Annotated in this window: 113 protein-coding genes and 2 pseudogenes (2 of these 115 only partly in view); 53 read left to right on the forward strand and 62 right to left on the reverse strand. The window is 63.7% G+C overall.

The window, feature by feature from the left end; translation table 11 throughout:
• Positions 1-720: the end of a bifunctional AfsR/SARP family transcriptional regulator/alpha/beta hydrolase gene (locus AC56QQ_RS10560; RefSeq protein ID WP_497126888.1), read on the forward strand. 1,077 nt of this gene lie to the left of the window's left edge; 720 of the gene's 1,797 nt are visible here — the last part of the coding sequence; the start codon falls outside the window, past its left edge; its stop codon occupies positions 718-720.
• Positions 632-1,471, forward strand: a complete 840-nt coding sequence (locus AC56QQ_RS10565) for an alpha/beta fold hydrolase (RefSeq protein WP_497128928.1) — start codon at positions 632-634, stop codon at positions 1,469-1,471. Before AC56QQ_RS10560 ends, AC56QQ_RS10565 begins: the two co-directional genes overlap by 89 nt.
• Before the next feature lie 217 nt (positions 1,472-1,688).
• On the opposite strand, the gene AC56QQ_RS10570 is transcribed toward AC56QQ_RS10565, so the two are convergent.
• Positions 1,689-2,378 (reverse strand): outer membrane protein, encoded by a 690-nt coding sequence (locus AC56QQ_RS10570; protein ID WP_497126890.1) that lies wholly within the window; start codon positions 2,376-2,378, stop codon positions 1,689-1,691.
• Between the two features lie 151 nt (positions 2,379-2,529).
• On the opposite strand from AC56QQ_RS10570, the gene AC56QQ_RS10575 reads away from it, so the two are divergent.
• Positions 2,530-2,688 carry a tyrosine-type recombinase/integrase gene (locus AC56QQ_RS10575; RefSeq protein ID WP_497126892.1) on the forward strand — a complete coding sequence of 53 codons (159 nt, stop codon included), beginning with the start codon at positions 2,530-2,532 and terminating at the stop codon, positions 2,686-2,688.
• A gap of 110 nt (positions 2,689-2,798) precedes the next feature.
• Here the strand turns inward: AC56QQ_RS10575 and AC56QQ_RS10580 are convergent.
• Positions 2,799-3,517 (reverse strand): annotated as a pseudogene (locus AC56QQ_RS10580) (response regulator).
• On the reverse strand, positions 3,504-4,037 hold the full coding sequence (locus AC56QQ_RS10585) for a MarR family winged helix-turn-helix transcriptional regulator (RefSeq protein ID WP_167365108.1): 534 nt from the start codon (positions 4,035-4,037) through the stop codon (positions 3,504-3,506). Before AC56QQ_RS10585 ends, AC56QQ_RS10580 begins: the two are co-directional and overlap by 14 nt.
• A 260-nt stretch (positions 4,038-4,297) precedes the next feature.
• Between AC56QQ_RS10585 and AC56QQ_RS10590 the strand changes: the two genes are divergently transcribed.
• The 3 genes from AC56QQ_RS10590 to AC56QQ_RS10600 all read left to right on the forward strand — a co-directional run bounded on the left by AC56QQ_RS10590 (position 4,298) and on the right by AC56QQ_RS10600 (position 6,557).
• The gene (locus AC56QQ_RS10590; RefSeq protein ID WP_256754313.1) at positions 4,298-5,191 is read left to right on the forward strand and encodes a branched-chain amino acid aminotransferase; all 894 of its coding nucleotides are present in this window, start codon (positions 4,298-4,300) and stop codon (positions 5,189-5,191) included.
• A 145-nt stretch (positions 5,192-5,336) separates the two neighbouring features.
• A complete protein-coding gene (locus AC56QQ_RS10595) occupies positions 5,337-5,654 on the forward strand; it encodes a hypothetical protein (protein WP_091579147.1) in 318 nt (105 codons plus the stop codon).
• A 264-nt stretch (positions 5,655-5,918) separates the two neighbouring features.
• Positions 5,919-6,557: an MBL fold metallo-hydrolase gene (locus AC56QQ_RS10600; protein ID WP_497126894.1), complete on the forward strand. Its 639-nt coding sequence runs from the start codon at positions 5,919-5,921 to the stop codon at positions 6,555-6,557.
• Between the two features lie 175 nt (positions 6,558-6,732).
• Here AC56QQ_RS10600 and AC56QQ_RS10605 read toward each other — a convergent pair whose 3' ends face one another.
• The 3 genes from AC56QQ_RS10605 to AC56QQ_RS10615 form a co-directional block, all read right to left on the reverse strand.
• On the reverse strand, positions 6,733-7,152 hold the full coding sequence (locus tag AC56QQ_RS10605; protein ID WP_489862806.1) for a BA14K family protein: 420 nt from the start codon (positions 7,150-7,152) through the stop codon (positions 6,733-6,735).
• Between the two features lie 192 nt (positions 7,153-7,344).
• Positions 7,345-7,557: a cold-shock protein gene (locus tag AC56QQ_RS10610; RefSeq protein WP_008877668.1), complete on the reverse strand. Its 213-nt coding sequence runs from the start codon at positions 7,555-7,557 to the stop codon at positions 7,345-7,347.
• Positions 7,558-7,902: 345 nt separating this feature from the next.
• Complete coding sequence (locus AC56QQ_RS10615) at positions 7,903-8,115, reverse strand: cold-shock protein (protein ID WP_006202520.1); 213 nt, start codon at positions 8,113-8,115, stop codon at positions 7,903-7,905.
• A 506-nt stretch (positions 8,116-8,621) separates the two neighbouring features.
• Here AC56QQ_RS10615 and AC56QQ_RS10620 point away from each other — a divergent pair.
• Positions 8,622-9,023, forward strand: a complete 402-nt coding sequence (locus tag AC56QQ_RS10620) for a Kazal-type serine protease inhibitor family protein (RefSeq protein ID WP_497126896.1) — start codon at positions 8,622-8,624, stop codon at positions 9,021-9,023.
• A gap of 91 nt (positions 9,024-9,114) precedes the next feature.
• On the opposite strand, the gene AC56QQ_RS10625 is transcribed toward AC56QQ_RS10620, so the two are convergent.
• From AC56QQ_RS10625 to AC56QQ_RS10645, 5 genes are all read right to left on the reverse strand, one after another.
• Positions 9,115-9,336 (reverse strand): hypothetical protein, encoded by a 222-nt coding sequence (locus AC56QQ_RS10625; RefSeq protein WP_489862804.1) that lies wholly within the window; start codon positions 9,334-9,336, stop codon positions 9,115-9,117.
• Positions 9,337-9,419: 83 nt separating this feature from the next.
• The gene (locus tag AC56QQ_RS10630; protein WP_167365109.1) at positions 9,420-9,557 is read right to left on the reverse strand and encodes a hypothetical protein; all 138 of its coding nucleotides are present in this window, start codon (positions 9,555-9,557) and stop codon (positions 9,420-9,422) included.
• A 192-nt stretch (positions 9,558-9,749) separates the two neighbouring features.
• Entirely contained in the window at positions 9,750-9,998 is a 249-nt protein-coding gene (locus AC56QQ_RS10635) for a hypothetical protein (RefSeq protein WP_091579156.1), read from the reverse strand.
• Positions 9,995-10,342, reverse strand: a complete 348-nt coding sequence (locus AC56QQ_RS10640; RefSeq protein WP_497126898.1) for a hypothetical protein — start codon at positions 10,340-10,342, stop codon at positions 9,995-9,997. The genes AC56QQ_RS10635 and AC56QQ_RS10640 overlap by 4 nt, the downstream gene beginning before the upstream one ends.
• A 131-nt stretch (positions 10,343-10,473) precedes the next feature.
• Positions 10,474-10,683: a cold-shock protein gene (locus AC56QQ_RS10645; protein WP_497126900.1), complete on the reverse strand. Its 210-nt coding sequence runs from the start codon at positions 10,681-10,683 to the stop codon at positions 10,474-10,476.
• A gap of 328 nt (positions 10,684-11,011) precedes the next feature.
• Between AC56QQ_RS10645 and AC56QQ_RS10650 the strand changes: the two genes are divergently transcribed.
• From AC56QQ_RS10650 to AC56QQ_RS10660, 3 genes are all read left to right on the forward strand, one after another.
• Complete coding sequence (locus AC56QQ_RS10650) at positions 11,012-11,236, forward strand: hypothetical protein (RefSeq protein WP_497126902.1); 225 nt, start codon at positions 11,012-11,014, stop codon at positions 11,234-11,236.
• 101 nt (positions 11,237-11,337) lie between these two features.
• Positions 11,338-11,613, forward strand: a complete 276-nt coding sequence (locus AC56QQ_RS10655) for a hypothetical protein (protein ID WP_497126904.1) — start codon at positions 11,338-11,340, stop codon at positions 11,611-11,613.
• Between the two features lie 204 nt (positions 11,614-11,817).
• Entirely contained in the window at positions 11,818-13,452 is a 1,635-nt protein-coding gene (locus AC56QQ_RS10660; RefSeq protein WP_497126906.1) for a tetratricopeptide repeat-containing sulfotransferase family protein, read from the forward strand.
• A gap of 22 nt (positions 13,453-13,474) precedes the next feature.
• Here the strand turns inward: AC56QQ_RS10660 and AC56QQ_RS10665 are convergent, their stop codons facing one another.
• The 8 genes from AC56QQ_RS10665 to AC56QQ_RS10700 form a co-directional block, all read right to left on the reverse strand.
• A complete protein-coding gene (locus AC56QQ_RS10665; RefSeq protein ID WP_497126907.1) occupies positions 13,475-13,828 on the reverse strand; it encodes a DUF1428 domain-containing protein in 354 nt (117 codons plus the stop codon).
• A gap of 105 nt (positions 13,829-13,933) precedes the next feature.
• The gene (locus tag AC56QQ_RS10670; protein WP_497126908.1) at positions 13,934-14,356 is read right to left on the reverse strand and encodes a VOC family protein; all 423 of its coding nucleotides are present in this window, start codon (positions 14,354-14,356) and stop codon (positions 13,934-13,936) included.
• 151 nt (positions 14,357-14,507) lie between these two features.
• The gene (locus tag AC56QQ_RS10675) at positions 14,508-14,690 is read right to left on the reverse strand and encodes a hypothetical protein (protein ID WP_497126909.1); all 183 of its coding nucleotides are present in this window, start codon (positions 14,688-14,690) and stop codon (positions 14,508-14,510) included.
• A gap of 92 nt (positions 14,691-14,782) precedes the next feature.
• The gene (locus tag AC56QQ_RS10680) at positions 14,783-15,169 is read right to left on the reverse strand and encodes a nuclear transport factor 2 family protein (protein ID WP_497126910.1); all 387 of its coding nucleotides are present in this window, start codon (positions 15,167-15,169) and stop codon (positions 14,783-14,785) included.
• A 110-nt stretch (positions 15,170-15,279) separates the two neighbouring features.
• Positions 15,280-16,806 (reverse strand): ABC-F family ATP-binding cassette domain-containing protein, encoded by a 1,527-nt coding sequence (locus AC56QQ_RS10685; RefSeq protein WP_497126912.1) that lies wholly within the window; start codon positions 16,804-16,806, stop codon positions 15,280-15,282.
• Between the two features lie 251 nt (positions 16,807-17,057).
• Entirely contained in the window at positions 17,058-17,963 is a 906-nt protein-coding gene (locus AC56QQ_RS10690; RefSeq protein WP_497126914.1) for a DMT family transporter, read from the reverse strand.
• Positions 17,964-18,135: 172 nt separating this feature from the next.
• A complete protein-coding gene (uvrB, locus tag AC56QQ_RS10695; RefSeq protein WP_497126916.1) occupies positions 18,136-21,243 on the reverse strand; it encodes an excinuclease ABC subunit UvrB in 3,108 nt (1,035 codons plus the stop codon).
• Between the two features lie 118 nt (positions 21,244-21,361).
• Entirely contained in the window at positions 21,362-22,990 is a 1,629-nt protein-coding gene (locus AC56QQ_RS10700; RefSeq protein ID WP_497126918.1) for a DUF2778 domain-containing protein, read from the reverse strand.
• A 513-nt stretch (positions 22,991-23,503) separates the two neighbouring features.
• On the opposite strand from AC56QQ_RS10700, the gene AC56QQ_RS10705 reads away from it, so the two are divergent.
• From AC56QQ_RS10705 to AC56QQ_RS10720, 4 genes are read left to right on the forward strand one after another with little or no spacing between them, the layout of a single operon-like run.
• Entirely contained in the window at positions 23,504-24,373 is an 870-nt protein-coding gene (locus AC56QQ_RS10705; protein WP_497126920.1) for a protein-L-isoaspartate O-methyltransferase family protein, read from the forward strand.
• A 52-nt stretch (positions 24,374-24,425) separates the two neighbouring features.
• Entirely contained in the window at positions 24,426-26,996 is a 2,571-nt protein-coding gene (locus AC56QQ_RS10710; protein ID WP_497126922.1) for a spermidine synthase family protein, read from the forward strand.
• Positions 26,954-27,148: a hypothetical protein gene (locus AC56QQ_RS10715; RefSeq protein WP_497126924.1), complete on the forward strand. Its 195-nt coding sequence runs from the start codon at positions 26,954-26,956 to the stop codon at positions 27,146-27,148. Before AC56QQ_RS10710 ends, AC56QQ_RS10715 begins: the two co-directional genes overlap by 43 nt.
• A complete protein-coding gene (locus AC56QQ_RS10720; protein ID WP_497126926.1) occupies positions 27,148-28,080 on the forward strand; it encodes a hypothetical protein in 933 nt (310 codons plus the stop codon). The genes AC56QQ_RS10715 and AC56QQ_RS10720 overlap by 1 nt, the downstream gene beginning before the upstream one ends.
• Before the next feature lie 12 nt (positions 28,081-28,092).
• On the opposite strand, the gene AC56QQ_RS10725 is transcribed toward AC56QQ_RS10720, so the two are convergent.
• Entirely contained in the window at positions 28,093-29,022 is a 930-nt protein-coding gene (locus AC56QQ_RS10725) for a LysR substrate-binding domain-containing protein (RefSeq protein ID WP_497126928.1), read from the reverse strand.
• Positions 29,023-29,167: 145 nt separating this feature from the next.
• On the opposite strand from AC56QQ_RS10725, the gene AC56QQ_RS10730 reads away from it, so the two are divergent.
• Entirely contained in the window at positions 29,168-30,325 is a 1,158-nt protein-coding gene (locus AC56QQ_RS10730) for a clavaminate synthase family protein (protein WP_497126930.1), read from the forward strand.
• A 193-nt stretch (positions 30,326-30,518) separates the two neighbouring features.
• Here AC56QQ_RS10730 and AC56QQ_RS10735 read toward each other — a convergent pair whose 3' ends face one another.
• The gene (locus AC56QQ_RS10735) at positions 30,519-31,775 is read right to left on the reverse strand and encodes a hypothetical protein (protein ID WP_497126932.1); all 1,257 of its coding nucleotides are present in this window, start codon (positions 31,773-31,775) and stop codon (positions 30,519-30,521) included.
• A gap of 60 nt (positions 31,776-31,835) precedes the next feature.
• Positions 31,836-34,412, reverse strand: a complete 2,577-nt coding sequence (locus AC56QQ_RS10740) for a caspase family protein (RefSeq protein ID WP_497126934.1) — start codon at positions 34,410-34,412, stop codon at positions 31,836-31,838.
• A 205-nt stretch (positions 34,413-34,617) separates the two neighbouring features.
• Here AC56QQ_RS10740 and AC56QQ_RS10745 point away from each other — a divergent pair, with 205 nt between their 5' ends.
• Together AC56QQ_RS10745 and AC56QQ_RS10750 are read left to right on the forward strand one after the other, a co-directional pair.
• On the forward strand, positions 34,618-35,676 hold the full coding sequence (locus AC56QQ_RS10745) for a CapA family protein (protein WP_497126936.1): 1,059 nt from the start codon (positions 34,618-34,620) through the stop codon (positions 35,674-35,676).
• Between the two features lie 65 nt (positions 35,677-35,741).
• Positions 35,742-36,713, forward strand: a complete 972-nt coding sequence (locus tag AC56QQ_RS10750) for a hypothetical protein (RefSeq protein WP_497126938.1) — start codon at positions 35,742-35,744, stop codon at positions 36,711-36,713.
• 16 nt (positions 36,714-36,729) lie between these two features.
• Here the strand turns inward: AC56QQ_RS10750 and AC56QQ_RS10755 are convergent, their stop codons facing one another.
• Complete coding sequence (locus AC56QQ_RS10755; protein WP_497126940.1) at positions 36,730-37,335, reverse strand: YegJ family protein; 606 nt, start codon at positions 37,333-37,335, stop codon at positions 36,730-36,732.
• A 333-nt stretch (positions 37,336-37,668) separates the two neighbouring features.
• On the opposite strand from AC56QQ_RS10755, the gene AC56QQ_RS10760 reads away from it, so the two are divergent.
• The 3 genes from AC56QQ_RS10760 to AC56QQ_RS10770 all read left to right on the forward strand — a co-directional run bounded on the left by AC56QQ_RS10760 (position 37,669) and on the right by AC56QQ_RS10770 (position 40,461).
• A complete protein-coding gene (locus tag AC56QQ_RS10760) occupies positions 37,669-37,911 on the forward strand; it encodes a DUF1344 domain-containing protein (protein WP_091579192.1) in 243 nt (80 codons plus the stop codon).
• Between the two features lie 287 nt (positions 37,912-38,198).
• Positions 38,199-39,821, forward strand: a complete 1,623-nt coding sequence (locus AC56QQ_RS10765; RefSeq protein WP_497126942.1) for an FAD-binding oxidoreductase — start codon at positions 38,199-38,201, stop codon at positions 39,819-39,821.
• Between the two features lie 16 nt (positions 39,822-39,837).
• Positions 39,838-40,461: a hypothetical protein gene (locus AC56QQ_RS10770; RefSeq protein ID WP_497126944.1), complete on the forward strand. Its 624-nt coding sequence runs from the start codon at positions 39,838-39,840 to the stop codon at positions 40,459-40,461.
• A 98-nt stretch (positions 40,462-40,559) separates the two neighbouring features.
• Here AC56QQ_RS10770 and AC56QQ_RS10775 read toward each other — a convergent pair whose 3' ends face one another.
• The 4 genes from AC56QQ_RS10775 to AC56QQ_RS10790 form a co-directional block, all read right to left on the reverse strand.
• The gene (locus AC56QQ_RS10775) at positions 40,560-41,081 is read right to left on the reverse strand and encodes a hypothetical protein (protein ID WP_497126946.1); all 522 of its coding nucleotides are present in this window, start codon (positions 41,079-41,081) and stop codon (positions 40,560-40,562) included.
• 189 nt (positions 41,082-41,270) lie between these two features.
• On the reverse strand, positions 41,271-42,269 hold the full coding sequence (locus AC56QQ_RS10780; RefSeq protein WP_497126948.1) for an alpha/beta fold hydrolase: 999 nt from the start codon (positions 42,267-42,269) through the stop codon (positions 41,271-41,273).
• 15 nt (positions 42,270-42,284) lie between these two features.
• On the reverse strand, positions 42,285-43,415 hold the full coding sequence (locus AC56QQ_RS10785; protein ID WP_497126950.1) for a hypothetical protein: 1,131 nt from the start codon (positions 43,413-43,415) through the stop codon (positions 42,285-42,287).
• Between the two features lie 6 nt (positions 43,416-43,421).
• Positions 43,422-43,856, reverse strand: a complete 435-nt coding sequence (locus AC56QQ_RS10790; RefSeq protein ID WP_091579209.1) for a hypothetical protein — start codon at positions 43,854-43,856, stop codon at positions 43,422-43,424.
• Between the two features lie 680 nt (positions 43,857-44,536).
• Here AC56QQ_RS10790 and AC56QQ_RS10795 point away from each other — a divergent pair.
• Complete coding sequence (locus tag AC56QQ_RS10795) at positions 44,537-45,475, forward strand: diacylglycerol/lipid kinase family protein (protein WP_497128930.1); 939 nt, start codon at positions 44,537-44,539, stop codon at positions 45,473-45,475.
• Between the two features lie 92 nt (positions 45,476-45,567).
• On the opposite strand, the gene AC56QQ_RS10800 is transcribed toward AC56QQ_RS10795, so the two are convergent.
• Genes AC56QQ_RS10800 through AC56QQ_RS10810 form a run of 3 tightly spaced genes read right to left on the reverse strand, consistent with a single transcriptional unit; the run spans position 45,568 to position 49,306 of the window.
• Entirely contained in the window at positions 45,568-46,485 is a 918-nt protein-coding gene (locus tag AC56QQ_RS10800; RefSeq protein ID WP_489862775.1) for an NAD(P)-dependent oxidoreductase, read from the reverse strand.
• Positions 46,482-47,693 carry a mandelate racemase/muconate lactonizing enzyme family protein gene (locus AC56QQ_RS10805; RefSeq protein WP_497126952.1) on the reverse strand — a complete coding sequence of 404 codons (1,212 nt, stop codon included), beginning with the start codon at positions 47,691-47,693 and terminating at the stop codon, positions 46,482-46,484. Before AC56QQ_RS10805 ends, AC56QQ_RS10800 begins: the two co-directional genes overlap by 4 nt.
• Positions 47,690-49,306, reverse strand: coding sequence for a GMC family oxidoreductase (locus AC56QQ_RS10810; protein ID WP_497126954.1), 1,617 nt, complete (start codon positions 49,304-49,306; stop codon positions 47,690-47,692). Before AC56QQ_RS10810 ends, AC56QQ_RS10805 begins: the two co-directional genes overlap by 4 nt.
• A gap of 225 nt (positions 49,307-49,531) precedes the next feature.
• Between AC56QQ_RS10810 and AC56QQ_RS10815 the strand changes: the two genes are divergently transcribed.
• Both AC56QQ_RS10815 and AC56QQ_RS10820 read left to right on the forward strand, forming a co-directional pair.
• The gene (locus AC56QQ_RS10815) at positions 49,532-49,927 is read left to right on the forward strand and encodes an acyl-CoA thioesterase (protein WP_111542927.1); all 396 of its coding nucleotides are present in this window, start codon (positions 49,532-49,534) and stop codon (positions 49,925-49,927) included.
• A gap of 139 nt (positions 49,928-50,066) precedes the next feature.
• A complete protein-coding gene (locus AC56QQ_RS10820) occupies positions 50,067-50,381 on the forward strand; it encodes a hypothetical protein (RefSeq protein ID WP_497126956.1) in 315 nt (104 codons plus the stop codon).
• A 49-nt stretch (positions 50,382-50,430) separates the two neighbouring features.
• Here the strand turns inward: AC56QQ_RS10820 and AC56QQ_RS10825 are convergent, their stop codons facing one another.
• Complete coding sequence (locus tag AC56QQ_RS10825) at positions 50,431-50,799, reverse strand: winged helix-turn-helix transcriptional regulator (protein WP_256754350.1); 369 nt, start codon at positions 50,797-50,799, stop codon at positions 50,431-50,433.
• 90 nt (positions 50,800-50,889) lie between these two features.
• Between AC56QQ_RS10825 and AC56QQ_RS10830 the strand changes: the two genes are divergently transcribed.
• On the forward strand, positions 50,890-51,495 hold the full coding sequence (locus tag AC56QQ_RS10830; RefSeq protein WP_497126958.1) for an NADPH-dependent FMN reductase: 606 nt from the start codon (positions 50,890-50,892) through the stop codon (positions 51,493-51,495).
• A gap of 56 nt (positions 51,496-51,551) precedes the next feature.
• Here AC56QQ_RS10830 and AC56QQ_RS10835 read toward each other — a convergent pair whose 3' ends face one another.
• Positions 51,552-51,953 carry a winged helix-turn-helix transcriptional regulator gene (locus AC56QQ_RS10835; RefSeq protein ID WP_497126960.1) on the reverse strand — a complete coding sequence of 134 codons (402 nt, stop codon included), beginning with the start codon at positions 51,951-51,953 and terminating at the stop codon, positions 51,552-51,554.
• A gap of 97 nt (positions 51,954-52,050) precedes the next feature.
• Here AC56QQ_RS10835 and AC56QQ_RS10840 point away from each other — a divergent pair, with 97 nt between their 5' ends.
• Positions 52,051-53,031 carry a quinone oxidoreductase family protein gene (locus tag AC56QQ_RS10840; protein ID WP_497126962.1) on the forward strand — a complete coding sequence of 327 codons (981 nt, stop codon included), beginning with the start codon at positions 52,051-52,053 and terminating at the stop codon, positions 53,029-53,031.
• Positions 53,032-53,046: 15 nt separating this feature from the next.
• On the opposite strand, the gene AC56QQ_RS10845 is transcribed toward AC56QQ_RS10840, so the two are convergent.
• Both AC56QQ_RS10845 and AC56QQ_RS10850 read right to left on the reverse strand, forming a co-directional pair.
• Entirely contained in the window at positions 53,047-54,357 is a 1,311-nt protein-coding gene (locus AC56QQ_RS10845; protein WP_489862768.1) for a hemolysin family protein, read from the reverse strand.
• 73 nt (positions 54,358-54,430) lie between these two features.
• Positions 54,431-55,345 carry a LysR family transcriptional regulator gene (locus AC56QQ_RS10850; protein ID WP_497126964.1) on the reverse strand — a complete coding sequence of 305 codons (915 nt, stop codon included), beginning with the start codon at positions 55,343-55,345 and terminating at the stop codon, positions 54,431-54,433.
• 124 nt (positions 55,346-55,469) lie between these two features.
• On the opposite strand from AC56QQ_RS10850, the gene AC56QQ_RS10855 reads away from it, so the two are divergent.
• Positions 55,470-56,492: a zinc-dependent alcohol dehydrogenase family protein gene (locus tag AC56QQ_RS10855; RefSeq protein ID WP_497126966.1), complete on the forward strand. Its 1,023-nt coding sequence runs from the start codon at positions 55,470-55,472 to the stop codon at positions 56,490-56,492.
• Positions 56,493-56,515: 23 nt separating this feature from the next.
• On the opposite strand, the gene AC56QQ_RS10860 is transcribed toward AC56QQ_RS10855, so the two are convergent.
• Positions 56,516-56,890, reverse strand: a complete 375-nt coding sequence (locus AC56QQ_RS10860; protein ID WP_497126968.1) for a hypothetical protein — start codon at positions 56,888-56,890, stop codon at positions 56,516-56,518.
• Positions 56,891-56,942: 52 nt separating this feature from the next.
• Positions 56,943-57,644 carry an LssY C-terminal domain-containing protein gene (locus tag AC56QQ_RS10865; protein WP_497126970.1) on the reverse strand — a complete coding sequence of 234 codons (702 nt, stop codon included), beginning with the start codon at positions 57,642-57,644 and terminating at the stop codon, positions 56,943-56,945.
• Positions 57,645-57,754: 110 nt separating this feature from the next.
• Between AC56QQ_RS10865 and AC56QQ_RS10870 the strand changes: the two genes are divergently transcribed.
• On the forward strand, positions 57,755-58,465 hold the full coding sequence (locus AC56QQ_RS10870) for a gamma-glutamylcyclotransferase (protein ID WP_497126972.1): 711 nt from the start codon (positions 57,755-57,757) through the stop codon (positions 58,463-58,465).
• 6 nt (positions 58,466-58,471) lie between these two features.
• Here the strand turns inward: AC56QQ_RS10870 and AC56QQ_RS10875 are convergent, their stop codons facing one another.
• From AC56QQ_RS10875 to AC56QQ_RS10885, 3 genes are all read right to left on the reverse strand, one after another.
• On the reverse strand, positions 58,472-59,278 hold the full coding sequence (locus AC56QQ_RS10875; protein WP_489862762.1) for an extensin-like domain-containing protein: 807 nt from the start codon (positions 59,276-59,278) through the stop codon (positions 58,472-58,474).
• A gap of 200 nt (positions 59,279-59,478) precedes the next feature.
• Positions 59,479-60,504, reverse strand: a complete 1,026-nt coding sequence (locus AC56QQ_RS10880; protein ID WP_497128932.1) for an extensin-like domain-containing protein — start codon at positions 60,502-60,504, stop codon at positions 59,479-59,481.
• A 186-nt stretch (positions 60,505-60,690) separates the two neighbouring features.
• The gene (locus tag AC56QQ_RS10885; RefSeq protein WP_497103697.1) at positions 60,691-61,116 is read right to left on the reverse strand and encodes a DUF3775 domain-containing protein; all 426 of its coding nucleotides are present in this window, start codon (positions 61,114-61,116) and stop codon (positions 60,691-60,693) included.
• A gap of 145 nt (positions 61,117-61,261) precedes the next feature.
• On the opposite strand from AC56QQ_RS10885, the gene AC56QQ_RS10890 reads away from it, so the two are divergent.
• On the forward strand, positions 61,262-61,798 hold the full coding sequence (locus AC56QQ_RS10890; RefSeq protein ID WP_497126974.1) for a tetratricopeptide repeat protein: 537 nt from the start codon (positions 61,262-61,264) through the stop codon (positions 61,796-61,798).
• 282 nt (positions 61,799-62,080) lie between these two features.
• Positions 62,081-62,554: a transcription elongation factor GreA gene (gene greA / locus AC56QQ_RS10895; protein ID WP_256754363.1), complete on the forward strand. Its 474-nt coding sequence runs from the start codon at positions 62,081-62,083 to the stop codon at positions 62,552-62,554.
• Positions 62,555-62,818: 264 nt separating this feature from the next.
• Here the strand turns inward: greA and waaC are convergent, their stop codons facing one another.
• From waaC to rfaD, 3 genes are read right to left on the reverse strand one after another with little or no spacing between them, the layout of a single operon-like run.
• Positions 62,819-63,808, reverse strand: a complete 990-nt coding sequence (gene waaC / locus AC56QQ_RS10900; protein WP_497126976.1) for a lipopolysaccharide heptosyltransferase I — start codon at positions 63,806-63,808, stop codon at positions 62,819-62,821.
• A complete protein-coding gene (waaF, locus tag AC56QQ_RS10905) occupies positions 63,805-64,812 on the reverse strand; it encodes a lipopolysaccharide heptosyltransferase II (RefSeq protein ID WP_497126978.1) in 1,008 nt (335 codons plus the stop codon). The genes waaC and waaF overlap by 4 nt, the downstream gene beginning before the upstream one ends.
• Positions 64,785-65,735 carry an ADP-glyceromanno-heptose 6-epimerase gene (rfaD, locus tag AC56QQ_RS10910; protein ID WP_497126980.1) on the reverse strand — a complete coding sequence of 317 codons (951 nt, stop codon included), beginning with the start codon at positions 65,733-65,735 and terminating at the stop codon, positions 64,785-64,787. The genes waaF and rfaD overlap by 28 nt, the downstream gene beginning before the upstream one ends.
• 157 nt (positions 65,736-65,892) lie before the next feature.
• Here rfaD and AC56QQ_RS10915 point away from each other — a divergent pair, with 157 nt between their 5' ends.
• The 4 genes from AC56QQ_RS10915 (at position 65,893) to gmhB (ending at position 69,364) form a co-directional block, all read left to right on the forward strand.
• The gene (locus AC56QQ_RS10915) at positions 65,893-66,525 is read left to right on the forward strand and encodes a LysE family translocator (RefSeq protein WP_497126982.1); all 633 of its coding nucleotides are present in this window, start codon (positions 65,893-65,895) and stop codon (positions 66,523-66,525) included.
• A gap of 122 nt (positions 66,526-66,647) precedes the next feature.
• Entirely contained in the window at positions 66,648-68,141 is a 1,494-nt protein-coding gene (gene rfaE1 / locus AC56QQ_RS10920) for a D-glycero-beta-D-manno-heptose-7-phosphate kinase (RefSeq protein WP_497126984.1), read from the forward strand.
• 7 nt (positions 68,142-68,148) lie between these two features.
• The gene (locus AC56QQ_RS10925; RefSeq protein WP_497126986.1) at positions 68,149-68,721 is read left to right on the forward strand and encodes a D-sedoheptulose-7-phosphate isomerase; all 573 of its coding nucleotides are present in this window, start codon (positions 68,149-68,151) and stop codon (positions 68,719-68,721) included.
• Positions 68,714-69,364, forward strand: a complete 651-nt coding sequence (gene gmhB / locus AC56QQ_RS10930) for a D-glycero-beta-D-manno-heptose 1,7-bisphosphate 7-phosphatase (RefSeq protein WP_497126988.1) — start codon at positions 68,714-68,716, stop codon at positions 69,362-69,364. Before AC56QQ_RS10925 ends, gmhB begins: the two co-directional genes overlap by 8 nt.
• Positions 69,365-69,388: 24 nt before the next feature.
• Here gmhB and AC56QQ_RS10935 read toward each other — a convergent pair whose 3' ends face one another.
• Together AC56QQ_RS10935 and AC56QQ_RS10940 are read right to left on the reverse strand one after the other, a co-directional pair.
• A complete protein-coding gene (locus tag AC56QQ_RS10935) occupies positions 69,389-70,183 on the reverse strand; it encodes a glycosyltransferase family 2 protein (protein WP_497126990.1) in 795 nt (264 codons plus the stop codon).
• A gap of 240 nt (positions 70,184-70,423) precedes the next feature.
• Positions 70,424-70,903: an Lrp/AsnC family transcriptional regulator gene (locus AC56QQ_RS10940; protein WP_091579282.1), complete on the reverse strand. Its 480-nt coding sequence runs from the start codon at positions 70,901-70,903 to the stop codon at positions 70,424-70,426.
• A gap of 252 nt (positions 70,904-71,155) precedes the next feature.
• On the opposite strand from AC56QQ_RS10940, the gene trxB reads away from it, so the two are divergent.
• Together trxB and AC56QQ_RS10950 are read left to right on the forward strand one after the other, a co-directional pair.
• Positions 71,156-72,130: a thioredoxin-disulfide reductase gene (trxB, locus tag AC56QQ_RS10945; protein WP_497126992.1), complete on the forward strand. Its 975-nt coding sequence runs from the start codon at positions 71,156-71,158 to the stop codon at positions 72,128-72,130.
• 80 nt (positions 72,131-72,210) lie between these two features.
• Entirely contained in the window at positions 72,211-73,107 is an 897-nt protein-coding gene (locus tag AC56QQ_RS10950) for a LysR family transcriptional regulator (RefSeq protein ID WP_256754373.1), read from the forward strand.
• A 167-nt stretch (positions 73,108-73,274) separates the two neighbouring features.
• Here the strand turns inward: AC56QQ_RS10950 and AC56QQ_RS10955 are convergent, their stop codons facing one another.
• From AC56QQ_RS10955 to AC56QQ_RS10965, 3 genes are all read right to left on the reverse strand, one after another.
• A complete protein-coding gene (locus AC56QQ_RS10955; RefSeq protein WP_497126994.1) occupies positions 73,275-73,772 on the reverse strand; it encodes a methyltransferase family protein in 498 nt (165 codons plus the stop codon).
• Between the two features lie 827 nt (positions 73,773-74,599).
• Positions 74,600-76,651 carry an elongation factor G gene (locus AC56QQ_RS10960; protein ID WP_497126996.1) on the reverse strand — a complete coding sequence of 684 codons (2,052 nt, stop codon included), beginning with the start codon at positions 76,649-76,651 and terminating at the stop codon, positions 74,600-74,602.
• 200 nt (positions 76,652-76,851) lie between these two features.
• Entirely contained in the window at positions 76,852-78,381 is a 1,530-nt protein-coding gene (locus AC56QQ_RS10965) for a putative bifunctional diguanylate cyclase/phosphodiesterase (protein WP_497126998.1), read from the reverse strand.
• 271 nt (positions 78,382-78,652) lie between these two features.
• Between AC56QQ_RS10965 and AC56QQ_RS10970 the strand changes: the two genes are divergently transcribed.
• Positions 78,653-79,048: a (R)-mandelonitrile lyase gene (locus AC56QQ_RS10970; RefSeq protein WP_497127000.1), complete on the forward strand. Its 396-nt coding sequence runs from the start codon at positions 78,653-78,655 to the stop codon at positions 79,046-79,048.
• A 67-nt stretch (positions 79,049-79,115) separates the two neighbouring features.
• On the opposite strand, the gene AC56QQ_RS10975 is transcribed toward AC56QQ_RS10970, so the two are convergent.
• A complete protein-coding gene (locus tag AC56QQ_RS10975; protein WP_497128934.1) occupies positions 79,116-80,318 on the reverse strand; it encodes a pyridoxal phosphate-dependent aminotransferase in 1,203 nt (400 codons plus the stop codon).
• 197 nt (positions 80,319-80,515) lie between these two features.
• Between AC56QQ_RS10975 and AC56QQ_RS10980 the strand changes: the two genes are divergently transcribed.
• The 3 genes from AC56QQ_RS10980 (at position 80,516) to AC56QQ_RS10990 (ending at position 83,126) form a co-directional block, all read left to right on the forward strand.
• Entirely contained in the window at positions 80,516-81,412 is an 897-nt protein-coding gene (locus tag AC56QQ_RS10980; protein ID WP_497127002.1) for an EAL domain-containing protein, read from the forward strand.
• Positions 81,409-82,257, forward strand: coding sequence for an EAL domain-containing protein (locus AC56QQ_RS10985; protein ID WP_489862748.1), 849 nt, complete (start codon positions 81,409-81,411; stop codon positions 82,255-82,257). Before AC56QQ_RS10980 ends, AC56QQ_RS10985 begins: the two co-directional genes overlap by 4 nt.
• Before the next feature lie 260 nt (positions 82,258-82,517).
• Entirely contained in the window at positions 82,518-83,126 is a 609-nt protein-coding gene (locus tag AC56QQ_RS10990; protein ID WP_497127004.1) for a glutathione S-transferase family protein, read from the forward strand.
• A gap of 303 nt (positions 83,127-83,429) precedes the next feature.
• Here AC56QQ_RS10990 and AC56QQ_RS10995 read toward each other — a convergent pair whose 3' ends face one another.
• Complete coding sequence (locus AC56QQ_RS10995; protein ID WP_010910991.1) at positions 83,430-83,642, reverse strand: cold-shock protein; 213 nt, start codon at positions 83,640-83,642, stop codon at positions 83,430-83,432.
• 283 nt (positions 83,643-83,925) lie between these two features.
• Here AC56QQ_RS10995 and AC56QQ_RS11000 point away from each other — a divergent pair, with 283 nt between their 5' ends.
• On the forward strand, positions 83,926-84,255 hold the full coding sequence (locus AC56QQ_RS11000; protein WP_497127006.1) for a hypothetical protein: 330 nt from the start codon (positions 83,926-83,928) through the stop codon (positions 84,253-84,255).
• A 28-nt stretch (positions 84,256-84,283) separates the two neighbouring features.
• Here AC56QQ_RS11000 and AC56QQ_RS11005 read toward each other — a convergent pair whose 3' ends face one another.
• The gene (locus AC56QQ_RS11005; RefSeq protein ID WP_497127008.1) at positions 84,284-84,853 is read right to left on the reverse strand and encodes a methylated-DNA--[protein]-cysteine S-methyltransferase; all 570 of its coding nucleotides are present in this window, start codon (positions 84,851-84,853) and stop codon (positions 84,284-84,286) included.
• Positions 84,854-85,034: 181 nt separating this feature from the next.
• Here AC56QQ_RS11005 and AC56QQ_RS11010 point away from each other — a divergent pair, with 181 nt between their 5' ends.
• A complete protein-coding gene (locus AC56QQ_RS11010) occupies positions 85,035-85,988 on the forward strand; it encodes a transglycosylase SLT domain-containing protein (protein ID WP_497127010.1) in 954 nt (317 codons plus the stop codon).
• Between the two features lie 5 nt (positions 85,989-85,993).
• Positions 85,994-86,482, forward strand: a complete 489-nt coding sequence (locus AC56QQ_RS11015; RefSeq protein ID WP_497127012.1) for a GNAT family N-acetyltransferase — start codon at positions 85,994-85,996, stop codon at positions 86,480-86,482.
• 251 nt (positions 86,483-86,733) lie between these two features.
• Here AC56QQ_RS11015 and AC56QQ_RS11020 read toward each other — a convergent pair whose 3' ends face one another.
• Positions 86,734-87,069 (reverse strand): hypothetical protein, encoded by a 336-nt coding sequence (locus tag AC56QQ_RS11020; RefSeq protein ID WP_497128936.1) that lies wholly within the window; start codon positions 87,067-87,069, stop codon positions 86,734-86,736.
• Between the two features lie 143 nt (positions 87,070-87,212).
• Here AC56QQ_RS11020 and AC56QQ_RS11025 point away from each other — a divergent pair, with 143 nt between their 5' ends.
• On the forward strand, positions 87,213-87,956 hold the full coding sequence (locus AC56QQ_RS11025) for a DUF899 family protein (RefSeq protein WP_497127014.1): 744 nt from the start codon (positions 87,213-87,215) through the stop codon (positions 87,954-87,956).
• A 12-nt stretch (positions 87,957-87,968) separates the two neighbouring features.
• Here AC56QQ_RS11025 and AC56QQ_RS11030 read toward each other — a convergent pair whose 3' ends face one another.
• Positions 87,969-88,121 carry a hypothetical protein gene (locus AC56QQ_RS11030; RefSeq protein WP_497127016.1) on the reverse strand — a complete coding sequence of 51 codons (153 nt, stop codon included), beginning with the start codon at positions 88,119-88,121 and terminating at the stop codon, positions 87,969-87,971.
• A 115-nt stretch (positions 88,122-88,236) separates the two neighbouring features.
• On the opposite strand from AC56QQ_RS11030, the gene AC56QQ_RS11035 reads away from it, so the two are divergent.
• From AC56QQ_RS11035 to AC56QQ_RS11055, 5 genes are all read left to right on the forward strand, one after another.
• Positions 88,237-89,190 carry a YihY/virulence factor BrkB family protein gene (locus tag AC56QQ_RS11035; protein ID WP_497127018.1) on the forward strand — a complete coding sequence of 318 codons (954 nt, stop codon included), beginning with the start codon at positions 88,237-88,239 and terminating at the stop codon, positions 89,188-89,190.
• A gap of 199 nt (positions 89,191-89,389) precedes the next feature.
• Entirely contained in the window at positions 89,390-89,854 is a 465-nt protein-coding gene (locus AC56QQ_RS11040) for a cupin domain-containing protein (protein ID WP_497127020.1), read from the forward strand.
• Positions 89,855-90,142: 288 nt separating this feature from the next.
• The gene (locus tag AC56QQ_RS11045) at positions 90,143-90,535 is read left to right on the forward strand and encodes a RidA family protein (protein WP_497127022.1); all 393 of its coding nucleotides are present in this window, start codon (positions 90,143-90,145) and stop codon (positions 90,533-90,535) included.
• A gap of 270 nt (positions 90,536-90,805) precedes the next feature.
• A complete protein-coding gene (locus AC56QQ_RS11050) occupies positions 90,806-91,198 on the forward strand; it encodes a RidA family protein (protein ID WP_091579332.1) in 393 nt (130 codons plus the stop codon).
• 227 nt (positions 91,199-91,425) lie between these two features.
• The gene (locus tag AC56QQ_RS11055) at positions 91,426-92,832 is read left to right on the forward strand and encodes an RNA/DNA-binding domain-containing protein (protein ID WP_497127024.1); all 1,407 of its coding nucleotides are present in this window, start codon (positions 91,426-91,428) and stop codon (positions 92,830-92,832) included.
• Between the two features lie 139 nt (positions 92,833-92,971).
• Here the strand turns inward: AC56QQ_RS11055 and AC56QQ_RS11060 are convergent.
• Positions 92,972-93,184, reverse strand: a pseudogene (locus tag AC56QQ_RS11060) (hypothetical protein); the annotation flags it as partial.
• Positions 93,185-93,274: 90 nt separating this feature from the next.
• On the opposite strand from AC56QQ_RS11060, the gene AC56QQ_RS11065 reads away from it, so the two are divergent.
• On the forward strand, positions 93,275-94,450 hold the full coding sequence (locus AC56QQ_RS11065) for an FAD-dependent monooxygenase (protein ID WP_497127026.1): 1,176 nt from the start codon (positions 93,275-93,277) through the stop codon (positions 94,448-94,450).
• 101 nt (positions 94,451-94,551) lie between these two features.
• Here the strand turns inward: AC56QQ_RS11065 and carB are convergent, their stop codons facing one another.
• The 4 genes from carB to AC56QQ_RS11085 all read right to left on the reverse strand — a co-directional run bounded on the left by carB (position 94,552) and on the right by AC56QQ_RS11085 (position 100,810).
• On the reverse strand, positions 94,552-98,055 hold the full coding sequence (carB, locus tag AC56QQ_RS11070) for a carbamoyl-phosphate synthase large subunit (protein WP_497127028.1): 3,504 nt from the start codon (positions 98,053-98,055) through the stop codon (positions 94,552-94,554).
• Between the two features lie 241 nt (positions 98,056-98,296).
• Positions 98,297-99,106, reverse strand: coding sequence for an SH3 domain-containing protein (locus tag AC56QQ_RS11075; protein WP_497127030.1), 810 nt, complete (start codon positions 99,104-99,106; stop codon positions 98,297-98,299).
• A 334-nt stretch (positions 99,107-99,440) separates the two neighbouring features.
• Positions 99,441-100,199: a metallophosphoesterase family protein gene (locus AC56QQ_RS11080; protein WP_497127032.1), complete on the reverse strand. Its 759-nt coding sequence runs from the start codon at positions 100,197-100,199 to the stop codon at positions 99,441-99,443.
• 254 nt (positions 100,200-100,453) lie between these two features.
• Entirely contained in the window at positions 100,454-100,810 is a 357-nt protein-coding gene (locus AC56QQ_RS11085) for an ArsR/SmtB family transcription factor (protein ID WP_091579340.1), read from the reverse strand.
• A 194-nt stretch (positions 100,811-101,004) separates the two neighbouring features.
• Here AC56QQ_RS11085 and AC56QQ_RS11090 point away from each other — a divergent pair, with 194 nt between their 5' ends.
• A complete protein-coding gene (locus tag AC56QQ_RS11090) occupies positions 101,005-102,183 on the forward strand; it encodes an MFS transporter (RefSeq protein ID WP_497127034.1) in 1,179 nt (392 codons plus the stop codon).
• Positions 102,184-102,207: 24 nt separating this feature from the next.
• On the opposite strand, the gene AC56QQ_RS11095 is transcribed toward AC56QQ_RS11090, so the two are convergent.
• Positions 102,208-102,663, reverse strand: coding sequence for a MarR family winged helix-turn-helix transcriptional regulator (locus AC56QQ_RS11095; RefSeq protein WP_497127036.1), 456 nt, complete (start codon positions 102,661-102,663; stop codon positions 102,208-102,210).
• 206 nt (positions 102,664-102,869) lie between these two features.
• Between AC56QQ_RS11095 and AC56QQ_RS11100 the strand changes: the two genes are divergently transcribed.
• On the forward strand, positions 102,870-103,664 hold the full coding sequence (locus AC56QQ_RS11100) for an SDR family NAD(P)-dependent oxidoreductase (RefSeq protein ID WP_497127039.1): 795 nt from the start codon (positions 102,870-102,872) through the stop codon (positions 103,662-103,664).
• Positions 103,665-103,734: 70 nt separating this feature from the next.
• On the opposite strand, the gene AC56QQ_RS11105 is transcribed toward AC56QQ_RS11100, so the two are convergent.
• On the reverse strand, positions 103,735-104,334 hold the full coding sequence (locus AC56QQ_RS11105) for a LysE family translocator (RefSeq protein WP_497127041.1): 600 nt from the start codon (positions 104,332-104,334) through the stop codon (positions 103,735-103,737).
• 94 nt (positions 104,335-104,428) lie between these two features.
• On the opposite strand from AC56QQ_RS11105, the gene AC56QQ_RS11110 reads away from it, so the two are divergent.
• Positions 104,429-105,298, forward strand: coding sequence for a LysR family transcriptional regulator (locus AC56QQ_RS11110; RefSeq protein ID WP_497127043.1), 870 nt, complete (start codon positions 104,429-104,431; stop codon positions 105,296-105,298).
• Positions 105,299-105,494: 196 nt separating this feature from the next.
• Here AC56QQ_RS11110 and AC56QQ_RS11115 read toward each other — a convergent pair whose 3' ends face one another.
• From AC56QQ_RS11115 to AC56QQ_RS11125, 3 genes are all read right to left on the reverse strand, one after another.
• The gene (locus tag AC56QQ_RS11115) at positions 105,495-106,145 is read right to left on the reverse strand and encodes a dihydrofolate reductase family protein (protein WP_497127045.1); all 651 of its coding nucleotides are present in this window, start codon (positions 106,143-106,145) and stop codon (positions 105,495-105,497) included.
• A gap of 116 nt (positions 106,146-106,261) precedes the next feature.
• Complete coding sequence (locus tag AC56QQ_RS11120; RefSeq protein WP_497127046.1) at positions 106,262-107,104, reverse strand: protein-L-isoaspartate O-methyltransferase family protein; 843 nt, start codon at positions 107,102-107,104, stop codon at positions 106,262-106,264.
• A gap of 84 nt (positions 107,105-107,188) precedes the next feature.
• Positions 107,189-108,547 (reverse strand): Nramp family divalent metal transporter, encoded by a 1,359-nt coding sequence (locus AC56QQ_RS11125; protein ID WP_497127048.1) that lies wholly within the window; start codon positions 108,545-108,547, stop codon positions 107,189-107,191.
• Positions 108,548-108,781: 234 nt separating this feature from the next.
• Between AC56QQ_RS11125 and mntR the strand changes: the two genes are divergently transcribed.
• A protein-coding gene (gene mntR, locus AC56QQ_RS11130) for a manganese-binding transcriptional regulator MntR (RefSeq protein WP_489862724.1) crosses the window boundary here: on the forward strand, positions 108,782-109,060 show its 5' portion. 177 nt of this gene lie beyond the right edge of the window; only the first 279 of its 456 coding nucleotides appear in the window; it begins with the start codon at positions 108,782-108,784; the stop codon falls past the right edge of the window.

Below are 109,060 nucleotides of genomic sequence, written 5' to 3' on the forward strand. Positions count from 1 at the left end.
GCAAGGGGCTGGCGAAAGCGTGGGGACAGCCACCAGCTCGATACCCATGAAGCCATGACCACGCTGATCCGCGAGGGGTGGGGCAAGGACAATCCCGCCTTTCGCCAGCTGTTCACCGAAACCTTCATTCCGGGGGCAAGCCGCGAGCAGATGGCTTGGTTCAACGATCTCCAGCGGCAGACCACCTCGCCGCTTAACGCAAGCCTGCTGCACTCCGCCTTTGGAGACATGGATGTCTCGGCGATGCTCGGGCAGGTAAGCGTTCCAACACTGGTGTTGCACGCCAGGAACGATGCCGCAGTGCCGTTCGAGGAAGGCAAGACGCCTGGCGGCTGGTATACCGGGCGCGCGCTTCGTCGACCTCAACAGCGCCAATCACATCCTGCTCGGCGACGAGCCGGCCTTCGCCGACTTCCTGCGGGAAGTCAGGTCCTTCATGGCCCACCCCGAGTGAGCGAATGCCGGCCGGCGCTACCGTGGCTTCTGCGGCCTGCAATTCCTACGGTCATTTCAACGCCCGCCACAACAGTCCTTCTAACGCCAGACGCCGATCGTCGGCGCCGGTCAGGCAAAAGGAGGTCCGGAGATGAAGATCCATACAGTGATCGGCGGAAGCGGCGTGAAGCTGCATGTGCGCGAATGGGGCAAGGCCGATGCTCCAGCCATCCTCTTCATCCATGGATGGTCGCAAAATCACCTGTGCTGGAAGAAGCAGTATGAGAGCCGGCTGGCGGAAAGCTTTCGCCTCGTCGCCTTCGCCCTTCGTGGCCACGGCATGTCGGAAGCGCCTGGGGTGCAGGAGCAGTATACGGAACCGAAGCCATGGGCGGACGATATCGCTTCGGTCATCGACCAGCTCCGGCTCGAACGGCCGGTTCTCGTCGGCTGGTCCTATGGGGGCTTCATCATCTGCGACTACCTGCGCGCATACGGTCAGGACGCGATTGCCGGCATCAACTTCGTGGGTGCGGCGGTCACGCTCGACCGCTCGGTGTTCGGGGTGCTGATCGGCCCGGGTTTTCTCGACCATGTGCCCGGCGCGACGGCGGACGACTTTCCCTCCAACATCCAGGCGATGCGCGAATTCGTGCAGGGCTGCACCGCGCGGCCACTACCCAGGAACGAATATGAGGTCGCGCTGTGCTGGAACATCGTCGTGCCGGCAAGAGTGCGGGCCGCGCTCGTTGCTCGTGCGATCAATTCCGACGATGTTCTGGCCACATTGCGCCAATCCGTCCTGATGAGCCAAGGCCGCGCTGATACCGTAATTCTGCCTGCAATGGGCGAGCACATCCTTCAGATATGCCGCACAAGCAGCGCGTCTTGGTATTCCGAAGTCGGACACGCGCCCTTCATCGAGGACGCCTCCCGCTTCAATCGCGAGCTCGCCGATTTCGTGCGGGGTGCGAGGACATCAAATATCGATGAGGATGCGAGTCGTCGAATGGCTCTTGCCGGATCGGGCCGATAGGCGGCATGACAGCGCCGCCCGGAGATGTTCCGCATCGAATGCACCGGCTGTGTCGCAAATTATTGGAAGCGCTTGGTAGCGAACCAGCTGTTCCACGCTGAGCCGTTCGAAATGCTGGAGGTCAGCGATCTAGTCGCAAAGGCACACGAGATCTTTAATGCCCGGAATCAAAAACCCCGGCACGAGCCGGGGTTTATGGTCGCCGCGGGAAGGCTGATCAGAATTTGTAGCTCAAGCTCGCAGATACAGTGTGCGTGCTGGGCTTGAGAATGGTGGGGCCGATCTGGCTATTCTGAAAATCATGGCTGCCGAAATCCGCAAACGAATAGTCGACACCAAAGATCAAATTGTCGGTCAGCGCATAGTCGACACCGACGCCAATGGTCCAGCCAGTATAGGTTCGGCTAAGAGGGTCGGACTGACCAAAGATGCCGCTGTCGTAGTAGATATCGTCCGCATGAAGAAACGCGACACCGCCCTTCACATAAGGCATGAATCTGCCTGCTGCATAGCCGGCCTTGGCCACGATCTGGGCCTGCCAATCCGCGCTCGAATGTATCGTTTCGCCAATAGCAGCTATGGTATCGTCTGAACCTTTATTGAACACAGCTACTAGCGAAGCCTCAGCACCGATTACGACGTTATTCTCGAACTGATAGTTGTATCCGATCTTGCCGCCAATCGCGCCCGACGTGCTGTCAGTGTTGTAATCTGACGGAACATAGGCCGGGATGGTCATGTCGCCTTTTAGAAAATTGACACCAGCAACAATGCCCACATATCCGCCGGTCCAGATGAAGCCGGCAGGGGCGGCCTCCGGTGCCGGCTCGTTGATAACCGCATCCGCCGCAAACGCACCGCCGGAGACTGCAAACAGAAATGTAGACGCTAGAAGAATCGTTTTCATGGTAGCCCCCAAGCAAAACATCAAATCGAGAAATGCATACACACCTGGTGTCTCAATTGTAAGTTGTGGCACCGTTCCGGGATCGAGTTGGCTGGCCTACGTTGCCCAATGGACACATATGCAGAGATGCTAATGCAAGCCGTAGCCGCCAATGGGGCTTTCACCGCACGGCCTGCGCAAGGCATGTAGCCGACGGCTTGCCCAAGCCGGCTGCACACCTCACCAGATCAAGGCAATCACGGGTCACAAAAAGCTTGATGAGATCGTTCGCTACCACCGAGGCCGTCGATCAGATGCGCTTGGCGCATGAAGCGATGAATGCCATCGCCGAGCACGGAGCAGGAACAAAAACTGTCAAACCAATCCGGTTGGTTTGACGGTTTGGCTGTAAATTATTGAAAACGCTTGGTAGCGAACCAGCTATTCCACGCTGAGCCGATACCCAATACCGCGCACGGTCTGCAGCCAGACCGGGTTGGACGGATCGCGCTCGATCTTGCGGCGCAGCCGGTTGATCTGGACGTCTATGGTGCGCTCGCCGACTTCCGAATCGTCGCCGACAAGCTCGTGGCGCGGAATGGTTTCGCCGGCCCGTGCCGCGAAGATCGCCAGGATCTCCTGCTCGCGGTCGGTCAGCTTCAGGGCTTCGCCGCCACGCTTCAACTCGCGCCTGGCGATCTGGAAGGTGTAGGGACCGAAGACCAACTGTTCGACCTTCGGCGTGGTGGTCGGGCCGCCGCGGCGCAGGATGTTGTTGATGCGCAGGATCAGCTCGCGCGGATCGAAAGGCTTCGGCAGGTAATCATCGGCGCCAGCCTCGAGCCCGGAGATGCGGCTGTCGGTCTCCGACAGCGCCGTCAGCATCAGGATCGGCACGTTCTTTTCGGCCCGCAACGACTTTGTCAGGTCGACGCCGCTTTCCCCGGCATCATGACGTCGAGCACCAGAAGGTCGAAGTCGAGGCCGGCAAGTTTGCGCCTGGCTTCGCCGGCATTGCCGGCGACGGTCACGCGAAAGCCGTTTTCGGTCAGATACTGTTTGAGAAGATTGCGGATGCGGGTGTCGTCGTCGACCACTAGCAGGTGTGGCGCGTCGTCGTCGGGCGCGGCCGCCTGGTCGACCCTCTCAGTGCTCTCCATGGCTTTTCCCTGACATTCTTGCGGACCCAACGTCGATCTGTGCTCTTAGTTCCGGGTTGACCATCGCTTCGAGGAACCGTTCCACCAAGGTCCGTTCGGTGATTCCGGAATCTCCCAATGCAGCATGGATGCGGCGTGACTGTGGCCGCGCCAGCGCCAGCGCCAGCGCGCGGCCCTTGGCTGTCGGATAGAGCTCGCGCTGGCGGCGGTCGCGCGGACCTTGCAACTGCACGACATGGTCGGTGTCGATCAATTGCTTGAGCACCCGCGCCAGGCTCTGCTTGGTGATCTTCAGCACGTCGAGCAGTTCGGCGACCGTCAGGCCGGGCCTGCGGTTGACGAAATGCAGCACCCGGTGATGGGCGCGGCCGAAACCGTAGTCGGCCAGGATCTGATCCGGATCGGAGGTGAAGTCGCGATAGGCGAAGAAGAACAGTTCGATGATGGCGAAGTCGATGCCGTCCTCGTCGGTGATCGCGGTCCTGATCGGTTTCCCGGCTGTGTGGCTTCGATCCGTCATCATTTCTCCGCTGAAAAGAGAGATTATGTCAGTACTATTGACGTAATTTCCCTGCAATGGTAATTTTTGACAAGCTTTTGGGCGGAATGCGAACAAAAAGGCAAGGGAAGCCGGTTTTTCCGGAACTTCCTGAGTTTGCCAGAGCTCACTTATCCGCTTACGCTTCGAGCCAGCAGCCGACGTTCCCAATCCGTGGCGCGGCTGACGAGAAACACGCAACGCTACAACGATGTGCGGGCCGCGGCCCGCGGGAGGTTACCATGGCATCCGTTCCCTTCGATCAACTGGACGGCTTTATCTGGATGAATGGCGCGTTCGTTCAATGGGGCGACGCCAAGATCCATGTGCTGACCCATGGTCTGCATTACGCCAGCGCGGTCTTCGAGGGCGAGCGCGCCTATGGTGGCGAGATCTTCAAGCTGAACGAGCACACGGAGCGCCTGCATGAATCGGCGCGCCTGCTCGGCTTCAAGATTCCCTATTCGGTGGCCGAGCTCAACGATGCTTCCGCCACGCTCTTGAAGAAGCAGGGTTTCCAGGACGCCTATGTCCGGCCGATCGCCTGGCGCGGCAGCGAGCAGATGGGCGTTTCGGCGCAGAACAACCGCATCAATTGCGCCATCGCCATCTGGCAATGGCCGAGCTATTTCGACCCGGCGCAGAAGCTGAAAGGCATCCGCCTGGACGTGGCGGAATGGCGCCGGCCCGACCCGCGCACCGCGCCCTCCAAATCGAAGGCCGCCGGCCTCTACATGATCTGCACCATGTCCAAGCATGCGGCGGAAGCCAAGGGCTACGCCGACGCCATGATGCTCGACTGGCGTGGCCAGGTCGCGGAAGCGACCGGCGCCAACATCTTCTTCGTCAAGGACGGCAAGATCCACACGCCAAAGCCCGACTGCTTCCTCGACGGCATCACCCGCCGCACGGTCATTGGCCTCGCCAAGGACCGCGGCCTGGAGGTGATCGAACGCGCCATCATGCCGGAAGAACTCGAAGGCTTCGAGCAATGTTTCCTGACCGGAACAGCAGCCGAAGTGACTCCGGTTTCGGAGATCGGGCCTTACCGATTCGAGGTCGGTGAAATCGCCAAGAACCTTATGAACGACTATTCTGCCGCGGTTCAGCCCAAGCACGCGATTGCAGCAGAATAACGAAAGTCACAGCTTTTCAAGCAAGCAGGGGCGGTTTTCGGGCCGCCCCTTTTATTTCAGCGTCTCTGCATTTGACTTTCATCCAATTCGGCGTCTCATGATGCTGTCGGCCCGGGAGGCTGGCAGCTATGGAAGGACTAATCATATGGACATGAACACGCTTCTTCCGATCATTGTACAGGTGATTGCAGGCGTCATCGGCGGCCAGGCGATCGGTGTTGCGCTCAAGAATGCGGCTATGGGACAGCTGCCCAAAATCCTGGGTGGTGCCATCGGTGGTGTCGGCGGTGCGGCGATCCTCGGCAGCCTGCTTGGCGGTGGCACGATCGACCCGGCGGCGGCCGCGGCGGCTACGAGCGGTCTCGGCAGCGCGCTCAACCTCAACAACATCGTCGGCGGCGCTGGCGGCGGCGCGATCCTGACCGGCATTATCGGCGCGGTCATGGGCGCCATGAAGAAGTAGGCTGCCGGTCTCAGGTTTGTTCAATGGGCGGCTTCGGCCGCCCATTTCCGTTTTTGGAACGCCTGACTGTTCGTCTTCATGGGGTGGTCGAACTTCGCCCGCGCCTCCAGAGCGGTGCATCGTTTCATCGAAACGCCGAACCGCTCTGTCCCTTGGTCCGACGCAATCCCCAAGGAAAAGCGCTGTGCGCTTTTCCCGGGAAAACCGTTTCACACTTTTCCTGGAATTGCTCTACATCACGGCTGAGACAGCGAAAGGACGATCATGGGTCAGCTCAATGCCGGCATCGTGCCGGTGACACCGTTCCAGCAAAACTGCACCATCCTGTTCGACATGGATGACAAACACGGTGTTGTCGTCGATCCGGGCGGCGACATCGACAAGGTGCTGGCGGTGCTGAAGGACAATGCAATCACCGCCGAAGCGATCTGGATAACGCACGGCCATATCGACCATGCCGGCGGTGCCATGGAGCTGAAGGAGGCGCTAGGCGTCGAGATCATCGGCCCGCATGAGGCCGACAAGCTGTTGCTCGACAATCTGGAGAACCAGGGCAGGCGCTACGGCATCGCCGGTGCGCGCGACTGCGTGCCCGACCGCTTTCTCAGCGAAGGCGAGACCGTGTCGTTCGGCTCGCATGTGTTCGAGGTGTTGCATTGCCCCGGCCATGCGCCCGGTCATGTGGTCTACTACAACCGCGCGGCGAAATTCGCCCATGTCGGCGATGTGCTGTTTCGTGGCTCGGTCGGTCGCACCGATCTGCCGGGCGGCGACCATGCGGCGCTGATAGCCTCGATCAAGGACAAGCTCCTGCCGCTCGGCGACGACATCGGCTTCATCTGCGGCCACGGCCCAGGCGGCCGCTTTGGCGAGGAGCGACGGACAAACCCGTTCCTGACTTGAATTCCTGGTTTGGGAAATCCGAAGCGGTCAAGCCGAACAACAAAAAAGCGCTGGCCTTGCGGTCAGCGCTTTTTGATTTGGGGCAGGGAAGCCCTGAAGCGCTTCGCGCTTCAAGGTTCTGTCCTTGTGCATGTCGTTATCCCAAAACCGTTGCGCACTTTTGGGCGACATGCACTCAGTTGGCAGTGCAGAAATGCTGTTCGCCGTCATTGCCGGTGAATGTGCCGGTGCGGGAGTTGAACGTCCGGTAACGGTCCGAGCAGTATTCGTACCAGTCACGTGTCCACGGCTCGGCATAGCTATCATTGTAGACGACCCTCGGCTCCGCATAGTAGCGGCGGACCGGGGCAGGGCGCGGCCGTACATCACGATAGTAGTAACCGTCGCCGTAATCGTCGGGCGGCGGCTGGTCATTGGCTAACGCGCCAACGATCAGGGCGCCGGCGGCGAGGCCGAGGACGCCGGCGGCGACGGCATCGCCATTGCCGTGGTGACGGTGATGACGCCATTCATCGGCGCTGGCCGCGGGCAAGGTCGCGAGCGTCGTGGCAACCACGGCGGCGGACAGGACGGCGATCTTGAAAATTCGGTTCATGTCGGTCTCCTTCGTGCCGGCCCGTGTAGTTTTCAGGGGGATGCGGTCCGGCTTTACCCAAGACTAATATGAGACCGTGGCTGAACGGGGGCTGAACAGATTTAAGCTGGCCGGCCTGCAGCAAACGTCAGACATCGCACGCTCCAGGCAGCGGATCTGCCCTGCCGGCTGCGGCGTCGATCCGAAGCCGGCTCAGCCGACCGACAGGTTGACGGCCTTGGGCCCCTTGCCGCGCTTGTCCGGCTCGGTATCGAATGTCACCTTCTGCCCGTCCTCCAGACCGGGAAGACCCGACGCCTGCACGGCCGAAATATGGACGAAGACATCCTTCGCACCATCATCCGGCGTGATGAAGCCGAAGCCCTTGGCATGGTTGAAGAATTTGACGGTGCCGGTCTGCGGCATGGGAAGCTCCTTTGATCCCATAAAGTCCAGTCTCGGGCCGGCAAATGCCCGAGCGGAAATTTGTCCTTTATTTTAGCGTCATCGGCAAGAGAAAGTTTTGCGGGCACCTGAAGGCGCGTCGCGCTTGAGCGGATTCAGGCGACGCGCTTCAGGTCTTTGTTTTATGCATGTCGTTGTTCCAAAGCCGGGCCACTCTTGGGCGACATGCATGGGTCCGAGCCGGCGGCATGAAAAAGGCGCGGCAAAAAACGCCGCGCCTTTCAAAATTCAAATCCTTCTCCAAGCCGGCTCAAGGCATTGGAGCTTCCTTCGCGCACCCGCTAGCGCGCGCGGTGCGCCGATAGCTCAGGCAGCGCGGAGATTGACCGCCTTGGGGCCCTTGCCCATGCGGTCCGGCTCGACGTCAAAGGTAACCTTCTGGCCGTCGACGAGCGTGCGCAGGCCCGAAGCCTCGATCGCGGAAATATGGACGAACACGTCCTTGGCGCCGCCATCGGGCGTGATGAAACCGAAGCCTTTGGTCGCGTTGAAGAATTTAACGGTGCCGGTCTGGGCCATTGGGGAAACTCCTTCACCCGTTCAGTCTTTGATGGTCCTGCCCGCCACCTGTCGTCGAGGGCAAGTCCCGGTGGTTGCTTCGGCAGTCATGCATTGGCGCATGGTCAAACCCCCCGCCGAAAAACGGGGCCGTCAGAGATTCACAGTATCGGGGAAAGGTCGTCCAAAACGTTCCGCTCTCCGGGTCGCAAATGCCCGAACACGGAATTTATCGCACGGAAACGTGAAGGTTGCAAGATAGCGCCGCGGGCCGCCGCCATGAGCGCATCCCGACGCATAAATCGACCGATCAGAGCGTCGACGGGCCGCAAATAGGCTGCGTTGCCCGACGGGTCATCGGCCCACGGCGACAATCACGCATGGGCCAGAGACGGCAGGGACGCGAACTGAAGATCGTGACGGCTCCAGCCGCCAATACCGGTGCGGACGGCTGCAAAACGGGGTTGCATTTGGCAAGGGAATGGCGAGGATCGTGATCCGGGGACGGGATCGAGGGAGAGGTCAACATGAAATTTCTGGCGGCAATCCTGTCGCGGCAAGGCTTTGCCATCCTGTTCCTGTCGGCCTTGCTGGCCGCCTGCACCGTCGTCGTCGATGAAGGACCGGGGCCGCGTCCGCCACGGCCCGAGCCGCAATTCTGCAGCAGGCAGTACGAACCGGTCTGCGCTAGGCGGGGCGGCGACCGCCAGACCTTCGCCAATGCATGCCTTGCCGACCGTGCCGGCTACCGCATCGTGCGCGACGGTCCCTGCCGCGACGACGGCGATGGCGGTGGCGGTGGCGGAGAGCAGACGTTCTGCACCCGCGAATATGCTTGCGCCCGCCGGCATGGCGAGATGCGCACTTTCCCCAACGCCTGCGAAGCCCGCGCCGCGGACTACCGCGTCGTTGATGATGGGCCGTGCTGAGAGGTTATTTACCGCGCCTCTCCGCTATGGGATGTCGGCAGAACAAGAGCGGATCGGGGCGGTGCGTGTGGATTGAAGCGCGCGCTGCTCGTCACGGTGCCGGATAGGCGCCGTCGGCGGGGCCGGCATAAAGCTCGCTGCCATCCTCGTCGGAAATGCGCAAACGGTCGGGGATTTGCGGCATGGTGAGCGTGTGGAACAGCGCGGTGGCGCCCTGCAGGGCGGCGCGCAGGTTCGGCGCTTCCAGCGACACCTTGGCGAGCGTGGCTTCGTCGGCATCGCGCGACCGGTAAAACTCGATGACGAAGTTCAAGGACGCCTCCAAGGCGGGGGCGGGCGTTGCGCTGTCCCGCGAGGAGAATCTTCGGCGCCGACAGGCGCCGAAGAGGCGTTGCGTCAGCCCTTCGATTTCGGCTTCAGGCTGCTCTCGGCTTGCTTGACCGACGAGCCGAACGGCGAGGCGGGCTTGGCCACGACCTTGTCCTTCTTCGGTTTGCGCGCTTCGCGGTTGCTTCGCTGTTGTCCCTTGGACATGTTCTGCTCCTGGTGCTTGTTGGCTTGGCTTGGCTTGCGGCGCGGTCTCAGACACTGTCTGGAAATTCTACCCTGTCGGCCATCTGATGGCGTTTTCCGCGCTGCCGTTGCTCACGGATCAATCGTCCGCTGCGCTACGGTTCTCGAAACCGCCACCATGGGATTCGCCAGAGCGAATTTCGAAACAGTCTTTCAGATCGCGGGCATGTCGGCCGGTTCGAGATTGTCTTCCGTGGTGACCCGCTCATGGGTCTCTTGCTCGCTGCGGATGCGGTATTGCGGCGAGCCGTCCTTGACCGGCAGCATGCTCTTGATCTGGAACAGTTCCGCGGTCTTCTGCACGAGGCCGGTGCGGCTCTTCATGCGCACGGTCTGGCCGATGGCGAAGAGGTGCGCGGGCGTGTCGGTGCGCGGGCGCGCATTCTGCTGGAAACGGATCATGCTGCGTTCTCCCGGTCGCGCTTCAGCGCTGTTTCGAGTTCGAGGTAATCGATGGCGACAAGCTGGCTGGTGGGCGGGTTCTTCACCGCCCTTGCCGGTAGATGGATGAAGGTGGCGACGCGGCGCCGGGCAAGACGCGACATGCCTTCGATCACCTCTTCGTCGTGATCGATGTCGTAGTCGCCGGCCGGCAGCAATCCTTCCAATCCGCCGAGCGCGAAAGGTGCCGCGAAATGCGCGATGGAGCGGGTGGTGCGGTCCGACATTGTCTTAACCTTGATACCTTCCGGGCCCTGAAGTTTTCCGGCATCGACAGGGAAGCGTCTTGCGCCTAGCGGCGCCATGCAGGCAGCGGTCCTGACAGCAAAAAAGCGGGGACGAGCCCCGCTTTCCTATCTCCGGCTATCGCCGGAGATAAGCCGATTTCGAGAGCTGCCAGTACATCCGTGGTCAGCGTTCATCGAATTCGGCCGGATCAGATCAGTTGCAGATTGGCGGCCGACTCGCGGCCGCCCTTGGTGTCGCGCTCCAACTCGAATTGCAGCTTCTGGCCTTCGGCGAGGCCAGGAAAGCCGGCGCGCTCCAGCGCGCTGACATGGACGAAAACGTCCTTGCCGCCATCGGTCGGCTGAATGAAGCCAAAGCCCTTCTGGCCGTTGTAGAACTTCACGGTTCCGGTGTTCATGTGGGTGTCTTTCGAAGAATGAGAAATGGTCGCGGAGCGAATGTGCCGCGCGTCCGGTATCGATGATTTGGAATGAGATTGGCGGGTCGGGAACCTCTGACGCCGCGAGATGCCAATTCTGGCCCCAAACGATCTTGCTTATATAGCCCAGCGGGGCCGATTGTTCAAGAAGATTTCCGAAAATCCCTCGCGTTGGCAAAAAAATAGAACGCTATAATTATTTGGAAAATTCTGATAGAGCTCGGAAGCTTTCTAAAAAAATCTTGAAATCATGCTGGGGCGTTGTCCCGGCACTTGTATTTTATTTATTTCCGAAAGGACAAAAACCATGGTTTCCGTCAGAACCCCGAAAGGCACGACCCTCGCGATCAACCCGATCATCAAGCCAGCCGCCATACATGCCATTGCCGTTGGCCCAACCGGCAAACCGATGATCGTCAAGTCCGCACGGCTCACCGTCAGAAGCGACGAGGCGGCAAGGCGCACGGTCGCCGACACCGATGGAACCGTGAGGCGGGCCAGACAGGTTGCCGAGAGCAATCGCCTGATCTGAGAAAGGCGGCGGCTCGAATCCGCTGCCTGAGTTGGACAGCCCTGGTTGCATCCGACCCCGGCCGCATCTCGATTTTTCAACGCAGCGTCGAGGAGATGCAAATGCCTGATAGCGAAACCTACGCCTTCCCCAGCCCGAAGGGCGAACTCCTTGGCGCGATGAGCCATGATTATGGGCGGCGTGTCGAGGTGAACAGGTCGTGGACCATCTATCACGTGTTCACCGGCAGGCCGGCCGAGATCGGCACGCGGCCAATGGTCGGCCTCAGCGAGTTCGACGCCACTTCGGTGATGTTGTTCCTGAACTCTCACAACGCCGAAAGACGCAAGGCCTCGTTCTCACGGCATCCGAGCGCCGGCGGCTCGTGCCAGCACTGATCCGCCATCGCTCGTATCGAAGTGGCTTTGCCACGGCAGCCTCGTTGGACCCGATCCACTCTTGAATCTCCGTCTCCCATGCCTTAGGTCCGGCAAGCGGACAAACACGGCAGGTTTCCCATCAACAGAGATCAAAGAAGAGCGGCGGGCGCGGGAACCAGATCGGGCGCTGGAGGACAGCCGCCGCTGGGCCTCGACCAGTATGTGCAGCAGGCGCTGCAATTGCATCAGGCCGGGCGCCGGCAAGAGGCCGAGGCGATCTACCGGCAGGTGCTGGCGCGCCAGCCCAAGCACGCGGCCGCGGCGCATTTCCTGGGACTGCTGCTGCACCAGACCAGGCGCAGCGCCGAGGGGCTCGATCTCATCGAACAGTCGGTGAGCCTGCAGCCGACAAATCCCGACTTCCTCAACAATTTCGGCACGGTGATGCGCGATCTCGGCCGTGTCGCCGCAGCCGTCGATTTCTTCCGCGGCGCGGTGGATATCCGGCCGGACCAGCTCGCGGCGCGCGATAATCTCGGCTCGTCGCTGAAGCAGCTCGGCCAGTTCGAGGAGGCCGAGGAGATTTATCGCGGCACAGTCGCGCGCAATCCCTTCCATGTCCGTGCGCGCATCGGGCTTGCCGAAACGCTGCAGGAGGCCGGGCGGCTGGATGAGGCGCTTGGCGTCTTCCGCGAGGCGCTGGCCATTCGGCCGAAGGATGCCGAGCTGTTGCATGGGCTCGGCGTCGGGTTGATGGAAAAAGGCAAGCTCGATGAAGCGGCCGATCTGTTCCGGCAGGCGTTGGCGGTCGACCCCGGCATGGCGCGTGCCTGGCTGATGCTGACGCAGGTCAAGCGCCAGAAGGAGCGCGATGCCGAACTGACCAGCATGGAGGCGCAACATGCCAAGGCGCCGCAGGACAGCCTGGCGCGCATGCAGCTTTCCTTCGGGCTCGGCAAGGCCAATGACGATCTCAGGGATTATCCGCGAGCCTTCGACTATTTCGCCGAAGGCAATGCCATCCGCCGCAAGAGTATAGACTACGACAAGGCCAAGACGCGCGCCGAATTTGAGGCGATGAAGGCCACCTTCGATGCCGGCTTCTTCGAAAGGCACAAGCCAAGCTCGATTGCCGACGACACGCCGATCTTCGTTGTCGGCATGCCGCGCTCCGGCACCACGCTGGTCGAGCAGATCATCGCCAGCCATCCCCAGGTCTATGGCGCCGGCGAGCTCAGCATTCTGAAGACGGCGGTCGGCAAGCAGTTTCCCCTGACCATGCCAGGTGGCTTTCCCTGGGGAATATCGGACGTCGCCGACGCGGATTTTGCCGAGGCCGGGCAGGCCTATCTCGACATGCTGCACGCCCGCTATCCCGGCTTCAAGCATGTCACCGACAAAATGCCAGGCAACTTCCTGCTTATCGGCTTCATCCACATGATGCTGCCGAAGGCCAGGATTATCCACTGCGCCCGCGATGCGGCGGCGACGTGTCTGTCGATCTACAAGGTGCATTTCCGTGGCGACAGCCACCGCTATGGCTATGACCTTGGCGAACTCGCCGACTTCCACAATCTCTACACCGACATCATGGCGCATTGGCATACTGTGCTGCCGGGGGCGGTGCATGATGTGCGCTACGAGGATTTCGTCGCCGACCAGGAAGGGCAGACGCGGGCGCTTATCGCCCATCTCGGCCTGCCGTGGGACGACGCGGTGCTGTCGTTCCACGAGACCGACCGGCCGGTGCGCACGGCGTCGGCGGCGCAGGTGCGCCAGCCGATGTATCAAGGCTCGGTCGACTTGTGGAAGCGCTATGGCGACAGGTTGAAGCCGCTGCTCGATCGCCTCGATTAGGCGGAGACGTCAGGCGCCGCGCCTACAGCTCCATGAAGGGCTGGAAGCCGCCTAAGATCATGCGCTTGCCGTCGAACGGCATTGTCGACCAATCGGGCGTCAGGCGGGGGTCGGCCATCACCTTGGCCATGACCGCATCGCGGCTCTGCCGCGATTCATAGACAATCCAGGAAAAGACGACGATCTCGTCCTCCTTGGCCTGCACGGCACGCGGGAACGAGGTGACCTCTCCGTAGGGCACGTCATCGCCGACGCATTCGACATAGGCGAGCGCGCCGTGTTCCTTCCAGACGTCGCCGGCGGTGCTGGCCAGCTTCTTGTAGTCGTCGAGTCTTGCCTTGGGCACGGCAAGCACGAAACCATCGACATAGGACATGGTGGGTTCCTTTGCTGAAATTGAGCGCCGGGTCGGCAGGGATGCAACCCGGCGCAAAGCACGTCATTCCCTTCACCGGAGGCAAGGGTGTCGCTGCTCGCTGGATCACTTCACCGGCGCGTTCATCGCCCAGGTGACGCCGAAGGGGTCGCGCATCTGGCCCCAGCGATCGCCCCAGAACATCACCTGAAGCGGCACCCCTTCCTCGCATCCGGCATCGATCGCGCGCTTCCACCAGGCGTCGATCTCATCGCTGCCGAGATGAAGCTGCAGCGTGTAGCCCTGCGGGTTCTGATGCGGGTGGCCGTGTTCTGGATAGGCATCGCCCAGCATCAGCGTCGAACCGTTGATGTGGAGATGGATATGCATGGTGCGGCCTTTGTCGTCCGCAGGATAGGCAAAGACCTGCTCGGCGCCGAAGGCCTTGCGGTAGAATTCGGCTGCCTTGAAGGCGCCATCCACCTGCAGATAAGGGGTCAATCCGCCGAGCACTTCTGCCCTGGGCTGAACGGGGGTCTGGTCAGTCATGTCTTGCTCCTCTTTGCGTTTGGCTTGGCCTTGCGAACCGTAGGACGCATGAGGTGACGGCGATCCTACATGGTTGCGAATTTTTCTCCGAAGGCCGGGCCCTGACAGCCTGCCGGATTGAGCGGTGGCTGCACGGGCTGGCTGGTCGCGGTCATATGACCTTGGCCGAAAAGGTGGCCGCGCGACGGCTGTTCCGCGCATCGAAGGTTTCCGGAAAGCCGATGTCCTTGCGCAATTCGGCAGGCAGCGAAAGCAGGATGCGTTCGCTGCGGTGGCGGGCACGCGCTGCCGCATATTGGGTTGCGATGCGACCGATGGATGACAGGACCGACATGGCAAATTCTCCCTGGTTGGTGCCGGCATCATCGTGTCGGCATCCCAAGGACGAGGCAGGTTCAGGCGATCCGACAGCTCGTCGGAATTATTTCAGATGACCGACGCGGCAAGCGCGGTGTCGTAATATTCCACCATCCCGATGATCTGGCCGTCGCGGATCGTCCAGAAATCAGCGGTACGCATGACAAGCTCCTCGCCGGTGGTCTTGCGCGTCAAATGGATATCGACCTGCGCCGCGATCTTGTCGCCGCCGTCGATGATGTCGACCGGGACGAAGCTCCGGAATTCGAAATCCTTGTCCAGCGACATGAGTCGGGCAAGGAACTCCTGCTTGCCGTTGCCTGACCTGATGAAAGGTGCCTGCGGTTCGGCGACCCAGGAGAAGACGACATCGTCGGAGCAGTGGGCCAGCGCGCCCACGATGTCGCGTTTTGCATAGGCATCATAGAGGTTCTTGACGAGGTCCACCCCGCGCATGACCGGTTTCCTCCCTCGGTTTGCGAACCCTCAGGATGCGCCTTTTTCGGACGGTGGGGAAGTGCGGGCCGGAAACCCTGGAATGCCGGCCCGACGGAGGCATGGCTCTTTCAACCGCCCGCTTCGGCCACCGAGCGGAAGAAATCCTCGGGATCCTCGATTTCGGTCAGCCGCCGCTTCTCGATCAGCCAGAAGCGGTTGCCGATGGCGCGGATGAAGGAGCGGTCGTGCGAGGCGAGCACGCAACTTGCCTGATGCGCGAGCAGTTCGGCTTCCAGTGCCTCCTGGCCGTCGATATCGAGGTGGTTGGTCGGCTCGTCGAGCAGGTAGAAGTTGGGGTTGGCGAGCCTCAGCGCCAGCATCATCAGCCGCGCCTTCTGGCCGCCGGACAGCACGCCGATCCTGCGTTCCTGCATGTCGATGCCGACACCGGCGCCGGCGAGCAGCGAGCGGGCACGCTGCTCGCCGACATCATGGCGGCGCGAGACCATCGCCAGCGGCGTGTCATCGCCGCTGATGCCCGACAGCGCCTGGTCGCTGTAGCCGAGCACCGTCGACGGCGTCACCTTCACGTTCCGCACGGTATCTGGCTCGAGGATGGCGTTGCGGATCAGGGTGACGAAGCGCGACTTGCCGACGCCATTGCGGCCGAGCAGGACGATGCGGTCGCCTTGGCAGATGTGGCGCTTGCCGGTCCTGAACAGCAGCGTGCCGTCGGGCGTTTCCACCGCCGCGTCGTCGAGCGTGATCAGCACCTTGGCATGGGTGCCGCGATTGGCAAGCCTGATCGCACCCGCCGATTTCTCGCGATGCGCTGGGGCCGCGGCCTCTTCCAGCCGCTCGGCGCGCTGGTTGAGCTGCTTGGTCTTGACAGTCAGCAGGTCGCTGCCCGAATTGATGCCGATGTTGTTGAGCTTGGCCGCCTGCCGGCGCAATTGCTGCGCGACCTTCATATCCCGCTGGAACCTGCGCTCCGTCGAGGCGTCGACGTCGTCGAGCGCCTGCCTGGCGCGGGAATAGGGCAGGGCAAACACCGGCGACTGTTCCGGGCGCAGGAACAGCGTCCGGTTGGTGGTCGCGTCGAGGAAGGCGCGGTCGTGGCTGGCGATGACGACCGGCACCTCGCGCGGCAGCGTGTTCAGCCATATCTCCAGCTGGCTGATGCGGGCAAGGTCGAGATGGTTGGTCGGCTCATCGAGCAGCAGCACGTCCGGATCGGTGACCCAGACGCGCGCGATCAGCGCCAGCCTTTGCCAGCCGCCGCTCAGCGCTTGCATCTGCCGTTCGCGCATCGGCTCGGGCACGTCGAGTGAATCGAGAACCACGTCGACCCGCCACATCTCGCTGTCGGCCTGTTCGGGCGGCAAGGCGTCGGCCACCACCTGATGGAAGCTGCGACCTAGAAGAGCCGGGGCAACGGACTGTTCGACATGGCCGACGCACAGGCCGCGCGTGCGGGTGATGTCTCCGGAGGTCGGTTCCATCTCGCCGGTCAGGCATTTGAGCAAGGTCGACTTGCCACGGCCATTGGCGGCTACGATGCCGAGCCGGTCGCCGGTGCCGATGGTGAGGTCGAGGTTGGAGAAGAGCGGCGCACTCATGGTGACGCCAAGGGATTTGAGGCTGATCAGGGCCATTTTGATTTCTCTGGTCTTGCCGGAAGAAACTCCGGTTCAATGCACTTTGACGGTGCGCATGCCGGCCATCAGGCTCGGCGTTGCAACACCACGAAGGGCAGACCAAAAAATCGAAGCGGGAAAAACCCGGACCGTCCCTGGTCAGCCCTGCAAGCTAGCTCGCAGGGCAGAAATCGGGCCACGCTGACGATGGTGACGATGAAACGTGAACACGTGAGCCCTCCTTTCAAGACGTTTGAGTGTGGAGATGACTACACCAAGGGCGCGCCCGATGGCAAGGCTACTGCTTTCACCCGGCGCGGGAACGGGTCCAGCACCAGCAAGCAGCCGCCGATGATCGCCACCGCGCCGAAGGCCTGGATGATGGTCAGAGACTCGCCCAGAAGAGCCGTGCCGACCAGCACCGCGATGACGGTCACGGCAAACTCGACACTGATCGTCCTGGTGGCGCCGATGCTGGCAACCAGCCGGAAATAAACGACATAGGTCATCGCGCTCATCACGCAGGCGAGAATGGCGAGATAAAGGAAGTCGACGGCGCGCGGCATCGCCGGCACCGGCACCGCCAGAAGCAGCGGCAGCGTCATCAGCCCACCGAACAGGAAGGCGGCGCTGGTGAGTTCGAGCGACCCGACCGCGCGCAGATGGCGGTTGGCATAGTTGCTGCCGAACGCGGCCGAGAAGGAACTGAACAGAGAGGCGGCGCAGCCAAGCGCGAAGGACGCCGTGACGGGCACGGCGGGGAAGCCGACCAGAATGATGATGCCGGCCGCGCCGAGCAGCAGCCCGGCCAGCCCGCGAACGGTGATGCGCTCAAGCCCCCACAACTGGCCGATGATCATCGAGAACAGCGGGATCGCGGCAACGAGGATCGCCGCCATTGCCGTGCCGATGCGCGGCGTGGCGTAGGACAAACCGATCAGCTGTGCGGCGACGGTCGTCGCGCCGACCGCCGCGAAGTGTCGCCAGCCGGCGCTGAAATCCAGCCGGCGCCGCGTCGCCGCTGCAAGCAGCAGAAGCGTGATGCCGGCAATCAGCGAACGCAAGGTGACCGCGCCGATCCAGCCAAAGGCATGCACCACCTTGAGCAGCACCAGGAACGACAGGCCCCAGGTGACGGCGAGGAAGATGTAGGCGGCGATGTCCTTGGGTTTCATGAACGGGCGGCTGGCGGGTGGTTTGTTTCCGGAGCGGAAGGGCAGGATTGCAAGGCCCGTATAGATTCCACCGGCGGCTGGCAAGGACGGGTGCATAGTCCAGGAGCGAGTTGCCGGCGAAGTTGGTCGAAGAAGAGCTTTATGTTGGAGGGACAGAGGGGGCGAAGGATCGCTACCGCCCTGGCCTGCCGGTCTTGCCCGGCCGCCGCTTTTCACGGCGCGCGTCGCCGGGATCCTCGTAGGAGCCGATGCCAGCGCGCTGGCGGACGATGGGCTTGTTGTGATCGCCGTGTTCCTTCGTGCCCCCCTCTGCCCTGCCGGCCCCCACACGAGGGGAGATTGGCTGTGGCTTGGCCGGTACTTTTCCTTCCACCGGTTTTTCCGTCCGCCTCACCGTCATCTCGTCGAGCGAGTTCTTCTTGAACAGCGGTTTGACCGGCTCGCCGGGAATGCCAAAGTCGGAGCCGTGCGCTTCCTCGGCCGACTGCTTCTTGAACAGCGAGCGCGACACCGCGCCGGCGGGTGTCGGCATGTCGGTGCCGGGGCCCATGTCGTCGATCGACGGCTTGCGGAAGAGGTTGGACCGGGCAGTCCTGGCCGCCTCTTCGGCGGCACGTGCCTCGTCGAGTTTGCGGAAACGCTCCTGTTCCTCGACCGTACGATGTTTGGCCACGCCCTTGTTGTGCTTGCCCTTTTCGCGGCCCGAGACCGGGCTTTCCATGTCGGCATATTTGGCCAGCGGGTCTTCGGAAATGGACAGTTCCATCTCGCGAAGCCGCTTGATCTCGTCGCGGATGCGGGCTGCCTTCTCGAAGTCGAGATTGGCGGCGGCGTCGCGCATCTGTTTCTCCATGGCGTCGAGATGAGCCTTGAGATTGTTGCCCATCATGGCGCCGGCACTGTCGGTGAACTGCGAGATGTCGGCGCGGACATGGTCCTTCTCGTACACCGAGTCGAGAATGTCGGAGATGCGCGACTTCACCGATTCCGGCGTGATGCCGTTGGCCGCGTTCCACTCCATCTGCTTCTCGCGGCGGCGGCTGGTCTCGGCCATCGCCCGTTCCATCGAGCCGGTGATCTGGTCGGCATAGAGGATGACCTTGCCGTCTACGTTGCGGGCGGCGCGGCCGATGGTCTGGATCAGCGAGGTTTCCGAGCGCAAAAACCCTTCCTTGTCGGCGTCGAGAATGGCGACGAAGCCGCATTCGGGAATGTCGAGGCCCTCGCGCAGCAGGTTGATGCCGACCAGCACGTCGAAGGCGCCGAGGCGCAGGTCGCGCAGGATCTCGATGCGCTCCAGCGTGTCGATGTCGGAGTGCATGTAGCGCACGCGCACGCCCTGTTCGTGCAGGTATTCGGTGAGGTCTTCGGCCATGCGCTTGGTCAGCACGGTCACCAGCGTGCGGTAGCCGGCCTTGGTGGTCTCGCGGATCTCGCCAACGACATCGTCGACCTGGCTCTTGGCCGGGCGCACCTCAACCGGCGGGTCGATCAGTCCGGTCGGGCGGATCACCTGCTCGGCGAAGACGCCGCCGGCCTGCTCCATTTCCCAGCCGCCCGGCGTTGCCGACACCGCGACGGAGAGCGGGCGCATGGCGTCCCATTCCTCGAAGCGCAGCGGCCGGTTGTCCATGCAGGAGGGCAAGCGGAAGCCATATTCGGCCAGCGTCGCCTTGCGCCTGAAGTCGCCGCGATACATGCCGCCGATCTGCGGCACGGTGACATGGCTCTCGTCGATGAAGACCAGCGCGTTGTCGGGAATGTATTCAAACAGCGTCGGCGGCGGATCGCCTGGCTGGCGGCCGGTCAGATAGCGCGAATAGTTCTCGATGCCGGCGCAGGAGCCGGTGGCTTCCAGCATCTCGAGGTCGAAACGAGTGCGCTGCTCCAGACGTTGCGCCTCCAGCAGGCGGCCGGCGCGCTCAAGCTCGACCAGCCGGTGCTTGAGCTCTTCCTTGATCGACTTGATCGCCTGGTTGAGGGTCGGGCGCGGCGTCACATAGTGCGAGTTGGCGTAGATCTTGACGCTTTTCAGCTCGCCGGTCTTCTGGCCGGTCAGTGGATCGAACTCGGTGATCTGCTCGATCTCGTCGCCGAACATCGAGATGCGCCGGGCGCGATCTTCCAAGTGGGCGGGAAAGATCTCGATCGTGTCGCCACGCACGCGGAACGAGCCGCGGACGAAATTGATGTCCTGGCGCTTGTATTGCTGGGCAACGAGATCGGCGAGCAAAGCGCGCTGGTCGAGCCGGTCGCCGATCTGCATCTGGAAGGTCATCGCCGTATAGGTCTCGACCGAGCCGATACCGTAGATGCAGGACACCGAGGCGACGATGATGACGTCGTCGCGTTCGAGCAGCGAACGCGTCGCCGAATGGCGCATGCGGTCGATCTGCTCGTTGATCGACGATTCCTTCTCGATGAAGGTGTCGGTGCGCGGGACGTAGGCTTCCGGCTGGTAATAGTCGTAGTAGGAGACGAAATACTCGACGGCGTTCTCCGGGAAGAATTTCTTGAACTCGGAATAGAGCTGCGCGGCCAGCGTCTTGTTCGGCGCCAGGATCAGGGCCGGGCGCTGCGTCTCCTCGATCACCTTGGCCATGGTGAAGGTCTTGCCCGAGCCGGTGACGCCGAGCAGCACCTGGGTGCGGTCGTTGTTGTCGACGCCCTCGACAAGGTCCTTGATGGCGGTCGGCTGGTCGCCGGCCGGCTCGAAGTCCGACACCATCTTGATGGCGATGCCGCCTTCCGATTTCTCGGGCCGGGCAGGGCGGTGCGGCGTCCACAGCACGCCGTCCTTGTGCAGCGGATTGCCGGATTCGATCAGCGCCGACAGCGCGGCCACCGTGGCGGTGACGCTGCCGGAGGCCATGGTCTCGGCGTCTTCCAGCGAGATGTCGAGGCCGGCGACCGGATTGAGGCCGGCCGCGGTGCGTTCCTCGGCTGTCGCCGCGCCACCCATCGAGGTGCCGCGCGCGGTGCGGCCGGGCGAAGACGAGCGCTCGGGGATCTTTTTCGATGGCTTCGGCGATTTGCCGCCGTCGCCCTTGCCGGTCAGGCGTCCTTCCTGCTCGGCCTCTTGCTCGATCTGCTCGGCCCAGTCCGCGATCGAACCGGTCAGCGGGGTGCCCGACAGTTCGGGTTGCGGCATTTCGGCGAAGCCGCCTCTGTGCAGCGGCTCCGACGCGTCGAGGAAATCGGTCAGCGGACTGCGCCGCTTCGGCGCGGCGCGGTCGTCATTCGCCGTCGGCGGCGTTCTTTTATCGGAGGATTTGGCCATGTCCCGAATATGGGAGGTCTTGGCCGAAATGGGAAGAGTGCATCCGACAGGGGCGGCCAGGACGCTAGGGCTCCTGACAGCAGGTTGTCAGGAGCCTGAGGCCGGATGCGCGTTGGCTTTAAACGCCCCTGGCGGCGGATGCGACCCGCACCGGCGACCCGTTCAGGCGCGGCACGACGACCAAGCGCTTGATCTTGCCCTTCTTGTAGGCCGCGAGGAAGCGCGCATAGTCCTTGAAGGCGACGCAACCGCTGGATTGTCCATAGCGCCCGCGAAGCAGGTAGGTATGGGCCAGGAAGCCGTCGCGATTGTATTTGTTGCGGCCATCGACCGGGGTTAGGCGCAACGCCTCGACACCGTGGAAGCGCTGCTCGCGCAGCGACAGATTGTAGGTGTTGGGCGGCGTCGGTCCACGGTTCTTCTGGTCGACATAGCGCGGCTGGTCCGTCATGGCGCCGATACCGGAATGCGCCTCGAGCCTTTCGCCGTCCGGCATGTACACCATGCCGGCGCTGATGTCGTAGACAGCAACGCCGTTGCCGGCCCCCGTCCTGGTGTTCGGTGAATTGAACAGGTTCTTGAACGCCTGGCCGAGGCCCCCGGCGGGAACGTCGGGCTTGGCATAGGCCAACACGTCGCCGCCATCGGCCGGGCGGCCCTGGCGGGCCGGTTTTGCCGGCTTGCTGGCCTGCTGGACCGACCTTGAATTCTGGATGGGCTTGCCCTGCTGCGCGGGCCTTACCTGTTCGGCGGCCTTGGGCTCCTGGACGACCGTCGGCTGTCGCGGGGCCTCGAATTGCGGGCGGCGGGTCGGCAGCGGCACGTCGTCGGTCAGCGCGTCGGACAGGGAGGCGGCATCGCCGGGCTGTTCCTGCAGGGTGTCGACGGGCGACACCGCGACATCGGCCGGGGATTCGGCCATCGGCATGGGCGAGGCGAACGCCTCGTCTTCGACCGGCAGCGACTGGGCGAGAGCCAGTGCCAGTTGCGAGCCGCTCGGCGTCTCCGACTGGGCAAAGCCCATCGGTTGCGGCGCGGTCTGGACGACGACGGAGCCGGTATCGGCGCGGGCGAAGCGTTCCGCCGCCGGAGGCGGAATGTCATCCGCCGGGCTGGCCACCACAGTGGCGGACGGCACCAGGGATGCCTGGGCGACTTGCGACGCGACGCTGGAAATCACGGGACGGGCATTGGCGACGGCTGGCTTTCCGGCATCGGCAAAGACGGCGGCAAGCCGGCTTGGCGACAGCGACGCTTCGATGCGTTCGAAGCGCTCTTGCGATTTCGACTTTGCCACCGTCGGCTTCGCCTGCGCCACAAGGCGCGCGGATTTTTCGCCCTGGGGGCTCACCCGGGCCAGCTTGAAGCAGCTGGCGCCGCATTGCACGGCATGGTCGTGCAGCGCCTGCGCGCCGCCATGGGCATTGGCCAGCGCGAACGGCGCCGAAGATGTGAGGAAATGCTGCTTCAGAGGATCGGCGAGGGCAAGCGAGCTCGGCATCGCCAGCGAGCCCGGCATCGCCAGTGTCTGCGGCAGGCCGCCGGACGTTGCCGACAGCGAGGCGCCGACGGAACTCAGGCCGACCATGGTGCCGACCAGCCACAAACCAACGGCAGCGCTGACGCCGGGCACCGCGACCCAGCGGACGATCCGTTCAGGGTTGAAGGAAGAGGAACGCGGCGCGTCACAGGCGGTCCCGCCGTCCCAACGCTCGTCCCCGACAATTGTTCTACTCAAGAACGCCATGCGACCAATCTTGCTCCAACCGGCTCCCACGTCCGCGGCTGTGATAGCCGCGACGACCATTCTGTGAGTGATCCCAGGTGGTCCCCGACGCGTTTTCCGCGTCTGTCGTTAGTTGCCGATCGCTTCAAAATATGGACAAAGTTGGTTAACCAATCCCTCTCAAAACCAACAAGAGACGCGGACTTTGTGCCGAAGAAGGCTTGTCCACGACCATGAACGCGGTATTGCAGCCCTTCCAATGGCTTTTTTGCTGCCTGTTTTTGCCGTTCAAGTCAAGCAAAACAGCCCTTGCTAATTGACGCAGAAGGCTTTTTGGCCGGTCGTGTTGCAACGACGCACGCCGTTGCGTGTTGCCGAACAAGCCTCGGCACCCGGCAAAACTGTTGCCCTCCTGCCACAATTTCTCCGCCCGGGCGGCAGCGCCTCGACGGGCATTGACTCGTTTTGGGAGGCAGTGCAATCGGGGTAAGTGCTTGGTTTTGGGTGGCAAAGGCCACTTTCGGAGGCTTTTCCATGAAGCGTCGGGACTTCTTGGCGCTGTCGGCGGGTGCGGCGGCGTTTTCCCTTCTTCCAAGTGCCGTCAAGGCGAACGTGCCGATGCCCTACGACCGGAACGCCGAGGTGCCGGTGAACGACAAGAAGGCGTTCATCGACTGGATGGTGGCCAATCGCGGCGAGGATCCGAAGTTTCTGGCCGAGCGATTCGATCGCTTCCAGATCATGGTCTACAACAAGGACGTGCTGGACGACCGCAACAAGCGCGCCTTCCTGCTGACACCGCGCGAAGAGTTCGTGCTGCCGCAGAATCTGGCGCGCGCCTATGACCACGCTTTCCTCGACATCGGCTATGGCGTGACGATATCCGGTCCGCATCTGGTCGGACGCATGACGACGGCCATCGACGTGCAGCTTGGCGAAGCCGTGCTCGAGATCGGCACCGGCTCCGGCTACCAGTCAGCCTACCTGGCCAATCTCACCGACAAGGTGCACACGATCGAGATCATCAATCCGCTGGCGCAGCGCACCCGCCGCACCTATGACGCGCTGATCGAGCGTGGCTACAGCGAGTTCGGCTCGGTCACCAGCCGCAATGCCGACGGCTACTATGGCTGGGAAAGCGTCGGTCCGTTCGACAAGATCATCGTCACCTGCGGCATCGACCACATTCCGCCGTCGCTGTTGCAGCAGCTCAAGCCCAATGGCGTCATGGTCATTCCGGTCGGGCCACCGGGCGCCCAGCACGTGCTCAAGGTGATCAAGCAGCAACTCGCCGACGGCACGTTCAACATCGTCCGCTCGGACATCTACAACGGCAAGGTGGTGCCTTTCGTGCCCTTCACCAAGCTGGAAGGCGACCAGATCGTCGGCACGCACAACGCTTGAGTTGCCCGCCGGTCCAAGCCTGCCGAGCTAACCGCCGCATCAAGGGGCCTGAATGACGGCTGTCGTATCGACCTCACGACCAAGCATCGCCTCGCTGGAGGCGCCGCGGCTCGCGCACTACCTCGCGGTTGGGCTGATCGCCGGCGCCATCATCGCGCTGCAGATATCGGTCATGCGGGTGTTCGCCGTCGGCAGCTGGTCGCATTTCGGTTCGCTGGTGGTGAGCCTCGCCATGCTCGGCTTCTCGCTGTCCAGCGTCGTCATCTTTGCCGGCAAGGACTGGTTCGACCGGCACTGGCAAGGGGCGGCCACATCAGCCCTGCTGCTGATCGGTCCGCTTGCCGTCGCCGCCAACCTCGTTGCCCAGACGGTGCCGTTCAACGCCATCTTCCTGGTCTCCGACCCCGAGCAGAAATGGCGGCTGCTGGCCAATTTCCTGCTCTATCTCCTGCCGTTCCTGGCCGGAGCGTTCTTCCTCGGCATCGTCTTCCTGAAAAGCCGTACCGCCTTCGGCCGCGTCTATTTCGCCGATCTCACCGGCTCGGGGCTCGCCGGCCTCGTCGTGCTGGTGTCGATGTATCTGTTCGCGCCGGAGACCATCATCGTCGTGCCGCTGCTTTTATGGGCGGCCGGCTCGATCCTGTGGTTCCTCGCTTTCGGCGCCTGGAAGAGTGTCGTCGCCGGCGTGGTCGTGGCGGCGCTGTCGATCGTCGGGTACCTCATGCTGCCCGGCCTGCTCGGCATCCCCGACATCGCGGTGTCGCAGTACAAGGGCGTCGCCTATGCCCGCAACTTCCCCGACGGCAAGCGCATCTACCGCAGCGTTTCGCCGTTCGGCGACCTGCAGGTCTATGCCAGTTCCTACATGCATTTCGCGCCGGGCCTGAGCGACAACGCCGCCTTCGGCATGCCCGAAGTTCCGGCCAACACCTATGTCGGCCTGTATCGCGATGGCGACGGGCCGGAAGGCATCATGCGCAACCTGGCGCCGGCCGAGCAGGTCTATTTCCGCTATCTGCCGATGCACTTCCCCTATGTCATCAAGGCGAAGCCGAAGACCTTCGTCGTGCAGTTCGGCGGCGGTATCTCCACGCAAGCCGCGCTCAATGCCGGCTCGACCTCGGTCACCGTCGCCGAGAGCAACCCGATGACATTAAGGGCGTTCCGCGACCCGGTGCTGAAGGACGTCACCGGCGATATCCTGGCCGAACCGCGCCTCAAGGTGATCGACTATGACGGACGCCTGTTCCTCGCCAACACGACAGAGCGCTACGACGTCATCGACCTCAGCCTGGCCGACAGTGTCGGCCTGTCCAATCCGGGCGGCTTCGCCATTTCGGAGAAATACGCCTACACGCATGAGGCGATGCTGAGCTACATGCGCGCGCTCGCCGATGGCGGTGTGCTGTCGGTGACCTTGTGGAACAAGGAAGAGCCGCCGAAATCGGTGCTGAAGCTCTATTCGACCATCGCCGAGGCGGCCAGGACGTTCGACCGCCAGGGCGCTGCCAACGACATCTTCGCCGTGTCGAGCTATCTGTCGACGACGACGGTGCTGTTCAAGCGCGGCGGCTTCACCGAGGCGGAAATCAAGACCCTGCGCGACTACACCAAGTCGATGTCGTGGGAGGAAGTCTACTATCCCGGCATGCCATATGACGGCTCGACGGCGCAAAAGGTGCTCGACGATTATCGCGCCTCGATCTTCGGCAGCGGTGAGGATGCGACACTCACCCAGCCCGCCGCCGATGCCACCGCTCCGGACGATCCGACCGCGCCGGCAGGCGCTTCAGCGCCTGGGAATCCCGACTGCGACCCGACGGCGCCGGCCGACCCAACGCTCGATGCCTGCGCCAACGCTGGCGGCAATGCCGGGCCTGACGTGCTGCCGGCGACCGCGCTGCAGCGCATGGCCTGGCACGCGCTGTTGACCGGCGGCTGGGAAAAGCTCGCCAGCGACTACGTCTTCGACGCGCGGGCGCTGAGCAACGACCAGCCCTATTTCGCCGCCTATGTGAAGGTCGCCGACCTGCCCAGGACGCTGGACAGGCTCGACCTGTTCCAGGACGACTGGGGCTATCTGCTGATCTGGGCGACGCTCGGCATTGCCTGCATCACGGCGGCGTCGCTGGTGCTGCTGCCGGTCATTTTCGGCTGGCGCATCGTCTTCTCGCGCTCGCGCGGCAAGCTCGGCACCATTCTCTATTTCGCCTGTCTCGGCCTTGGCTACATCATGGTCGAGGTCGGGCTGATCAGCCGCTTCACCGTGGCGCTCGCCAATCCGACCGTGTCGGCCTCGGTGCTGATCTCGTCGATGCTGGTGTTTTCCGGTCTGGGCAGCCTCTTCGCCGAACGCATCTTCGACCGCGCCAGAACGCTTCTGCCTGTCTTGTTGCTGGCGATCTGTGGGCTGCTGCTGGCCTACGGCTTCTATTTGTCGCCGGTGCTCGACTGGATCGGCGCCTATCCCTATGCCATCAGGCTGCTGCTCTGCTTCCTGTTGGTGTCGCCGCCGGCCTTCCTGATGGGCATGCCGATGGCCACCGCCATGACCGGCTGGCGCGGCTCGGCAAGGAGCATTTGTTCGTCTGGGCTTGGGGCATCAATGGCTGCTTCTCGGTGATCGGCTCGGCCGCGGTGCCGATCGTCGCCACCAGCTTCGGCCTCAGCGCCGTGCTGCAATGGGCGGCGATCGCCTATCTCATCGCCATCCCGGCCTTCTTCGCGGTGCTGCTGCCGTCGAAGGCGCCGTCCATCCGATTGGTGATGGCCTGATGCCCGACCGGCGCGCCATCATCGCCGGACTGCTGGCCGCGGCAACCTTCCCGGCGGCGAGCCAGGCGGCGCGCTTGCGCAAGGCCATATCGACGATCGTGCCGTTCAAGACATCGCCATTCCCCTACCGGGGAAGGCTGCCCGACGGTTCCGGGCCCTTTCTCGACGTGACGGCCAACGGCCGGCAGGGCCACACCTCGCCGCGCGGCGGCATCTACTGGGAAGACGAGACCTATTCCGACCGCAGCACGCTGCTGGCGATGCCGAAAGGGTTCGATCCGGCCAAGCCGGCGGTCATCGTGGTGTTCTTCCACGGCAATGGCGCCACCTTGCAGCGCGATGTGGTCGGGCGCCAGCGGGTGGTCGCGCAGGTCGAGGCGTCCGGCCTCAACGCCGTGCTGGTGGCGCCGCAATTCGCCAGCAACGCGCAGGATTCCAGCGCCGGTAATTTCTTGACGCCGGGCGTCTTTGCCAGGTTCATGACCGAGGCAGCCCAAGGCCTGGGCAGGCTGACTGGCGCCAAGGCGGCGAAATTCGACGCCATGCCGGTGGTGCTGGTCGCCTATAGCGGCGGCTACAACCCCTCCGCCTCCGTGCTGAAGAACGGCGACATCGGCGGCCGCCTGCTCGGCGTCATCCTGCTCGACGCGGTGTTCGACGAAGCGGACATTTTCGCCACCTGGATCGAGCGCCACAGGAAGAGCTTCTTCGTCAGCGCCTATGGCCAGTCATCGGCCTCCGGCAATGCGCAGATCCGGCAGTTGCTGGCAGGGCAGGGCATCGACGCCAGTTCGGATCCGCCGCGCCGGCTCGAGGCCGGCACCGTCGCCTTCCTCGCCTCGGATGCAGCCCACGACAGTTTCGTCACCCGCGCTTTCGTCGGCAACCCGCTGCAATGGCTGCTGGCCCGCCTGCACGGGTTTTCCCGCTAATCTCAGGCGCATTCACGCCGGCAGGGCGCCGTCGATGCCGATGTCGGCAATCGCTGCCAGTTCGGCGGCGACAGCGGCGGCGCGGCGTGCCTTCGGACCATGTTCGGGCCAGACGAGGCGGCGCTTGATCGTCAGCGCCGGAACATCGCGGGCGATCTCCACCAAGTGGCCAGGATCGAGATGACGCCGCAGCACCAGTTCGCTTGCCAGCAGGGCGCCCATGCCGGCAATCGCCGCTTGTGCGGCGACGATCGTCAGCCCGAAACGCGGGCCTTGCTCAATGGCTTTCGACTGTCGGTCGGCGGCCGCGAACCAGTCGCGCCATGTTGGATAGACGTCGTCGCCCATCATCGGGTCGATGTGCAGCAGCGGCATCTTGTCCAGCACTTCGGCTGAATCCGGCCTGCCATGGCCGCGAACCAACGCGGGCGCGCAGGCCGGGATCACCCGTTCGGTGAACAGGTCGAGCGATGCGATATCTGGTGCCGCGCCCTTGCGGTAGCTGATGGCGAGGTCGACGCCTTCCTCCAGCATGGCGTCGAGCGCGACGGAGGCGACGATGCGGACGTCGAGCTTCGCCAGAACTCCCCGCACCCTGTTGAGCCGCGGCGCCAGCCACAGTGAGGCGAAGGACGGATCGGCCGAGATGGTGAAGGTCTCGGCTCGTCGCTCGAAGCGCAGCCGTCGCATGCCGGAAGCCAGCGCGTCGAAGCCACGGTCGATGTCGGGCAGGGCGGCCTCGGCGGCGCGGGTCAGGGCGATGCCGTTGCCTTCGCGCCGCACCAGCTTGACGCCAAGCCTGTCCTCCAACTGCCGGATCTGGTGGCCGATGGCGCCTGGCGTCACGCCCAGTTCCTCCGCTGCACGCGTCAGGCTGCCAGCCCTGGCGACGGCGAGCAGCGCCCGCAAGGCGGATAGTGGAAGGTCCCGGAGTGTCGTCATGATTGAGATTAGCTCAAAACCTGGCGAAGGGAACTCGTTTGAACCCTCATTTTCACAGGCATAGGCTTGTTGAAGAAATTCAATCGCAGGGGTCGCCACAATGCTCGACACACCAAAGCATCCATCCAGCCATTCGACTTCGAGCATGCCAATCCGGGCTATGCACGGCGAGGGTCAGCGCATCGCCGTCGAGTTGGCGGACGGACGGCCAGGCCGGCTTTCGACGCGGTGGCTGCGGCTCGCCTGCGAATGCGAGGAGTGCGGCGACACCGCCTCCGGCAAGAGGTGGCTGACGCCGGCTGATATTCTTGCCGGAGTCCGAGCCACCTCAATCGACGTCTCGGCAAGCGAGGTGAGCGTCGCCTGGGACGACGGCCATGTCTCGCGCTACGGTTCGGATTTCCTGGCTGCTCATGCCGGCGGCGCCGGCACGTCGCGGTTCCAGCCGCAACTGTGGAACAGCGACCTGTCAGCGCGGCTCGGTCGTTTCGCTTTCGATGCGGTGGTCGCGGATGACGAAGCGCTGTTCCATTCGCTGCGGGCGCTGCGCGATCACGGCATTGCCATGCTAACGGGCGTTCCGGCCGAGACGGAAGCAACGGCGCGGGTCGCCAGCCGCTATGGGCCGATCCGCGAGACCAGCTATGGCAAGGTGTTCGACCTGATTTCGCGGCCGGATGCCCGGGTGGCGGGCGAAACGGCGCGGGCGCAGATCCCGCATACGGATGAGCCGTTCCGCTACTCGCCGCCGGGGTTCATCTTCTTTCACGCCATCCGCACGGGTGCCGGCACCGGCGGCACCTCGCTGATGGTCGACGGCTTCCATGTCGCCGAACTGATGCGAGCGCGCACGCCGGAGCTGTTCGACCTGTTGTCGCGGCACGGCGTCACCTTCCACCGCGAGCATGCCGGCGAGGTGTTCTTCAGCGCCGAGGCGCATGTCATCAGCCTCGATACCAGCGGGGCCGTCACCGGCATCCGTTACAATGACCGCTGCCTGGCACCGCAGACCGCGCCATTGGATCGGATCGATGGGTTGATCGAGGCATTGGCCGAACTGACGCGTCTGGTCTGCGATCCGCAAAACCAGTTCCAGCATCAGCTGCGGCCGGGCGAAGTGCTGGTCTTCGACAATCAGCGCGTCCTGCACGGCCGCAGCGCCTTCGATCCGACGCTGGCGGTGCGTCATCTCAGAAGCTGCAACATCGACCGCGACGGGGTGCACAGCGCGCTTCGCACGCTGGCGCGTCGGTTTGCACCGGAGGAGGCGGAGGCGGTGCTCTATCAAGGGGCGATTTTCTGAGGGCTCACAGGATGGGGTTCCTCGCCCCCACGTAGGTGGGGGAGAGGTGGCTCGGCGAAGCCGAGACGGAGAGGTGGCGGCGCGGCGTTGAATATCAGAGCAAACTTGCCGGCGCCGCAGCCCCCTCTCCGACCGCTTCGCGGCCACCTCTCCCCCGCTTTGCGGGGGCGAGGAACCCAAGTTCTGCTGGGCTTTAGTTGAACCAAAGCGCAAACGTCAGGAACCCGCCGCCGCCGAACTCGCGCTGGATCTGGTCGAAATCGTCGCTGGTCAGGATCTTGCCGCTTTCGAGGTAGGGCGCGATGCCCGGGCCGGTGATCGACAGCACCAGGTCGAAGGGCTTTGGCTCGTCGAAGAAGCGCTTCATGTTGATGCCCTTGCCTGTGATGCGGAAATGCGGCAGCAGCACGCGGCCTTCGAGCAGATCTTCCGCCATCGTCAAGGTGGCGAGCCAGGCCGCGACCTGCTCCTCGCCGACTTCGAGGCCGGTGAGCCGGTTTTCGCCCTTCTGCCGCGGTCCGGGCAGCCATTCGCGGTCATTGTCGGTCTCGGCGCGGATTGCTTTCCAGTCCTCGCGCGACAGCCGGATCATTTCGAGCAGTTCGCGGCGCGCCGCTTGCCGGCGTTCCGGTTCGACCACCGGCCAGTTGATCATGTGCACCATCGAGATGAAATCGGCGATACGCCATTCCGAGGAGAAGATGCTCGAGCCCATCTCGCTTGGCGGGGGCACGAGAATGTCCTGCAACGGCAGCTTGGCGCGCGGGAACAGCATGTGGAACGAGCCGTCGAAAGTGTTTTTGAAATCATGCGCCAGCCAGAAATCGGCCTGCGCCATCAGGAACTCGGCATAGCCCTGCAGCCAGAAACCATCGGCGCGGTCGAAGCGGAAGGTCAGCGCCGGTGCGGTGTCGTCCGGCGCGCTGCCGCCGCGCGACAGCGAGGCCATGATGGCGGCCATGCTTTCATCCGGCGCGATCGTGCCGTCCTCGTTGAGGTCGATGCCGACATGGGTAAGGTCGATGACCATGCCGATATCGGCATCGGCGGGCACGGAACCCAGCGTCGCGGCGGATTTTTCCAGCCGGTCGTGGAAGGCGGCCAGAATGGCGCGGAACTGCTCGTAGGTCAGCGGCTCGGGGTTGGGATTGTCGGGCACCGGCAGCCGCATCAGCGGCAGCATGAAGGATTGCGGGCTCTCGAAACCATGACGGTGCAGGCCGCTGGCCAGGATCTCCAGCGCGGTGAAGAATTCACCGGCGCCGGCCGCATAGGCTGATGCTGGATCCTTGGGCCCGGCGGCCTCCAGCGTCGACAGGGCGCTGTCGCGCGCGGCCACGGTCTTCGCCTCGAACAGCGCGGTCGCCGCTTCGGGCATTGCCGCACGGGCCGAAGACAATGGCACGAGCAGAATGAAGGCGGATGCCAGCAGGCTCGAAAGTCGGTTCATCGTGGTCCTCCGTTTTGCCGTTCCAGCGCGATCATAAACACAGCCGGTAACGCGCGCCCGTCACTTCAGCGCCGCCAGCGCCTTGTCGATTTCGGCCATCTGCGCCTGGAAGTAGCCGTCATATTGGGGATAGCCGGCGTCGTGGCAGAACGACCAGGCCAGTTGCATCCGCTGCCTGGCATCCCCGAGCAGCCTGGCATCGCCGTTCTTGCGACCGAGGATAAGCAGCCCGGCGCCGACCCCGCCTTGCAAGGACGCCCATTGCAGCGGCGCGCTCTCTTTCGTCCACTCTTTCAAGGCTTCGTCATAGGAGGCAAGACCGGCCCGGATGGTCGCGTCATTGCCCGTCCGCTCACCGGTCAGGACGAGGGCGCGGGCAAGATTGTTGTGCGCGGTCGCCCAACTGAACGGCTCGCGCTCACGCGTCCATTCCTGCAGTGCGTTGCGGTAGGCATTGGCCGCCAGCGTAAGGCTCTGCGTGCCTTGCTCGCGCTGGCCGATGGACAACATGGCGTTGGCCAGGTTGTTCTGTTCCGTCGCCCACAGCAGCGGCATGCGCTCGCGGGTGTTTTCACTAAGCGCGGCATTGTAGGCATCCACTGCCTGTTGCAGCAGGTCGCTGCCGTCGAGCCGGTCGCCGATCGCCCATAGGGCGCTGCCCAAGCCATCCTGCGCGGCGGCCCAGGACAGGGGGTCGAGGTCGCGGGTCAGCGTCTTCAGCACATCCTCATAGGCATTGACGGCTTCGTGCAACCGGTCCGGCTGGTTGCCGCGCAGGCCGATCCAGGCGATGGCGTCGGCTTCGCCCTTGCGCGCCAATGCCCATTTGACGGGTTGCTCCTGTCGCGAAATCGCCTGCCGGGCGGCGGCGAAGGCAGTCGCCGCCTGCTGATATTGCTCCGGGCCGCTCTTGCGCATCCCGAGCATTATCAGCGCCGTTCCAAGATTGGACTGAGCCTCCGCCCACAGCGAAGGATCGACCTGCTTGATCCCGCTGGAGACGATGCCGGAGAAGATGCCGACCGCCTGCTCCAGCGACGCGGAGTCGCTCTGGCGCTGCCCATACATATACATCGCCAGGCCGAAATCGTTCTGCGTCATTATCAGTTGAGGTGTCAGGCGATCCTGGGGAAGCAGCTTGGCCGCTTCGGCGAATGTTCGCATCGAGGCCTGCAGAGCCTTGTTGTCACCGCGAAACGTGCCGTAGGCGCGGATGGCATTGGCTTCAGCCAGCTTATAATGCCAGGCGAGGCCAGTGTCCCATTTCCTCACCTGCTCGAACGCCTTGCGGTAGTCGTCGGCCGCCTTCATCTGCTGGAAGGCGAGGAAATAGGTATCGCCGCTGCGGCTGTAGACTTCGGCGAATTCGATCCGCCTGGCCTTCACGTCGGCCTCGGCCCGATCGACGGTTTTGGACAGTCGCGCGACACGCGCCTTGGCCTGTTGCTGGAACTGGATCGCCGCTGTCACCGCGCCGTCGGCCAGCGCCTTTTCGGCGAGATCCGACAGGCGGACGATGTCTACATCCGTGCTCTTCAGCGCCTGCCTTTCCGCAATGATGGTCTTGAGATGTTCGGTCTGGCCGCGCAGCAGCCGGTCCAGTTCGCGCGGGTCGCTGGGCACATCGGTGCCAAGCGCGGCGAGCAGGCCGTAGAGCGTTCCGAGCGGCACGGCTTCCGAATTGGCGGCGGCCTCGACAAGGCGGCGCGTGTCGGCGGGCGTGGTGGCGATGGTCAGCAGCAGCTTGCGATGCTCGCCGCGGATCGCGGCGTCGTCACCGGCCGCCTGTTCCGGCGACAGGCCGAAATAGAGCAGCCGGCGCAGGCTGGCATTGGTCCATGGCCGCTGGCGCCCGCCGGTCTGCACATAGACCTCCTCGGCCACCATCGTCATGACGTCGCCGAAGGCAAAACCGCCAGCGGCGAGGTGCTTCAGCAGCGCGGCGGCATAGGGGCTGTTGCCGCCGGCATCGCCATCGAGCGCGGCGTGGCCGGGCTCGGCGGCAAAGCCGATCACCTCGCCCAGGCTTTGCGGCCCGTCGGCGGTATCGGCGAGAGGGGCGGCTCCGCGCGTCAGGTCCAGCCCGGCGGCGGCGACGGGTGCAGGACCGGAGGCGGTGACGATGGTCGCCCCGGTGGGGAACGGATTGGTGCGGCAGGCGTCCAGCAACACGATGGCGACGGGAACCCTGGCCTTCAGCTCGGCCAGCAGGCCCGATAGCGGAACGAGGTGCTTGCCGGCATCGGCGAGCGAGGATGGGTCGGCACCGACCGGCACCAGATAGTTCTCGCCGCCGGCCTCGATGCCATGTCCCGAATAGTAGAGCAGCGCCACATCGGCGCCGGCAGCGTCCTCGACGAAACGTTGCAGGCTGCGGTCGAGCCTGATCTTGTCGCCATCGGTGACGGAGGTGACATCGAAGCCGAGTTCACCGAGCAGGCGGTCAACCGCGCGGGCGTCGTTGGCGGGGTTGGGCAGGGTGGTCAGATAATCGTAGCGGGATTCGCCGATGACCAGCGCCACGCCGCGCATCGGCTTTGCGTCGTCGGCCCAAGTGGAAGGCGGGTTGAGAAACAAGGCGAAGCAAAGGGCCAGCAACAACGCCGCGAACCTGGTCCCGCAATGCCGGCCGACCATCCCCATCTTTCCGCCCGAAAGATTCAAACCCGGCCCATGCTAATGCGCTGACCGTGGCGGCTCAATGGCGCAGTCGCGGCGGCGCGGTGAATGTCTGGCGGCAAAACGGTTGCGACGACGCCATGGTCAAGCCACTTGATTGTTGCCGGATGCGCTTCAACCGGCCCGGCGGACGGTCTACACAGGGCAAACGATTGGGCGTCGCGTGTCGAACTATCCGCTTTCCTACAAACTGTCCTGGCTGCCGCGTTTCCTGAAGCCGTCGCTCGGCGGTGACGTCGGAGAATTCGCGCCGGTAGCCGCAACGATGATGACGCCACCGCCGACGCGGACGGTGCGGCTTGCCTTCGTCGGCGACATCTCGTCAGTGGCCAATCGCGGTGCGCCGGACTGCGATCCGGTGATCAAGGCACTGCTCGGCGCAGCGGACCTGGTGATAGGCAATTGTGAAAGCCCGATCGTGGACAGACCGAATGCGGTGCTGGGGACGAAGCTCGGCACGCATCATGCCATGACCGAGCGTTTTCTTGATGAGGCGCTTGCCGTGGTTGGCATCCCGCATGACAGGCTCGTGCTGTCGCTGGCCAATAATCATGTGTTCGACCAGGGCGTCGCCGGTTTCGACGAGACGGTGGCGGCACTGAAGCGGCTCGGCATCCGCACAATCGGCTTGGCCGCCGATGCTCCGGTGCCTGTCAAAGTCGGACCGCTGACACTGGGCTTCGCCGCCTTCACGCTGTGGCGCAACGCCGGCGCTGACCTGTTTGCCGGCCGCGTGTCGATGGACGGCGATCCGGCGCGTTGGCCGCGCGATGCCAGTTTTGATCTCACCTGTGCAGTGCCGCATTGGGACTGGGAATTCCGGCATTTTCCGCGCGTGGAAACGCGGGCGCTGGCCAGGCGGCTGGCCAGGCAGGGCGTCGGGCTGATCGCCGGTCATCATGCCCATGTCGTGCAGCCGGTGGAACGGATCGACGAGACGATCGTCGCTTATGGGCTTGGCGATTTCCTCGGCACCGCCTTTTCCCGCCAGCCATGGCCCGGACGCATTGGAGGCATCCTCGTCGTCGATGTCAGTGCCGATACCGGCACGCGCGGTGCCATCGCGTCTTACCGTCTGCATCCGTTCATGCGGCTGCGGGCCGGTGATCATGAGCGGCTGGCGCCGGTGGAGGCGCTGGAGGGTCGAATGCGCGGCAGGGTCGAAGGTCGGCTGAGGGCGATTTTTCCTTCTTTCGCAACGGAAGAGGATGTCACCGTCTAACCGTCTGGTGGCCCCTGCAAAAGCGACTATCATGAGATGTCAGAAGCAGGCTTGCGGGGGCGGCGATGGAAGCAGCGGATTTCATGCCAAGCGAAGCCTACATCGCCAATATCCGGAAAGACATCGAGATCTACGAGGCGGCGAGGGCCTCGGCGGTCCGGCAAGTGCGCTGGCGGGTGCCGTTGTTCGTTGGCCTGGTGCTTGTGTTCGTCGTGCTGGTCGCCTGGCTGTTCAACAAGGTCGCCGATCCCAACGAGCAATGGTTCTCGACGCCACATGTGTTTCTCTATCTCGTCGGCTTCGCGGCGACGATCCTGGCCTATTTCCGGGCGATCAGGCCGGCGACGCGGCTGCGGCAATCATTCCGCGAGACGCTGCTGCCGATCATCTTCGGCTTCATCAGGGATATGCGCTACCAGCACGATGTGACGCCGAATTCCTTCGACCGGTTGCCGCGCGAGACGGTGGGCGGCTTCACCATGAGCCGCTTCGACGACATCATATCCGGACGCTACGACGGGTTTCCGTTCGAGCTTTATGAGGCAGACCTGTGGGACGGGGCGGCAACCAAGAACAGGGCGACAACCTTCAAGGGCGTCATTGTCGCCTTCGAGACTGTGGAGCCGTTCCCGGGCATACTGGTGGCGGCGCGGCGGGCCAACGCGGTCATGGGTTTCTTCCGCGGCTTGTTCACAACCAGGATGCAGGAGTTGTCATCGGGCGTTCCCGAGCTCGATGCCGCCTATGAATTCCGCACCGACAACATCGAAGCGGCGCGGCCGCTGGTGACTGGCCGGCTGGCGCAAGCGCTGAAATGGCTGGGTGAAACCTGGCCGGACGATCCGGCCCGCATTGCGCTCAACGGCAGCGACGGTTTCCTGCTGCTGCCGCAGACGAAGAATTTCTTCGAGCTACCGGATATCTCGGTGCCGCTCGACTACACCAGGCATGTCGCGCCGATGATATCGGACATGGGCGCCATGCTGGCGACGGCGGCGCTGGTGCGCAAGATCGGCGCGAAGGACGAGGCAGGTTAGTCCGGCCGGAACATGATCAGCAATCGAAGCCGTATTTGTCGCGCATAGTGTCCGCGTCTTCCTTCGACATTCTCTTGAACATCACGCAGACGGTGAAGCTGCCGACTTGCCGCCCGTCGCGTCTGTATCCCCAGTCGGAAATATCGTCCCTGGTGAATTCTATGTCCTGGCCGAGGACGACGTTGTGCACTTCCTCCGGCTCGTTGGCCAATATGCCGACAAACCCGGATTCAGTGCGACGAAACGGTATGACCCAGAAGTGTTCGGTGACGTGCCCGTCCCGCACCTTGACCTTCAATTTGAACCTGTCCGTGCCGGAGGGCGGCGCTTCGGCCAATGCCAGGAATTCGTCCAGCCTGGCGAGCGCCTGCGCGGTCGCCGCCGCCATGTCTGGATCGCCGGGAGTAAAGATAACCGTTTTGTCGTCGCCTGGATCCGCGCCTTGTGCGCCGGCAGATCCCGGAGCAAGCGCCAGCATCAGGGATATCATGGTCCGGACTGCAAGTTTCATTGGATGACGGCCCCCCTTCACAATGGTCGATACCATCGTGCATCCATTCCGAATTTGCAACCGGAGCGCGAGTTTCATCCCCCTTTGGAGCGCCGGGTTGAGCGGATCCATGAAACAAAATGTGTGCCGATGAACAGTCGGAAGTCCGTTTCGTGATGCCGCCGACGCGGATTGCGGCGGGCTTGCGACGGTCACATGCCGGCCTGCACAGGCCCGATAACAGACTCTTTCCATGGGCAAAGCGCTGTCACAAACGGTTGCCCGGTTGGCAGGGAAAGCCGGATCATCAGTCAATGTGGCGGAATTAAGCCTATGATTCCGTTGCGAAAATTCATCCAACGTGATTTGCTGACAGCAGGCTTTCCGGCCCAGTCTCGGCTCGTTCGGTGCTGTCGTTTCCCAAGGCGGCGGACCGGAAAATCGAAACAGCACGGAGTGCACCCCATGAAGAAGACCCTCGCAACCACCGTCGCTCTGCTCGCCTTCCTCGGCACGGCCTATGCCGCGACCGTCCAGGGCACCATCCAGGCCGTCGACCCGACGACCAAGTCGATCACCCTCGACGACGGCAAGATCTACCAGCTGTCGCCGGACGCGGCGGTCGGGAAACTGAAGGTCGGTGCCAAGGTCGCGGTGACGGTCGATGAGAAGACCGGCATGGTGACGTCGATCAAGAAGGCTTCGTAGTCGCGGGCATGAGTTCCGGCGTTGTCTGAAACAGTCAACGCCGCGCTGCCCCTCATCCGCCTGCCGGCACCTTCTCCCCGTATAGGACGGGGAGAAGAGAGCTAGTCGCGACGCCGGTGACCCCCTCTCCCCGTCCTTCACGGGGAGAGGGTAAGGGTGAGGGGCGCAATCCTTCGAATTTGTCCCCGTGACGTTGAAGCCTCACCATAACCGCGCTTCGGCTCTGCCCGCGCCGCTATGGTTTTTACCAAGAAGCCACGCTATCCCTTGGCCAACGGGGGATTTTCATGGTCGAGGAACAAAAAGGGTTTCGCCTGTCGCGACGGCTGCTGCTCGGCGCGGCTGTCGTCGGCGGCGCGGTGCTGTGGGGCGGCACCACCATGGCGCGGCTGGCGCGCGGGCCTTCGGGACCCAAGAATGCCGGACGCATCGCCGATATCGACGGCATCGCCTTGCCGCTGAAGCCGATCGCCAGCCCGCCGGCTTTTGATCCTTCGCTGCCGTGGTCGGCCAAGGGTGGCGACATCAACGATGCCAGCGGGCTGTCGAGGACGCCGATCTATGGCGTTGTCGAGATCAGCGAGGAGGACCACATCGCCAAGGCGCTGGCCTTCGCGCGCGCCAGCGGCTTGAAAGTCTCGCTGGCCGCTATCCGTCACTCGATGGGCGGGCATGCGTTCGACGACAATGCGCTGGTGCTCGACCTCAGAAAGTTCAACGAGGTCAGCGTCGACGCGGCGGCGAAGACCATGACCTTACAGCCGGGCGCGCGCTGGCACGACATCCAGAACCTCTTGCATCCGCGCTTCGCGGTGAAGGCGATGCAGTCGACCGATATCTTCTCGGTCGGCGGCTCGCTGTCGGTGAACGCGCATGGCATGGACCATCAGGCCGGTTCGGTGGCCGGCTCTATCCGCTCGATGCGGGTGATGCTGGCCGACGGTTCGGTGACCACGTGCTCGTCGACCGAAAACAGCGACCTGTTCCGCCATGTCGTCGGCGGCTACGGCCTGTTCGGCGTGGTGCTGGAGGCGACGCTCGATATCGTCGACAATGCCGTCTACCGGACCTCGCGCGAGATCATCAAGTCGGATGATTTCCCGAAATTCTTTGCCGAGGTGCTGGAGCCGAACAAGGATATCGGCCTGTTCTACGGCCATCTCTCGACGGCGCCGGGCAATTTCCTCGAGGACATGATCGTCTACCGCTACGACAAGGTGGCCGAGCAGCCGCCGGCCGATCAGCCTGAAATCGGCGAGCCGGAGGGCGTCGGCCTCAAGCGGGTGATCATGAACCTCGCCAAGAAGGGCAGCCTGTTCCAGGAACTGAAATGGTTCACGGAAAAGACCCTGGAGCCGAAATTCGAAAGCTGCACGGTGGCGCGCACGGCAGCGATGGCCGAGGGCGAGGCCTGCCTCGTCACGCGCAACAACCCGATGCACGATTCGGTGCCGTATCTGTTTAATGATCTGATGGACGAGACCGACATCCTGCACGAGTATTTCATCCCGCGCGCCGCCTATGTCGAGTTCATCGCGGAAGCCCGCGAGATCCTGCGCAACCAGGACCTGCCGGTGCTCAATGCCTCCGTGCGCATCGTCCACAAGGAGGATGTGGCGCTGACCTACGCGCCGGAGCCAGCCTATTCGCTGGTGCTCTACATCAACCAGCCGACCGATGCCGACGGCAATGCTAGGATGCGGGCGCTGACCCGGGCGTTGATCGACGTGACGATCAAGCATGGAGGACGCTTCTTCCTGCCCTATCAGCTGCATTACACGGCCAGGGAATTGCTGGCGTCCTATCCCGAGCTGCCAGCCTTCCTGGCGGCGAAACGGCAATATGACCCGACGGAACTGTTTTCCTCGACCTTCTACCGTGCCATCAAGGCGCTGAGCGGGGTGGCGTAGCAGGCAGGAGACAACCATGCGGATGGTATCGGCGGCGGCACTCACCCTCATCGCGCTGTGCGCTGGACCGGCTGGGGCCGAGGACCTCAAGGCTTTCAGGCTGACCATCGACGGGGTGACGGTCGACATCGATCCCGGCGAGAGCGCTGATGTGACGCTGCCCGGCGGCAAAAAGAGCAAGGTCACGCTCGAACGCAACGACTTCGCCACCTTTTCCGGCGGCAGTTTCTCCTTCGTCCATCCGAGCAACATTTCGGTGACCAAGACCGATCTCGGCGAAGACATCACGCAGTATCTGATGGCCTCGGCGCTGGGCACGATCGTCGTCGTGCAGGAATACGGCAAGATGAATCCGGTCTCGCTCAACCAGCTGATGCTGCAGGAGATGACCAAGGAATCGGTGCAGGCCGGTGCCGCGCTGACGCAGGAGCCGACGACGCGCAAGCTCGCCGACGGCAGGGAATTGACCGGCATCCGTGCCCAGGTGAAGACGCGCACCGACACCGCCTATTTCGAGATCGTCGGCTTCGGCCGCGCCGATCAGGGGCTGCTGTTCATCACGCGCGTCGCCGGCGAGGACGCGGCCACCGAAAAGCCGCTGATCGACAAGTTCTGGCGGAGCCTCAAGCTGAAGCCGTAGACGCCGGCGTCGAAAGCGCGTCGCGCACGTGCTTCAGGTCTTTGTCTTATGCATGTCGTTCTCCCAAACCCGGGGCCCACTCTTGGGAGACATGCCTTCTAGAGCTTGCTCGGCACCAGGCCAGCCAGCCAGTTCGCCGACCGTTTCGCCATATCGGCGGTTGCCGACACGGCGCGGCCAAGATCGGTCTTGACCACGGCGTAGCCGTTTTTCGTGCGGTAGAGCACGCCGGTTCCACCATCGACCACCTGTTCATAGGCGACGGGCCGGGCGGCGGCCGCGTCCATGGCCGTCGCCGGCGAGCCGACGGGGACGCTCGGCCGGTGGCTCAATTCCGGCGGCAGCGGGCTTTCGATTTTAACGACCCTGCTTACGGGCTTCAGTTCCGGGCGTGACGCGGCCGCGGCCAGTTCCGAGGAGGACGACGAGCCTTTCGCGCGGCAGATGCCGGAGACGAGCGGATAGTTGAAATTGCGCTCGTGCAGCATCTGGCTTTTCATCGCCGCTTCGCACTCGGCGATGGTCGACCATTTGGCCGGCGTCTCGCCGATATATTCGCAAAGCTTGGCGTCGCAGTCGCAACCAACGATGGTCATGGCGACAAGGGCGGTCTTGATCACGGTCTTGTCCCTTCGAGATGCCTGCCGGCAGCCCACTTACGTGCATGTCGAGGTCCCGAAACCGGTTTCCACCCCAAGGTCGAACCCGTGGGTGTGCTTTTGGGCGACATGCAACCATCCATCGCGCGCGAACAAGGCGGGATTTGGCCCCGATTGTGGAATGACCGTGGCAGCACGCCGAACGGCCGCCTATCGGGCGGTCGGCGAGGTCTGTTTGAGGAAATTCGCGATCAGCCGCACCACGTCTTGAGGGCGTTCGATCTGCGGGATGTGGTTGACGCCATCGAGAACGGCCATTTCGGCGTGCGGAAACAGCGAGGCGATTTCTTCACCCTGTTTGAGAGGCGTGGTCGAATCGTCTCGTCCCCAGATGACGAGAACAGGCGGCGCGAAGATGCGATAGTTCGCCGGGTCGGCGGCAAGCGATTTTCGCTCGTCGTTGAAGAGGCCGCTGAACAGCCAATGGCCAACGGCATCGGTGGTGCCTTTGACGTTCAGGGGGCGCGTGTAGATTGCTATGCGCTCCGCGGTGACCAGATCGTCGTTTTCAATAAACCGGCGCAAACCGGTGCCGGTCATCAGCGGGTTGGTGAAGGTCGCGGCGGTCAGCAACTGGCGTGGCCAGTCCCTGTCGAGGAAAGATGCGAATGGAAAGGCCGGCGCCTCGGTCTGGCCGAGGCCAAGTGCAACGTCGAGCAGGATCAGCGAGTCGATCCGGGCGGGAGCCGTGAAGGCGGCTTCGATCACCCCGCCGCCGCCATAGGAGTGGACACCGACGCTGAAATGGCGAAGGCCGAGCGCGTCGGCAAAACCGAGGACGCGTCTCGCGTGGGCGGCGCGCGAATAGTCCTGATCGGCCGGTCTTTCCGAATAGCCAAAGGGTGGCATGTCGACGGCGATCACGCGAAAGCCCTGTTCTCCCAATGGCATTGCGATGTCACGATAGGTCTCGGCCCAGGAGGCCGTGCCGTGGAACAGAAGCAGCGGCGGCCCGTCCTGCGGGCCCCAGACCTGATAGTGCATCTTCAGCCCGTCGACCGTGGCAAACAGCGCTCCCGCCGGCGCTGCCTCCTCGGGTGACAGGTTCTCTCGAACGGCAGCCGCACCGCGAAAGCCGACCAGCGTGACCACAATGAGCACGACCAGCGTGAGCGCCAGCCAGCCGAAGATCCGGATCAGTCGACGCATGGCCGGGCTATCGCCTTAGTAGTCATAGACGTGTTCGAGCCTGGCGCCCGACTTGATCAGCGCCGGCAGCACCAGATGCAGCTTGCGCACGGCGACGGTCATGCCGGTGCGACGCGTCGAAGGGTCGGCCGGCAGGGGGTAGCTGAACAGGATGCGCATGCCTTCGGGGACGGCGATCGAGTCGGTGGAGAGCACGGTGACCATGATTTCGTCATTGCCGCCGATCTCGACGAAGGACACGCCCTTGTCGATCAGGCGCGGGATCATCTCGGTAAACACTTGGTAGCGCTTGGTAAGGAAGATGGTGCCGTCAGCGCCGAGGTCGCGTTCGAGCAAGGTGTCGGGCTCGTTGCGCGTCGCTTCGCCGACCGGCCCTTTGGCCCAGACATGGATGTCGAGGAAGGCCGGGTCGGAGGTGGCGGCAAGCGCTTTGGTGATCAGGTTGGCATAGCCCTGCTTGATGGTGTCTGCGAGGCCGAAGACCAGCTTGCGTTCGCTGGTGCGGATGGAGCTGTCGCCCGGCGCCGGCTGCACGGCAAACAGGCCGGCGCGCTTCTCGGCATAGGGAAACTGATACCATGGCACCTGATCGAGGAAGGCGGCATAGTCGGCCGCCACCTTGGCCTGATAGATATCGGCGGCGGTGCGCTTGCTGGCGGTCGCTTCGGTGATGCGGCCAACCGTGTTCTCATAGGCCCACTGCAATATGTGCTCGATCGAATGGCTGGTGCCGATAACGAGCAGCATCTGGTGGTTGGCCAAATTGAACTTGTAGGAAGAGCTGGCGCGGATCACCGTCGCGTAGTCCTGCCAGAAGCGGCCGACATAGGACCAGTAGGGAAAGCCGCTCGGCTGGTTCTTGTCGACGAAGCCGGCATATTCGCGCGCGGCATAGACGATCGCCCATTCCGGGTAGGTGAGGAAGGTCGATTCCTCCGGCCGCTGGTAGCCGGGGATCTCGGCGCGGACCTTGTCGGCCAGCGCCTTGGGCGGCGCGCCATCGGCGATACCGGGCAAGGGCGTGGTATCCAGCGACGGCGTCGTCAGGAAACCATAGGCCAGCCCGGCGATCGGGATCAGGATGACGATGACGATCAGCCAGAGGATCGTCTTGATGATGCGTTTCAGCCAGCGGAACAGGAACATGGCCGGTCAGGCCGTGGCGAAGTGGTCGTGTATGCGCTTCGACAGCCAGAAGCCGACATAGACGGCGAAGCCGCCAATGACGATATGCGGCAGGTTGGCGAAGAAACGCGCCGGGAATTCGATGTCGTTGAGGGAACGGAAGCCGTTGATGAAGATGCCGGCATCGAGGCAGCCGGAACCGGTGACCAGCCCAAGCACGCCGTCGAACAGATAGACCGAGCCGAACAGCTTGAAATAGAACACCGCCTGGCGGTGCGAGATGAAGGCGGCGGCGAGCGCCCAGACGCCGGAGAAGGCATGCAGCAGGTCGTCATACCATTGCAGCGAGAACAGCCCGAACAGATTGCCGTTGGCGTCGTTGAACGCCGGTATGTAGCCGATGGCGACGACGCCGAAGAACAGGAAGGCATAGGCAACGGCAAGCTTCTGGATCAACGTCATGAAGTATCCCCCTTCAAGTAACGATGAACGTTAGCTTATTTTGCCGCCGGTTGCAGCCCCAACCGGAAACACCGTAAAGATTGCGGGGGATAGCCATAAGACAGTCGGCGCCGGGATTTCTCCCAGCGCCTCCCTGTCAGATCAGGACACGGTCGCGGCAGCAACTTCCGTAAAGTCGTCGCGCCTTGCCGGCCTTGATTTTGACGGTCCTGCCAGCCGCCGCCCGAGGGCAGCGTCCGTTCCAGACCACGCCGGTCTCCACCCTTGCGGGCTTCGCCCTGCGCGCCATCGAAGGTTTTTGCCGTCCTTCATGGCAGCATCGGTCCGCCGTCGGCGTTGGCACGCTTTCCGCGGCCCCGTAGGTCTCGGCTCCGTCCCTCGAAACAGGCAAGCCTGCTCTCGCTTCGGGGCCGTACGGGCCTCAGGAAGTCCGCTTTCGCTCTGCCTTTCGGTTGGGCGATCGGCAGCCGCCTGAGATGGGTTCAATGTAGGGGGGTTTAAGGGTTCTGGGGAATGGTCCCGTGCCTGTGGATAACGGGATTATCGGGGATCATCGCGGACATTCGCCGGTCACGGCGAAAACAGGGACAGCGCGTTTCGCCCCTTGCTCCGCTGGCGGGCGCGGGCTTCAATGCCGGCAAAGGATCGAGCGTTGCATGCTCGGCGCCGGGGAGGGTGTATTGAAAGTCGGGGTGGTTCTCAATCCGATTGCCGGTGGCGGCCGGCTGAAACGACATTGGCCGGAGGTCGCCGCTTCGCTGAAAAAGCATTTCGGCGATTTCGAGTTGCGTGAAACGCAAGCCGAGGGCGATGCCGAGAGGCTGGCAATCGATCTCGCGGCAACCGGCTTCGATCTGGTGATCGCGGCCGGCGGCGATGGCACGGCCAGCGAAGTGGCCGACGGGCTGCTGCAGGCGTCGCGGGAAAGCGGCAGGACGACCGAGCTCGGCCTGCTTCCTTGCGGCACCGGCATCGATTTCGCGCGTGGGCTTGGCCTGCCGAAGGAGGTGGACGCGACGCTGAAGCGGATCGCCGAGGCGAAGGGGCGCAAGGTCGATGCCGGACGCATCTGCTACATCGACGACCATGGCGCGCTGGCCAGCCGCCATTTCATCAACATCGCCAGCCTGGGGCTTTCCGGCGCCACCGACCGCGCGGTCAATGCCGACAAGCGCAAGGGCAGGGTGTCGGCCAAGGCGCTGTTTTTCTGGCGCACCGTGGTCGAGTTCATCCGCTACCGGTTCCAGGATGTCAGGATCACCATCGACGACGGCACTCCGGTCGAAGCGCGCATGGCGCTGGTGGCGGTGGCCAACGGCAAGTTCTTCGGCGGGGGCATGATGATCGCGCCCGACGCCGAACTCACCGACGGGCAGTTCGACATCGTCATCCTGCGTGCGGCCGGCAAGCTGAAGCTGATCTGGGACATCCGCCTGCTCTATGGCGGCCGGCACCGCAACCATCCGGCGATTACCATCCTGCGCGGCAAGAAAGTGGTTGTCGAACCGCTCGGCGATGTGGAAAAGAACGGCGCGCTGGTCGACATAGACGGTGAGTCGCCAGGGCGTATACCCGCGACCTTCGAGATCCTGCCCGGCGCGCTGACGCTCAGATATTGAATCAAGCGGTTGAGGCGTTGAATCAGGTCGCTCCGGCCTTGATTCCGGCCAGGCATTCAATGCCTTGAAATTGCTTGAGGTTTTGCCAGGCTTCAAATTTCCAGCTTGGCCGGGAAACCGGGCGCGCGCAGATCGGTGCCGACGGCGTCCTCGAGCAATTTGACGATCTGGGTCGACCAGGCGCCGCCCCCATAGGCTTCCCTGCCTTGCTCAAAAATAGCGTTGACGCGCGATGCCAGGTCGAGCGGCACGCCGAAATCCTTGCCCATGCCAAGCGCGAAGCCGAGGTCCTTCAGCGCCAGGTCCATGGTGAAGCCGATGTCGTAGGAACCGTTGAGAATAAGCTGGCTCTCGGTCTCGTGGACGAAGCTGTTGCCGGAGGAGGCGACGATGGCGTGGTAGGACTGGGCGAGGTCGAGCCCACCCTGCTTGGCCAGCATCAGCGCCTCGCCGGCGGCGACGAGATGGATGAAGGCAAGCATGTTGGTGATCACCTTGATCACCGCCGCCGAGCCGATCGGCCCCATCAGGAACGACTTCGCGCACATCGCCTCGATCGCCGGACGATGACGTGCGTAGAGCGCCGCATCGCCGCCGACCAGCGCGGTGATCTTTCCCACCGCCGCCAGATGCACGCCGCCGGTGACCGGGCATTCCAGTGTCTCGATACCCCTGGCCGAGGCTAGCGCTGCCAGCCGCACGATCTCGTCGCGACCATTGGTCGACATCTCGATCCAGGTGCCGCCCGTAGGCAGGCCTTCGAGCAACCCGCCGGGGCCAGCCAGAACCGTTTCGCTGACCTTCGGCGAGGGCAGGCACGTGATGGCATTGCCGGCCCGCGCCGCAGCCTCGGCCGGGCTGTTCGCGGCGGTGGCGCCGAGCGCCACCAGGCGCCCGGCGGCTGCAGGATCGCGATCGAAGACGGTGACGGCAAAGCCGTTGCGGATCAGGCTGGCGGCAAGATGGCCGCCGAGATGGCCAAGACCGATAAAGGCGTAGCTTTCGCTCATGGCATCAACGGCGTCTGCATCATCTGCAGATGCAGGTCCTTGCCGGTCCAGGGATGTGCGTCGCAGACCGCCTCGTTGAGCTCGACGCCGAGGCCGGGCTCCTTCGACGGGATGACATTGCCGTCCTGCCACTCGATCTTCTTGGTGAGCAGCGTGGCGTGGAAGCCGTCCCACTGCTTCAGCGATTCCAGGATGAGGAAGTTGGGCAGCGTCACTGCAAGCTGGATGTTGGCGGCGCCGACGATCGGCCCGCAATAGCAGTGCGGGGCGATCTGGATGTGGTAGGCCTCGGCCATGGCGGCGATCTTCTTGGTCTCCAGAATGCCGCCGGAGCGGCCGAGGTCGGGTTGCAGGATGGTCGCGGCGCGGTTCTCGATGACACGGGCGAATTCGAACTTGGTCGTCAGCCGCTCTCCCGTGGCGATCGGGATCGACGTGCCGCGGGCGACCTGCGCCATCACCTCGGGCATGTCAGGCGGCACCGGCTCCTCGAACCACAGCGGGTCGTAAGGCTCGATGGCGCGGGCCATGCGCAGCGCGCCCGATGCGGTGAACTGGCCGTGCGTGCCGAACAGGATATCGGCCACGGTGCCGACCGCCTCGCGGATCGCCTTGATCATGCGGGTGGAGAGATCGATGTCGACAAGGCGCGGCTGATGGCCGTCGAAGGCGGTGTAGGGGCCGGCCGGGTCGAGCTTGACGGCGTTGAAACCCTGCTCGACATATTCGAGCGCGCAGGCGGCGGCCAGGTCGGGGTCGTTGTAGACGTTCTTGCCGCGCGCATCCTCGGAATGGACGCTGCCGGTGTGCGGATAGAGGTAGGTGTAGGAGCGCAGCATCTCGTGCACCTGGCCGCCGAGCAGTTTGTAGACCGGCTTGTTGGCCTCCTTGCCGATGACGTCCCAGCAGGCCATTTCCAGTGCCGAGAAGCAGCCCATGCCGGAAACATCCGGGCGCTGGGTGAAGCCGGACGAATAGGCGCGGCGGAAGAAATTCTCAATGTCGTGCGGGTCGCGGCCGACGAGATAGCGTTCGGCCATGTCCTCGACCATCTTCGCGGTGACATGGGCGGAGAAGGTGGCGTTGTAGGCCTCGCCATAGCCGACAACGCCGCCATCGGTGGTGAGCTTGACGAAGATGAAATATTTGCCGCCGATGCCGGGCGGCGGGTTGCCGACAACCCAGGTCTTGACGTCGGTGATTTTCATTTTTGGTCCTCCAGAACCAGTTCGGCGCCCTTCCAACCGGTCATGACCGAGGCGGCGTTGGTGTTGCCGGTGATGTTGTCGGGGAAGATCGAGGCGTCGATGACGCGCAGGCCTTCGAGGCCGTGCACTTTCAGACGTGGGTCGACGACGGCGCGCGACGCGTCCGGCCCCATGCGGCAGGTCGAGACCGGGTGATAGACGGTGCCCGAGCGTTTTCTGAAATCGGTGATCAGGTCCGCGTCTGATTGGATCGACGGGCCGGGCAAAACCTCTTCCTCGATGATCTCGGCCATGGCGGGCATCGAAGCGATCTTGCGCACGAACTTCACCGCCGCCAGCATCTCCTCGACATCGGCATTGGTCGAATAGGCATTGGCGACGATTTTGGGATAGTCCAGCGGGTTGGCCGAGCGGATCATGATCTCGCCACGGCTCGACGGGCGGCAGTTGGACAGACCGATGGAGAAGCCCGGCCATGGGTCGGGGGTCAGGATGGGGCGCTCGCCGCTTTTGGGAATGACGGTCGAGAATGCCTGGAAATAGAGCTGCATGTTGGGCCGCGAAAACGCCGGGTCGGTGCGGAAGAAGCCGCCGCCATGGTTCATCGACAGCGACAGCGGGCCGGAGCGGGTGAGGATGTACCGCATGCCGACAAGCAACTTGCCCCACCAGGGGCGCAGGATCTGGTTGAGCGTCGGCAGCCTGCCCTTGAACGTGTAGTTGATGCCGACATGGTCCTGCAGATGCGCGCCGACATTCTCGTTGGCGTGGATGACGGGAATGCCGAGGTTGTTGAGCAGCGCCAAGGGACCGATGCCGGAGAGCTGCAGCAGTTGCGGTGAATTGATCGAACCACCGGAAAGAATGACCTCGCGGCCGGCCCGGGCGGTTTTCGTCTCGCCATTCTGGAGATACTCGATGCCGACGGCGCGCTTGCCGTCGAACAGGATGCGGGTTGCCAGCGCACCGGTCTCGACGCGGACATTGCCGCGCTTCATCGCCGGACGCAGGAAGGCGCGTGCGGCCGACATGCGGCGGCCGTTGCGGGTCGAGATCTGATAGACACCGACGCCTTCCTGGGTAGCGCCGTTGAAGTCGGGGTTCAACGGCAAGCCTGCCTGCCGGCCGGCGGCGAGATAGCGCCTGGTCAAGGGATGGACGGCGTTCGTGCAGTCGGTGATGTGCAGGGGGCCGCCGACGCCGCGCCATTTGTCGGCGCCGGCCTCGTTGTCCTCCAGCGCCTTGAAGGCGGGCAGGAGATCGTCAAAGCCCCAGCCGGGATTGCCGGCGTTCCGCCAGTCGTCGAAATCCTCGCGTGCGCCCCTGATCCAGACCATGGCATTGATCGAGCTCGAACCGCCAAGCAGCTTGCCGCGCGGCCAATGATCGACATTGCCGCCAAGGCCCGGGTCCGGCTCGGTCTTGTAGTTCCAGTTGACGGCCGGGTCGAAGAAGGTCTTGCCGTAGCCAAGCGGCATCTGGACATAGAAGCGGCGGTCAGTGCCACCGGCCTCCAGCACCAGCACCGAGAAGCGGCCCGAGGCTGACAGTCTTTCGGCCAGAACCGAGCCGGCCGAGCCGGAGCCGACAATGATGAAATCATAGGTCTGCATGATGGATGAGGCGGCTCCGGAAATCTGGCCGCAGCCTAGACGCGGCGGGCGCGCCAAGTCGCCGGGCCTTCCGGCATGGGTTGTGAAAAAAGCGACCGCGAAGGAGGCGTGTTCGGAAACCCCACGATGGAACCGACATTGCGATCCGGTTCCTGGCGCGGCGCGTTGACCTGTGGGCACCGTGACGGTACGGGATCGAGGGCAGTTTATGTCGAAGGATTTCCCATGGTGCATTACGCGGACGGCCGGCCGCTCGGCGATCTCACGCTGCGGACACTGGCCATGCCTTCCGACGCCAATGCGGCGGGCGATATCTTCGGCGGCTGGGTGATGGCGCAGATGGATCTTGCCTGTGGCATCCGTGCCGCCGAACGCGCCAAGGGCCGCGTGGTGACGGCGGCGGTGAAGGAAATGTCGTTCGCCAAGCCGATGAAGATCGGCGACACGCTCTGCATCTACACCCATGTCGAGCGCGTCGGCCGCACCTCGATGACGCTCAAGGTCGAGGCCTGGGCGCAGCGCTACCTCTCCGACCTGATGGAGAAGGTCACCCATGCCGATTTCGTCATGGTGGCGCTGGATGGCGAAGGCAAGCCAAAGGCCGTTCCGGCGGAAGGCTGACTGATGCAGTCGGCTTAAATCAAACAGCAGTCCCTGTTTCACCCGCAAGGGAATGCGAACGGCGCTGCTGTGTGGTGCTTTTCATATTCGCGTTGGCAAACTTCCGTGACCGTGTCCGAACGGGCCGGGAGGGAAGACAATGCGTCAACGATTGCTGAACGGTGCATTGGCGGGCGCGCTTGCTGGCTTGTTCTGCCTGCTGGCCGCAACCGCCTACACCGAGGTCAAACAAGACGATGACGAGGCCGGTTGCGCCTCCGCAAATCACGCCTTCCCGCAGCAAGCGGACAGATGCGAAAACTGCGTTGCCGCGACGTACGACACCTGTGCGGTGAGCGTGAGCAATTGCGTTGGACGGGCGACCTGCACCATTGACGGCAAGGTGGTCCATCGGGTCCCGAAGTCGAAGCGGACCGAAAGCCGTCCGTGGGCCTTGGTGCAGGTGCAGCCGTAAGACCCGTCCGCGCTACGTGGCGCGCGGAAACCCTTGCCATGCAAGGGTTTCAGGCATGCATGCCGTCGAATTTCTCGCGCGCCGCCTTGACGCGGGTGGTGTTCTTGCGCGCCCATTCGCCAAGCGCGCTGACCGGGATCAGCAATTCATGGCCGAGTTCGGTCAGCTCGTAATCGACGCGCGGCGGAATGGTCGGGAACACGGTGCGGGTGACGAAGCCGTCGCGCTCCAGCCCGCGCAAGGTGGTGGTCAGCATCTTCTGCGAAATGCCGCCGACGGCCGCGCGCAACTCGTTGAAGCGCAGCGGCCCGTCGCCCAGCTTTCCGACCACCAGAACGGTCCATTTGTCGCCGACGCGCTGCAGGATTTCCGAGACGGCGCGGCAGTCCTCGGTGTTGTGCGGGTTCCTCAGTAACAAAAAAGTGCCTCCTTGCGCCTCGAGTTGACAGTATCTCATATAGCGCCGGTATCCAAACGATACCAGCTTTACTTGCAAGGAGAGCCCCCCATGTCAAAACCCAAGATCGCCATCATTGTCGGTTCGACGCGCGCCGCGCGCTTCGCCGACGTGCCGACCCAGTGGATCGCCAAGATCGCCAAGTCGCATGCCGACATCGACGTCGAGATCGTCGACCTGCGCGACTTCCCGCTGCCGTTCTTCGACGAGGTCGCATCCTCCGCCTGGGCGCCGTCGCAGAACGAAGTGGCCAAGCGCTGGCAGAAGAAGGTCGCCGAGTTCGACGGCTTCATCTTCACCGCCGCCGAGTACAATCACGGCCCAACGGCCGTGCTGAAGAACGCCATCGATTACGCCGCCAATGAGTGGAACAAGAAGCCGGCCGGCTTCGTCGGCTATGGCAGCGTCGGTGGCGCACGTGCCGTCGAGCAGCTCCGCCTTCATGCGGTCGAATTGCAGATGGCGCCGGTCAAGTCGGCTGTCCATATCGCCTGGGGCGATTTCCTCGCCGTCCGCCAGGGCGAGAAGAAGCTCGAGGAGCTCGAGCATCTGAACCAGGCCGCCACGGCCCTGGTCAACGACGTTGCCTGGTGGGCCAAGGTGCTAAAGGCCGCGCGTCAGGCCGACGCCGTCGCCGAGGAAGTCAAGGCGGCCTGACCGCCGGTTCGAATTATCCTCCCAAGGATCTGGGGCGGCGCTTGCGCCGCCCTTTTTCAATTGTGGGAAGCCATGGCGTCGTGCTGCGCCTGCCTCGGCCGGATGATGCAGTCGGAGAGGCGGTCCATCTCGTTCAACTCATCGGCGTGATGCTGGCCCCACTGGCAGAGCGCCAGCAGGATCGGCTCGAGGCTGAGGCCGAGGCGCGTCGCCGAATATTCGACGCGCGAGGGCACTTCGGCAAAGATCTCGCGGCTGACGAGACCGTGCTCCTCCATTTCGCGCAACTGCTGGATCAGCACTTTCTGGGTGATGCCGGGCATCAGCGCCTTCAGAGCCGACAGCCGTCGGGGACCATCGAACAGATGGTAGAGAATGACCGCCTTCCAGCGTCCCGCGATCACTTTCAGCGCTCGCTCAGCCGGCAGCAGGGGCAGTCTCTTGATGGGTGCGGCCATGGTCACCTCCCGGTCAGCAGGGGACAAATGAGTGTGTAGTCGAGGCCTCGCAGATAGTGGCAAACCGCTGCCGATGCCATAGCGATCGGAGTTTGCCATGAAAGCCATTCAACTCAGCCGCTTCGGCGGTCCAGACGTGCTGAAGGTGGTCGACCTGCCGGCGCCGGTACCGCAGGCCGGCGAAGTGCTGATCCGTGTCCACGCCGCCGGGATCAACTTCTTCGAAGTGCTGATGCGGGCGGATCGCTACGCGGCGACGCCGCAATTGCCGATGATTCCCGGTGTCGAGGCGGCGGGCGTGGTGGAGGCGGTCGGGCAAGGGGTGGATGCGGCGCTGCTGGGGACCCGTGTCGCAGCGCCTTTGTTCGTGTCGCGACGTCCCCACAGCGGCTATGCGGAGCAGGTGACGATGTCAGCCGATCTCGTCGTGCCGCTGCCGGACGCCCTTTCGTTCGAGGAGGCGACGGCCTTGATGGTGCAAGGGCTGACGGCCCTTCATCTGCTCCGCCAAAGTCCGCCGGACGGCAAGCCAGTGCTGGTGCCGGCCGCCGCGGGTGGTGTCGGATCGTTGCTGCTTCAGCTTGCGAAGCTGAAGGGCGCCAGCCAGGTGATCGCGGCCGCCGGCGGCAAGGCCAAGCTCGATCTCGCGCTGTCGCGCGGAGCCGATGCCGCCGTCGACTATATCAAGCCGGATTGGCCCGCCCGGGTCCGCGACGTCACAGATGGCAAGGGTGCCGACATCATCTACGATACGGTTGGCGGCGCGCTGACGGCAGCGTCGCTGTTGGCGCTGGCGCCTGGTGGGGAACTGGTGTTCGCGGCGCTCGGGCGCTATGCGCTCGCGGCCTCCGACCTGGAGGCGATGGCCGGCCGCAACCAGTCGCTAAGAGGTTTCGCGCTGCTGCCGCTGTTGGGTCCCGCAGTGCTGAGGGCCAGCCTGACCGAGTTGTTCCAGTTGGCGGCGAGCGGCCGGCTGCAGGTCGCGATCGGCGGCCACTTCCCGCTTGACCAGGCCGGCGAGGCGCACCGACTGCTGGAGGAGCGGCGCTCGACGGGGAAGGTCGTGCTGGTGCCCTGAGCTCGAGGCGGTTTTCTACCGCACCGCCTCGCGATGGGCGCTGGGCAGGCGGGTGGCGATCAGCTTGTCGATGCGGCGGCCGTCGAGGTCGACCACCTCGAAGCGCCAGCCCTGCGCATCGACGCATTCGCCGGTCGCCGGCAGGTGGTGCATGTGCGACAGCACATAGCCGGCGACGGTCTCGTAGTCGCGGTTTTCCGGCAGGTCGATGCCGAGCACGTCGGCCATCTCGTCGGCCTGCATGTAGCCGGCGAGCAGCCATGAGCCGTCCTCGCGCTTGACGGCGTTCTCCTCGTCGCCGGCATCGGTGTCCGCCCGGAAGACGCCGGTGATGGCCTCGAGAATGTCGGCCGGGGTGACGATGCCTTCGAAATGGCCGTATTCGTCATGCACCAGCGCCATCGGCACGTCGGATTCCTTGAGCTTCTGCAGCACGTCCAGCGCGTCTGCCTGGTCGTAGACGATGGGGGCCGCGCGCACATGCCTACGCGGGTCGAGGGCGCGGCCGGCCAGCAGCGCGGCCAGCACGTCGCGCGTCTGGACGACGCCGACCATGACATCGACGCCGCCATCGCCGGCAGGCAGGCGCGAATGCTGGGTTTCCATCAAAAGCTTGCGGATGGTGCTTTCGTCGGATTGCAAGTTGATCCAGTCGACCTCGGTGCGCGGCGTCATCACCGCCCGCACGGCGCGGTCGCCAAGCCGCATGACACCGGCGATCATGCGCCGTTCGTCGGATTCGATGGTGCCGTGGTGTTCCGCCTCGGCGACCAGCATCTTGATCTCCTCGTCGGTCACCTTCTCCTCGCTTTCACCGCGCTGGCCAAGCAGCCACAGGATGGCGCGGCCCGAGAAGTCGAGCAGGAAGACCAGCGGCGCCGAAACGGTGGCGAGGATGGTCATGGCCGGGGCAGCGCGCGCGGCAACGCGCTCGGGATCGCGCAGCGCGATCTGCTTGGGCACCAGTTCGCCGACGATCAGCGAGAAATAGGTGATGATGGCAACAACGATGCCGACGCCGATCGGATCGGCGATGGTCTCGCGGATGCCGGTCGAGGCCAGGTACTGCGCCAGCCGGTCACCAAGCGTGGCGCCGGAAAACGCGCCGGAGAGGACGCCGACCAGGGTGATGCCGATCTGCACCGAGGACAGGAACTTGCCGGGATTGGAGCCCAGCTCAAGGGCCCGGCCGGCGCCGTTGACGCCACGGTCGATCATCGCCTTGAGCCGGGCCGGGCGCGATGAAACGATAGCGAGTTCGGACATCGACAAAAGGCCGTTCACGCAGATGAGGACGACCACGATAGCAATTTCGACGTATAGCATGAGGGCTCAATAGCATTGCGGCGCGGTTTTCGAAAATAGTCCGCCATGATTTTTAGAAGATGACGAGTGTCTTTCAGGCGCTATCCCAGGATGGCGCCGAAAAGTGTTCGACCAGGGCGTCCACGACAACCCGGACTTTTGGCGTGAGTGCGCGCGTCACCGGCCAGACGGCGTGCACGACGATGTTTTCGACCAGGCAGTCCGACAGCACCATTTCGAGGTCGCCGCGCTTGAGGCTTTCGGCGGCCAGCCAGGTCGGCAGAAAGGCGATGCCGCAGCCGGCAAGCGCGGCATCGAGCATCGGCTCGCCATGACCGAGGACAAGCCGCGCCTTGGGGACGAATGTCGCGAGATGGCCATCGGCATGCCGGATGAGCCAGGGGCGGACGACGCCCTCGCGGCCATAGCCGATGACGCTGTGATCGGCGAGATCCTTGACCGATCGCGGCCTGCCATGCCTGTCGAGATAGGCGGGAGCCGCGCAGATGGCCGAGCGCTGGGCATAGATGCGCCGCGCCGCGAGCGACAGGCTGTCGTCGAGATCGCCCATGCGGATTGCCAGGTCGATGCCTTCCTCGATCAGGTCGACGCGCCGGTCGTTGAAGGAGATCTCCACTGTCAGATCCGGGAATTTCATGGAAATCTCGAACAGCACAGGCGCGACACAGCGGCGGCCGAAAGCCAGCGGCACATCGACCCGCAGGCGGCCGGACGGGATCTGCCTGCGCGAGGCGAGCAGCGACTGCGCGGCTTCGATTTCGGCCAGCGCCCTGACGCAGGCTTCATAGTAACCGAGGCCTTCGCTGGTCGGGCTGAGGCTGCGGGTGGTGCGGTTGAGCAAGCGAACGCCGAGCCGCTGCTCAAGCTGCGCAATCGACTTGCCGACCGCCGATTTCGTCACACGCAGCCGTTCGCCAGCGCTGGTGAAGCTGCCGGCCTCCACCACGTGGACGAATGCGACGATGCCTTGCAGGTCAGCGGTTTCCACGTCGGTTCCTTATTATCGACTTTTAGTCCGCAATCAGTCGCCAATTATGCGGCATAGACGCCCTATTTTCCATAGCCGGAAGGCATAAATGTCTCGCGTGGCCATTAACGGAGCGCGGAACGAGATGAACACTGACATCAACAGATCCTGGCAGATGAGCGGCTTCGGCCTGTCCAGGCTGAGCCAGGTCAAGGGCAAGATCGCCGAGCCCGGGCCACACGAACTTCTGGTGCGGACGAAGGCCGTGTCGCTGAACTACAAGGACAAGATGATCGTCGAAGGCACGCTGATCCCCGACCTCGCCTTCCCCTTCGTCCCGACATCGGATGCGGTCGGCGAGGTGGTGGCCACCGGCAGTGCGGTCAGCCGCTTCCGGCGCGGGCAGCGTGTGCTTGGCCAGGTGATCGCCGACTGGCCGGATGGCGACGCGCCGCCTGTGCTGCACAAGCACACGCTTGGGTCCTCACTGTCGGGCATGCTCTCGGACCATGTTGTCTTCGGCGAGGACGCCGCGGTGCCGGCGCCGCCGTCGCTCAGCGATATCGAGGCCGCCACGCTGCCGATCGCGGCGCTGACCGCCTGGTTTGCGATGGCCGAGGCGACCAAACCGGTGCCGGGCCAGACCATCCTCATCCAGGGCACGGGTGGTGTGTCGCTGTTTGCGCTGCAGTTCGCCAAAGCCTTCGGTCTGCGCGCCATCGTCACCTCGAGCAGCGACGAGAAGCTCGAGCGGGCAAAAAAACTTGGCGCCTGGCAGGTGATCAACTACCGCACGCAGCCGGCATGGGACGAGGCGGCGCGTGAGCTGACGAATGGCACGGGTGTGAATCACGTGCTGGAAATGGTTGGCGGCGACAATGCGCGGCGATCGCTCAGCGCGCTCGCCGCCGACGGCCGGCTGTCGATCATCGGCCTGCTGGGCGCGATGGAACTCAGCTTTCCGATCCTGCCCTTCATGCGCAATCGCATCGTCGTGCAGGGCCTGTCGGTCGGCCATCGCCGCGCCTTCGAGCGGATGAACCTGGCGATCGAGGCGCTGGCGATCAAGCCGGTCATCGACAAGGTCTTTGGCTTCGATGAAGTGCCCCAGGCCTTCCAGCATCTGGAGAAAGGGCCATTCGGCAAGATCGTGATCGCCATGTCTTGAGGACGGCGGCGGTGAGGGGACCGTCAGGGGTCTGGCATTGCTCTGAAGGGCCCGAAAAAGCCCACGACCAGCGACAGCTTTCCCTCCTTGGAAATGCGGCAGATGTCCATGCTGTCGGCGCCGCGAAATCCATTTTCGCCTCTCTGCACCCAGCCAAAACGCAGGAAGTCGTGATGAAGATCGACCAGGGTCGTCCGTTCGAGCCAGAAGCCCGGACGGGTTTTCACGACCTGATCGATGTGACGGAGCAGCGCCTCGGCTCCGGAAACGTGCACTTTCGGATCGATGTAGGTGCCTTCAGCTTCGAATGAGGCGAACAGCAGCCGCTGGCGCTCTTCGGGCTCCGGGGCGAACCATGCCTTGCAGTAGCTATCCACCACGCTTTGCGCGTCGAACATCTGAACCCCCTTTGCAACCGCTTGACGTCGCAGTATGCGCGGCACGGCTAAGCTACTGTTTGAGCACGCCGACCACGGCCTTGCCATCGGTGAAATAGGGATCGCCGCCGCCGTTGCGGCCGGTCCTGGTGGCGCCGATGCCTTCCATGTCGCTGGTCGAGATCAGTTCGCCGGCGGCATCCAGGTCGTGCATCAGGAAATCGCGTTCGGCGTCGATGTCGGGGCCGATGTGATGGGTGATGGCGCCGGTGTCGTGGCTCAGCCCAACGCCGCGATCGAAGCTGGCCGAGCCCAGCCACAGCGGCCGGCCGTCGTCGCCGGTCGCGCTGGTCTGCCAGAAGCGGACATGATGACGCCGGTCGGCGCTGTCGCCGACCGGCTTTTCGAAGGCGAGATCCTGGGCGCGGCCCTCGAACAGCAGGCGGCTGACCGGCGCGTCGGGATAGGGGCGAGAGAACAGCACGCTTTCGCCGATATCGATCGCGGTCTTCAAGGTCACGGCATCGGCGGTGTCCCAGCCGGCGACGGCCAAGGCATGGACGACCTCCTTCTGGGTGCCGACAAGGCCGACATTGATCGGGTCGCCGGGAATGCCCTGCGGCGTGTGCGTCACCATCTCGAAGCGCTGGCTGCGAAAGCCGCGATCCTGGAATGTCCAGAATTCCGGCACGGCGAAATAGGCGAGCGCCAGATAGGCGGTGAGCAAGGCCGCCACCCAGATTGTAACGCGTCGCCGAAGGCTTCGTTGGCTCATGAAGGAGGCTCGATCCGTGCGGTATCTGTTGCCTGACCGGCCTTGGAAATCAATGGCCAGGGATGTCCAGCCGGTCTATCGTCTGCCATCGTTTTTGCATGGGGGCAGGAATGAAGCGGAAGCCGACAGACCTGAGATCGATGGCCTTGACCGCCGATCTTGTCGCGAGGGTCGAGCGTATCGAACCGGATCCCGGTCCCGAGCCTGGGACAGCCGAACATACCGACGCGGAGTTCGACAGCCTTGTCGAGCAACTCCTGTCGGAACACCGGCCTGAAGCGCTGTGGGTCTTTGCCTATGGCTCACTGATCTGGAATCCCGAATTCGTGCCAGTCGAGCAGCGCCCGGCTACGGCGCCAGGATGGCACCGCTCATTCTGCCTGAAGCTGACACGCTGGCGGGGAACCCGCGATTTGCCGGCCCTGATGCTGGCGCTCGATCGCGGCGGCAGCTGCAACGGCATCGTTTACCGTCTGCCGGCGGAAGACCATTTTGGGCAACTCGGCCGGCTGATGCGCCGCGAGATCGATGCCAACCCGCCAACCAACGTGCCGTGCTGGATCAAGGTCAAGACCAAGGAGGGGCCGCTACGTGCCTTGACTTTCGTCGCCGCGCCGGGCGGCAACGCCTATGCCGGGCGGTTGCCGTTGGAGCAGGTTGCGGACACGCTGGCGCGAGCCGCCGGACACTGGGGCTCCTCGGCGCAGTATCTGTTTCGGACCGTCAGCAAGCTGGAGGAAAGCGGTATCCGCGACAGGAATCTCTGGCGCATCCAGGATCTGGTGGCACGGCAAATCATCGCGTCCACTGGTGACGCCTGATCTTTCCTACCTGCAGGCGCGATAACCGTTCTTGCGGTTCTTGATGTCGAAATGGAAATGGTTGCGGTGGTCGTAGTTGTAGCCGGGGCCAAGCACCGTGGTGAAATACTGGCAGCCGTCGGCGCGCACATTGTTGAGGAAGCCACGGGTGCGGAAGGCAAACAGGCCGGGCTTGCGCACGTCGATGTCGTCGCCATTGTTGAGTTCGATGCTCATGACGTCGAGCGCATTGCCCTTGCCGTGCTCCGACAGCACGCCTTCGCCAGCGATGTTGCGGCAGGAGTAGCTGGAGCCCTGGTGGATGGTCCTGACGCCGGAGAAATAGCGCCAGCGGGCCGAGGGAACCAGTTCGTTCCTGGTCCAGCCGGCGAAGGTGGCGGCCATGTCGCAGGTCAAGGTGGCTGCGGGCTTCATCTGGATGTTGCCGATGGCGGAGACCTTAACGGGAAAGTCGATGCCGCACTGGCCTTCGTGGATCGGCGCGAGGTCGGTGTAGGCGACGTCGAGGCGCTTCAATTGCTGGCGACAGTCGATTTCGCTGGCCGGCATCTGCTCGACCGGCGACATCGGCTCATCCATGCGCGGATAGGCGGCCTGGGTCATGTAGGGATTGGAGGGAACAAGCTTCTGCATGCCAGTGTATTGCGGCACGGCAGCGGTCTGGGAGCCGACGTCGACGGCCGGCTGCAGCGACAGCACGCTGCCGGTGTTGCAGGCCGAAACGGCCGCGAGCGCAAGGCCGGCGGCCACCATCGCCGCAGGTTTCGATTGGCGCGCGGCGGCGGAAAACACGGCGCGAAATTTGCCGGCCATTGGCGGAATCCTATCCCCGAACCTGATCCCGATCAGGTTCTGCCTTTTGCCTGACCATGGTCTTTTGCGAAAACCGGTTCCCGCTTTTCGGGATCATGGTTCAGATGTCCGGCATTTTAACGATCAAGGGTAAAGGAAAGCTCTGCGGCCGCGTTCACGCCTGCGGCAGAAATGCGGCACGCGGTTTGCGCCAACCATGTTCACTGGCAGAACGTGCCGCCATGGCGGCGCGGCTCGAGATCGAGATGGAAATGCAGGGAATGATCGGCGTCGGCGCCCGGCCCCAGCACGGTCTTGAAGGGACCGCATGCAGCCTTGCGCACGGCGTTGAGGAATTTGCCTTCCTGCTCGGGCGGTGCCGGACCGACTTCGATCTTCTTGCCATCCGAAAGCGTGAAGCTGGCGATGTCGAGCGCGTTGCCAAAAGCATGCTCCGACGGTTTTCTGGTGCCATTGCGCGGCCGGCAGACAAAGGCCGATGCCTGGCCGATCGATTTCAGATCGGCACCGAATTCGGCTTTTGCCGCCGGTTGGATGACATCAGCGGCAAAGCGCGCCGCCGCCTCGGCCATCGGGCAATTGAGCTCGGTGCCGGGCGCGATGGCAATCGACTTGCCGAGTGTCTTCAGCACCAGGGGATAGGGGATCGAGCAGCCGATTTCAGGGTTGCTTTCCGCCTTGTGCTCCTCGAACTCGACGCCGAGCGTCTTCAGCCGCTCCCGGCAGGCGATTTCCTCCTGCGGCATCTTCTCGTCGGGCAGATCGGCCGAGCGCGGGTCGGGGAGCATCTTCTTGTCGCCCGCATCCGCCGGCTTTTGTGGCGGCTGCGGGGCGACGGCCGGCGGCGCAACCTCAGGCTCGGCAATGGCCGGCTTCGGCGTTGGCGTCGGCGCGATGGCTGGCGGCCCTGGCTCACCTTGGCTATCGGCCGTCGGTTCGGGAAGCGCCTGCTTTTTTTGACCGGACTTTTCTCCATTGGGCAGGTCCGGCGCGCCGGCGGTCTTGGGAACGTCCGTCTTCTGCACATCCTGCGTTGATGAATTGGCCTTTGCAGCATCCGTCGGGCGCGGTTCGGGCACGGGAATAGCGGCGGGCGATGCCACCGGTTCCTGTGTTTTCTGCTGTATCTGGTTCGGCGTGACCTGCTGGCTCCGCCGCGGTTTCGGCGAGTGCCGGCCCCGTGGTTTCAGGGGCTGGTCGACGCGCGTTGTCAGCGGCTGCTCCACCCGCGGTGTCAGTGGCTTGTGATACCTGTGACGATGTCTGGCGTCGGCCGGCACGACCAGCAGGGCCGTGACGGCCACGACCAGTGCAATCCTGAATGTTCGGGAAAAGACAAGCGACGCCATCGCCGTCAACGGCGCCAACGCCCGGAGGTTGCCTGCACCCCATCACGAACGGTAACCGCGCCGTTACGCGCCGATCGCTTCCAGCCCTTCCTCCAGCCAGTCGGCAAGCAGCGGCATGCCAAGCAGGTATTTCGCCGTGCGCTTGTTGGCGCGCTCACGCGCCGCTGCCAGGGCGTCGGTCCATTCGGAGGCGTCGTAGTCGCCGCGACCAACCCAGGCGAGCGCGACGAGCTCGGCTGCTTCATCGACATTGAGGTCGTTGATCAGCTCGCGCAACTCTTCCTCGGTGAGGTTTTCCGAACTTTCCTCGGCAAGGCCGTCATGGTGATGGTTGGCATGTGCCTCGCCATCGAGCTCGACCTCGTGTTCGGCACCATCGGCGTAGTCTTCGTTGACGCCGGCGCTGAGCGCCTTGGCCTTGAGGATGAACAGGCGCACGGTGTCAGGGCCGATCGAAAGCTCCCAGTCCTTTTCAAGCCGTTGCTGCACGGGTCTTCTCCGTCAGGTCGTTTGCCGGATGATAGCGAATTTGCAGCATCCGTCACCTCGTGTTCTCCCGGTCGCATTTTTTTCGGGATGAAACGCAAGCCACCCCGCGTTAGTGTTGCATTGTCACACCTTCCAGGAGGCTTCGATGCATAAAAGAATGCTCATCCAGGCGGCGAGCGCGATTGTCGCCCTGCAGTTTCTTGCTGTTCCCGTATTCGCCGCCGGCAGCGGCAGTGGCAGCGACCAGACCACCACCCAGTGCAAAAAGGGGGAAGTCTGGGACAAGAAGAAGCAGAAATGCGTGCCGCCCAAGGAAGGCATGCTGGACGACGACAGCATCTATGATGCCGGACATGCGCTGGCGATGGCCGGCCGCTATGACGAGGCGATCGCCGTGCTCAGCCTCGCCGCCAACAAGCAGGATCCGCGCATCCTCAACTATCTCGGCTATTCGCACCGCCATTCCGGCCGCGTTGCCGTTGGCCTCGGCTATTACGAGGAAGCGCTGCGGATCGATCCCAACTACACGCTGGTGCGCGAGTATCTCGGTGAAGCGCATCTGCAGATCGGCGACCTCGCCGGCGCCCGGCAGCAGTTGACGGAGATCGAGAAGCGGACCGGCAAGGGTTCGCGCGAATACGGCATGCTGGCTGAGCAGATCGACCATTTCATGAGGAGCTGATTCGGCTCCCGGTGCTCTCGATCCGGCCGCGATTGCTCGCGGCCGGATTTTTGTTGCCGGCCATCCGTGGTTCGCATCCGCCGTGACGGCATTTGCGAAAGCAGCGGACGATTTTTTCAAAACTCATTTTTTGGCGTGAAAAACCCGCGAAGATTGCTATATTGTGGAAAATTGCGGTGAAACGGTTCCGTTAGCCCGAGGCTGCCGGACCGTTTTCTTTTTGTACCCATCGACAAGGCTTTCCCCGAAACGCGGGGGTGGCGGCAGGAAAGGTCAGGCATCATGAACAAGGTCCCGATGACAGGCGAGGGGTTCGCGTCATTGAAGGAAGAACTGCGTTGGCGCCAGCAGGAAGAGCGGCCGCGCATCATCGAGGCGATCTCCGAAGCGCGCTCGCATGGCGACCTGTCCGAAAATGCCGAATACCATGCCGCCAAGGAGGCGCAGAGCCTCAATGAAGGCCGCGTCAACGAGCTCGAGGACTTCATCGCGCGGGCCGAGGTGATCGACGTCAGCAAGCTCAGCGGCGACAAGATCAAGTTCGGCGCCACCGTGGTTCTCGTCGACGAGGACACCGAGGAAAAGAAGACCTACCGGATTGTCGGCGACCAGGAAGCAGACGTGAAGTCAGGCCGCATCTCGATCTCCTCGCCGATCGCGCGGGCGCTCATCGGCAAGGAAGTCGGCGATGCCATCGAGGTCAATGCGCCTGGCGGTGCCAGGGGCTATGAGATCGTCCAGGTGCAGTTCATCTAAGGATTGCAAGGGGCAGGATTCGTTCCTGAATTGCGCCATTCCAATCCAGGGATAGCGCCGCCCCTCATCGCCCTGCCGGGCACTTCTCCCCGTACAATGACGGGGAGAAGGACGCCTTCACCGATGATTTCGCCAATTTTCAGCTTTGCAAACTAGGGGCCGACTTTGCGTTCAGCCACCTTCTCCCCGTCACTTTACGGGGAGAAGGTGCCGGCAGGCAGATGAGGGGCGGCGCTGGCCTTTCCGATTGAATTGATTGATAAATCAATTCTTGCCGGCATCAGCCTGATCAAGCGCCTCGCACTTCAGCAACCTCTCCGCTTCCGCCATCACTACCACTGGCGTCAAACGCTCACCGGGTGCGGCCAGAAGCGTCGAGGCGTATGGCCCGCGAGGGCCGGTGAGACCTGGTTCGGTCGCCAGGAACACCGCAACCGTCGGCAAGCCGAAGGCGCTGGCGAGGTGGGTCAACCCCGTGTCGGCGCCGATCACCAGCGCCGAGCGGCCGATGATCGCGGCGATGTCAGCCAGCGTTGATCTTGGCACCACAATCGTCTGTGGAACGGCTTTCGCGATCGCTTCGGCCACGGCCTTTTCACGCTCGTTCGACCATGTGGTGACCGGGGTCATCCCCCTTTCAATCAGCAGGCGGGCGGTTTCGATCCAGTCGCCGGCCGGCCATTTCTTGTCCTCGCGGCTGGTGCCGTGCAGCAGGAAAGCGGTCCTTCCGCTGATGCCGGCGATGTCGCCGGCCGGCGGTACAATGCCGGAGTCCAGCATCGACAGATCAGGCTGGTAGCCGAGCGCCAGCCCGAACAGCCGCCGCGTGCGTTCGATGGCGTGCAGGCCGCGCGGCACGGCGTAGCCGACGTCGTAGAACAAGGCGGCCGAAGGTTCACGGGCGCTTGACCTGTCGAATCCGGCAATGGGTGCGGCCGCTTGTCTTGCCACCAGCGCCGATTTCAGCAGGCCTTGCGCGTCGATGACCAGGTCATAGCGGCATTCGCGCAAGGTGCGGCGCAACAAAGCCGCCTCCCGCCAGGTACCGCCGCTGAACAGGGCCTTGCGCCAGCGCCTGATGGCGACCGTGTGGATCCTGCCGATCGCCGGGTGCAGGGCGACAATGCCGGCGAATGCCTCTTCGACACACCAGTCGAAGGACACGTCCGGCCGGTTCAGGCGGGCATCCTCGACGGCTGGAAAGGTGTGGATGACATCGCCCATCGACGACGTCTTGACGATCAGGACCTTCATGCCGCGGCCGGGAGTTCCAGCAGGCGTTCCGCCGCTGCCGCGACCTGCCCGACTTCAAGCGTCTTCAGGCAGTTGAGATGGCCGAGCGGGCAGACCTTCTGGTGGCAGGGGGAGCAGGACAGGCCGAGCCAGACCAGTTCGCGTTGCTCCGCCAACGGTGGCGTGTTTTCAGGCGAGGTCGAGCCGTAGACGGCAACGATCGGCGTGCCAACGGCGGCGGCGACGTGCATCAGCCCGCTGTCGTTGGACACCGCCAGCCTTGCCGCCGATATCAGGTCGATGGCGTCCTCCAGCCGCGTCTGGCCGGCGAGGTCGACGACGCCGGGGGCAAGGGCCGCGATCTCCGCCGTCACGTCGCGGTCGTTTTTCGAGCCGAACAGCGCGACCTTGAAGCCCTTGCCCATGAAGTCGCGGGCAAGGCCGGCATAGCTTTCGCTCGGCCAGCGCTTGGCCGGGCCGAACTCGGCACCAGGCATCAGTGCCATGAATTTCCGCGGCGCCAGCCCGAAACGGTCGAGCAAGGCGGCCTGGTTGTTCGCATCAACGGTTAGCCTGGGCGCCCGGAAACTGCCGCCCTGGGCGAGGCCGAAATAGGCCTGCGCGGTGCGTCGTTTGACGCTGTCGGGCAGCGGCACGATGTCGGTCAGCAGGCCGTAGCGCATTTCGCGCAAATTGCCGAAACGGCGCGGAATGCGGGCAAAGAACGGGATCAGCGCCGACTTCCAGCTTCCCGGCAGGACATAGGCCATGTCGTAGCGGCCGCGCAGCAGGCGGCCGAAGCGGCGGCGAATGGTGAATTCGAGCGCGCCGGGTTTCAGCGGGAAGTCGATCTGCTGGCGTATTTCGGGCATGCGCTTGACCAGCGGCGCGGCCCAGGCCGGCGCCAGCACATCGATCGCGGCGTTGGGATGAAGCTCTTTCAGCGCCGCGAACAGGCACTGCGCCATCACCATGTCGCCCACCCAGCGTGGGCCGATCACGAGGATCGTTGGGCTTTCAGCCATTCGACATAGTCTCTGACGCCGGTTTCCACTGTTCGAAATTGGCCATTGTAACCGGCCGCGCGCAAACGGGACATATCAGCTTGCGTAAAGCTCTGGTAGCTGCCCTTGAGGTGGTCGGGGAATTCGATGAACTCGATCTCGCCTTTGCCGAGGGTGTCGATGACCGTCTCGGCGATGGCGCGGAAGGGCTGGGCGCGGCCGGTGCCGCAGTTGAAGATGCCGCTCGATCCGCGTTTCCACAGCCACAGATTGACGTCGGCGACATCGCCGACATGGATGAAGTCGCGGCTTTGCTCGCCCGGGCCGAAGCCATCATAGGCGCCGAACAGTTTCGGGTTCTCGCCGCGCTGGACCTGGTTGAACAGATGGAAGGCGACCGAGGCCATGGCGCCCTTGTGCGCCTCGCGCGGGCCATAGACGTTGAAGTAGCGCAGGCCCGCGACCTGCGAATGATCGGTGTCGAAGACGGTGCGCCTGACATAGTCGTCGAACAGCTTCTTGGAATAGGCGTAGACATTGAGCGGCCGCTCGAGCGCCGGGTCCTCGCGAAACTCGGAACCGCCGCCATAGACGGAAGCGGAGGAGGCGTAGAGGAAGGGTACGCGCAACGCCTGGCAGGCGTGCAACAGCCGCTTCGAGAAGGCGTAATTCACCTCCATCATGAACTTGCCGTTCCATTCGGTGGTGGTCGAGCAGGCGCCCTGGTGGAAGACGGCCTCGATGCGGCCGAGTTCGCCGGTTTCGAACCGGGCCAGGAAATCGTCCTTGTCGAGATAGTCGGTGATGCTGAGATCAGCGAGATTGGCGATCTTGTGGCCGTCGGTGAGGTCATCGACGACCAGGATGTCGTCATGGCCTTCGGCATTGAGCGCGGCGACGATGTTTGAGCCGATCATGCCGGCGCCGCCCGTGACGATGATCATGAAGGCCTCTGGCTGCTTGCGATTCCGGTCCTTATAAGGGACGCCAGCCGGGCTGTCGACAAAGCCGGCGCGAACACGGGAGCCACCGCCACAGTGGCGCCGCAAAGCTTTCGCTCAGTCGGGACTTGCCGGCTCGGCCGATCGTGAGGGACAAAGAATGCCGTCGACCGAACTGCTCATCGCTTTTTTCGCCACCACGGCGATCTTCGCCTACATCCCCGGCCCGGCCATGCTCTACGCCGCCGCGCAGACGATGGCGCGTGGCCGCTGGTCCGGGCTGACGGCGGCACTCGGCATTCATCTCGGCGGCTATGTGCATGTCTTCGCGGCAGCCGCCGGCTTGTCCGTGCTGTTCCACGCCGTGCCGCCGCTCTACATGGCGGTCAAGCTGGTCGGCGCGCTCTATCTGATCTGGCTCGGCGTCTCGTTGTTCCGCAAGCGCGTGGAGGGCGATGCGACGCTGCCCGCGATCGAGCGGAAATCGGCCCGCCGCGCCTTTTTCGAGAGCATTACCGTCGAGGTGCTCAATCCCAAGACCGCGATCTTCTTCATGGCATTCCTGCCGCAATTCATCGATGCCTCGGCGGCGTTTCCGGTCTGGCTGCAGTTCGTCGTGCTCGGAACCATCGTCAATCTGATGTTCTCCTCGGCGGATGTCGTCTGCGTGTTCCTGGCGGGTGCCGTGATCGGCCGGCTGCGGCGTTCCAGCCGCGCACAGCGCCTGATGCAGCGGGCCGGCGGCGCGGTGCTGGTCGGGCTCGGCGTCCACGTCGCCTTGCAGAAGAGCTGACGCGGCGAGCCGCCGTTGCGCCGACTTGAATTGCGGTATATCGGCATCGCCATGAAACGACCGGTCCCGCCAACCGACCCGAAACATTCCAGAGACGGGTTTTCCAGCGCGTTGCAGATGACATGATCAAGCACAATCCGCCTTCGCCCGAACCCTTGCACCGCGCCATTGCGCGCTTCGGCGAGGTCACCGTCCTGGTGGTCGGTGACCTGATCCTCGACCGTTTCGTCAATGGCGTGATCGAGCGGATTTCACCGGAAGCGCCGATCCCGGTGCTGCACGGGCGCGGCGAAACCTCGGCCATGGGCGGCGCCGGCAATGTCGTGGCCAACATCATCTCGCTTGGGGCGCATGCCATTCCGGTGTCGGTGATCGGCACCGACACGGCCGGCGACAGCCTGATGCGGATGCTTGGCGAGCTTGGCGCCGACACGGCGGGCCTGGCGCAGGAGCGCGGCCGCATGACGTCGTCGAAGAGCCGGTTCAGCGCGCTCAACCAGCAGGTGCTGCGTTTCGACGAGGAGGAGATCAAGCCGCTCGGCGAAGCGGAGCGGGCAGGTCTGATCCGGCATTTCCGGGATGCACTCACGCGTGCCGACATCGTCATCCTGTCCGACTACGGCAAGGGCATCCTGCTCGACGGCGTCGCCGGCGAACTGATCGCCATCTGCCGAGCGGCGGGCAAGCCGGTGCTGGTCGATCCGAAAGGCCACGACTATGCGCGCTATGCAGGGGCAACCGCCATCACCCCCAATCGCAAGGAACTCGGCGAGGCCGTCGGCCATGCGCTGTTTGCCGACGACGAGATCGTGGCCGCGGCCCGCCAGTTGATCTCGGCGCACGGCTTCGACTTCGTCGTCGCGACACGCAGCGAAAAGGGCATGAGCGTGGTCGGCCCAACCGAAGCCCGCCACATCGCCACCCAGGCGCGTGAAGTGTTCGATGTCTCGGGCGCCGGCGACACGGTGATCGCGAGCTTCGCGCTGGCGCTGGCGGCGGGTGCCGATCCCGTCGCCGCGGCCTCGATCGCCAATGCCGCCGGCGGCGTCGTGGTGGGAAAACGCGGCACCGCGCGGCTGACAGTCGAGGAACTCACCGGCGCGCTGTTCCGCTCGCACGGACCGACCGCTCACAAGGATGCCATCCTCGATGCCACATCGGCCGCGCGCATGGTGGCGGCGTGGAAGGAAGAGGGCCTGAGCGTCGGCTTCACCAATGGCTGCTTCGACATCCTGCATGCCGGCCATGTCAGCCTGCTGCACGCGGCGCGCAGCCAGTGCGACCGGCTGGTGCTCGGCCTCAACAGCGATGCCTCGGTGCGACGGCTCAAAGGGCCGGGGCGGCCGGTCAACGACCAGCATGATCGCGCCTGTGTGCTTGCAGCCCTGGCGTCGGTCGATGCGGTCGTGGTGTTCGAGGAGGACACGCCGCTGGCACTGATCGAGGCGCTTCTGCCCGACATACTGGTCAAGGGCGCCGACTATACGATCGACACCGTGGTCGGCGCCGATGTGGTGCAGAAGGCCGGCGGGCGCGTCGTGCTGGTCGATCTCGTGGCCGGCAAGAGCACCACCGGCACAATCGGCAAATTGCGCGCCGGCGGCACCACGAACTGAGGTTTTCATGTCTGAACTGAACGATTATCTGGTCCGCTCGGCGGCTGCCATCAACGCCATGGTCGAGCGCGACCTGACCAGCGAGATGGAGCGGGCGGTGAGCGCCGTCGTGATGGCTCTTTCGTCGGGGAAAGCCTTCCTGATCTGTGGCAATGGCGGCTCGGCCAGCGATGCCATCCACATCGCCGGCGAACTGGTCGGCCGCTTCCTCAAGGAGCGCAAGGCCTACAATGTCATCGCGCTGCCGGCCAATGCCTCGGTGCTGACCGCCTGGGGCAATGACTATGGCTTCGACACCGTGTTTTCGCGCCAGGTCGAGGCACATGGCTCGGCGGGCGGGGTGTTGCTGGCGATCTCGACCAGCGGCAATTCGCCGAGCATCCTGGCCGCCGCCGAACAGGCGCGGATGATGGACATGACGGTGATCGGACTGACCGGCGACACCGGCGGCAAGCTCAAGCCACTGTGCGACATCCTGCTCAACGTGCCGTCGACCTCGACGCCGATCATCCAGCAAGGGCATCTGTGCCTCTATCACCATCTGTGCGAGGTGGTCGAAGCGCGCCTCAGCAATGGCTGACAGATTCGGGACGGCGCACCCGCTGACCGAGCCCGGTGTGTGGGTCGAGCGGATCGGCGACCGGGTTTTCCCGGGGCGCCTGCCAGCATTGTTCCTCGACCGCGACGGCACCATCAACGTCGACACCGACTACCCCAGCAATCCGGCCGAGATCGTGCTGCGCGACAATATCGTGCCAGCGATCGCAGCCGCCAACCGGGCCGGCATTCCGGTCGTCGTGGTGACCAACCAGTCCGGCATTGCGCGCGGCTATTTCGGCTGGAGTGTCTTCGCCGACGTGAACGGCCGCGTGCTCGAACTGTTGCGCGAGCAGGGCGTGTTCGTCGACATGGTGCTTGCCTGTGCCTACCACGAGGCGGGCGTTGGACCGCTCGCCCTTGCCGACCATCCGATGCGCAAGCCCAATCCGGGCATGCTGATCGAGGCGGCGAAGCGCCTCGACCTCGATCTGCGGCGATCCCTGATCGTCGGCGACAAGCTGGCCGACATGCAGGCAGGGCGGCGCGCCGGCCTTGCGCAAGGCTGGCTGGTCGACGGCGAGGCGGCGGTTCAGTCCGGCTTCGCCATCAGGTCGTTGCATGACAGCAGCGACCTCGGCGGCCTGCTTGCCGCCATCGAAACGCTCGTTCGGGCGCCGGAGTAACCGATCAGGACCCGGCCTGACGGCTCAAGCCGGATCGTTGCCTTGCGAAGCTTCATACAGTTTGGCCTCGGTGGCATAGGAATAAATCATCACCGACATCGAGTAGATGAAACCATGCCGGCCGCACAGGAAGTAGCGCTTGGCCAGATAGAACTTCAGGAAGTTGCCGAGCGGCGACAAGACCAGCCGTACAAGGCCCGGTTTCTTGCCCCTGTCGACCAGCGTCGCGACCTTGAGGCTGGAGTAGGCGTTGGCGCGGGCAAGGTCCTCCTCGACCGATATTTCGCGGCGATGCAGCAAGACACCGCTCTCGATCGTGCTGGTTTCTCCCAGCACGCCGAAGGATTCATGCACCCGCGCGTTGAGATCCATGGTGGCGCCTTCGCGGCGAAAAAGTCGCAGCAGCCTGTTGTGCAGCACCCAGCGATGCGCGTAGCCGTAACCCTTCAGCCAATCGCGGCGGCGGATGTACCATCCGCCCGTGCTGTCGCTCGCTGTCCGCGTCGCGGTGATGATTGACTGCCGCAGCCGGTCGTCGACACGCTCGTCCGGATCGATCGAAAGACACCAGGGCTGGGTGGCGTGGTCGAGCGCGAATTGCCTCTGACGAGGAAAACCCGGCCAGTCATTGTGCAGCAGCCTTATCGGGTAGCCCTTGGCGATGTAGCTCTGCACGCATTCGATGGTGCCGTCCGTCGAGCCGGAATCGACGATGATGATCTCGGCGCAGAAGTCGATGCTTTCCAGGCATGGGCCGATCATGTCGGCCTCGTTCACGCAGATGATAAGCGCCGAGACCGGGCTTGCAAATCGAGTCATGGTCCCCTTCCCATGGCGGATTGTCCGCGGAATTCACGCTGCTTGCGCCACCTGTTCCGACGCAATTCCGGACGGAAAACCGTTACACACTTTTCCTGAAATTGCTTCAGGAAACCAATCAGGCGGCAAGCCGGACAGCGCCATCCAGCCTTCTACATCAGCGTCTGTCGGATACCAACGCGGCGCCGGTGTGGCGAAACGCCGGAATTCACCGGCCCGCGCGCCGGCGTTCGACCGGTCTCAAGGCCGTTCGAATGAGACCAGCCCTTCGTCCTTGACCCGGCGGATGGTGAGCGCGGTGCGCACCGTGTCGACATTCGGGGTAGAAGTCAGTTCCTCGATGACGAACGTCTGGAAGGCGCCGAGGTCGCTTGCCACGCAATGCAGCAGGAAATCGGATTCACCCGACACCATCCAGGCGTCGCGCACGATCGGCCAGCCGCGCGTGCGCTCGGCAAAGGTGCGCAACTCGGCATCGGACTGATGATGCAGCCCGACCAGGCAGAAGGCGACCACGTCGAGGCCGAGCGCCGGCGCGTTGAGCAGCGCCCGGTAGCCGCGAATGATGCCGGTTTCCTCCAGTCGCTTGACGCGGCGCAGGCAGGGCGGCGCCGAAATGCCGACGCGGCTCGACAGTTCGACATTGGTCATGCGCCCATCGGCCTGGAGCTCGCGCAGGATCTTCCAGTCGATGGCGTCGAGGTCGGCCTTGAGCGGCATGAGGGTTCTCGAGAGGTCAGGGGCAACACGCAAGAATCTTGCGTGATTTTGTAATTAAACGACTTCGCTGTCCATTCCATCCCTGGCTCGGCATATTTCGGAGGATCAAAGCAGCGGACAGGGTGCGACAAAGCTTTCCGGGGACGAACGCCAACTTGCCTTGCTGGCGTCGTGGGCAGCACTTACATTACGCGCGATATCGACGAGTTTTCCATGCCGCAATTGCCGGCAGCCCTCCGCAGAGGCTTCCAGATGACCACCAAGCACGCGCCCGTTCTCATCATCGGTTCCGGTCCGGCCGGCTATACGGCGGCGGTCTACGCTGCGCGCGCCATGCTGAAGCCGATGCTGGTCGCCGGCCTGCAGCAGGGCGGCCAGCTGATGATCACCACCGATGTCGAGAACTATCCCGGTTTCGCCGACCCCATTCAGGGTCCCTGGCTGATGGAGCAGATGTTGAAGCAGGCCGAGCATGTCGGCACCGACATCATCAATGACATCATCACCGAGGTCGACCTCAACGTGCGGCCGTTCCGCGCCAAGGGCGATTCCGGCACCACCTACACCGCCGACGCACTGATCATCGCCACCGGTGCGCAAGCCAAATGGCTGGGCATTCCGACCGAGCAGACCTTCATGGGCTTCGGTGTCTCGGCCTGCGCCACCTGCGACGGCTTCTTCTATCGCGGCAAGGATGTCGCCGTGATCGGCGGCGGCAATTCGGCGGTGGAGGAAGCGCTGTATTTGTCGAACCTCGCCAGGAGCGTCACGGTCATCCATCGGCGCAGCGATTTCCGCGCCGAGCGCATCCTGCGCGAACGGCTGCTGAAGAAGGACAATGTCCGCGTCATCTGGGACACGGTTGTCGACGAGATCACCGGCCGCCCCGGCAAGGCGCCGCTGCCGCCCTCGGTCGAAGGGCTGAAGCTCAAGCATGCGGCGACCGGCGCCGAAACGCATCTCAAGGTCGACGGCGTGTTCGTGGCGATCGGCCACGCGCCGGCGGTCGAGCTGTTCGTCGGCAAGCTGAAGCAGAAGCCCAACGGCTATCTGTGGACGGCTCCGGATTCGACTCGCACCGACGTGCCCGGCGTGTTCGCGGCCGGCGACGTCACCGACGATGTCTACCGCCAGGCGGTGACGGCGGCGGGACTCGGCTGCATGGCCGCGCTCGAGGCGGAAAAGTATCTGGCCGGCATCGAGGTGCACCGCGAAGCGGCGGAGTAGAGGGTTCAGAAAACGGCTTAGAGACGCCGTGTAAAAGCCTGATTTTTCATTCAGACGCCAAAAGCAGAACGAGGGGTATCATGGCGTTGGATTGGGACAAGCTACGCGTGTTTCACGCAGCGGCGGAAGCGGGGTCGTTTACCCATGCGGCCGAGACTTTGCATTTGTCGCAATCGGCGATCTCGCGGCAGGTCAGCGCGCTCGAGCATGATGTTGGCGTTCCGCTGTTCAACCGCCATGCCCGGGGCCTGGTGCTGACCGAGCAGGGCGAAATGCTGTTCCGCACGGCGCACGACGTGCTGATGAAGCTCGAGACGATCAAGTCGCGGCTGACCGAGACCAAGGACCGCCCCTCGGGCGTGCTCAGGGTAACGACGACGGTCGGGCTGGGTGCTGGCTGGCTGACCGAGCGCGTGCAGGAATTCATCGAACTCTACCCTGAAATCAGCCTGCAGCTGATCCTCGCCAATGAGGAACTCGACCTCACCATGCGCCAGGCCGATTGCGCCATCCGGCTGCGCCAGCCGCAGCAGCCGGACCTCATCCAGCGCCGCCTGTTTACCGTGCATTTCCACCTCTACGCCGCCCCCTCCTATGTGGCCAAGTACGGCAAGCCGGCTTCGGTCGCCGAACTGAAGAACCATCGCATCGTCACTTTCGGCGTGCCGGTGCCGTCGCATCTGTCGGAGCTGAACTGGCTGGAGACGGTCGGCGATTTCGAAGGCGGGCAAAGGGTGCCGACGCTGCAGATCAACGACATATTGTCGATCAAGCGTGCCGTGCAGGGCGGAGCCGGCATCGCCATGCTGCCCGACTATGTGATCAACAAGGATTCCGGCCTGGTGCAGTTGCTGCCGGAGACCGAGGTGCCGTCCTTCGACACCTATTTCGCCTATCCCGACGCGATGAAGAACCAGGCCAAGCTGCATGTGTTCCGGGATTTCATCATTGCCAAGGCCAGAAGCTGGTCCTTCTGAGGCATGTCGATACGCAGGTGAGGCCGGCCTGCGAATGGCGGCCTCCTACGCTTCCGGTGCTCACGTACTTTAAGTACGCTCCGTTCCGGTTCTCGGAAGCCACCATTCTCGGCTCGGCATGATCTGAATCTCAACATGCCCTGGGCGGGCGCTGCTCACTCCTTGGCTCACCCCCGCCACGGCGTCAGGCGGGGCAGCCAGCCGGGCACGGCGCGGCGGTAGGTTTCGTATTCGGCGCCATAGCGGCTGGCGAGCGTCGGCTCCTCGTAGAGCCTGACGAAGGTGATCATGGCCGCCGCCGCAATGGCTGCATAGGCGGCAAGCGTCCAGCTCGCGAACAGCAGCGCCTGGCCGAGGATGATCGACAGCACCGCGACATACATCGGGTTGCGGACATGGCGGTAGATGCCGCCGATCACCAGCTTCTCGGTCGGCGCCACCGGCGCGGGCGTGCCCAGCCCCTCAAGCGCGAAGCGGGCGAAGGCGTGGAGCAGCACCGCTGTGGCGGCGACGATCAGCAGCCAGCCAATCGGGACAAGGCCCGGCAGCTTCGACCATGGCAGGCCCCAGCGATCGGTCAACAGCCAGGGTACCAGCCCGGCAACCACGCCGGGCGCCGCGATGAAGAAGGCCGCACTGCCGGCGATCGCCGAAAAAGTCCGCATTGGGGGCTTCCTCCCTGATTGCCTGAGAAATGAACGCCTGCTGCCCGATTCCACGTCATTGCGAAGTTTTGGCATTTTGGGGCAAAAACCGGTCGCGTTTCGCGATTCTGTAGTGATGATCGTCCTGTCCAGCGCTCCGTTTCGGGATTTTTGCTGGTCCTATTGGCCCCAGATATGGGTTAGACCACAGCCTGCATCTTTTTGCATGCGTGTGTTGCAAAATAGATGCTTGTTTCTTGGGCATGATGAGCACATATATAGATCATCTCTGGGGCGCGTTCTCCTCCCATTAGCGCCCTTGAGTGTTCCCCTCTGGAGGTTAGCCTTAACAGGCACTTCCAATCAAACTCAGCCGGATCTTCGTTGATCCGGCTTTTTTGTTGCCTGCGTCCCGTCGGCACCGCTGAAAAGTCCAACAGAATTGCCACGTAACAGTGACATGTAACCTCTGGTAACATGTCGCGGGCGCTCGTCGCGTGCTATGCACACCATAGGACGCGGTGTGGTTCGGACGGGAGATGGGGGCATCACTCGGACGGGCCCGGGCTCAGGCGGCTACCGCGTCCGAACCATTCTTCCGCCGAAGCTTGGCGGCACCAGGTGCGGCGGACCTGCCGTTTTTACCTCCCAAGAAAACGGTCCGCGATAAAACGACGTCCGGTTTCCGCTGGGCGTCGTTTTCATTTAAGGCACGCCGCGCTGAAACAGGTCCAGTCGACTCGCCTCAAGCTGTTGTTTTCATGCATCTCGTTGTCGCCGCGCATTTTGGGGCGGCGTGCGTTGCCCCTCGAACCGAAGTTCGAGGGGCACGCGGCGTGGCGACAGGGTCAGGCAGCTTTGCCGCTTGCGTTCATCGCCTCGTCGGCGAGGCGACCGGTAAGTTCCGCCATGTGATCGAAGGTGGCGCGGTAACTGGCGACGCCCGCTGTCGCCGAGCGCAATTCGATGATCAGGTCGCCGATCTCGGCTTGCGGCATGGTTGCCTCGACGACATCCCATCCGGGCCAGTCGGGCCGCGCGTCATAGCCAAGGATCTGGCCGCGCCGCTGCGGGATGAGCGCGATGATCTTCGAGGTTGCGTCGGATGGCGTGACGATCTCGACCTTCATCACCGGTTCCAGAAGCACCGGCGAGCAGGCGGCCATGCCTTCCTTCATCGCCAGCCTGGCCGCCATCTGGAAGGCCATGTCGGAGGAATCGACCGCGTGATAGGAGCCATCCGACAGGTTGACGGCGACATCGACCACCGGGAAGCCGAGCGGACCGGACTTCAGATAATCGCGCACGCCGGTTTCGACCGACTGGATATAGGTCTTCGGCACGACGCCGCCGGTGATGGTGTCGGTGAACTGGAAGCCGGAGCCGCGCGGCAACGGTTTGATCTCGATCACCACATCGCCGAATTGGCCATGGCCGCCGGACTGCTTCTTGTGGCGCCCACGCTGCTGTGCCGTTTTGCGGATCGTCTCGCGGTAGGGCACCGCCGGGGCGTGGCCTTCGACCGGAATCTGGTTCTTGCCTTCCAGCCGCTCGCGCACGACACGCAGATGCATCTCGCCATGGCCCGACAGCACGGTCTCGGCCGAGTCCTGGTTGTGGCGCAGACTGAGCGAAGGGTCTTCCTCTGCCAGCCGTTGGATGGCGGCAGACATCTTCACCTCATCCTTGCGCTCCTTGGGGCGCAGCGCGAAGGCGAAGACCGGTTGCGGCGGCTCGACATTGAACAGCTGTTTGGTGCCGCCCTTGGCCGAGGACAGTGTCTGGCCGGTCTTGACCTCGTCCAGCTTGCCGAGCGCCACCGTATCGCCAGTCTTGGCGGTGGTGAGCTTGGACTGGTCCTTGCCGAGCATCTTGTAGATGCCGGAGACCTTCGCCGTGTCGCCGTTAGGCAGCCAGAGTTCGGAACCGTCGACGACCTGGCCGGACAGGATGCGCGACACCGACAGCTTGCCGCCATGCGGTGTGTGGATGGTCTTCATCACCTGAACCACGGTGGCGGAGCCATCTGGTGCGCCGAGCCGCTTGCGGGTCGCCTCGATGTCGGGCGCGTCGTGGCGGATTGCCTTCAGGAGGCGCAGCACACCATTGCCCTTTTCGGCGGTGCCGATCAGCACCGGCGTCACCGCGCCTTCGCGCAGATCGGCGGCGAGGTCGTCGAAGATCGCATCCTTGGGTGGCTCGATTTCTTCGAGCAGCTGTTCCATCAGCTGGTCGTCATGGTCGGCCAGGGTTTCCAGCATGGAGAAGCGCGCTTCGAGCTCGCGCGCCTTGTCGTCGCCCGGTATCTGCGCAATTTCGCTCTCGGCATATTCGCGATAGATGTAGGCGCGCTCCAGCGCCAGATCGATCGAGCCGATGACGACGCCATCCTTGCGCAGCGGAATCTGGCGCAGCAGCAAGGGGACCGCACTTGCCGGCTGCAGCATCTTCAGCGTGTCGCGCACGCCTGATATCGCCTTGTCGACCTTGTTGAGGAACAGGATGCGCGGCACGCCGAGATCGTCGAGCTTGCGCATGATCAGTTGTAGCGCTGGGATCTTCTTTTCGTCGGCCTCGGCCACGACCACCGCGAGGTCGCATGCGGCCAGCACCGGCTCGGCCTCGAAGGAGAATTCGATCGAGCCGGGACAGTCGACGAAGGTGAGCTGCTCGCCCATGAATTCGGTGGTGGCGAAGGTCGCCTCGACGCTCATGGCGTGGGCGCGCGCCTCCGGCGAATGGTCTGAAACGGTGTTGCCCGAGGAAACCGGGTTCTGGCGGGGAATGGCGCCCGTGCGGGCCAATATGGCTTCGAGAAGTGTCGTCTTACCGCTTGCGAAGGGACCGACTATGGCAATGCATTTCGGTCCCGTGCGTCGTCCTCCGGCGCGAGTACCCATGACTGACCTCCACTCAGGCGTTTCCCTAGGGACCGACTGGCATTTCATGGTTCAGGCGGGGTCAATCGGTCCTGAGCGGCGGCCGGCCTGTTCGACCGTCGCGGGCGGGGTTCTTTTTGATTGCCTCCACCTGAAGGCATCGTCCCACTTGTTTGCCGGCAGGGCAAGAAAAATAGAACTTCGGCGCTGCGCCACGCGGCTCAGGCGCTCAGTGCGAACTGGTCGGTATTGGCTGTGCGCAAGGGACTGACCTTGTCGCGTGGCGCCGGCCTGTCGAAGAAATAGCCCTGGAAACGATTGCAGCCGGCGGCCCTGGCGAGCGCGAACTCTTCTTGCGTCTCGACGCCCTCGGCGACGATGGTGACATCCTGGATGCGCGCGATCTGGGCGAGCGCCGAAACGAAGATCTGCGCCACCTGGTCGTGGGCGAGGCTGCGGATATAGGAACGGTCGATCTTGATGCAGTCGATGGGCAAGGTCTTCAGGTAGTTGAAGCCGCAATGGCCGGTGCCGAAATCGTCGAGCGCGATGTGGAAGCCGAGACCGCGCAAGGCTTCGAGGCGCCGCAGGATTTCGGGCGTGGCGGCGGTCGCTACCGTCTCGGTGATCTCGATGACGAATTGCGTCGCGGAGCGGCCGGTTTCCTTCAGCACGCGGTCGCACATGGTGACGATCTCGTCGCGCTTCAGCTGTTCGCCGGAGACGTTGATCGAGATGCTGCGACCGGGGAAATGACCGATATCGGCGCAAGCCCGCTTGAACACCCATTCGCCGAGCATGTCGATCAGCGTCGAGCGCTCGGCGATCGGAATGAATTCGGCCGGCGAGATCAGGCCGCGCACCGGATGGCGCCAGCGGATCAGCCCTTCGAAGCCATAGGTGGAACCGTCCGGGTTGACGATCGGCTGGTAGTGCAGCTCGAGCTCGCCGAGATAGACCGCGGCGCGCAATTCCCGCTCGACCAGGCGGCGGTAGCGCTTGTCGGACAGCATCTCCTCGTCGAACACGGTGACGCGACCACGGCCCGCCGCCTTGCTTTCGTAAAGCGCCAGGTCGGCAACCAGCATCAGTTCCGTCGTGTTCGACGCATGTGTCGGCGCCAGCGCGACGCCGACGGAAATGGAGAGCGGAATGGTCCTGCCTTCATGGGATTTGCCGGCCCGCATGGCGTCTAGCAGTTGCCGCACATCCTTGTTGATGGCGATGAGATCGCTGTGCGGAATGATGACGCCGAATTCGTCGCCACCGAGCCGACCGACCATACCGCCGACAAAGATGCGCTCGGCGGTCTTGACGAGATGCGCCAGGGTGCGGTCGCCGAACTGATGCCCGAACGTGTCGTTGAGCTGCTTGAAATGGTCGAGGTCGATCAGCAGCAGGGCCGCATCGCGCCGATCGCGCATGGTGCCCAGGCTGTTGCCCAGCGCTTCGAGGAAATAGCGGCGGGTCATCGCCCCCGTCATCGCGTCCCTGGTCAGGAAATGATGCTTTTCGGCCTCGGCGGCGGCCGCGGATTTCAGGCTATGGACGACGCTGCTGCGCATGTACATCAGTGCCAGCAAGGCCAGGCTGGTGGCGAGAATCGAGACCATGAAGGCGCTGCCGGAAGACAGATTTTCCGACATCTCGACAGCGCCAAGCAACGCGGCGCCGATACTGATCAGAAGCAAGGACTGGATGCCACGGTAGATCCGGCCGCTATGGTCCCTGATCGTCGCCAATATGCTCATCGCATCGCCCCTTGCATCCGCCGGCAAAGGGCTAGTGGGCAGCCGTTAAAAAGCCCTTGCGGCAGCCACGCCTGGCCAGCGATTCGGCCATCCGGGCCGGCGATCCAACGTTCATGGTTAAGAAGCCTGGTGTGGAAACCGGCAGGGCTGTGGCGAAGGTCGATGGCAGTTGCACGGCGCGGCATATCGGAGGAAAGTGCCGGCTTGCGCCAAAGCCAGGAGAGGCGGCCTTCCGCCGCCAGTCCGCCACCAGATCAAGGACCCACCGACCATGAAGATCATTGCCTGTGGCAGCGTGCCGACCATCGTAGCGCCGGAAAAATATTTCACCGGCCGGGTGCTGCAGACGCCGATCATCGATAAGGAGGCGCCGGCGCGGCTGCGGGCCACGCTGGTCAGCTTCGAGCCGGGCGCGCGCACCCATTGGCACACGCATCCGCTTGGCCAGACGCTCTATGTCACCGCGGGCGCCGGCCTTGCGCAGACATGGGGAGAGGCGGTCCAGGAGATCAGGGCCGGCGACGTCATCTCGTTCGCGCCTGGGGAAAAGCACTGGCATGGCGCGGCGCCGAAATCGGCGATGACCCATATCGCCATGCAGGAGGCGCTGGACGGTGTCCATGCCGACTGGCTGGAAGCGGTGACGTCAGCGCAATATGGCGGCTGAGTGCCGACCGAGCTCGCAAAAAACCCGGCGTGAGCCGGGTTTTTCATTTCCACTATGGCGTATCTGATCAGGTCAGTGACGCGGTGAACCGCTGGATGCGCGTGCAGGCTTCCTCCAGCATTGTCTCCGAGGTGGCGTAGGAGATACGGAAGTTCGGGCCAAGGCCAAAGGCTGAGCCGAACACCACCGCGACCCCCTCGGCCTCGAGCAGTTCCGAGCAGAAGGCCTCGTCGGTGTCGATCACCTTGCCGGCCTTGGTCTTCTTGCCGATCAGCTGGGCGCAGGACGGATAGACATAGAAGGCGCCTTCCGGCGACGGGCAGGTGATGCCGCGCGCCTGGTTGAGCATCGACACGACGAGATCGCGCCTGCCTTGGAAGATCGCCTTGTTCCTGGCAATGAAGTCCTGCGGGCCGTTCAGCGCTTCCACCGACGCCCATTGCGCGATGGTGCAGGCGCCGGAGGTCTGCTGGCCCTGGATCATGTCCATCGCCTTGATCAGCTGGACCGGGCCGGCCGCATAGCCGATGCGCCAGCCGGTCATCGCATAGGCCTTCGACACGCCGTTCATGGTCAGCGTGCGCTCATAGAGCTTCGGCTCGACCTCGGCGATGGTCTTGAAGACGAAGTCGCCATAGGTCAGGTGCTCGTACATGTCGTCGGTCAGCGTCCAGACATGGGGATGCTTCAACAGGACATCGGCCAGCGCGCGCAGTTCCGCCTGCGTGTAGGCAGCGCCCGACGGGTTCGACGGCGAGTTCATCAGCAGCCATTTGGTCTTCGGTGTGATCGCCTGTTCCAGCACCGCCGCTGTCAATTTGAAACCATTCTCGATCGAGGTGTCGGCAAACACCGAGGTGCCGCCGCAGATCGCCACCATTTCGGGGTAGCTGACCCAGTAGGGGCGGGGGATGATGACCTCGTCACCGGGGTTCAGCGTCGCCATGAAGGCGTTGAACAGGATCTGCTTGCCGCCGGTGCCGACGATGGTCTGCTCGGGCTTGTAGTCGAGATTGTTCTCGCGCTTGAACTTTTTCGCGATCGCCTCGCGCAGCGGCGCGATGCCCGAAACCGGCGGATACTTGGTCTCGCCACGGCGGATCGCCTCGATCGCCGCATTCTTGATGTTGTCGGGCGTGTCGAAATCCGGCTCGCCAGCGCCCAGCCCGATAATGTCACGGCCGGCATTTTTCAGCTCGCGCGCTTTCTGCGTCACCGCGATGGTGGCGGAAGGCTTCACACGGGAAAGGGTGTCGGCAAGGAAGGCCATGACCTTGAACGTCTCCAACAGAGGATCGGCACGGCCAGGATCAGCCGCGGCGCTTCTCATGTCGCATGATTTCGCGCAGTGCAAGCATTGTCGGCTGATCCAGATCTCAAGGACCCGTGATCGGCAACAATAAATTCATTAACGGGCGGTAGAGGCTTGAGTGGCAGGATGGCAATCCATTCGCGGAGCGAGGGACCGTGTCGCGCAGCATCGGGCTTGCCCATATCATCCGTCAGGACGACGGCACCTCCACCGGTGTCTGGGGCATCTACACGCTGCAAAGCGCCTTCCAGCCGATCTTCGCCTTCAAGGAAGGCAAGCTGGCGGTGGTCGCGTTCGAAGGTCTGATCCGGCCGTTCCGCGACGGCCAGCCGCAATCGCCGATGAATTTCTTCAGCACCTGCCCGTCCGCCGACCGCCTGCATGTCGAGGCGCTGACCAGGACGCTGCATCTGCTGAACGCCGGCGCCTGCCTGCCGCAGGAGGCGTCGATCTTCATCAATTTCGACCCGTCGGTGTTCACCGAACGCAGTGTTGCCGACAAGGCCCTGCGCGAAATGCGGCTGGTGCTGCACGAGGCGGGCATCGATCCACGCCGTGTCGTCTGCGAAGTGACCGAGCAGAGGTCGGCGTCGCAGGAAACCCTGCACAGCTTCGTCGCGACACTCAAGGCCAACGGCTTCCGCATCGCCGTTGACGACTATGGCGCCGATGACTCCGACATCAACCGCATCAAGGAACTGAAGCCCGATATCGTCAAGTTCGACGCCACCTGGATCACGCAGCTGATGGAATCCGGTGCCGGTTTCGCGCTCTTGACCACCATGGTGAGGAGCTTCGAGGAACAAGGCATCCATACGGTGTTCGAGGGCATCGAGGAGGCATGGCAGCTGGAGCTCGCCGAGAAATCGGGAGCCTCGATGGTGCAGGGTTTCGTGCTGGCGCGGCCCGAGCTGGCGCCGACCAGCTTTCGCGTCCTAGACAAGGACAGGCAGACACCCGCTGCCGCCGTTGCCGGCGACACGCCTGTTTCCGCCACGGCAGCGCATTCGGCGCGGCCGGCGAAAGCGTTCGGGCGCAGGGTGGCGACATGAGGCTGGAGCGGCGGCGCAATGTCGACGATGCGATCCATATCGACGAAGTTGGCATCGAGTACGGCATCCATGGCGAATTCCGGCTGCGCAGCGCCTATCAGCCGATCTTCGCGCCACGCGGCCGCTTCCTTCACGCCGTGGCGGTCGAAGCCCTCATCGAGCCGCACCGTGCCGGCCGGCCCAGTGCGGCGCGGGTGTTCTTCGATGGCGTTGCCGCTTCGGACCGGCTGTTTGTCGAGACCATGTGCCGGGTGTTGCATCTGCGGAATTTTCACAACATCGGCGTCGAAGGGCTTGATCTGTTCTTCAACTACAATCCGCTGATCAATGACCATCCCGGACGGGCGCTGGCCGAAATCCGGTTGATGACCAGGCATCTCGCTGACTTCGGCCTCGCCCCCGCCATGCTGGTTTGCGAAATCACCGAACAGTCGGCCGACGACGCGCTTCTCATGCGGCTGGTGCGCGAAATGCGGCGCGACGGCATCCGCATCGCCATCGACGATTTCGGCACCGGTCACTCCACCGAGGAGCGGGTGAGCCTGCTCAGTCCCGACATCGTCAAGATCGACGGCACCTGGTTCGCGGAGTTCTGCCGCCATGCCGCCGCCGAGCGGTTCTTCCGCCCGCTGGTTTCCACCTTGCACGACCGCGGCGCCAAGGTGCTGGTCGAAGGCATCGAGAACCCGACCCATCTGCGCGTCGCGCTGGAAGGCGGCGTCGACCTGCTGCAAGGCTATCACCTGGCCCGCCCCGCTCTGGCCGGAACGGTCTTCGAGGAAAAGCCGTTGTCCGTCGACACGCTGCTCGGCAGGGACAGCAAGGTCATTCCGCTGTTCGGCTAGGGCGTGCCGATATTCAGGTGATACCGGCCTGCGAACGGCGGTCTTCTGCGCTTCCGGTGCTCACGTACCACAAGTACGTTCCGCTCCGGTTCTCAAAGACCATCGTTCTCGGCTCGGCCTGACCTGAATCTCGACACGCCCTTGAACGACCGCGCTCCACACATCAGCGGCGCTGATGGTCTTGCCAAAACAAATCACTGGTAGCGGCTGCCGCCGCTGCGATAATCGCGCCAGGAAAGGCAGCGCTTCGGGGAACGGCAATGATACTCTACGGCATGATCGACAGCGGCAATTGCTACAAGCCGCGCCTGCTGATGGCCAAGCTCGGCCTCGCCTTCACCAATGTCGAAGTGAGCTCGCATACCGGCGAGACGCGAAAGGCGGAGTTTGTCGCCAAGAATCCGAACGCCATGGTGCCGCTGCTCGAACTCGACGACGGCCGGCGGTTGGCCGAATCCAACGCCATCCTGCTCTATCTGGCCGAAGGCACACGTTTCCTGCCGGCGGACAAGTATCAACGCGGGCTGGCTTATCAGTGGCTGTTCTTCGAGCAATACAGCCACGAGCCCTACATTGCCGTGCGCAAGGCGCTGCTGACTTTCCCCGAACGCGCCAAGGATGCGACGCCGGAGCGGTTGGCGATGACGCTGGAGCGCGGCAACAAGGCGCTCGGCGTGATGAACAAGCATCTGGAGGACAACGCCTTCTTCGCCGGCGGTGCGTTCAGCGTCGCAGACATCGCGCTCTATGCCTATACGCATACGGCGGAGCAGGGCGGCTTCCAGCTCGACGCCTATCCGGCGGTCGCCGCCTGGCTGAAGAGGGTGGAGGCGGATCCGCGGCATGTGCCGATCGAGTGGGTGGGGTAAGCCATCTCGGCGATTGGCGAAAGCTCCCGCGAGAGCGTCCTTCTCCCCATATAGTGACGGGGAGAAGGACGCAGCTCTGCCGGTTTCGCCAATCGCCTGAGTGCAGACAAACAAAAAGGCGGGATAAATCCCGCCTTCCCATTTCCGGTAGCCTGATCGGGAGCGTCTGGTCCGGGCTGGCAGCTATCTGCTGATCCAGCTTGTCGGGTCTTTCCGCTCCGGCGCGCTTCTCGCGCGACTGTCAGTACATCCGTGACTTGCCGCACGCCCCGGGCTCTCGCCCGGCGCGCGCCATTCGCAAAATCAGGCTGCCTTGCTCAGAGATCCAGCGGACGACTTGCCAGTGCGGCGGTCCTGCTCGATCTCGAAGTTGATCTTCTGGCCTTCGACCAGGGTCGACAGTCCAGCGCGCTCGACTGCGGAGATGTGGACGAAAACGTCCGCGCCGCCCGCGTCAGGCTGAATGAAGCCGAAGCCCTTGGTGGCGTTGAACCACTTGACCGTTCCAGTTGCCATTTTAGATAGTCCTTCAACATTTGCTTTAGATTGACCAGACCGAAGTCCAGCCGGTGTGCATCGAGATTTTGGAGATAGACGTCAGCAAACGCGAAGATCGCGAGGCCCGGATCGATCGGCCGAAATATCAATGGACCTCATATAGGCCACTTTCGCACAAAAAACAAGACTGCGTGAGAAAGCCGTGATCGAGATGCCGCCCAATGGCCGCCCCAATCTGGTGAAACCGTTGCCACGGATCGCGCCGTTTTCGAGCGGCGGATCAGGGTTTGGGGAGAGGACCATGAAGACCATTCTGCTTGCCGCCTGTATGACGCTGGTGGCCGCCCAGGCGCAGGCGATCTCGCGCTACGACCCGACGCGCATGAGCTGCGGCAAGGTTCAGGCGACGATCGCGCGGCAGGGGGCCGTCATCCTGCGCTACCAGTCGACGCGGGTGCCGGGACTGCCGCTCTACGACCGCTATGTGCAGAGCCAGCAATTCTGCACCATGGGCGAGGTGAGGACGCGCGCCTACGTGCCGAGCGCCGACACGAAGTCCTGCCCGGTCTACAACTGCAAGCGGCCGGACAATGAGCGGCATTTCCGCCGGCGGTTCTTCCACACCAACTAGGCGCTTTGTCCGGGCTTGCGGCCCTGGTTCAAAACCCGAAGGAAACCTGCGCCGGCGGCGGCGGGCCGACGCGCACGCCTTCCATGGCCAGCATCTTTTCCTTGGTGACGGAACCGCCGGGCGCCGAGAAGCCGCCGATCTTGCCGCCGGCGGCAAGGATGCGATGGCAAGGGATGACCAGCGGCACCGGATTGGCGCCAAGCGCCGCCCCGGTTTCGCGCGCAAGCCCGGCATGGCCGGCGGTCTTGGCCAGCTCGCCATAGGTGGTGGTTTCGCCAAAGGCGAGTTTTCGCGCCGCGTCATAGATGGCGAGGCGGAAATCGTCGATGCCGGCCAGATCGACCGGCACGCCAGTGAAGTCGACGTCCTCGCCCGCCGCATAGGCCTTGATCGAGGCGATCAGTTCGACCACCCATGGCGGCTGCGCCGTCGAGGCTGAAACACCGGCATGGCGCATCAGCCGCCGCTCCACCGCTTCGCGGCTGCGTTCGGGCAGGCAGAGCCGGATCAGGCCCTTTTCGCTCCAGGCGATGCCCATGAAACCGATCACTGTTTCTAACACTGCGTGGCCGGCTGTGATCGAAGATGTCGTTTCCATGATGCGCTCCTTTCCGCAAAGCGGCGAAAACCGGCATTGGTGCCGGTACATATCAGGAACAATATGGCATCAGGCCCCGAGTCTCGCCACCCGAAAACCACCTGATGGCCCCGATTGCCCGTCGGGAATCGCTGGTGTAAGGGATTTCTTAACGACCCGACGAACCGGACCCGAGCGCGGCTTGCCAGCAAAACTCAATCTTATCGCGATCGGCGTCATCATCGCCGCTGCCGGCCTCAGTGGCTGTACGTCGACCTCGCAGATGAAGTCCGCGCCTGCCCTGACCGAAACCGCGACCGCCGCGGGCGCCGACGCCGGCTTCACCATTCCTTTGCCGGAGACGGTTTCGGTGCTGCCGGAATCATCCGGCATTGCCCCCGTGCAGGCTGCCGACCTCTCGGCTGGCCCCACCGCGCCGGCACTCGATCCCGCCGCCCAGCCGGCGGCCGCCGCGACCGCCGCCTTTGCCGGATCGACCCCGACAGCGCCGGCCGTGCCCGCGGTGATGACCGCCAACGCGGCGCCCGCCGTGGTCAAGACCAACGCCACGGCCGCGACCGCCTATGCCATTGCCGGCGTCACGCCGGCCTCGGGCAAGCTGCCCCCGCTCGCCGCCGGCACGGTGTCCCAGGCGTCGATGATGCCCGGCGTGCAGCAGGCGGCCTATGTCGTGCCGCAGAACCCGGCTGCCCTGGTGCAGTTCCCGGCCGCGCCGGTTGGTCCGGCCGAAGAAGAGCATGCGACCGGCATGCGCGGCGACGTCGACCGGCTGATCGTCAAATACGCCGCGCTCTACCAGGTGCCGGCGGACCTGGTGCGCCATGTCGTCAACCGCGAGAGCACCTTCAACCCGAAAGCCTACAACAATGGCCATTGGGGGCTGATGCAGATCAAGCACGCAACGGCGCGCGGCATGGGTTATGACGGGCCGGCCAAGGGCCTGTTCGACGCCGAGACCAATTTGAAATACGCGGTGAAATATCTGCGCGGCGCCTGGCTGGTGGCCGGCGGCAACGCCAAGCGCGCCGACTGGCTCTACCAGACCGGCTATTATTTCGACGCCAAGCGCAAGGGCCTGCTCGAGGCGACCGGCCTCGGCACCGACCGCAAGCGGCGTCCGCAGCCCGACGCCTGAGCGCGATGCCTGAACCGCGTCCGCCGGCCCCGAACGACATCCGGCTGCGCAAGATCCTCGACGAGACGCTCGTTCCACCGCGCTGGCCCGATGGCTTCGTCATGCGCTGCTTCGAGCCCGGCGACGCGCCGGCCTTGCATGCACTGCTGAGCGAAGTGTTCGACGACGGCACCGATGGCCCGTTCGAGGAGTGGTGGCCGCGTGTCGCCAACGACCCTGAATTCGATCCGGCGCTGTGCTTCCTGGTCATCGACGCCAGGGGCCGGCTGGCGGCGGCTGCGCTGTGCTGGTCCCGCGCCTTCGTCAAGGACCTCGCCGTTCACCCCGAGGCGCGCGGCAAGGGCATCGCCGAGGCGCTGATGTGGCACAGCTTCGCCACCTTTCGCGAACGGGGCGCCGAGTGTGTCGACCTGAAGACCAACACGGTGGAGAACGCCGCCGCCGTCCGGCTCTATGAGCGGCTGGGGATGACGCCGGTCGCCTGGGAAGGCTAGGGCCTGTCGCATCCTGTCGATTGGTGCCGGCCGATTTTCCCGCCGCCGGGCGCAAACCACCCGCGCATTGTGAGCCGCTTCACATAGGCGGCTGCCGGCCCGTGCTAACGCAGCGTCATGACGCCATTCAGCCGATCCGGGATCGTCGATCGGCTGGGCACAGGAGGAGGCTGCACCGGCATGTGTCGGCCCCTCCGTGGCGGGTTCCGGGGCGGGGGTTTCGGGACCCGCCTTCATGCACGATCTTCTCCCTAGATGTCCGGTGCGTTGCCGATCTTCTGCTTGAGATCGAGCGCCCGGGCGCGGCCCTCGTCGCCGCCCCACAAAAGCCAGGCGATGTAGCCGGCCGACGGGTTCGCCTCGTTGCCATAGTTCCTGCCGCGTTTGTCGACCTCGTGGCGGGCGAAATAGCTGACCATGCGGCGGATGGTGGAGGGGGCGAGCTTTTCCCGGTTCTTCAGTTCGGTCGCCCGCGCCACGCCGATCTCGGTGCCGCCCCGGCCGAACTGCTTGCGCAGCCTGAGGCCCTTGGCGGCATTGTCGGCCACCACTTGCGGGCAGCGCAGGTCGATCTCGTCGTCGTGCATGGTTGTCCCCCGGATCGCGGTGCCGAACAGATACAACGCCATCCCGCCATGCGCAAAAATGTCGGAAGGGATGGCCGCGGAACGTCCTTGGGTCGCAGAGCAACCGCGCCGGGACGCCGGCGTCGTGACCCAAGGAGCCGATCATGATCACCTTTCCCAACGAATCCGCCCGATATCGCACCGCCCGCGAAAAACTGCTGCAGAAGGAAATCGAGCTGCGCCGCGCCATGGAGGACGTCGCCGTGGCGCGCCGCGCGCTGCCGCCGGGCGGGCTGATCCGCCAGGACTATATGTTCGACGCGCTGGACGCCGATGGCAAGCCCGCCAAGGTCAGGCTTTCGGAGCTGTTCGAGCCGGGCAAGGATTCCCTCATCCTGTACAACATGATGTTTCCGCGCCATCCGCAGGAGACGCGCGACGTGGCGACCAGCGGCGGGACGGCGAAGCTGGCGAGGCCGGACCAGCCATGCCCGTCCTGCACGGCGCTGCTCGACCAGTTCGACGGCGCGGTCGGCCATCTCACGGCGGCCGGCTTCAATTTCGCCGTGGTGGGCAAGACCGCGCTCGAAAACCTGGTCACGCTCGGCCGCGACAGAGGCTGGAAGAACATGCGGCTGGTGTCCTCGGCCGCCAACAGCTTCAAGCGCGACTACAATGCGGAGGCGGCCGACGGCGCGCAGATCCCGCTGCTGTCGGTGTTCCATCGTGACGCCGACGGCATCCGCCATTTCTGGTCGTCGGAACTGGATTTCGCCCCGACGGATCCCGGCCAGGACCCGCGCGGCATCGGCACCTGCGAAACGCTGTGGAACCTGATGGATTTCACGCCGCAGGGCCGGCCGAACTGGCACGAGCAGCTGCAATATGGCAAGGCGTGCTGTCATTGACAGCCGGCTGGTTCAGCCGCCGAGCTTCAGTTCGGAGTGGCTTTTCAGCACATGGTCGCCATCCACCTGCGCAATGAGATAGGCGGGTTCTTGCCTGCCCGCCTTGCGCACGGTTTCCGCACCATTGATCGTGCGCTTCACATCGCTGGTGAAGCTCTCGCTCAAGTCGGCCGGAACATCGGAAGATCCGCTGCATTGATAGTAGACGGTTTGCGACCCCCTTCACGGATTCGAAGTGCGACTCACAATTAGAAACATTTGGGACTTGGTGCGAGAAAGCGTGGTTGGCTTTGTCAACGACAATGCCCTTAGTCATGGCGCGGCGATGGCCTTTTATGCCGCAACGTCGCTGGCCCCAGTTCTAATAATTGTCGTCGCGATAGCTGGCATCGCATTTGGTCATCAAGCAGCGCAGTTGGCGTTGTCTGCTCAGATATCGGGGCTGATGGGTTCAGAAAGCGCAGCGCTCCTTCAGACAGCGCTCGAAGGGGCATCCAGCAAATCATCGGGGACCCTGGCGGCCATCGTTGGCGTGGCCACCTTGCTCGTCACCGCCTCTGCCGTCTTTGGCGAGATGCAGCAGGCCCTGAATGCAATATGGAAGGTTGAAACGAAGGGGAGTTCGCTGTCGCGTCTCTTGCGGGCGCGTGCAGCAAGTCTCGGCTTGGTCGCCGCACTCGGCTTTATGTTGCTGGTGTCCCTGGTGGCGAGCGCCGCGATCTCGGCTCTGGGCAACATGATCAGCGCTCAATTGCCGTTCGGCGAATTTGTTCTGAGCGCGATCAACACCTTGATTTCCTTTTCCCTGATCTCCGTGATGTTCGCCGCTATCTACAAAGTCTTGCCGGATCGTGCCTTGGAATGGCGGGATGTCGGGATCGGTGCTGTCGTGACCGCCGCTCTGTTCACATTGGGCAAGTCGCTTATCGGTTGGTATATCGGCACAAGTGCGATCGCATCGTCATATGGTGCGGCCGGAGGGCTGCTCGTCATACTGCTCTGGGTCTACTATTCATCGGAGATCTTTCTGCTCGGTGCAGAGTTGACCCGCGCCTATTCCGTTCGACACGGCAGTAGGTCCGACCTGAACGGGCTGGTTCAAAATGCGTCCACTTCAGAAAAAACTGTTTCAAGTCGCCAAAAGCCCAGCTCTTCGGGCGCCGTTGCGTTGTTGGCGGTGGCGTGCGTGAGTGCAACGATGACAGCCTTTCTGCTGGGGCCTCGTCGCCCATAGCGTCAAGATGGACAGACCATGCGTGTGATGGTGCGCTGTGGGACGGCGAGGATGAGGGCGAGGTGACGCTGTAGAGGGGGGCGCCGTAGAGCGCCACGGCGGGCGCTTCAACGCGGCCTGGCGAACCGACCGCCGCAAGGTGGCTCTGTGCCTGCGCCTGCCGTGGATTAGACTGCGGTCATCAATCCGAGGAGCAGCAATGCCCAAGATCGACCTGTCAGCGGTGCCCGTGCGCAAGGGCTCGGGCTACCCATCGCCCTTCGACCAACCCTGTGCGTCCCGCACGCGGCGGCGTCTCGGCGATGCCGGTGGCCTCACCGATTTCGGCGTCAACCTGATGACATTGCCATCGGGCGGCTGGTCGAGCCAGCGCCACTGGCACAGCCATGAGGACGAGTTCGTCTACGTGCTGGAAGGCGAACTGACGCTGGTCGAGGACGGCGGCGAGACGCTGCTGCGCGCCGGCGATTGCGCGACCTTTGCCAAAAACAGCGGCAACGGCCATCACCTGATCAACCGGTCGTCCACGACGGCGCTTTATCTCGAGGTCGGCTCGCGCAACCCGGACGATGTCATCTCTTGCTCCGACATCGACATGATGAGCCCGAGTTCCGACGGACGCTTCCTGCACAAGGATGGCACGCCCTATCCGGGGCAGGGGTGAGTCCTTGCTCTGGACCTTGCGTCGGCGCTGGCGTTCGGCTGGCGGCGCGATAAGCTCGCTGCAAACCGCCGGGTGTCGCCATTGCTTTTTTGCGAAGCGGACCCTCACCCCTAACCCCTCCCCACAAGGGGGAGGGGAATGTCGCATGCGCTGACCCAGCCAAACCGCCGACGTTTGGGCATCAGGCGTGGGTCTGCGCGGCCTTGTCCTCCTCCCCCTTGTGGGGAGGGGTTAGGGGTGGGGGTCCTCGTAAAGCGACCGTCTTGTTCCAAACAAAGGGAGAGTGCCATGAAGAAGGAAGTCATCGAAGTGCCGGTGCTGTCGGCGGCCGTGCGCGCGCTGGGCGTGCCGCTGTCGCTGGTGACCAGGGCCGCGGGGCTGGTCTTCGTGTCCGGCACGCCGCCGCTCGATATCTTCACCGGCAGGCTGGTCAGGGGCGACATCGAAACACAGACCGAAGCGTCGCTGACGGCGCTGAAACATTGCCTGGAAGCGGCCGACACCTCGCTGGAAAACGTGGTGATGGTGCGCATCTACGCCGTCAATTCCGGCTTCTACAACGCCATCAACCGGGTCTATGCCAGGCATTTTCCCGAAAATCCGCCGTCACGGACCTTCGTGCCGGTGGCGTCATGGCCGATGGAGTTCGATATCGAGATCGAGTGCGTCGCGGTGGCTTGAGCCCTGGACCATGCGTCGGCGCTGGTGTTCCGCCAGTGCCGAGATAAGCTCCCTAAAATCTATCGCAAAGACCCCTCATCCGGCCGCTTCACGGCCACCTGCGCCGGGGCGAGTCACTTGCCTCGCCCGTCCTTCGGACCCCCGCTGGGGAGAAGAGACTGGCGCCCGCGCTGGCAATCTCCTCTCCCCTCGGGGAGAGGTCAGCCGAGCGAAGCGGAGGCTTGGGTGAGGGGGCCTTTGCGCCAGCCTGACCAACAAAGGGATATTGCCATGAAGAAGGAAGTCATCGAGGTGCCGGTCATGTCGGCCAAGGTGCGGGCGCTCGGCCTTCCCTGCTCGACAGCGGTGAGGGCCAACGGCTTCGTGTTCATCTCGGCAACGCCGCCGGTGGACATGGTGACCGGCGAGATGGTGCGCGGCGACATCGAAACGCAGACCGAAGCGTCGTTGAAGGCACTGAAACACTGCCTGGAAGCGGCCGGCACCTCACTGGAAAACGTGGTGATGGTGCGCATCTATGCCGTCAATTCCGGCTTCTACAACGCCATCAACCGGGTTTATGCGAAGTATTTTTCCACGAACCCACCGGCGCGCAGCTTCGTCCCGGTGGCGTCTTGGCCGATGGAGTTCGATATCGAGATCGAGTGCGTGGCGGTGGCGTGAGGGAGGGGCAAATCGCCTTCTCGCTCATCAAGAGAATTAGCGAGGACGGAACTCGGGCAAAATCTCATAATTCCGCTTGTCTTTCAAAGAAACTCGCTCTCAAATCTTGACAGGATAGGAGCGCCGATTCATCTGCCAAGCTGTCGACATTGCCAATATGGCAGAATTGGCATGCAGTTACTTGATCAACGACGTCTGGCAAGGGTTTGGCCAGATTTGAGGGTATCATGGCGATTCCAGAGGTGTCGAAACAGGAAGTTCTTAAGCTCGCCTCGACAGTCGAGGACCAATTCTTTGATCGGAAGGGGAGATCCATCTCAGGGAAAGGTGTACAGAAAGCAGTTGTAGCATTTGCCAATGCGGATGGTGGAGAGATTGTTGTTGGCATAAAAGACGATAAAGAGAGTCCTGACCTAAGTAAAAGATGGGATGGTGCGAAGGACCCAGAGGAATTTAATCAGGTTATTCAAAGCATTATCGAGTTGAGCCCTTCGGTTGGGTTTCGATATGAATTTTTATCTTGCCAAGAATATAATGGATATATTATTAGATTATTTATAGATAAGAGTCGAGAAGTTTGTATGACTTCCGATAAAACTGTGTATGTCCGAGTGGGTGCTCAAAGTCTCCCCCTAAAGGAACCTCAGAAGATCACCCAGCTGGCTTTCTCGAAGGGCGCCCAGTCATACGAGAATCGAAGAATAGATGGTGTAAAGCCTGAGATTATTGTCGATTCGAATGAGATGAAACGTTTCATTGAAGAAGCTAAGATAATTCCGAATTCGCTGTCGTATGCAATAAACGAAGGTTTTATTGCTCAGGACGATTGGGTGCCTTTGGCTTCTGGTGTTCTTCTATATGCCGATAATCCTCAAGGGGTTTTCCCAACGCGTTGCGAAACCAGGATTGTTTTCTACGATACGAAGGAAGAGAAGCCAGAGCGCCATCATTTGAAGATAAATGAAACGATTGGAGGGCCGCTCTATCAGCAGATTCACGCAGCAATCAAGCGTATTACAGAGATAATGTCAGGAATTAGCATTCTGACGCCCGCGGGGCTAACAAAGGTATCGTACCCTCCCGAAGCGATATGGGAAATTGTCGTAAATGCAATGATCCATCGTGACTATTCTATATCAGATGACATACAAATAGTTATATTTCAAAATAGAATAGAAATATTGAGTCCAGGAAAATTACCTGGGAATGTAACGGTGCACAACATCCTTGACGTGCGTGATAGTCGAAATCCTAAAGTAGTTAAGGGGTTGAGAAGATATAAGGACGCTCCGAATCAGGATCTCGGAGAGGGGTTGAACACCGCTTTTGACAAAATGAAAGAATGGAGATTGCAACCTCCTATTTTCGAAGAAGCAGGAAATTACCTTAAGGTGACCATCGGGCATAAGCCACTGGCTACCCCCGAGGAGGCGGTTTTGAAATACCTCGAACTTCACGACGAAATCCGAAACTCTGTCGCCAGAGAATTAACCGGGATTAGATCAGAGAACCAGATGAAAGAGGTGTTTTATCGACTTCGCGATAGGGGGCTTATTGAACAAGTTCCAGAAAAGAGAGGGAATGCGTCAGCTTGGCGTAAGGTGGCAAAAGAAACTACTATTTCCACCTTTTAAGTGCGACGAAGGTTTAAGGTCATGAAGCTTGGCCGATACATTTTTGCATCAGGTGGACGGTGCTGCCCCTCATCTGCCTGCCGGCACCTTCTCCCCATTGAACGGGGAGAAGGGAGCTGATCACCTAGGCAAAATACTCCTACACCGCAATCGCCTCCGTCACAGTCGCTGCACCCGACAGGGTCGTGTAGTACGGCGTCGTGTAATACGGCACCTTCTGCATCAGCGTGGCGCGGCGGAGCGACTTGGAGTCCGGCACCGCCTTCTGCGGGGTGTTGAAGACGATCCGCACCTGGCGGTTGCGGATGGCGTCGTCGATGTGGGGACGGCCTTTCAGCACCTTGTTGATTTTTGCCTGCCTTGTGCGCCGGCGTCAGGGCGCCCATAGTCAAGGGCGGCCGCTGTGCCGGCAAGGACTGACAATGCTTGAGCAGCCGGAGCCATGAGCACGAGCCCCCTACGCGTGGCGGTCGTTGGCGGCGGCATTGGTGGCGCCGCCACGGCTTTCGCCCTGCATCAACGCGGCATGGAGGTTCGTCTCTACGAGCAGGCGGCGGCCCTGGCCGAGGTCGGCGCCGGCGTCGCCATCCAGCCGAACGGTGTGCGGATGCTTCGGCGGCTCGGCCTTGGCGACGAGTTGCTCCGCTTGGGGGCGAGATGGATCGACCCGCAGTTTCGCCGCGCCGATGGCGCCTATGCCGCGGCGATGTGGCCGCCCGAGCTTGCCGGCAAAATCGAGTTCCAAGGCATGCACCGCGCCGATCTGCTGGCCATGTTCGTCGACCGGCTGCCTGCTGATCGTGTGAAGGCTGGCCACAGATGCATCGGCTTCGAGCAGGATGACGGGCAGGCCGTGATCACTTTCGCCAATGGTTTGCGCGCCACGGCTGACGTCGTGATCGCGGCCGACGGCATCCATTCGACCCTTCAGCAGTTCGTCGTTACCCCGTCCGCCCCACTCTATTCGGGATCGGTCGCCTATCGCGGGGTGATCCCGGCGGCGAGCGTCTCGTGGCCGCCGGGAGCGATGCGCAACTGGCTCGGTGCAGGCAGGCATTTTCTCGTCTTTCCGGTGCGCGCCGGCCTGCTCGTCAACTATGTCGGCTTTGTCACGACCGACGAGCCGTTGAAGGAGTCATGGTCGGCGCGGGGCGATCCCTCCGCCCTTGCCCTCGAGTTCGCCGGCTGGGACCCGATGGTCGAGGCGATCATCGCCCAGGTGAAAACAACGTTTCGGTGGGGCCTGTTCGATCGCGAGCCGCTCGCAAACTGGACCCGCGGGCGCCTGACCCTGCTCGGTGACGCCGCCCACCCGATGCTGCCGCACATCGGGCAAGGCGCCAATCAGGCCATCGAAGACGCCGTTGCCCTGGCGACGGTGCTGAGCCACGCGGACCGCAAGTCAGCGCCACAGGCGCTGCTGATCTACGAGCAGCTTCGGCGCGAGCGCACCGCCGGGGTCCAGCGCATGTCGCGCGTGAGCGGTGCTCGCTATGATGCCTCCAGCGGAGATTTGCATGCCCGCGACCGCAAGCTTGATGCCCAGCGGCAGGAACGCGCCTGGGTCTGGAATTACGACGCTTATGCGGAAGCCGAGACCGCCGCCGCTTCGCTTTAGAGCATGATCCCGAAAAGTGGAATCCGGTTTTCGGGAAAGATCATGCTCAAACAAAGAGAGAGATAGAGCCCCATCCCGATTCCGTCGGGATGGAACAGGCTCTAGGCAAAATACTCCTGCAGCGGCCTCACCTCGAGGCTTCCCGCCTTCAGCGCCGCGATCGCCTCCGCCACCGCGGCCGCGCCCGACAGCGTCGTGTAATACGGCACTTTCTGCATCAGCGTGGCGCGGCGCAGCGACTTGGAGTCAGACACCGCCTTCTGGCCATCAGTCGTGTTGAAGACGATCTGCACCTGGCGGTTGCGGATGGCGTCCTCGATGTGCGGGCGGCCTTCCAGCACCTTGTTGATCTTTTCCGCGACGACGTCGTTTTCGGCGAGGAAGCGCTGTGTGCCCGAGGTGGCCAGCACCTTGAAGCCGAGGCCGGCCAGGCGCTTGACCGCCGGCAATATGCCCTTCTTGTCCTCGTCGCGCACCGAGACGAACAGCGTGCCGGAGCGCGGCAAGTCGACGCCGGCCCCCAACTGGCTCTTGGCGAAGGCGAGCGCGAAGTCGCGGTCGAGGCCCATGACCTCGCCGGTCGAGCGCATTTCCGGGCCGAGCAGAATATCGACGCCGGGGAAGCGGGCGAAGGGGAACACCGCTTCCTTGACCGCGATGTGGCCCGGGTTCCTCGGGTCGGGCATGGCGCCGTAATGAGCGAAGGCGTCTTCCAGCGTCTCGCCGGCCATGATGCGGGCGGCGATTTTCGCTATGGGACGGCCGATGGTCTTGGCGACGAAGGGCACGGTGCGCGACGCGCGCGGGTTGACCTCCAGCACATAGACCGTGCCGTCCTTGATCGCATATTGCACGTTCATCAAGCCGCCGACATTGAGCGCGCGGGCAAGTGCCGCCGTCTGCCGCTCCAGCTCGTCGACCAGTTCCGAGGGCAGCGAGTGCACCGGCAGCGAGCAGGCACTGTCGCCCGAATGGATGCCGGCCTCCTCGATGTGCTCCAGGATGCCGGAGACGAAGGTCGACTTGCCGTCGCAGAGGCAGTCGACATCGACCTCGATGGCGCCACTGAGATAGGTGTCGAACAAAAGCGGGTTCTTGCCGAGGAGCGTGTTGATCTGGCCGGTCTTGTCGTTGGGGTATTTCTGCTTGATGTCCTCCGGCACCAGGCCGGGCACGGTGTCGAGCAGGTAGGATTGCAGCATGCTCTCGTCATGGATGATCTGCATGGCGCGGCCGCCCAGCACATAGGAGGGGCGAACCACCAAGGGGAAGCCGAGCTCGCCGGCGACGAGGCGGGCCTGCTCGACCGAATAGGCGATGCCGTTCTTCGGCTGGGTCAGGCCGAGCTTGTGCAGCAGCTTCTGGAAGCGGTCGCGGTCCTCGGCCAGATCGATCATGTCGGGCGAGGTGCCGAGGATGGGGATGCCGGCCTTCTCCAGCGCGTCGGCGAGCTTCAGCGGCGTCTGGCCGCCGAACTGGACGATGACGCCGACCAGCTCTCCAGAGGCCTGTTCGGCGCGCAGGATCTCCAGCACGTCCTCCGCCGTCAGCGGCTCGAAATAGAGACGGTCCGAGGTGTCGTAGTCGGTCGACACGGTCTCGGGGTTGCAGTTGATCATGATCGCTTCATAGCCGGCGTCGCGCAGGGCGAAGGCGGCATGGCAGCAGCAATAGTCGAACTCGATGCCCTGGCCGATGCGGTTGGGGCCGCCGCCGAGGATGACGACCTTCTTGCGCGACGACACTTTCGCCTCGTTGGCGAGGGCGCCGGCGAAGGGCACCTCATAGGTCGAGTACATGTAGGCGGTGGGCGAGGCGAACTCGGCCGCGCAGGTGTCGATGCGCTTATAAACCGGATGAACATCAAGCTTTTCGCGAATCTTCGCAATCACTTCGGCGTCGGTCTTCGTCAGCGACGCGAGGCGGGCATCGGAGAAGCCCATCGCCTTCAGCATGCGCAGATTGACGGCATCCTGCGGAATGCCGTGCTCGCGGATGCGCGCTTCCATGGCCAGGATGCCGGCGATCTGTTCGAGGAACCACGGATCGATCTTGCACATGGCGTGCACGTCTTCGAGCGACGTGCCCATGCGGATCGCCTGCGCCACCATGCGCAGCCGGTCGGGCGTCGGCGTGCCCAGGGCGGCGCGGATGGCGTTGCGGTCGTCGGCATGGTTGGCCGCCATGGCACCGTGGCCGATGCCGGGGATCTCGATCTCGTCCAAACCCGTCAGGCCGGTTTCGAGACCACGCAAGGCCTTCTGCAGCGATTCCTGGAAGGTGCGGCCGATGGCCATGACCTCGCCGACCGACTTCATGGCGGTGGTCAGCACCGGCTCGGCGCCGGGGAATTTCTCGAAGGCGAAACGCGGGATCTTGGTGACGACGTAATCGATCGACGGCTCGAAGGAAGCGGGCGTCGCGCCGCCGGTGATGTCGTTCTCCAGCTCGTCCAGCGTGTAGCCGACGGCGAGCTTGGCGGCGATCTTGGCGATCGGGAAACCGGTCGCCTTCGAAGCCAAAGCGGAGGAGCGCGAGACGCGCGGGTTCATCTCGATGACGACGAGGCGGCCATCGGCCGGGTTGACGGCGAACTGCACGTTGGAGCCGCCGGTCTCGACGCCGATCTCGCGCAGCACCGCGATCGAGGCGTTGCGCATCATCTGGTATTCCTTGTCGGTCAGCGTCAGCGCAGGGGCGACGGTGATCGAGTCGCCGGTATGCACGCCCATCGGGTCGATGTTCTCGATCGAGCAGACGATGATGCAATTGTCCGCCTTGTCGCGGACGACCTCCATCTCGTACTCCTTCCAGCCGAGCACGCTTTCCTCGATCAGCACTTCGGTGGTCGGCGAGGCGTCGAGGCCGGACTGGACGATGTCGTAGAATTCGGCGCGGTTGTAGGCGATGCCGCCGCCGGTGCCGCCCATGGTGAAGGACGGGCGGATGATGGCGGGCAGGCCGACATGGTCGAGCGCCTGGGCGGCGATCGCCATGCCATGGCTGATGTAGCGCTGCTTGCGGTCGCCTTCGCCGAGGTTCCAGCGCGTTTCCAGCGCGTCGAGCGCGGCGTCGAGATCGGTGGGCGCCTCGGCCTTGACGGCGGCGCGCTCGGCCTCGTGCATCTTGCGGTCGGCGTTCTTGACGTCGGTAGCGTTGGCCAGCATCGACTTCGGCGTTTCGAGCCCGATCTTCTTCATGGCCTCGCGAAACAAAGCACGGTCCTCGGCCTTGTCGATGGCCGTGGCGTCGGCGCCGATCATCTCGACATTGTAGCGGTCGAGCACGCCCATGCGGCGCAGCGACAAAGCGGTGTTGAGCGCGGTCTGGCCGCCCATGGTCGGCAGCAGGGCGTCGGGCCGTTCCTTGGCGATGATCTTGGCCACCACTTCAGGCGTGATCGGCTCGATGTAGGTGGCGTCGGCCAGTTCCGGGTCGGTCATGATGGTGGCCGGGTTGGAATTGACCAGGATGACGCGGAAGCCTTCTTCCTTCAGCGCCTTGCAGGCCTGGGTGCCGGAATAGTCGAACTCGCAGGCCTGGCCGATGACGATGGGGCCGGCCCCGATGATCAGGATCGACTTGATGTCGGTGCGTCTTGGCATGGCGTAGGTCCGTTCGGCGGGCGGCTTGCACAAAAAACCGGGACGGGAAGACCCGGCCGGTTGTGCTCGCGATTCTGGTATCAGGCTAGGAGGGCCTTATAGGGAAGAGTTTGCCCGATGTAACCCCGAAAATGCGAGCGGAGGCAGTGGGATTAGGCAGTAGGGATTGGGCAGTAGGTAGTAGGGCTTTTCAAGCGCCGTGAACGTACACCCCTACTGCCTATTGCCTACTGCCTAATCCCTAGTCTCCGAACGCCACCGCATCCGGGATCTCGAAGCGTTCGGACACGCCGACGCGGATCATGTTCAGGCTGCCCTCGCGGGTGAAGCGGAAATCGCCGTCGGCGTTCGAGCCGGCGGGCAGGCCGGCGGAGAAGGAGATGACGCGCGTGCCGCCATCGGGCCAGGTGACGGTCACGTCGGCCTTGTCGGTGCCATTGCGGGTGACGCTCGCTTCGCAGCCGGTCATCGGCTGGCCGACATAGCGCGCGCAGGGGATTTCCACTGCTCCGGAGGCAGGAGCAGCGGCATCCTGCGGCTGGGTTGGCGCGGGGTCCTGGATCTCTCCGGTCGGCGGGGTTTCATTCGCCGCCAGCGCCAGGCCGTAGGCATCCTGCATGGCGGTGATGGCGGCGGATTCCATTGGCGATTCAGAGGCGGCCTGCCCGTCACCACCCAGCCGCGCCGAGAGGTCTGGCGGCAGTGCCGGCGCCGGCTGGTTGGAAGCAGCGGCGGACCCGTTTGCTGCCGGGTCGGCCTCCGTTGTCCCGGTGGCGCCTTCGACATAGGCAGCCGGATTGAGGGGGATCAGGTAGCGCGCGGGCGCCCATCCGCTCAGCTTCGGGTTGTCGGTGGCCGCGATCTTGCACCATTTGTGGCCGTTGACGTCGTTGCAGCCGAGATTGGTGACGCTGGCGCCAGCGTCCAGCCGCATCTGGACCTTGGCGATCGCCGATGCGGCGACGCGGACGTTGAGGAGATCGTTCGGCGCCAGGCCAGTCACGATCGAGATGACGATGTCCTGCGCTTCTTCGGCCTGCGCGGGGGCCATGGCCGGCCATGCCGCCATCACTAGCGGGGCGGCAATCAGCGCATGCAGGGTTGTTCGGAGCGTAACTGTGCGCCTCATCATGTGGCCGTGCGCTGATACTCAAGTCACCATGCGGCGGCAGGTCGAACCGCGCCACATGCCGGGCCGATTTTATAAGGGACGACGCGCCGCCATGTAAGCCCGAAAATTCAGGGGGCTGAACCGGATCAGTCTGAGGCATGAGCCTGGCTCAGCCTGTGGGCATGAATGCAAGGGCATTCAGCCCGGCATGAACGCAAGAGCGTTCAGCCCGGCATGAGCTTCGCCCAGCCTGGGGGCATGAATGCAAGGGCATTCAGCCCGGCATGAATCCCGTCCTGAGTGCGTGCGCCCATTCCGGCCGGCCCGCCTGTTCGGCCTGGCGCGCCGCGGCTTCATGGTCGTAGTCGACGGCGATGGAATCGAAGCGGTCGGGCTGGCCGGCGCCACCCAATGTGACGATGCCGTAGCGCGCATGCGGCGAGCCTTGCTGAGAAACATGCGCCGGGGGCGTCGCATCGTCATAGGCAGGGCAACCGATGCTGCCCGGATTGAAGATGATGGGGCCATCGGGGACGCGGATCAGCTCCGCGCGGTGGCTGTGGCCGCACAGCGCGATGCGGCAGGCGGGGTCGAGCGCCTTCAGCCGCCGCCGGATCGCCGCCAGCGGCGCGCGCACCAACTGGCCGTCGACGACCGCGTCGGCCAGATATTTCTCGTCATGGTCGGGACGGGCGTGGAAGGCGATGACACCGGGCGCGATCTCCAAGGTGAGGGGCTGCGCGAAAAGCACCTGGCGCTGCGCCTGCGTCAGCCGTTCCTGCGCATAGACGTCGGACGCCCACATGGTCTCGTCGGCCGGATCGGCGGCAACGCGGCGGTCGTGGTTGCCGCGCACCGTCGGCAGGTTGAGCGCCTGCAGCCGCTCAAACGTCTCGCGCGGCCACAGCGGGCCGGAAACGCTGTCGCCAAGATTGACGGCCAGCTCGGCGCCGCCACGCCGCTTGAGATCCTCAAGCACGGCGTCCAGCGCCAGGACATTGCCGTGGATATCGGCGAGGACGGCGATGCGCATTTTCTGGGCTCCGTGGGGTGAGGCACCGTTTCCTCGCCCCCGCAAAGCGGGGGAGAGGTGGCCGCGAAGCGGCCGGAGAGGGGGCCTTTCGCACGCGGCGCATTGAAGAAAAATGAAGCTTCTTTGAAGGGGTGAGGGGCGTCAAGGTCCCCTCTCCGTCTCGGCTTCGCCGAGCCACCTCTCCCCCACCTTCGTGGGGGCGAGGAACCCAGGTTCTGCGAAATCCGCTCCTACGATTGGCGGTTCCGATGCCCTCAGGCAGAAATCTCGATGTCGTGGCCGCCGACCGCGGGCAATGCTGGATCATCTCCGGCCGCCGCGATGACGCTGTCGAGCAGGCCGGGGAAGCGGGCGTCGAGGTCGGCGCGGCGTAGCGTGATCATCCGACTGGTGCCGACCACTTCGGCGCGGGTGACGCCGGCCTCGCGCAATTTGGCGAGGTGATAGCTCAGATTGGTCTTCGAGCCGAGATCGAGGAACTGGCTGCAGTTCAACGGCACGCCTTCCTTGCTGGCGAGATAGCGCACGATCGCCAGGCGCGTCGGGTCGCCGAGCACGCCAAGCACGATCGGCAGGCTGATCTGGTCGGTATTGGGGTGAGGCAAGGTCATGGCTGGAACCTAAGCACAGTTCCGGCCGATTTCAACGCGTCAGTTCCGCCGTGGCCGCACACACTGCTTCTCCGTTTTGCGATCCATGCTGACACAGGGCTGTCAGGACAGTTCAGCTATTTTCCCTGACTTCATTGACAACATGCCCTGTTATGTCCAATTGTTCAATAACTTTTGAACTAAGGGTATCAGCCATGGACAAGCGCCTCTTCTGGCTTGCGCTCGGATCGTTCACGATCTCGACCGAAGGCTTCGTCATCTCCAGCCTTCTGCCCGACATCGCCCGGGATGCCGGCATATCCATTCCGCTGGCCGGCACGCTGATCACCGCCTTCGCGCTCGCCTATGCGGTTGGCACGCCGATCCTGGCGACGCTGACCGGCGAATGGGACCGCCGCCGCGTCATCCTGTGGACGCTGGTGTTCTTCGTGCTCGGCAACATTGCCGCCGCCTTGAGCTCCTCCTTCGAACTGCTGCTGATCGCGCGCATCATCATGGCGCTGTCGTCGGGCCTGTTCGCGGCGACCGCGCAGGGCACGGCGGTGGCGCTTGTCGATGACCACCACCGGGCGCGTGCCATCGCCGTCGTCGTCGGCGGCACCACGGTGGCCGTCGCCGTCGGCGCGCCGCTCGGTGCGCTCGTTGCGACAATCGCCGGCTGGCGCGGCACGTTCTATGCCATCGCCGGACTTGGCGCGCTCGCCGGCGCCATCCTGTGGTACCGGCTGCCGCGCGGCATCGTCGGCACCAGGCTGTCGCTCAGGCGGCGGCTTGCCGCGGCCATGCGTCCCGGCGTGATGCCGATCCTCGTGACGACATTGCTGGCGCTGACCGGCGCCTTCACCGTCTTTGCCTATGTCGCGCCGCTCGCCATCGAGGGCGGCGGGCTCAGCCAGATCGCGCTGCCCGGCATGCTGCTCGCCTTCGGCGTCGGCGCCGTCATCGGCAACATTGCCGGAGGGCAAGCGGCCGATCGTTTCGGCGCCACCCGCACCGTCGGCTGGTCGCTGACGCTGAGCGCCGCCATGCTGGTGATGCTCTCGGTCATCCCGACCTTCCTGCCGCAGCACATCGCCGGGCCGGCGCTGATGGCGATGATGGTGCCGTGGGGCATCGTCGGCTGGGCGTTCCCGCCGGCGCAGGCCAGCCGCATCATCAAGCTGGCGCCGGACGCCGCCCCGATCGTGCTGTCGCTCAACGGCTCTGCGCTCTATCTCGGCGTGGCGCTGGGCGCCGTGGTTGGCGGTGGCGTGCTGCGCTACGGCGCGCCGGCCGATCTCGGCCTGGTCGCGGCGGCCTTCCCGATCGTCGGGCTCGGCATCGTGCTCGCCGGCCGGATGCTGGCGAGGCCGGTCGCCATGCCGGCGGAATAGGGTCTGTGTTTAACGCCGGTCGGCTCAGCCGGCCGGCGGCAGATCGAAATCCAGCGTGGCGATGCCGTCCAGCGCCGCGCGCAGGCTTGCCGCCTGATCCTTGCCGACCACATCCTCGAAACGCTGCTGGGCGACGTGCCAGAGCTTCATCGCCTCATCGAGCTTGACCAGGCCCCGAGGCGTCAGCCGCACCCGCTTGATGCGGCGGTCGGCGGGATCGGCGAAGGTCTCGACAAAGCCGTCACGGATCAGCGGCTTCAGCGTGTGGCCAAGCGCCGACAGGTCCATGACCAGGGCAGCGGCAATGGCGCCCATGGCCGGCTCGCCGCCGATATGGATCTGGTAGAGCAGCCCCTGCTGCGTGGCCTTCAGCCCCGACGGCGCCAGCACATCATCGTAGAACTGGCCGAGCTTGCGTGCCGCGCGCCGCAGCATGGCGTTGTTGCAGAGGGTCAGTCCGGGCAGGGCGTCTTTCAACATGGTGGGTCCTTGGCGACGGCGACGTGATGTCGGATCGCAGCCCACAAATAATCTCCGATGCGATCATTGACAAGATAGTGGCATATGCCTACTTCGTCATTAGTGGTATATGCCACTAAATGAAATCAGAGCACTTTTGCCGGCAAGGCGAGGGCGATTGCCCACGGTGCCGCGCCAGGCAAATCAATCGTAGAAGGAACAGGACAATGAGTGGGCAGAGCAACAAGGGCACGGCGGTCGTCACCGGAGCCTCGTCGGGCATCGGCGCGGTCTATGCGGACCGGCTGGCGGGGCAGGGCTATGATCTGGTGCTGGTGGCGCGGCGCGCCGACCGGCTCGAGGAACTGGCGGAGAAGCTGCGCTATGCATACGGCCACAAGGTCGGCGTGATCAGCGCCGATCTCGCCGACGACAATGACGTCCGCCGCGTCGAGCAGGCAATCGCCGCCGACGACAGCGTGACGCTGCTGGTCAACAATGCGGGCCTGGGCGGTGCGCAAGTGGTCGCGACGGCGGACGCCGATGTGGCCGAGCGCATGATCAAGGTCAATGTCATCGCCTTGACGCGGCTGACCCGTGCCGTGCTGCCCGGCCTGATCGCACGCAATCGCGGCGCCATCGTCAACATCGCCTCGGTGCTCGCCTTCGACACCTCGTTCGGCGGCATCTACAGCGGCACCAAGGCCTATGTCGTCAACTTCACCGAGGCCCTGCAGCGCGAAGTCGCGGGAACCGAGGTGACGGTGCAGGTCGTGCTGCCGGGGGCCACCCGGACCGATTTCTGGGAAGCCGCCGGAAGCGACATCAACAACGTTCCGCAGGAGATCGTCATGAGCGCCGACGATCTGGTCGACGCCGCCCTTGTCGGCCTGGCCGAGGGCGAAGCCGTGACTGCGCCGGGGCTCGCCGATGCGGCCAAGCTGGATGCCTTCCTTGGCGCCAGGCAGGGCTTTTTCGGCAGCCTGCACGCCAACAAGCCGGCAGCGCGCTACGCGGCTTGAGGTAGGTAGCGCCGACCTCGCAGGACTTGGGTTCCTCTCCCCCACATCCGTGGGGGAGAGGAACCGGATCCTAAGCCGACCGCCACATCGGAATGATCGAGGCGGCCAGCACCAGCGCCAGCACGATGTTGAGTGCGCGCCATTGCCACTCGGTTTTGAGCAGGCGGGCAAGCAGCATGCCGGCCACGCACCAGATGGACAGCGAGGCGGCGGCGGCGAGACCGAAGGTGGCGCCGAGCAGCAGCGCAAGCTGCAGCGGGCCGCTTGCGAGAGCCGCGAACGAGGCCGCCGCGCCCAGCCCCATCGCCCAGCCCTTGGGATTCATCCACTGAATGCCGGCGCCGCCGAGAAAGCTGTTCGGTCTGGCCATGGTCACGTCCAGATTGGGCGGGCCGCTGCGGCCGATCCTGATCGCCAGCCAGATGAGATAGAGCGAGCCGGCGATCTTCATCGCCAGTTGCAGCGAGGGCACCGCAAGCAGCAGGCCGGCGAGACCGGCGGCGGCGGCGCCCGTCACGGTGGCGAGGCCGGCGGCGCTGCCGACCAGCAACGGAACGGAACGGCGAAAGCCGAACTGCGCGCCGGATGCCGTCGACAATGTCGTCGCGATGCCGGGCGTGGTGGTGGCAACGATGGCAAACAGGACGAGGGGGGTGATGGACTCGAGCATGCGGCTTCCTCTGTCGAAGGAGCACCGTAGCTGCGCGTCAACTTCAGTAAATGCAATGTTTGCCATGGTTGGCATTAGAAGTCATAATGCAGCCATGATCCGAAACCTCGACATGGCACTGATCCGCACCTTCGTGACCGTCGCCGACAAGGCCAGTATGACGGCGGCCGCCAACGCGCTGCATCTGACGCAAGGCGCCGTCAGCCAGCAGGTCAAGCGGCTGGAGGAGGCGCTCGGCTCGAGCCTGTTCGAGCGCGACCGGCGCGGCTTGCGGCTGACGCGCGCCGGCGAAAGGCTGTTCGGCAAGGGCAAGCGCCTGCTTGGCCTCAATGACGAGATATGGGCCGAGATGGTGGGCACCCAGGTGGCCGGCCAGGTGCGGCTCGGCGTGCCTTACGATCTTGTCGGCACCTTGCTGGCGCCGGTGTTGAAGACCTATGCCGAGACCTACCCGCAGGTCGAGATCTCGCTGGTCTGCGCCTCGTCGCCGGAGCTTGTGGCGGCACTTGCGGCCGGAACCATCGACCTTGCGGTAATCGAGGAACGTGTTGGCCCGTCAGCCGGCGAGTGCCTGGCCATCGACCGGCTGGTCTGGGTCGGCGCCAAGGGCGGCGTTGCCCGCGCCAAGCGGCCGCTGCCGGTATCGATCGTCGCCGACACCTGTGCCTTCCGACCAGCTGTGCTGTCGGCGCTCGGCGAGCACGGGCTCGAATGGCGCACCGTGTTCGAGAACGGCAACATCGACGCGACGACGGCGACTGTCCGCTCGGATCTCGCCGTCACCACCTGGCTCGCCTCGACCGTGCCGGCCGATCTCGACATCTTGCCTCTCGACTCCGGGCTGCCACCGCTGCCGAATTTTGCCATCAACCTGCATTTGCCAAGGCATGGCGTCGGTCCCGCCGCGCAGGAATTCGCGCGCCACATCCGCGATGGGTTGGCTAGGCGGCCGCAGGCGGCTTGAGTGGCTGCAGAACTCGGGTTCCTCGCCCCCACGAATGTGGGGAGAGGTGGCTCGGCGAAGCCGAGACGGAGAGGGGGATTGGCGCTGCGGTGCCAAGCTCTCATAAAGCATCCGCCCTACGAAGCCCCCGCTCCGGCCGCTTCGCGGCCACCTCTCCCCCGCTCTGGCGGGGGCGAGGAACCCAGGTCTTGCAAAGCTACTTCCAGTTCTTGCGCCGCTCGAGTTCAGCGTCGGATGGCTCGCCCGTGACAAATGAGCCGACCTCGATCTCGCCAGCGCGCTCGTAGGTCGCCATGATGACGCCGGTGCTGGAAGTCTGCGACTTGACAAGCTTGAGGGCGGCCGGCATCGCGCCATCGCCGAACAGCCGCTTGCCCTTGCCCAGCAACAAAGGGAAGATCATCAGCCGGATCTCGTCGATCAGCCCGTTGGCGAGCAGGGTCTGGATCAGATTGCCCGATCCCTGGATGAGCAGGTCAGGTCCATCCTCCTGCTTGAGGCGGCGCACCGTCGCGACGATATCCGGCCCAAGCGATTGCGTGTTCTGCCAGGTGAGCGAATCCGGCCGATGCGTCGCCACATATTTGGTCGCAGGGTTGAAGGCATCGGCGATCGGATCGTTCTGATACGGCCAATACGCGGCGAAGATGTCGTAGGTTCTGCGGCCGAGCAGCAGCGCAAAAGGTTTGGAGAAGAGTTCCTCCATTGCCGCGCCCCCAACCTCGTCAAAGTAATGGAACGTCCAGCCGCCGAATTTGAAGCCGCCGACCGGATCCTCTTCCGGACCGCCCGGCGCCTGCATGACGCCGTCGAGGCTGACGAATGTCGCGGCGATGATCTTTCTCATTCCGATGCTCCCATTTTCTTCAATCCACGCCGTCGTGGCCGGACTTCAGCCCAAGGACGGGCGACCGCTCATCGGTCCGACAACGCCATGCGGTTTTTTGGCAAAGCCGCCATGGTTCAACCGTGAGGCTTGGCATCGAGGCTGCGCGATGAGAACCAGACGTCGCCGAAGATCGCTGTCGCGGTGCGGTCCGGCGCCTTGTCCCGCGTCAGCCAGATAGAGCGGCTGCGCGCGGCCTGGTCGCGCGTCGGGATTTTCGCCGCGAGGCTTGCTGCCGACGCGCCGAAGCATGGAATGAACCACGAGCGCATGAATGGATCGCAGGCGAAGCCCTTTTCGGTGCGGGTCACCAGCACCGCCAGAGGGACGCGCTCGGCCGGACGCCAGGGAAAGATCATGCGGCCGCCGGGGCGCAAGGCCCTCAGCCATCCGGCCGGCGGGGCGACGACGCCGGCGTTGACATAGACGATGTCGGATGGCGGCAGCGGTGTCGTGACGGCATCGCCATGGACGACCGTCGCATTGCCATAGGTCTCGAGGTTTTTGCGCGCCATCTCGGCCAGTCTGTCGTCCAGCTCGAAGGCGGTGACGGCGCCGCCTGGCGAAACCAGCCTGGCCAGCAGGGCGGTGTAGTAGCCGGTGCCGGCGCCGATATGAGAGACGGCCTCGCCGGGTTTTGGCGCAAGTTTGCCGATCCACATGGCATGCAGGAACGGCTCGCCATTGTTGATGCCCTTGTCGGCGTCCAGCGCCACCAGAACGTTCTGGTAGATGTGAGCCGGATCGGCGCTCGGCGTGATGATCTTGCCGCCGCCGGCGATGACCGTCCACGGCCCGGGACCGAGAAACGCTTCACGCGGCACGCTGGCGAAAACCGCTTCCAGGCGCGGGTCGGACGAGGCCGCGTTGGCCGCCATCAGCCGGGCATAGAATTTCCTGACATCTTCGATCTTGCTCATGGTGCGCAGGATGATAGTGCGGATTGCCGGCTTGTCGCGAGACCGCTTGGTGGCAGGGGCGCCGATGTCCGGGCGAGGCCGGACTCAGCCGACCCCGAACATCGTATCGTAGAGCAGCTTGAAGTTGAGCACCAGGATGACGGCCGCGACCACCCAGGCGAGTGCGGCAACGCCGCGCGGAATGGCGAGGTTGCCCATCTTCTTCCTGTCGGACACGAACTGCACCAGCGGGATGACCGCGAAGGGCAACTGCATCGACAGGATGACCTGGCTGAACACCAGCAGCTGGCCGGTTCCCTTTTCGCCATAGAGCGCGGTGACCACCACAACCGGGACGATGGCGATGCCGCGTGTCAGAAGCCTGCGCGCCCAGTTGGGGATGCGCAGGCGCAGGAAGCCTTCCATGACGATCTGGCCGGCCAGTGTCGCCGTCACCGTCGAATTCAGCCCGGAGGCGAGCAGCGCCACGGCGAACAGGATCGAGGCGACGCCGAGGCCAAGCAGCGGCGACAGCAGCTCGAAGGCCTGGCCGATCTCGGCGACATCCTGGTGGCCGGTGCCGTGGAAGGCGACCGCGGAGACGATCAGGATCGAGGCGTTGACGAACAGGGCCAGCATCAGGGCGATGGTCGAGTCCGTCGTTGCCCATTTGATGGCGTCGCGCTTGCCCTTGTCGGTGCGTTCATAGGCGCGGGTCTGCACGATCGAGGAGTGCAAATAGAGATTGTGCGGCATGACGGTGGCGCCGATGATGCCGATGGCGATGTAGAGCATGGCCGGGTTGGTGACGATCTCGGATGACGGCACGAACATGGCATGCAGGATCGAGCCGGCCGGCGGCGCGGCGAAAAAGATCTGGATGGCGAAGCAGCTGAAGATGATGATCAAAAGCGCGATGACGAAGGCTTCGAGGTAACGAAACCCCTTGTTCATCAGGAGCAGCACCAGGAAGGCATCGAGTGCCGTCAGCATGGCGCCGCCAACCAAGGGAATGCCGAACAGAAGCTGCAGTGCGATCGCGGTGCCGATGACCTCGGCCAGGTCGCAGGCGATGATGGCCAGTTCGCAGGCGATCCACAGCACGAAATTGACGGGGCGGGGATAATAGGCGCGGCAGGCCTGAGCGAGGTCGCGGCCGGTGGCGATGCCAAGCCGCGCCGCCAGCGCCTGCAACAGGATCGCCATCAGGTTGGACAGCATGATGACGAACAGCAGCGTGTAGCCAAACTGGGCACCGCCGGCGAGGTCGGTCGCCCAGTTGCCCGGATCCATATAGCCGACCGAGACCATGTAGCCCGGCCCCATGAAGGCGAACAGGCGGCGGAACCAGACGCCCGAACTCGGCACGGCGATGGAAGAATTGACCTCGCGCAGGCTGGGTTGGTCGTCGTCCTCGGGCCTGGCAAACTGCCATGCGGATCGGGAGGCTTCGGCTTCGGACATGAAAGGGCGCTTTCCGCGAGACTGGTCGATACTGCCGTAAGCTATGCCATGGCTCAACATTATGCAATATGCTATATTTCATTGTCGGTGCTTTTTACCGGGCGCCGGTCGATGTGCGAAAGGGGCAATCGGAAACGTCGGTTGCGCCTGCGACGGAATGCAAATAAACGGCCTGAAGAATCAGAGCCCGTGCTATAAATGCACGGAGGGCCAAGCCCCCAGGAGGAGCGCGCATTGGCGCTGAAGAACAGACCGGTCCCGCGCGAAAAGCCGCTGCCTGACGCCGACGTTCATTCGGAAGGATTCCGGCATACGCGCGAAGCGCGTCGCAGCGCGCTGGTCGAGGACTATGTCGAGCTGATCGCCGACCTGATCGAGGACGGCAACGAGGCGCGCCAGGTCGATATCGCTGCTCGGCTCGGCGTCGCCCAGCCGACGGTGGCCAAGATGCTGACCAGGCTTTGCGCCGAAGGACTGGTGTCGAGAAAACCCTATCGCGGCGTGTTCCTGACC

The sequence above is a fragment of the Mesorhizobium sp. RCAM 05099 genome (genome assembly GCF_059683685.1).

Excerpts from the sequence above, each read along its gene's own strand:
- AC56QQ_RS10570 (WP_497126890.1), bottom strand. The coding sequence starts at position 2,378 with ATGAAAACGATTCTTCTAGCGTCTACATTTCTGTTTGCAGTCTCCGGC.
- AC56QQ_RS10575 (WP_497126892.1), top strand. The coding sequence starts at position 2,530 with ATGGGGCTTTCACCGCACGGCCTGCGCAAGGCATGTAGCCGACGGCTT.
- AC56QQ_RS10585 (WP_167365108.1), bottom strand. The coding sequence starts at position 4,037 with ATGACGGATCGAAGCCACACAGCCGGGAAACCGATCAGGACCGCGATC.
- AC56QQ_RS10590 (WP_256754313.1), top strand. The coding sequence starts at position 4,298 with ATGGCATCCGTTCCCTTCGATCAACTGGACGGCTTTATCTGGATGAAT.
- AC56QQ_RS10595 (WP_091579147.1), top strand. The coding sequence starts at position 5,337 with ATGGACATGAACACGCTTCTTCCGATCATTGTACAGGTGATTGCAGGC.
- AC56QQ_RS10600 (WP_497126894.1), top strand. The coding sequence starts at position 5,919 with ATGGGTCAGCTCAATGCCGGCATCGTGCCGGTGACACCGTTCCAGCAA.
- AC56QQ_RS10605 (WP_489862806.1), bottom strand. The coding sequence starts at position 7,152 with ATGAACCGAATTTTCAAGATCGCCGTCCTGTCCGCCGCCGTGGTTGCC.
- AC56QQ_RS10610 (WP_008877668.1), bottom strand. The coding sequence starts at position 7,557 with ATGCCGCAGACCGGCACCGTCAAATTCTTCAACCATGCCAAGGGCTTC.
- AC56QQ_RS10615 (WP_006202520.1), bottom strand. The coding sequence starts at position 8,115 with ATGGCCCAGACCGGCACCGTTAAATTCTTCAACGCGACCAAAGGCTTC.
- AC56QQ_RS10620 (WP_497126896.1), top strand. The coding sequence starts at position 8,622 with ATGAAATTTCTGGCGGCAATCCTGTCGCGGCAAGGCTTTGCCATCCTG.
- AC56QQ_RS10630 (WP_167365109.1), bottom strand. The coding sequence starts at position 9,557 with ATGTCCAAGGGACAACAGCGAAGCAACCGCGAAGCGCGCAAACCGAAG.
- AC56QQ_RS10635 (WP_091579156.1), bottom strand. The coding sequence starts at position 9,998 with ATGATCCGTTTCCAGCAGAATGCGCGCCCGCGCACCGACACGCCCGCG.
- AC56QQ_RS10640 (WP_497126898.1), bottom strand. The coding sequence starts at position 10,342 with ATGGCGCCGCTAGGCGCAAGACGCTTCCCTGTCGATGCCGGAAAACTT.
- AC56QQ_RS10645 (WP_497126900.1), bottom strand. The coding sequence starts at position 10,683 with ATGAACACCGGAACCGTGAAGTTCTACAACGGCCAGAAGGGCTTTGGC.
- AC56QQ_RS10650 (WP_497126902.1), top strand. The coding sequence starts at position 11,012 with ATGGTTTCCGTCAGAACCCCGAAAGGCACGACCCTCGCGATCAACCCG.
- AC56QQ_RS10655 (WP_497126904.1), top strand. The coding sequence starts at position 11,338 with ATGCCTGATAGCGAAACCTACGCCTTCCCCAGCCCGAAGGGCGAACTC.
- AC56QQ_RS10665 (WP_497126907.1), bottom strand. The coding sequence starts at position 13,828 with ATGTCCTATGTCGATGGTTTCGTGCTTGCCGTGCCCAAGGCAAGACTC.
- AC56QQ_RS10670 (WP_497126908.1), bottom strand. The coding sequence starts at position 14,356 with ATGACTGACCAGACCCCCGTTCAGCCCAGGGCAGAAGTGCTCGGCGGA.
- AC56QQ_RS10675 (WP_497126909.1), bottom strand. The coding sequence starts at position 14,690 with ATGTCGGTCCTGTCATCCATCGGTCGCATCGCAACCCAATATGCGGCA.
- AC56QQ_RS10680 (WP_497126910.1), bottom strand. The coding sequence starts at position 15,169 with ATGCGCGGGGTGGACCTCGTCAAGAACCTCTATGATGCCTATGCAAAA.
- AC56QQ_RS10685 (WP_497126912.1), bottom strand. The coding sequence starts at position 16,806 with ATGGCCCTGATCAGCCTCAAATCCCTTGGCGTCACCATGAGTGCGCCG.
- AC56QQ_RS10690 (WP_497126914.1), bottom strand. The coding sequence starts at position 17,963 with ATGAAACCCAAGGACATCGCCGCCTACATCTTCCTCGCCGTCACCTGG.
- uvrB (WP_497126916.1), bottom strand. The coding sequence starts at position 21,243 with ATGGCCAAATCCTCCGATAAAAGAACGCCGCCGACGGCGAATGACGAC.
- AC56QQ_RS10700 (WP_497126918.1), bottom strand. The coding sequence starts at position 22,990 with ATGGCGTTCTTGAGTAGAACAATTGTCGGGGACGAGCGTTGGGACGGC.
- AC56QQ_RS10705 (WP_497126920.1), top strand. The coding sequence starts at position 23,504 with ATGAAGCGTCGGGACTTCTTGGCGCTGTCGGCGGGTGCGGCGGCGTTT.
- AC56QQ_RS10710 (WP_497126922.1), top strand. The coding sequence starts at position 24,426 with ATGACGGCTGTCGTATCGACCTCACGACCAAGCATCGCCTCGCTGGAG.
- AC56QQ_RS10720 (WP_497126926.1), top strand. The coding sequence starts at position 27,148 with ATGCCCGACCGGCGCGCCATCATCGCCGGACTGCTGGCCGCGGCAACC.
- AC56QQ_RS10725 (WP_497126928.1), bottom strand. The coding sequence starts at position 29,022 with ATGACGACACTCCGGGACCTTCCACTATCCGCCTTGCGGGCGCTGCTC.
- AC56QQ_RS10730 (WP_497126930.1), top strand. The coding sequence starts at position 29,168 with ATGCCAATCCGGGCTATGCACGGCGAGGGTCAGCGCATCGCCGTCGAG.
- AC56QQ_RS10735 (WP_497126932.1), bottom strand. The coding sequence starts at position 31,775 with ATGAACCGACTTTCGAGCCTGCTGGCATCCGCCTTCATTCTGCTCGTG.
- AC56QQ_RS10740 (WP_497126934.1), bottom strand. The coding sequence starts at position 34,412 with ATGGTCGGCCGGCATTGCGGGACCAGGTTCGCGGCGTTGTTGCTGGCC.
- AC56QQ_RS10750 (WP_497126938.1), top strand. The coding sequence starts at position 35,742 with ATGGAAGCAGCGGATTTCATGCCAAGCGAAGCCTACATCGCCAATATC.
- AC56QQ_RS10755 (WP_497126940.1), bottom strand. The coding sequence starts at position 37,335 with ATGGATCCGCTCAACCCGGCGCTCCAAAGGGGGATGAAACTCGCGCTC.
- AC56QQ_RS10760 (WP_091579192.1), top strand. The coding sequence starts at position 37,669 with ATGAAGAAGACCCTCGCAACCACCGTCGCTCTGCTCGCCTTCCTCGGC.
- AC56QQ_RS10765 (WP_497126942.1), top strand. The coding sequence starts at position 38,199 with ATGGTCGAGGAACAAAAAGGGTTTCGCCTGTCGCGACGGCTGCTGCTC.
- AC56QQ_RS10770 (WP_497126944.1), top strand. The coding sequence starts at position 39,838 with ATGCGGATGGTATCGGCGGCGGCACTCACCCTCATCGCGCTGTGCGCT.
- AC56QQ_RS10780 (WP_497126948.1), bottom strand. The coding sequence starts at position 42,269 with ATGCGTCGACTGATCCGGATCTTCGGCTGGCTGGCGCTCACGCTGGTC.
- AC56QQ_RS10785 (WP_497126950.1), bottom strand. The coding sequence starts at position 43,415 with ATGTTCCTGTTCCGCTGGCTGAAACGCATCATCAAGACGATCCTCTGG.
- AC56QQ_RS10790 (WP_091579209.1), bottom strand. The coding sequence starts at position 43,856 with ATGACGTTGATCCAGAAGCTTGCCGTTGCCTATGCCTTCCTGTTCTTC.
- AC56QQ_RS10800 (WP_489862775.1), bottom strand. The coding sequence starts at position 46,485 with ATGAGCGAAAGCTACGCCTTTATCGGTCTTGGCCATCTCGGCGGCCAT.
- AC56QQ_RS10805 (WP_497126952.1), bottom strand. The coding sequence starts at position 47,693 with ATGAAAATCACCGACGTCAAGACCTGGGTTGTCGGCAACCCGCCGCCC.
- AC56QQ_RS10810 (WP_497126954.1), bottom strand. The coding sequence starts at position 49,306 with ATGCAGACCTATGATTTCATCATTGTCGGCTCCGGCTCGGCCGGCTCG.
- AC56QQ_RS10815 (WP_111542927.1), top strand. The coding sequence starts at position 49,532 with ATGGTGCATTACGCGGACGGCCGGCCGCTCGGCGATCTCACGCTGCGG.
- AC56QQ_RS10820 (WP_497126956.1), top strand. The coding sequence starts at position 50,067 with ATGCGTCAACGATTGCTGAACGGTGCATTGGCGGGCGCGCTTGCTGGC.
- AC56QQ_RS10830 (WP_497126958.1), top strand. The coding sequence starts at position 50,890 with ATGTCAAAACCCAAGATCGCCATCATTGTCGGTTCGACGCGCGCCGCG.
- AC56QQ_RS10835 (WP_497126960.1), bottom strand. The coding sequence starts at position 51,953 with ATGGCCGCACCCATCAAGAGACTGCCCCTGCTGCCGGCTGAGCGAGCG.
- AC56QQ_RS10840 (WP_497126962.1), top strand. The coding sequence starts at position 52,051 with ATGAAAGCCATTCAACTCAGCCGCTTCGGCGGTCCAGACGTGCTGAAG.
- AC56QQ_RS10845 (WP_489862768.1), bottom strand. The coding sequence starts at position 54,357 with ATGCTATACGTCGAAATTGCTATCGTGGTCGTCCTCATCTGCGTGAAC.
- AC56QQ_RS10855 (WP_497126966.1), top strand. The coding sequence starts at position 55,470 with ATGAACACTGACATCAACAGATCCTGGCAGATGAGCGGCTTCGGCCTG.
- AC56QQ_RS10860 (WP_497126968.1), bottom strand. The coding sequence starts at position 56,890 with ATGTTCGACGCGCAAAGCGTGGTGGATAGCTACTGCAAGGCATGGTTC.
- AC56QQ_RS10865 (WP_497126970.1), bottom strand. The coding sequence starts at position 57,644 with ATGAGCCAACGAAGCCTTCGGCGACGCGTTACAATCTGGGTGGCGGCC.
- AC56QQ_RS10870 (WP_497126972.1), top strand. The coding sequence starts at position 57,755 with ATGAAGCGGAAGCCGACAGACCTGAGATCGATGGCCTTGACCGCCGAT.
- AC56QQ_RS10875 (WP_489862762.1), bottom strand. The coding sequence starts at position 59,278 with ATGGCCGGCAAATTTCGCGCCGTGTTTTCCGCCGCCGCGCGCCAATCG.
- AC56QQ_RS10890 (WP_497126974.1), top strand. The coding sequence starts at position 61,262 with ATGCATAAAAGAATGCTCATCCAGGCGGCGAGCGCGATTGTCGCCCTG.
- greA (WP_256754363.1), top strand. The coding sequence starts at position 62,081 with ATGAACAAGGTCCCGATGACAGGCGAGGGGTTCGCGTCATTGAAGGAA.
- waaC (WP_497126976.1), bottom strand. The coding sequence starts at position 63,808 with ATGAAGGTCCTGATCGTCAAGACGTCGTCGATGGGCGATGTCATCCAC.
- waaF (WP_497126978.1), bottom strand. The coding sequence starts at position 64,812 with ATGGCTGAAAGCCCAACGATCCTCGTGATCGGCCCACGCTGGGTGGGC.
- rfaD (WP_497126980.1), bottom strand. The coding sequence starts at position 65,735 with ATGATCATCGTCACGGGCGGCGCCGGCATGATCGGCTCAAACATCGTC.
- AC56QQ_RS10915 (WP_497126982.1), top strand. The coding sequence starts at position 65,893 with ATGCCGTCGACCGAACTGCTCATCGCTTTTTTCGCCACCACGGCGATC.
- rfaE1 (WP_497126984.1), top strand. The coding sequence starts at position 66,648 with ATGATCAAGCACAATCCGCCTTCGCCCGAACCCTTGCACCGCGCCATT.
- AC56QQ_RS10925 (WP_497126986.1), top strand. The coding sequence starts at position 68,149 with ATGTCTGAACTGAACGATTATCTGGTCCGCTCGGCGGCTGCCATCAAC.
- gmhB (WP_497126988.1), top strand. The coding sequence starts at position 68,714 with ATGGCTGACAGATTCGGGACGGCGCACCCGCTGACCGAGCCCGGTGTG.
- AC56QQ_RS10935 (WP_497126990.1), bottom strand. The coding sequence starts at position 70,183 with ATGACTCGATTTGCAAGCCCGGTCTCGGCGCTTATCATCTGCGTGAAC.
- AC56QQ_RS10940 (WP_091579282.1), bottom strand. The coding sequence starts at position 70,903 with ATGCCGCTCAAGGCCGACCTCGACGCCATCGACTGGAAGATCCTGCGC.
- trxB (WP_497126992.1), top strand. The coding sequence starts at position 71,156 with ATGACCACCAAGCACGCGCCCGTTCTCATCATCGGTTCCGGTCCGGCC.
- AC56QQ_RS10950 (WP_256754373.1), top strand. The coding sequence starts at position 72,211 with ATGGCGTTGGATTGGGACAAGCTACGCGTGTTTCACGCAGCGGCGGAA.
- AC56QQ_RS10955 (WP_497126994.1), bottom strand. The coding sequence starts at position 73,772 with ATGCGGACTTTTTCGGCGATCGCCGGCAGTGCGGCCTTCTTCATCGCG.
- AC56QQ_RS10960 (WP_497126996.1), bottom strand. The coding sequence starts at position 76,651 with ATGGGTACTCGCGCCGGAGGACGACGCACGGGACCGAAATGCATTGCC.
- AC56QQ_RS10965 (WP_497126998.1), bottom strand. The coding sequence starts at position 78,381 with ATGAGCATATTGGCGACGATCAGGGACCATAGCGGCCGGATCTACCGT.
- AC56QQ_RS10970 (WP_497127000.1), top strand. The coding sequence starts at position 78,653 with ATGAAGATCATTGCCTGTGGCAGCGTGCCGACCATCGTAGCGCCGGAA.
- AC56QQ_RS10975 (WP_497128934.1), bottom strand. The coding sequence starts at position 80,318 with ATGGCCTTCCTTGCCGACACCCTTTCCCGTGTGAAGCCTTCCGCCACC.
- AC56QQ_RS10985 (WP_489862748.1), top strand. The coding sequence starts at position 81,409 with ATGAGGCTGGAGCGGCGGCGCAATGTCGACGATGCGATCCATATCGAC.
- AC56QQ_RS10990 (WP_497127004.1), top strand. The coding sequence starts at position 82,518 with ATGATACTCTACGGCATGATCGACAGCGGCAATTGCTACAAGCCGCGC.
- AC56QQ_RS10995 (WP_010910991.1), bottom strand. The coding sequence starts at position 83,642 with ATGGCAACTGGAACGGTCAAGTGGTTCAACGCCACCAAGGGCTTCGGC.
- AC56QQ_RS11000 (WP_497127006.1), top strand. The coding sequence starts at position 83,926 with ATGAAGACCATTCTGCTTGCCGCCTGTATGACGCTGGTGGCCGCCCAG.
- AC56QQ_RS11005 (WP_497127008.1), bottom strand. The coding sequence starts at position 84,853 with ATGGAAACGACATCTTCGATCACAGCCGGCCACGCAGTGTTAGAAACA.
- AC56QQ_RS11015 (WP_497127012.1), top strand. The coding sequence starts at position 85,994 with ATGCCTGAACCGCGTCCGCCGGCCCCGAACGACATCCGGCTGCGCAAG.
- AC56QQ_RS11020 (WP_497128936.1), bottom strand. The coding sequence starts at position 87,069 with ATGCACGACGACGAGATCGACCTGCGCTGCCCGCAAGTGGTGGCCGAC.
- AC56QQ_RS11025 (WP_497127014.1), top strand. The coding sequence starts at position 87,213 with ATGATCACCTTTCCCAACGAATCCGCCCGATATCGCACCGCCCGCGAA.
- AC56QQ_RS11040 (WP_497127020.1), top strand. The coding sequence starts at position 89,390 with ATGCCCAAGATCGACCTGTCAGCGGTGCCCGTGCGCAAGGGCTCGGGC.
- AC56QQ_RS11045 (WP_497127022.1), top strand. The coding sequence starts at position 90,143 with ATGAAGAAGGAAGTCATCGAAGTGCCGGTGCTGTCGGCGGCCGTGCGC.
- AC56QQ_RS11050 (WP_091579332.1), top strand. The coding sequence starts at position 90,806 with ATGAAGAAGGAAGTCATCGAGGTGCCGGTCATGTCGGCCAAGGTGCGG.
- AC56QQ_RS11055 (WP_497127024.1), top strand. The coding sequence starts at position 91,426 with ATGGCGATTCCAGAGGTGTCGAAACAGGAAGTTCTTAAGCTCGCCTCG.
- AC56QQ_RS11065 (WP_497127026.1), top strand. The coding sequence starts at position 93,275 with ATGAGCACGAGCCCCCTACGCGTGGCGGTCGTTGGCGGCGGCATTGGT.
- carB (WP_497127028.1), bottom strand. The coding sequence starts at position 98,055 with ATGCCAAGACGCACCGACATCAAGTCGATCCTGATCATCGGGGCCGGC.
- AC56QQ_RS11075 (WP_497127030.1), bottom strand. The coding sequence starts at position 99,106 with ATGGCCCCCGCGCAGGCCGAAGAAGCGCAGGACATCGTCATCTCGATC.
- AC56QQ_RS11080 (WP_497127032.1), bottom strand. The coding sequence starts at position 100,199 with ATGCGCATCGCCGTCCTCGCCGATATCCACGGCAATGTCCTGGCGCTG.
- AC56QQ_RS11085 (WP_091579340.1), bottom strand. The coding sequence starts at position 100,810 with ATGACCTTGCCTCACCCCAATACCGACCAGATCAGCCTGCCGATCGTG.
- AC56QQ_RS11090 (WP_497127034.1), top strand. The coding sequence starts at position 101,005 with ATGGACAAGCGCCTCTTCTGGCTTGCGCTCGGATCGTTCACGATCTCG.
- AC56QQ_RS11095 (WP_497127036.1), bottom strand. The coding sequence starts at position 102,663 with ATGTTGAAAGACGCCCTGCCCGGACTGACCCTCTGCAACAACGCCATG.
- AC56QQ_RS11100 (WP_497127039.1), top strand. The coding sequence starts at position 102,870 with ATGAGTGGGCAGAGCAACAAGGGCACGGCGGTCGTCACCGGAGCCTCG.
- AC56QQ_RS11105 (WP_497127041.1), bottom strand. The coding sequence starts at position 104,334 with ATGCTCGAGTCCATCACCCCCCTCGTCCTGTTTGCCATCGTTGCCACC.
- AC56QQ_RS11110 (WP_497127043.1), top strand. The coding sequence starts at position 104,429 with ATGATCCGAAACCTCGACATGGCACTGATCCGCACCTTCGTGACCGTC.
- AC56QQ_RS11115 (WP_497127045.1), bottom strand. The coding sequence starts at position 106,145 with ATGAGAAAGATCATCGCCGCGACATTCGTCAGCCTCGACGGCGTCATG.
- AC56QQ_RS11120 (WP_497127046.1), bottom strand. The coding sequence starts at position 107,104 with ATGAGCAAGATCGAAGATGTCAGGAAATTCTATGCCCGGCTGATGGCG.
- AC56QQ_RS11125 (WP_497127048.1), bottom strand. The coding sequence starts at position 108,547 with ATGTCCGAAGCCGAAGCCTCCCGATCCGCATGGCAGTTTGCCAGGCCC.